Genomic DNA, 87,689 nt, shown 5'->3' with positions numbered 1-87,689 from the left:
TTTTCTCACACTCCTAAGTCTAGATTGCTAAGGAGGGAGTGGATTCCATACATCACGAAACGGTGCAAACATCTCTGATTCCACCACTTCCCTCACGTTGGGGAACGGAAGTTTTGATTCAAATATTGGCAAGTCCAACTTGTGGCCTTCACCTGCGATCCACTGAGCGAGGCGCTTACCTGCTTGAGCGGAATACATCACGCCATTACCGCCATAACCCAGTGCGTAGAAGATGGATTGCTTGGGATTCGGCTGATAGATTCTCGGCATCATGTCGTGGCTAACATCCACCCAGCCCCACCATGAGTAGTCGATTTTGATCTGATCGAGAGACGGGAATTTTCGAATTAAATCCGCTCTCAACATGTCTTCGTATTTCTTTTCAGGCGCGTTCTTGCCACTGATGGCACTGCGTGTACCGATCTGGACTCGGTTATCCGGTAGCAGACGGTAGTAATGGCGCAGGATTCGGGTATCTGTAATCACCTGATTGGTTTTGAAGTTACACGCGGCGATTTCGTCTTGAGTTAGCGGACGTGTCACCATCGAATTAGAAAGTACCGGCAACAAGCGATTCTTAAGCTCTGAATGCAAACCTTGGCTAGTGTATCCACCAGTACAAACCCCAACAGAACGTGCCTTCACAACACCACCGGGCGTTTTCAAGTAGTGCACACCGTTGCGCGTTTCCCACCCCATCACAGGGCTAGCTGGATGCACTTTTACGCCTAGCGCTCTCGCCTTTCTTAGATAGCCAAACGCAAGTTTCCCTGCATGAATACCAATCCCTTCTGGCTCATGCATTGCGCCTGCCGCTTCTTGGTCACCAACGTAATCTCGCTTTACGGTTTCCGCATCTAAGATCTGCGCATCGTAATCGAATGTCTCACGCAGCAACTTGGCTTCTTTTTCTAGTGTTGCCATCACTTTTGGACGGTGAGCGACGTATAAGTGACCACCCGGCTGCGGGTCACAATCAATGTCTTTGATTAGAGACTTAAAGGTGTTCATGCCATCGACGCATTCGCGGTGCATTTTCAGCGCGGTTTCTAGTCCCCAGCGTTCAATCCACTGAGAGCGTTTTAAGCGTCCTGACGCACACTGAGCCTGACCACCATTTCGGGTACTGCAGCCCCAACTCATACGGTTAGCTTCAATCACAGTCGCTTTAATGCCGTACATTTCAGCAAGGTGTATCGCGGTACTTAGGCCTGTGTAACCTGAACCGATTATCGCCACATCAACATCCATATCCGATGTAATTGGACCATCATCTTCAGGTGGCGCGCCTGCCGTATCTACCCAGTACGTTGGTGCGTATTCCTTACCGTGACCTGGGCTCTTGTCTTTAAGTGGATCGTATTTTGGATCGTATTTATCTTTTGCTTGGGTGCTTTTCACCTTTGGCGGCACATCGGCTGCCGGTTGTTCCATTACTAAACTCATAATTCGACTCTCCTAGTCATAACACGTGAACGGGTTGTGGTTTCGTGTCTAGCTCTTGGGAGTATTGTTGGGAGTCAAAAGAGGTCGTGTTTTACGGAAGGCATTTTTTACGCTGATTTTTCCATCTTTCAGGGTAAACACGTCGACCATGCGAGCTTCGATGATGCTGCCATCAGGATTAGTCGCAGAGAACGTCGATTCACTCACCGCGCGGTCACCACACACAAAATGGACAGGGTCGCTCCAAGCTGCATCTGGAAAGTTCTGCCAAACCAACTCAAAGCTATTGCGAACGGCTTCGTACCCTTCAATAGTATTTCCAAGCAAGCCTTCACCTGCCACGGTGTGGAAGACACAGTCTTCAGTCACAAACGACATCAGTGCTTCAATGTCGTGGTTATTCCACGCATCACTGAAAGACTGTAAAAAGGCGGTGTCGACTTGGTTTTCCAGCACGAATGTCGCTGCATTGGTTTGCATATTCATATTCCAGAATCCTTTATGTTTTCGTTATTGGTTTAAATTTTAGTGGCTTTGCGCCACTTTTTTATTAGAGTGTTTAAACTAGATTTGTGGAAATTTAACAACTTGATAACAAGCTTCGCCACTCTAACTTCGAGTTAGGTTATAAACAATCTCTAAGCTCACAGATTTCATCTTTTTATAAATTAATTAGTGTTCTAATTTTATTTACCAGAAAACTAACTACGTTAAGTCTTAAACTAATTTAAATTGATATAGATATTAGCCTTTAGTCGAAGTCAAAATCTTGATGGTACTTTCGGCCATACTGCTCAAGTTTACGGTTATGGGTATTCACTTGTAATTCAATATTTCCCTCACCTTTATTAATAACTTGACCGTTATCTATATGGGCTTCATTTTTTATATCGGTTAGCTTCTCTTCAATATAATCGGTCGGTTCATTTAAAACATTCATGGATATTAACTCCTTTATCAGGTTTACTTTCGCTGACGGAAGAATATGAACGGATACTAGACCGTTTGAATATTCTTTCTCATCGTACAAAGGCTGAATGGCATCATTACTGCCGTCCTTAAATGGATGAATGGAATACCACTTATCCGTTTGTTGCTCCTGCTTATCGCAGTCCGCCACTTTAAAGATCTGAGTTCTTTCAAGTTCATAGGGTGAGTTAAAAACACTAACCCTATGATAATTAATCGCTTTAACAATATTGATGCAGTCTTTACTTTGGCTATGGCACACAGACCACAACGCATTAATCAGGCTATCTGTCCATTCAAGTAACCGGGTTGGAAACCCCTGCTTCTTGGCTAAGCACATCAATAACCAATCGTTTATCTCGTGTGAACTCAGTGAATGCCCACCGTAAACTCTCACGGTTGAAAGCAACTCTTGTTCGACTCGGCGAATGTTTTTACGATTTGACCGGCCTAAGCTTGGCATCAGATTACGGTTGTCATAATCACACACGTTATAAATTAAACCACGCTCTCCACGACACCCCGTGATAAGTGAATCGATTATTTCATACAGCTCTTCGAGTGAGCTTATATAACGTTTATTGTTCACAGCATGCATGTAATAGGTCGCTTAATTTAAATTTATTGCAATCAAAAATTAACTATTATGGTTAATCAGTATCGTTACGAATGATTTTTAAAATGGTAATAGGTATATATCTTTATCAATGATAATATATCCTCATCAATAACTAACAGTTATAAAACCATTAACTAAGGAGCAATTAGCTAAGGGTCGATTAATAAGGAACGACAAAGTTTATATAACTAAAACCACTTATATGTACAACAGTCATTTAATTCATGTTCTAACGTTTGACTAAGAATTATTGAAATACGGGTTGCCGGTATTCACTTAAGTACATTGCCAATACCCGTTAATATTGCCCGACCACAATCTCGATTGCACTTTCGTTAACACTCTCGAAAATACCGTGGCCGGACAAACTTCCTATGGCTTATACGTAATCTTTGTATTTATCTAGGAAACGAACCGGTGTTGATAGTGCATCTCGGCGGAACGGGTCGCCCAATTCCTGAGTACACATGATTTCAATGATGGTTGTTTTGCCTTCATTCATCTGCATGTCGATGGCTTTTTGCAAGGTTGGACCTACATCTTCTAGCTTATCAACCGTGATACCTTCAGCACCCATTGCTCGTGCAATCTCTGCAAAGCTTTGGTTATCCAGCTCGCCGGCAACAAAGCGTCGATTGTAGAAGTCGACTTGGTTCTTCTTCTCAGCACCCCATTGACGGTTGTGGAATACCACTGCTGTCACTGGAATGTTATGACGAACACATGTCATGGTTTCCATCAGGCTCATGCCCCACGCACCGTCGCCTGCATAAGAGATAGCTGGACGATGAGGTGCCGCTGCTTTTGCACCAATGATGGTCGGGAACGCGTAACCACAGTTACCAAAACTCATTGCAGCAAAGAAGCTACGTGGTTTTTCAAAGCGTAAGTAGCTGTTCGCCACCGAGTTGATGTTACCGATATCCGTCGAGACCATTACGTCTTCAGGCATCGCTTTTTCTAGCTCACGCAATACTTGGCGCGGGTGTAGGTATTCACCACCAGAGAACGGAGTCTCGTGAGAGTTTTCTTCAATCATATCTAAGCTGAAAGAGTCACGTTCGTGCGTCCACTCATCAAGCTCTTTTTCCCAAAGTGCTTTCTCTGTTGCGACCGTGTCTTGGCGAGCGCCTTTATTGTCATCACACAACAGTGCACGGCCTTCCAATCTTTCAGCTAATGCCACAGCCGCTGCTTTTGCGTCGCCACAGATGCCAACAGAGATCTTCTTGACCAAGCCAAGCATCTTGTTGTCTGCATCAATCTGAATGATTTTCGCGTTCTTCGGCCAGTAGTCCATACCATGTTGAGGCAAGGTACCAAATGGACCAAGACGTGTACCCAAAGCGATAACCACATCTGCTTGAGCCATCAACTTCATTGCTGCTTTCGAGCCTTGGTAGCCTAAAGGACCACACCATAATGGGTGACTAGCAGGGAACGAGTCATTGTGTAGGTAGCTGTTCACTACAGGGGCACCTAACCTTTCTGCCAACGCCGCACACTCTTGAACTGCATCTGCCATTACCACGCCACCACCAGAGATGATGACTGGGAATTTCGCTTCAGCAATCAGGTCTGCCGCTTCATTCAGAGATTTTTCACCACCTGGACCACGGTCTAAACGCGCAGGTTTAGGGATCTCGGTTTGAGTTTCACCGTAGAAGTAGTCACGTGGAATGTTCAGTTGAGTTGGCCCCATTTCGCTCATCGCACGGTCGAAGCATCGGCCTGTGTATTCCGCCATACGGTCTGGGTGCGTTACGTGTCCTTGATACTTTGTAAACTCTTGGAACATTGGAAGCTGGTTACACTCTTGGAAACCACCTAAGCCCATTGTTTTTGTACCTGTCTCAGGCGTCACAATGACGACCGGGCTATGTGCCCAGAACGCCGCTGCAATCGCAGTCACACAGTTACTAATGCCTGGGCCATTTTGCCCGATAACTACACCGTGGCGACCCGATACACGAGAGTAACCATCTGCCATGTGGGCAGCGCCTTGCTCGTGTACTACTGGGACCAATCGAATGCCAGCAGGAGCAAAGATATCCATTGCGTCCATAAATGCCGACCCCATGATGCCGAACATGTCGGTAACATCATTAGCAACCATAGTTTCAACGAACGCTTCTGATGGTGTCATTGTTACTGTGCCGGAAACAACCGTACGTTTTTCTTGCTCGCTCATTCTTCCATTCTCCTTGAGTTAACCAAAATTTCATTTTTCGGAATGAATTGTCTCTTTTTCGAATTCAATTTCACCTTAGTAGTAGAATTTTTGCGCGTCAACTTTTTATATTAAATTGGAACAATTCATTCTAATTAATAAAACTGGATCACATTATTGGTAGTTTTTCGTACAAAAAGTGCCGTTAACTTAGGTTGAGCTGTTAATAATCGACGACATAGCGCAATAGCATCGACAAATAATGGGTTATATAGAGGGAAGAATGATGAAAGAGTCGGAATTGATACCAACGCGACAGGTAAGTGTGAGAGAGTGCTTTGGGATCGACAGCAACCTAACGGTGATGGCGTTTGAACATGCGGGAGAGTATGTGCCAAAAATCGATCCTAACTACTGTTTTGATCCTGAAGTGACGCTGGCCATATTGGCGGGGTTCACTTCCAATCGTCGCACCTTGATACAAGGTACGCACGGGACGGGCAAGTCTTCTCACATTGAACAAATTGCCGCGAGATTGAACTGGCCATGCTTGAGGATCAACCTAGACGGACACCTAAGTCGCTTGGATTTCATAGGTAAAGACAGCATCGTGATTAAAGACGGAATGCAGGTGACAGAGTTTAAAGAAGGCATTCTTCCTCAAAGCATTCAACAACCCATCGCACTGGTCTTAGACGAGTACGACGCTGGTCGCCCTGATGTGATGTTTGTGATTCAGCAGTTATTAGAGCAAGACGGCAAATACACTTCTTTAGAACAAAACCGAGTGATCACACCTCACCCTTCTTTCCGCCTGTTTGCTACCTGCAACACGCTTGGCTTGGGTAACTTCTCAGGTTTGTATTCTGGCACTCAAGTGCTTAACCACAGTCAGTTAGATAGATGGAACATCATCGCTACGCTCAACTATTTAGACCCACAACATGAAACCAAGATCGTGTTATCCAAGCTTCCAAATCTGAATAGTGAAAGCGGCCAGCAGTTAGTAGAGAAAATGATCGCAACAGCAGGATTAACGCGTAACGGGTTTCGGGCTGGCGACCTTTCGACTGTGATGTCTCCACGAACGGTGCTCACTTGGGCCGAAAACATCCAAATATTCGACGATGTAGCGACGGCATTCAGGCTTTCATTCTTAAATCGCTGCGAATACGAAGAGAAAGAACTGGTTAGCGAATATTATTTTCGTTGCTTTGGTGAGGCCTTGGAAGCGCATACTCAAAACTATTCGCACTCGGAGTCGTAAACCATGGCCAATGTTTCTTCCCAGCAGAAAAAGATCCTCGATATTGGTGTGTCTGTCGCCAGAGCAATCAGTGGTGAACTCAATCTAAACTATCGGGGAGAACGACTCTATAAAGGCAATAAGCCCTGTTATTACCATTCTGCTCACACCAACGATCTCACCTTTGTATCTCGTCACGAGCTGAAAAACAGCAAGCTATCGATGCAAGGCAAGATCGATTCATCGGCACTGCGACTCTTACTTTCAGACGCTGACCTCCACTATTCATTGCGCCCTCAAAACGAAATAGAACGTCTGCTTTACGACTTCTGTGAACAGGTCCGAATTGAATCGCAAGTCCCGCCTTATCTAAAAGGCGTGACCACCAGTATCCAATTTAACTTTGCGTATTGGAGCGACCAATATCATCAAAATGGCTTTACCGAATCACGAATAGGCATGTTGCTGTTTACACTGATGCAAGTCATCTACACCCGCTTAACTGGCGTTCCGGTGTCTGAACCTATCGCTGAAACCATTGAATCGACTCGCGCAGGCATCGTGCCTACTTTTGGGTACAGCCTGAAGCGCTTAAAGCAACATAGAACCGACCAAAAACAGTTTGCTCACTGCGCCAATGAGTTAGCAGCCCTTGCACAAGAGCTCATCGACCAAGAGCAAGAGCAAGAGAGTGATAACTCGCCGACACCTACGGTCGAAGAAGACATCAAGATCCTTGCGCAACTTGCCCTTATCGTTGATGGCGACATTCAAGATCAAGACGTCGATACTGACATCACAGGCAGTAGTAAGGTGTTCGAGTTGTCGGGCGCGAATTATCAGGTCTTTAATTCAGAATTTGATCAAGTCATCGCCGCAGACAAACTCGTCAGGCGCGCCCTATTACTCGAACTGAGACAAAAGCTCACCGATGACATCATGGCGAGACAAGTGAACACCCGCCGCTTAGCCGCAATGCTTACTAGCTTTGTTGCCACACCACAAAGGAACAGACGTCAGGACCATTTAGAAGAAGGCATTGTTAACGCCACTACCATCACCAAGCTCGTCACATCGCCATTGGATCGCACTGTCTTTTATCAGCCTGACATCGGTGCATCTCATCAATGTGCCATCACGTTTTTGATGGATTGTTCGGGATCGATGCAGAAGCACAGTCACAAGCTCAGCCTACTGATGGATACGATTCTCAAGTCCGTTGGACTCGCCAATATCCCTTTCGAGATTATTGGCTTCACCACCAATAACTGGAACGGTGGCAAGGTTTATCGGCAGTGGCTTAAACAGGGCCAACCGAAACACCCAGGCCGCTTAAACGAAGTTCGTCATATTGTATTCAAGGATTTTGACACGCATTGGAGACGCGCTCGCCTTGGCATTGCGAGTCTTCGTAAAGCCGACGTCTTTAAAGAAGGGATTGATGGCGAAGCGGTGCAGTTCGCTAGCCAGCGGTTGCAGCAGCACATCGCTCAGCGAAAGGTGTTGATTGTGTTCTCAGACGGCTGCCCAATGGATACCGCCACCAGCACCGCCAACGATCAGTTCTATTTGGATAACCACCTCAAACAAGTGATTGAACGTGAGTCGACCAAAAACGGAATTGAGATTCATGGCGTGGGGATGGGAGTGGATTTGAGCCCATATTACCGCAACAACATTACCTTGGACGTACAAGAGAGCTGCTTGTTCGGGCTATGTAGGAACATCTTTGAGATGCTAAAGCGCTGACGTGTCAGTGAGGAGGGTGTCATCAAGCATTAAACGAGAATCAAGCCCTCCTCCTTCAAAGATAATTTTGATAAAGAAAACGTTCTAAGCCAAAAACAACGACCATACAGAGACCGCCATCAAGTACCCACCAATCAACATCAACACAATAAACACTAACTTCCTGAGTTGATCATTAGACAACGGCGGTGGGAAACGTCGAGCAAACATCGTGACAAGCGCTACCAAGGGAACAGCAATAGCAGATAACCACAGTATGCTCTGTTCCATGTCGCCTGCAGCGTAGACATTGACCGTACGTGACATCGACGTACAAGCGAACACCATCAGCAGTGTGCTTCGCACCAGATCGAGCGTAAAAGGTTGCCGATAGAGATGATAAACAATCGGTGGACCTGCCATCCCAAATAACCCACCCGCGAGCCCAGAACTAAAACCTGAGACAAGGAAAGATACGGTTGCCGAACGGTCCTTTCTGGTTTTAGGTTTAAACATAAAACTCAAACCTGCGAATAGCACCATCGCACCCAATAGTCCTCGGAGAATATGCGTTGCCGAATCGCTTAACTCGTCCAGCAAGTACACCCCCATCGAAACGCCGGGAATAATACCGATGACCAACACCACCAGAATCTTGAGTTCCCCAAGCAGTGGCTTACCCATCAATGCAACCAAGCAATTGAACAAGGTCACAATACTGACCACAGCGGCTATAACGGGTAAGGAAACCAGATTAAGGCTAACCGTTAAACCAATCACGATGATACCGAGGCCAAATCCGGTGACAGTTTGAAAATAGGTACCCACCGCGATGGTGGCAAGAATAGCGAGTAAAACAGGTAACTCCATCAGCAGTCCTAGTTGGGTTGTTTGGGTTTGATTCGAATTTGAGTGCTAGATTCAGGAGCGAGATGTTAATACCTAAATTCAAACTCCGACTCTTCTCTTTCTTCAACATCAGCTTCAGAGTCAGCCTTAGAGTCAGACGCTTTCCCTTGCTGCGCTTGTACCGCGGTAACGGCAATGACATTAAAGATATCTTCGGCACTACAGCCTCTGGACAAGTCATTCGCTGGTTGATTTAACCCTTGCAGCAACGGGCCAATCGCAACTGCCCCACCTAGCCTTTCCGCAAGCTTATAACCGATATTACCTGCTTCTAAGTTAGGAAATATCAACACGTTAGATTGACCTTTCACCTCTGAATCAGGCAGTTTCTTCGCCGCTATTTCAGTGACAATTGCCGCATCGAGTTGAACGTCCTGATCGACGGCGATTCCGGGACAACGTTGTTTCACGAGTTGAGCAGCATTACGAACCTTATCGACCGATTCGTGTTTGGCACTCCCGTTGGTCGAAAACGACAGCATCGCGACTTTAGGCTCTTCCATCAGCAGCGTTTGAGCACTGTTTGATGCGGCCACGGCAATCGATGCCAGCTCGGTTTCAGTGGGGTTAATCACCAAACCACAATCGCTGAAAATCATACCGCCTTTAAGATTATGGAAAGGCTCACACAGCATCATCAAGAAGAAACTCGACACCAATTCGCTGTCCGGTGTAGGGCCGATAATCTGCAGCGCAGCTCGCACCACATCAGACGTGGTATAAACCGCGCCATTAACTGTGCCGTCTACCAGTCCTTCCCTTACCATCAAATTGGCAAAAACAAGTGGATCTTGAACCAGCTCTAGGGCGTCATCATAAGTCATGCCTTTAGCTTTTCTTAATGTATACAGCCGCTCAGCGAGCACTTCTTTGAGTGACGACGCCTGTGGAGAAACAATATGAATGCCAGCGAGGTTAATGTGGTGAAGTTCTGCAGCAGCGATGATCGCCGATTCATCGCCCACGAGTGTGATGTGAGCGAGCTGTTTGTCGATTGCCATTCTTGCAGCAGCTAGCACTCGCGGGTCCTCCGCTTCACTCAAAACAACACGCTTACGATCTAAATGAGCTTTATCAATAATCCGTTCAATCGCCTTCATCTTTAAATTCCATTTATTGAGATTAATTGTTCCATAATTTACATTTATATTATTGAAATAATAAAAAAGGTCAAATTTTATTCAGATAATTGAAGAATAATGATTTGGTATGTACACTCTTAGGCATAGACATATCGCAAGGATGAATCACTGTATGCAAACAGAAACACCACAAGTTCAAGGGGATACGCCGACCCTCCGACTTTTTGCACTATTAGAGGTGATAGCGCAAAAAGACGAGTTTATTTCTCTGCAAGGTTTAGTCGAAGAGACCGGATTGCCAAAACCCACGCTGCACCGAATGCTTCAACAGTTAGAAGCGGCGGGCATCATTCAAAGAGATGGCGACGAAAAGCACTACAGCTCAGGTATTCGACTCAGAAAACTTGCCGAAAACCTACTTTTGAATAGCACCATGCACAGCGCGCGACGCACTATCCTTGAGAACCTGAGAGCTGAAGTTGGTGAAAGCTGTAACCTAACGGCGCTATCAAGTGGCGAGATCATCTATCTCGATCGTGCCGAAACTGAAGCACCCCTTCGCTTTCACCTGCACCCTGGCTCTCGCGTTCCCGTGCACTGCTCGGCTACCGGCAAACTGTTTTTAGCACACATGTCTAAGTCGCAGCGCAGACGATTAATTGAAAATGTGCCGCTGACTCAATACACCGTAAACACGATTACCGACTATTCGACTCTCGAGAAAGACATCGAAGAAGCAAAAATCCAAGGTTTTGCTATTGATGACGAAGAGTTTTTACCAGGCTTAGTCTGTATCGCAGTGCTGATACCCTCACCAACAGGTCAATCAAACCTAGGCCTAGCGATACAAGCACCTGTGATTCGAGTGAAACCAGATGAAGCAATAAAATTCTTGCCCGCACTTCAAAAAGCAGCAAAAGCGCTAGCGAAGATCGAAGCTGATAATTGGAGTCAGCAGTAAGCACTTTCTTAGAGAATTTCGAAGTCCATGACTTAGCTGATCATGGATTTCGAAAATGCTACTTTGATAAACAATGATTTGGTAAACAATGCTTGCGCAAACAAGGGCTTCAAAACTATCGAATTAACAACCACAATCTGCGACTAATCAACATTTGGTCGAAGTGTTCTGAACACTCGCCAACCCGCACATCAGCAACACGTCTAAAGTAATCACGACAAAGGAATCACGATGCTAAACATTGATAACCAGCACTTACTCTCTTTTATGGTGACAGAAGCGAACAACGCAGTTGCAGTCACAAACCCAGCAACGGGTGAGCTCATCGGGCACGCACCGGTATCATCAGAAACAGAGTTAGCGAACGCGATTGAACAAGCTCATGTAGCGCAGAAAGAGTGGGCAAAAATTCCTGCTAAATCTCGTGCTACACTGCTTCATCGCTGGCACCAATTGATCCTTGAAAACAAAGATGACCTTGCTCGAATCATGACGATTGAACAAGGTAAACCGTTAGCCGAAGCGGCAGGCGAAGTGGTGTATGGCGCGAGCTTCATTGAGTGGTTTGCAGAAGAAGCGAAGCGCACTTATGGTGATTCCATTCCTAGCACAGTCGCTGGCAAACGCTTGATGACCATCAAGCAACCGATCGGAGTGGCGTGTGCGATTACGCCATGGAACTTCCCTATTGCAATGATCACTCGTAAAGCGGCTCCTGCCTTAGCTGCGGGTTGTAGCTTTGTCGTGAAACCTTCGGATGAGACACCGCTTTCTGCGTTTGCTGTGGTTGAACTGGCTTATCAAGCGGGTATCCCTAAAGATCTACTTCAAGTCGTTCTTGGTGAAAGCCCTGAACAAGTGGGCAACCTATTCACTTCGCATCCGTTGATCAAAAAAATCTCTTTCACTGGGTCGACCCGTGTGGGCAGTATTTTGATGGCTCAAGCTGCAAAAGGCATCAAACGCACCTCTATGGAGCTCGGTGGCAATGCACCTTTTATTGTGTTTGACGATGCTGACATTGACGCGGCCGTTCAAGGCGCAATGGCCTCGAAGTTCCGTAATGCGGGCCAAACATGTGTCTGTGCAAACCGATTCTACGTTCACAGTAAAGTGTACGATGAGTTTGTGGCTAAATTCGATCAAGCGGTTCAACAGCTTAAGATTGGTAACGGTTTAGATGAAGGTGTCACTATTGGCCCTGTTGTCAGCCTGAACGCAAAGAACAACATCCAAGCTTTGGTGAATCGAGCGATTGAACAAGGTGCCACGCCTGTCACACCAACTCAGGAACTTAATGGGCTTTTCATTCAGCCAGTTGTTCTTAAAGATGTAAAACACAGCATGGACATCGTTCAACAAGAGATCTTTGGCCCAGTCGCGCCTGTGATGAAATTCGACACGGACGAAGAGCTTATAGAGATGGCCAACGATACGATTTATGGTTTGGCGTCTTACTTCTACAGTCAGAACATCCACCGAGTGTGGAATATCGCAGAAGCGCTTGAGTACGGTATGGTCGGCATTAATGATGGTCTAATCTCAACCGAAGTCGCGCCTTTCGGTGGTGTGAAACAATCAGGCATTGGCCGTGAAGGTGCGAAAGAAGGCATCGATGAGTACATGGACATTAAGTATCTTTGCTTTGGCGGAAAATAAGGTTTGTAGTAACTAGGTTTCGGCAATGATTAGGGCTCGGAAATAATTAAGTCTTAGTGATCACTAACCTGACCCACTTTCCACCTTTCCCACCACAAAAATGAATCAAAAAAAAGCCGCGCTATAAAAGCGCGGCACCTTGGGCTCGGTTAAAGGGGGGTTATTTTTTTTAGTATTTTACATTCTCTGTTTTTGTTATTCGGTTGCTTCGCTATTCCTGCGCTTTCAGTTTTAGACGCATCGCGTGCAGCACTGGCTCGGTGTAACCACTAGGCTGAGCACACCCTTCAAATACCAACTGACACGCCGCTGAAAATGCAATGCTGTTCTCAAAATCAGGCGCCATGTTACGGTAACTCGGGTCGCCAGCATTTTGCTCATCCACCACTGCGGCCATACGCTTCATGGTTTTCATTACTTGGGCTTCCTCGCAAATACCGTGACGTAACCAGTTAGCGATGTGTTGACTTGAAATACGCAGCGTCGCGCGGTCTTCCATCAAGCCGACATCGTTAATATCTGGTACCTTAGAACAACCAACGCCTTGGTCAATCCAACGAACTACGTAACCCAAAATACCTTGGGTGTTGTTATCCAGTTCACTTTGAATATCTTGCGCGGTCAGCTTTTGATCGCCCAGTAGCGGGATAGTAAGAATATCATCGACATTGGCTCTCACTCGCTCACGAAGCTCTTTCTGACGGCTTGGTACACTCACCTTGTGATAGTGTAGCGCGTGCAAAGTCGCGGCGGTTGGAGAAGGAACCCAAGCGGTATTGGCACCCGCTTGTGGATGTCCGATTTTCGCGTCCATCATCTTCGCCATGTTGTCTGGCTCTGGCCACATACCTTTACCAATCTGGGCTTTACCTTGCAGGCCACAAGCTAAGCCAAGATCAACGTTTTGATCTTCGTATGCGCCAATCCAAGTCATGGTTTTCAGCTGTGTTTTAGGTGCAAATGGTCCCGCTTCCATACTGGTGTGAATCTCATCGCCGGTACGGTCTAGGAAACCTGTGTTGATGAACACAACACGATCTTTAGCCGCTCGAATACATTCTTTAAGGTTCACCGAAGTACGACGCTCTTCGTCCATGATGCCGACTTTGATAGTGAATCGATCTAGCCCTAATGCATCTTCAATGCGGCCAAACAGCTCATTGGTGAACGCCACCTCTTCAGGGCCATGCATCTTAGGTTTCACGATGTTGATGCTGTTCGCGGTCGAGTTTTGGTACGCGCTGTTGCCTTTTAAATCATGCATCGCGATTAGCGAAGTGATCATGCCATCCATGATACCTTCAGGCACTTCATTACCTTCGGCATCAATAATCGCAGGGTTAGTCATTAAGTGGCCGACATTACGGATGAACAACATGCTGCGGCCTTTAAGTGAAATCTCACCACCCGTCACGCTAGTGTATTGGCGATCTGGGTTAAGGTTACGAACAATGGTTTTGCCGTTTTTCTCTAGTGATTCTTGTAGATCACCTTTCATCAAGCCTAACCAGTTACGGTAAGCCAGTGCTTTGTCTTCACCATCAACCGCAGCAACCGAGTCTTCGCAATCCATAATGGTTGTTAGGGCAGCTTCGACCAACACATCTTTAATACCCGCCACATCAACGCTACCAATCGGTGCGCTTGGGTCAATTTGAATTTCGATGTGCAGATTATTGTGTTTAAGAAGAATGCACGAAGGGGAACTTGCATCACCTTGATAGCCAATAAACTGGTCGCTATCGATGAGAGTGACTTCTTCACCGTTATCCAGTGTCGCTATCAGCTTATTGCCGATGCTAGCATTACTGATGCTGTATTTGGTCACGTCTTTATGGGAGACGCCGTTTAATGGCGCTGCGTCATCAAGGAACTCACGAGCATAAGTCACTACTTTAGCGCCACGGGCTGGGTTAAAGCTTCCGCCCTTTTCCGCGCCATCACTTTCACTGATCACGTCTGTTCCGTAGAGCGCATCATATAGGCTGCCCCAACGCGCATTGGCTGCGTTAAGTGCAAAACGTGCATTCATGATTGGCACCACAAGTTGCGGCCCTGCTTGTGTTGCGATCTCAGGTTCTACGCTCGCTGTCGTCACTTGAAAGTCATCGCCTTCAGGAACCAAATAACCGATCTGCTGTAAGAACTGTTTGTACTCCACAGGATCTAGCGTTTGCCCAGCACGCTCTTGGTGCCAAACGTCAATTTGATGTTGAAGATCTTCACGCTTGATAAGCAATGTGCGATTTTTTGGAGCCAAATCTTCAAGGATGGTTGCAAATGATTGCCAAAAGTCTTCAGCGACAATGCCTGTTCCAGGAATCACCTGCTCATTAATTAATTGGTAGAGGGTGCTATCAATGTTCAAGCTTCCCTGTTGAATACGACTGCTCATAAAATCTCTCTCAAACTAATTGATGGCTACTCAATAAATTTTCGTGACTAGCTCAAATTTACTTTACTGACTTAAACTTACTTAACGGACATGAATTTAGCTAATTTATGCCGGTTATATTGGATATTCATATAAAAAATACCATACAAACTGTGTTATTCAGTTACTCCACTCTCGATTTCATTGGCGACACTTTTAATCAAACGACGCATCCACTGGTGGTCTGGATTGGTTTGTAACAATGGACTCCATGCCATCTTCACCTCAAAGGGTTCAATCGCAAATGGCGCAGGCTTGATCAACAATCTAGGGTTATTGCGCTGCAATTGAGCTGCTTTGGTAGGAATAGTCAGGATCAGATTCTTCTGTTGAGCGAAGAGAATCGCCGATAAATAGTGTCGCGTAAACACCGTGATGTTACGGGTTTTACCAATGCGCATTAATGCTTCATCTATCCAACCGAGCTTTTGTGCTTCGCTTGGGTTGATCCCCACTCCCGTTCCCATACCTGTCTTACTTACCCAAATATGTTGCGCCTTTAGATAAGACAAAATATCGAAGTTGTCGGCTATCGGGTTGTCACAACTAAATAGACAAGAAAACCCGTCGTGCCAAAGGCTCATCTGGTGAAACGACTGAGGAATGTCGTCAAATCGGTTGATAATTATATCAACGGTACCTTGCTCTACATCCTGATAACTCACATCACTTGGCGTCATGATATCCAGTCGTATTTTCGGTGCTATCTCACTTAACCTTTTCAGAAGAGGTTGAATAATGGTCGACTCTGCATAGTCACTCGCCATGATACGAAACACGCGTTCACTGTCTTCTGCATTAAACTCTGTGGTCGGCTGCAGTGTCTTCTCTACATTCGCCAAGATGTTTCGAATCAGTGGCTGCAACTTATGCGCGCGCTCGGTCGGTATCATCCCTTCACTTGTTCTCACTAATAGCGGGTCTTCAAACAGATCACGTAATCGGCGAAGGCCATTACTCATTGCTGGCTGAGTAATACCCAATTGATTTGCTGCTCGTGTAACGTTTCTTTCACGTAGCAACATGTCTAAATACACAAGTAAATTAAGGTCTATACGAGCAATATTCATAAGAAAAATACCGAATATAATAACTATAAATTAACAAAATTATCACATACATGGTTATTATTTGTCCATGGTTAGATTTAATCCAAATCAAATGACCTCGCCAAATTGGCCAACATGTCCACGTGAAACTAAGGAATAGTTATGTCGCAAATTACACAAGATATCGAAATGATTGAAGTTGCAAAAAGCGCTGCTGGTGCTCCATGGGATGCAATTAACCCTGAATCTGCTGCTCGTATGCGAGCTCAAAACAAATTCAAAACAGGTCTGGATATTGCACAATACACAGCAGATATCATGCGTGCAGACATGGCGGCTTACGACGAAGACAGCTCTCAATACACTCAGTCTCTGGGTTGCTGGCATGGTTTCATCGGCCAACAAAAGCTGATTTCTATTAAGAAGCACTTTGATGGCAAGACTGACCGTCGTTACCTATACCTTTCTGGTTGGATGGTTGCTGCACTTCGCTCAGACTTTGGTCCACTTCCAGACCAATCTATGCATGAGAAAACATCCGTTGCTGGCCTAGTAGAAGAGCTATACACCTTCCTACGCCAAGCCGATGCTCGTGAACTGGGTGGTTTATTCCGTGAGCTAGACGCTGCACGTGAAGCGGGCGATGTGAACCTACAAGATCGTATCCAAGACAAAATCGACAACCATGTGACACACGTAGTGCCAATCATTGCCGATATCGATGCTGGTTTCGGTAACGCAGAAGCGACTTACCTAATGGCTAAGCAGATGATTGAAGCGGGTGCTTGTTGTCTGCAAATCGAAAACCAAGTAGCCGATGAGAAGCAATGTGGTCACCAAGACGGCAAAGTAACGGTTCCACACGCTGACTTCCACGCAAAACTTCGTGCTCTTCGTTACGCTTTCCTTGAGCTAGGCATCGACAACGGCATCATTGTTGCTCGTACCGATTCACAAGGTGCTGGCCTAACAAAAGAAATCGCGGTAGTGAAAGAGCCGGGCGACCAAGGTGACATCTACAACTCTTACCTAGATGTTGAAGAGATTGATGTTGCTGATATGGCTGAAGGCGATGTTTGCTTCAACCGTGACGGCAAGCTAGTTCGACCTAAACGTCTACCTTCAGGCCTATACCAATTCCGCCAAGGTACTGGTGAAGATCGTTGTGTATTTGACTGTATCGAAGCAATCAACGCGGGTGCTGACCTACTTTGGATTGAAACTGAGAAGCCACACATCGGTCAAATCAAAGAGATGATGGACGGCGTACGTGAAGTACACCCTAATGCGAAACTGGTTTACAACAACTCTCCATCATTCAACTGGACGCTAAACTTCCGTCAGCAAGCTTACGATGCGATGGTAGCAGAAGGTAAAGATGTTTCAGCTTACGACCGTGCAAGCCTAATGAGCGCGGAATACGATGAAACTGAACTGTCTGCAAGCGCTGACGAGAAGATTCGTACATTCCAAGCAGACGCATCACGTGAAGCGGGTATTTTCCACCACTTGATCACTCTACCGACTTACCACACTGCAGCGCTGTCTACTGACAACCTTGCGAAAGAGTACTTCGGCGACCAAGGCATGTTGGGTTATGTTGCGAATGTTCAACGTAAAGAAATCCGCCAAGGCATCGCATGTGTTAAACACCAAAACATGTCTGGTTCAGACATGGGTGATGACCACAAAGAGTACTTTGCTGGTGAGAACGCACTAAAAGCAGCGGGCGAAGCGAATACATCGAACCAATTTGATTAATCGCTAGCACTTTGATTAGTCGCTAACGCTAAAGCCTCCCCTGTCCTTCTCTCTTACTTAGGTAAGATCCGGGGGAAGGCTTTGAGATAAAGCTTGTACTGCCAGCTTTATCTCAAAGCCTCAGATTTGTGTTCCACACCACGGTTAACCGAACAACTTCTGTTTAAGCTAACTGTATACATATTTGTTCAGATTCCTATTTGTTGAGATTTTTATTTGTTGAGAGTGCCTATGACTTCAATACCTACACACCTACAAGATGCAAAAACACTGTTATCAGAGAATGGTTTCGCGACGGGTGATACTTGGTATCACGGCACATCTTCAGCTTTATTAGCTTCTATTCAAGGCCAAGGCCTAAAACGCTCTGGTGACAAAGCGCTCAACGAAGCAGCTTCAAAAACCATGGCGACCATCGGCAACAACTATACCGAATCGGTTGAGCCAGTATTTCTCACTCAGAGTAAAGAACTGGCGTATTACTGGGCTCAACAAACCGTTCGTGAGCGAGGCGTTCGATTCGAAGGTGAAGAACAACCTATCGTATTAGCGGTAAACCTATCTGAAAAGCAACGCGCCAAAGTAAGACCGGACGTGGGCGCAATGAGCCTATTGATGATGAGTGTGGGTGAGCAATTCATGTCTCACCTCACTGAAATTTATCAAGCCAACAACATTGCAGGCCCCGACATCGAGCTTCGCACAGCCGATCGCATGGACTACCTCAATAAACTTGGTATGGCCTACATTGATGAAGACATCAGCCGCGCTTGTGTTCAAGAGTTAGCTGAGCCCGAGCTGGCGGATTAAAAACGTTCAGTGAATCAGTCTTCTTAAAACAAAAATGGCTCCCAATACGGAGCCATTTTTATTTGCTATCAGCCTATCTCACAAGACACTGGCGCATCTAGGCTATGAGCACAGAAGACCTTTCTGTGCAGGTTGCGTCATTTCGATGTCACCCTGTAGAGAACGGTAAACGATGGTGTTCCACACTTCACCATTATCCATTTCAAACTCAATAGCGTAATTCAAACCCGCGACAACCTGAGTTCGCACACTCAGAATCTGCTTGAGCTCAGCTGAAGTGTTCATTTGGCCAAGAACTGCATTTAAAGCTTGCTTAGCTTCCGGTGTGATCTCACTTTGCGACCAACCACCCGTCAGGTTTTTAGTGCTGCAGATGGGGTTCGCATTCTCTTGTGGTTGAGTTGGTACCTCTGATTTCTGACTACACCCAGCTAACGCCACGACACTAAACAAGGTTGCTATTCCAAGTAATGATGTTAATCGTACTTTCTTCATAAATTCTCTCTACCTCAATCATTTACGAGGGATTACTCGCAATAATGTTTCATATTCAGACAAGCTTAAACCTCGAATGTCATCACTTAATCAGAGATTATGGTGTAACTACTCTATAAACACAGGAGATTGTCAGGAAAACAAACCGAGCGCTGGAGCCCTTCGTTTATCCACCTGATATTTAGAACATTAAAATGGGTAGCGAGAGAATAAGCGAGTATAAGAAAGGTACAATTAATCAGTTAATTACATGCTTCACACCCAAAACATTCCCATTACGATTAATAAGATGAGCTCATCTTGATGTGGATTATGATATTGGTTCAAAAAATAGATATTTGAAATTATTTTATAAATTCAAAAGTTTATGCTCGGCTTAATCATGTCTGATTTTAAAACTGTGATCCAACCCTACAAGTTGTTGATAATAATGTATTTTGTTCATCTGTGAATTCATTCAAATATGGCAAATCTTTATTGTTAAGGGTGAGTGCAAGTAGTAAAATCTCGCCCGATTATGCAACTTACTTCTCACACCATAGACACAAGTAAAGTTACGATTGGCTCTCTCAAAGTAACGTAACTTCAAACACATACCTAAAATCAGTGTCCTATAGATAGTGCAGATCAAATAAAAATAATTATATAAACCTAGGCTAGGTTAAACATGAAATTAACGTCGTCTTTAGGCTCACTGTTGGCTAGCAGTCTGTCTATCGAAATAAAACAGCGAGCGCTGATAGAGCTCGTCATCAGCACTTATCAGCCACAACAGCGCACTGAGCTTTTTCAAAACGTGACTGAATATCGTAGAAGCCAGTTAGAATTGCTTTTCCCAGAGCATCAAAACAAAAGCTACTCTGTATTGTTTGAGGTGATGGACTACCGCGATCTGATTCTGCGCTATCCAAATACACTATCTGCAGAGATTGCTCTTCTAGAGCAGGCCGTAGGGCAGTGCTATATGCATTGGCTAGATTTCTGGTGTGAGTGTGAAATTGCTGCGATCAAAGCAAAATCTCCATTAAATCCAAGCTCCATTTCTCATGTCGACCTCCCTATCAATGACAGTGCTTATTACGGTGCGATCATCGAACAGATAGAACATGAGCCACTTTTGGTACAAACACCGAGTCACCCACAGGGAATGCCAATCAGCGATGCCATTGCTTTAAGCAACCTTGAGGTGTTCATCAAGGGTGAAAAATGGTTTGAGATGCTGCCTTTATTACACCTTTCTCAGGCAGGTAAGCATTTTATTCTGCTCAAACATCCAGTCGATGAAGCCTTTCCAACACTGGTTTCCTCTGCGCTGATTCAAGACTGGTCTAAGAATGACACTTGGCTAAGCTACGCACCGCCGTTCAGCAATGAGCAATGGCAATACTGTTTACCCAATTACGGCTACGATGAACTCTCAGGGTTACAACTTTTCACACCGCCTACACTGTCAAAATGTTACTCTCTCCCAGAATTTGACCAACAATTCCAGTTACAATTGTCCGACAAAAATGCCCTGTGTGAAGTGTTGCGTCTGACAGTCAGTGGCAATACCCAACAAAAGCTCTATTTCCTCTACCTTGCTCAAAAAGAGCTGATGAGTGTATTACACCAAATAAGCTATAAGATTGGCTTCACTATTATCGAGCAACCTTTCATGCTTCAGTTTTATCAAACCATTGATTCCAATGCATACTTCCATTCTGGGTATTGCGAATTAAATGATGATGGCACAACCATTTATCGTGGGTTCTGGAATTTCGAGATGATGGTAAAAGCGTTCAATAATATCGATTTCCGGAACTACAAACGCGCAGTGCGAGAAATCAGAAAGTCATTAGAAAAGTCGCGCTCGGCAGGAAAAACTAGCTCGGTAAAAAAGGATGAACATGTTTGATTTCGGCCTAGAGGCGATCATCTATGCAAAAGCAATCACCCTGCTTGCAACCGTGGCTGTGGTTGTCATGTGGTTGTTCTATTACTGCTATCGCCTGAAACAGAAGAACGAAGTGATCGCGGGGACACACCATGCCCCTTACATCGCGTATTCGATCTGCATTGTTGCGTGGATCAGCAGTAACGCTTATTTCCATACCGACTTATTACCAGAACTTGGGGCCTCGGCCGCTGTGTTCGCCGCAAAGTTTGCCAACCTCGCCTCTTTCTTTGCGTTTGCCTTTGCCTATTACTTCTCGTGTAAGCTCGCCGCAGAACAACGTAATGGTAAGGTTCATGTGTGGCAACAAGCCATTTTCGTCACCCTGACCGTCTACTCCTTCTTTATCAATTTAAGTCCGGGGTTAACCGTTGCACACGTCACCATTTCAGGCCCAAGCCAGTTCGTGATTGAGTTTGGCCCGCATACGCCGTACTTCTTCATTGGGATGATTAGCTTTGTAGTGCTAACACTACTCAACCTTGTGGCCATGCGCGCCAACAGCAGCAAGCTGACCTTAGCCAAAACCAACTACATGATCGCCGGCATTTTAGTCTTCATGCTGTCGACTGCGACAATCCACCTAGGCATGACCTACTTCTTACGTGATTTCTCGCTCACTTGGCTGCCACCAGCTTTGTCGATAAGTGAAATGTTGTTCGTTGGCTATGCCCTGCTGACCTCGCGCTTCTACAGCGTGAAATACCTGGCGTACATGAGCCTAAATGCGATGTTGGTTTGTGCTATTTTGGTGATCCCTTTTGGCGCGATATTTATCCCGCTGACAGACGACAGTCAATGGCTTGTTGCTATCCCAATCTGTGCGATTATCGGTATCACTTGGCATGTTCTCTACAAACGCGTAAGCCACTACGCCTCCTTCTTTGTCTACGGAAACAAGAAAACACCAGTACAACAGATCCTCTCACTAGAAGAAGATTTCAAGCTGTCGATTGATGATGCAATGCGTCAATTAGGTAGCCTAATGCAGATTCCAGAAGACAAGTTGCGTCTGGTGAACAGCAACTACAACGAAACTTTCTACGAAGATTATCTGTCTACCCACAAGTCCGTTTTAGTGTTCGATGAGCTGTCTCAGGAGCTTGATTACACCGCACCAGCCAAGCGATCGATTAAAGCCCTGTATGACAAGATGAGTTCAAACGACACCGCTTTGGTGATGCCTTTATTTGGTCAGGGGAAATCGGTCACACACTTATTGGTCTCGTCACACAAAAGCAACGATAAGATGTTCTCTAACGAAGAGATCTCTGCACTGCAAACCTTGTTAACTCGTGTACAAAGCACTATTGAAGCCGATAGACGCATTCGCCAAAGTCGCGCTCTAGCTAATTCTATCGCACACGAAATGCGTAACCCGCTGGCTCAAGTGCAGCTGCATTTTGAGGTGTTAAAGCAGCACATTGATAACCAAGCCCCAGCCAAACAAATCCTAAAGGATATTGAGAATGGCCAGGCGGCGATTCAACGCGGGCGACAACTGATTGATATTATCCTGCGCGAAGTCAGTGACAGTACGCCTGAACACGGCCCTGTGACCATGACCTCTATCCACAAAGCCGTGGATCAGGCCGTAAGCCACTATGGTTTTGAGAATGAAAAGATCATTGAACGCATTCGTTTACCACAACACGCTGATTTTGTAGCAAAGCTCAATGAAACCTTATTCAATTTCGTTATTTTCAACCTGATACGTAATGCTATCTATTACTTTGATTCTTATCCAGAAAGCCAAATTGAGATCAGCACCAACACAGGGCCTTACGAAAACGTTCTGATATTCCGAGATACTGGCCCAGGCATTGACGAAGCCATTGCACATAAGATCTTTGATGACTTCTTCTCTTACCAAAAAAGCGGTGGTAGCGGCCTAGGGCTCGGTTATTGCCAACGTGTAATGCGTTCATTTGGCGGCCGAGTTGAGTGCCACTCTAAACTTGGGGAGTTTACTGAGTTCCACCTGTACTTCCCTGTGGTACCCAATGCACCCAAAGCAGACGCACTTCGTACGCCTTACTTCAATGATTGGAAAAGTAATCAAAACGCAACTGAAAACAAAACCAACGCAGAAGCTAAGCCAGATAACCAAGCGGAAACGCAAAGTTCAGAACCAACAAGTACCCTAACCCCAGAGAACCATTTGGCTCCAACCGTGCTTATCGTCGATGATAAAGAAGTACAACGCACGCTTGTTCAGATGTACCTGAGTCGACTTGGCGTCAATAGCTTACAAGCCAAAAACGGTGAGAATGCCGTCGAGCTGTTCAAAACACACAAGGTCGATTTGATCTTAATGGACGTACAAATGCCGATAATGAATGGGTTTGACGCAAGCCAAATCATCAAGGCACGCTCTCCTCAAACGCCAATCATTGCTTTGTCTGGCGAATCAGGACAGCACGAGTTAGATATGATCAGCAAGTTGATGGATGGTCGCCTAGAGAAACCTACCTCTTTGAACGCGCTGCAACACGTGCTCGATAACTGGCTTGAAAAAGGCTGGGCGTCGAATGCTTCCAAAGAAGCCGAAGGTGAAGAGTAGATGGCTAATGGCTAACAAGTTAATCAACGACTTATAAAAAATCCCCTCAAGAAAGGTTCTCGAGGGGATTTTTATTTGGGAACATTTCAGCCATTAGAAAAGATATTAAAGCTCTTTAATCTCAATCTGACGCAGCGTCTCCATGTATTCCAAAGTTTCATTCACATCGACTGGCTCGTACAAACGTAATACACCAGCCCAACCTTCAGACACTTCAAAATCATAAGCTGTACCGGTACCACAATTGAATGTGACAGACACTGTGCCATCACCGTTATCACGCATGGATTCACCAGAAGCATAGAAGTGCTCAGAGTCGATCCAACCATCCGCTCCATAAGTGGTTAGAGAGTAGTAACCACCGCGCCCCTCAAAGTCCAAATTTGGCGTTGGAATCGTCCACTCTTGGCACGTTGTTTTACCTTGGCCAGGAACACGCTCTAGATACTGCGCAGTGTCTGCAGGTAACCCAGCATAACCAAATGCCGTCACGTATTTGAAGTGGTGGTCTTCTACGTCATCCAAAGTCGCACCAAATCCCTTTAACCCTTCAATAGGCGCGCCGTGTTGCATCACGTTATTAATAAGTTTCAGTCGGTAATTTTCAACGTCACTTGGGTTATAGCCTTTGCCCTGATAAGGCTTGTTAGAGTTCGCTTTGATAGAAAGTAAACTCTGGCGGCGCTTAGTGTCTTCAATAGAATCTGCTATACGCGTTCTTGCTAGCACATGAACATGAGTGCCGGTCGTCAAATCATCTGCCGTTAGGTGAAGTGTTTCACCTCGGCGAACCACTTTATGCACAAGATGATTTTCGTCCATGATATGAATAATCTGGAAGTAATCGTTGTCTTCGTCTGGCACATTGAATGTTGCGCCTTCTGATACATCCACAACCATAGTTGAATAAACGACATCACGATTTGAGCGAATCACCGTTTGCGCGTCTTTGGATACTGGGTCAGCGTGCAGCCAATGGTTAACACCCACTTTGTTTTGCAGGCCAAGGAAGTTCCAGTCAGACTCCGCTTCAGGATAGTTATCCCAATTAACACCACCGATAGCCGCGTGGTCATAAACCGCTGAGCTGTTATTGTCTGCGGCCGTTACGCCAAATGCAGTTAACGCCAATAGCGTCACTAACGTCGTTTTCTTCATAATGGTTTCTCATGTTTGTTTCGATGAACTCAGTATGTAGACGCTCCCTAATATACTCCAATTGATTATATGAAATTAAGATATACAATTTAGGTATATCTAAACAGTTTCGATGATGGAGTCCCGTGATGATGAGTAACCGCTTTAAACAACTAGACCTCAATTTACTTAAAGTATTGAAGGTGTTGGTTGAGGTAAAAAATACACGCAAGGCTTCAGAATTACTGTTTACAAGCCAACCCTCTATCAGTCGCTCCCTACAAAAGCTACGTGAGTACTTTGACGATGAGTTGTTTATACGCTCACAACATGGCTTAGAACCAACCGCCAAGTTGCTTGAAATTAAGCAGACCTTGTTACCGGTATTACTGCAGTTAGAACAAGTACTTGAACCAAAGTCTGAATTTGATGTTGCTCAGTTTGATGGCACGGTGAATATCGCGATTAACGGATTTATTGCCAACAGCATCTCCGCAAAGCTAACTCAAATATTGTTAACACACGCGCCGAAGGTGAAAGTGAACATTGTGGATTGGGGTGCCCATACGTTGGATTTGATCACCTCTGGCGAGGTTGATTTAGGGGTCAATTATTACCCATTAGAACTATCTAAACAGGTATACCAGAAACGTGTCGCAAGTGATGATTTTGTATTGGTTTGCCGCACAGGCCACCCACTTGCCAACACATTATTGAAAAGTGACCAGCAAGAACCTTTGCAATTAGCGAGCTTGGTCGTCAGTGATTGGAACGACAATATTGCGTTAGCACCAAACGTGTTAGCCGATGTTGGCATCAAGACTGAGGTCAAAATACGTTCGACTTACTTACACAGCTTATTGTCTATAGTGAAACAGAGCGACGTATTATTCCCATGCTCAAAACTACTGGCTAATTCGCTTTCAGATGAGTTTTCCTTTGTGCAGTTTCCTCATATGCCCAATATGCCAAATGGCGATATTGGCATGACTATCGGGCGTAAACATCGCAATCAACCGAAAATGCGCTGGTTGGAATCGTGTATCGAAGAGGTATTCAGAGGTTAGTTACCGCATCTCTAAAAGTTGAAAAACAAAGCTAGCTCTTACTGGTGATTAGCCTCTGCCATCGCCGTTTCAATCAAATCCAGCAGCCATTTGTATTTGGCTGAGTGCTGGTTTTTCTTATGAAGATAGGCGAACACCTCCATCTCCTCGGGGCCCTCTTCCAACCCCTCAATCGCGATTGAGCGCAATATGCCTTTATGTTGTTCAATCACCGGTGGCATACAAGGAGCGATAATATTGGAGTGCTTGATCGTTTCAATTAACCCAACAATAGAAGTCGTTCGCAACGCCATATTAATTATCTTACCTTGGCTCAAGACTTCCTCTTCCAACCGTGAATGTTTGTTTTGGTCGAAATAAGCAAGGTCAACGTGAGCAAATGGAAACGACAACAAATCATCAATCGTTGCGATGGACGCCTTGAAAGGATGATCTTCTCTCACTGCCAATACAAACTTTAAGTTCACGAGCGGTACAGCAATGATCTCAGCAGGCAAATTCTCAGCTTCAAAGTGAATGACAAAATCAATCTCGTCACTTTTGAGCCTTTCTAAAGAATTTTGGGAACTCGTATGACTGATCAGCCTTGAAAATGGACTTTCTATTGATAGCTGATGAAAAAGAGCGGGCGTCAACCAAGGCAGGATATGAGGGTTTGCCTCTATCTTGAAATCTTCGCTTAAATCCGCAGGATCAAACTGCTTTCCTTCTTCTATCGCCGTGAATAGCCCGTCCAATAAAGGAAAAACTCGTCGATACAGGTCGTCTGAATAAGGGGTTGGCAAAAACTGCTTATGGGACAACACAAACAATTCTTCACCTAGAGACTCCTTAAGCTTCTTGATGCTTTGGCTAACGGCAGGTGTCGAAACAAACAGCTTCTCAGCGGCTTTTCGCAAGCTCTTCTCTTGATATACCACCACAAACACTTTCAATAAATTCAGGTCGACGTTGTTCAGTTTCATAGCTAACCATAAAGCATTGCTTAACGAATGGTTAAGTTTATATGAATTAACTTAACAAAGTCCAATTTGTATAGTTGTCCCACCTTCACGATGTACAAGGATGTAGTGAGATAACTCTATGAGGCAGCTATGTTATTACAACGTTCTATCCTTTCCCTAACTCCTCTTTTGTTGGCCAGCGGTGTTATCGCTGAAGAAACAGAAGTTCAAGACATGTCAGACCCATTGGCGGTCTATACACAAGCTGGCTTCGGCTACACAGATAAAGGCTTAAACCTCAAAGTAGGACAAACCTACGACACAGGCAGCGACACGACCATGGGCATGAATGTGTTCGAAATCAAAGGCATCGCTGGTGAAGCTGTTGGGTGGAACAACCGAGGTGCCGACGACAGTATTGACTCAATCCGCTTTAGAAACTTTGGGGTCGACCTAACCAATGGTCGAGGTACTCAAGTTGATATGTCTTGGGATTTCGATAGCAACCAAGGTAGCGCGTCTTATAGCTTTATTCAGGCATTACCACAAATGGGCATGTTTAATTTCTATCCGCTTGCAGGTGTCGGTGTTGCTGCTGGTGAAGAGTTGGTTGAAGGCACTGGAGGCGATCTCAACGCCGATCAGCTTCGCGACCGCTACAACATGCACGGTACTTTCTACGTGGCGGGTATGTACGCAAAAATGCAACTTACCGACAAGGTTTGGTTGAACTACAACCCTATGTATTTAGGCACAATGTCAGGGTCATCAACGTTCAAAGATTTTGGCTTTGAGGGCAATGATTCAGTACTCGCACATGAATTTGCAGCGAGCTATCAAATCAATCCAAGAGCCAACGTTCGTTATTTCGCAAACTGGACAGAAAACACCAGTATCGAAGACGGTGATCACCGCATCGAATTTAACTACCAATTTTAAGTAGTGATTTCGGCTTTAACGAGCCGGTTTCGCTTGAACGAATAAGTTTAAGTTTTGAGGACACATTATGAACATGATATCTAAAGCCCTTACCGGTACTTTCACACATCCACTGCGATCAACAGCGATGCTCGTTTCTGTAACAGCCTTGTTTTCAGCAACGGCGATTGCTGGAAACGATAACCCAACAGAAACCCTTCAAACACGTTCGGGAGACTTCACTTTCGAAACCGACTTTCTTCATGGTATTCCAACACAAGAAAGCTCAGCAAAACTGTTCGAACTGATGGACTATCAACGCGCGTCACAAGCTTACATTTGGTCCGTGCCTTTGGTGTCAAACTACGCATGGAAACAAGCCTATGCCGACATGGGTGCAGAGGATGGTCAAATTACTTATGTTGAGTCTCATGAATCTAAGCTAGGAGGCTTAACTTACAACACCTCTACGCCTTACGCGATTACTTGGTTTAACGTAGAAAAAGAGCCCGTTATTATAGAAACCCCCACAAATGAACTGCGCGGCGCAGTACACACTATGTGGCAAATCGGTATTTCTCAGATGACTGAGCCGGGCATCTACGTGGTAAAAGCCAAAGGGTCTGAAACACCGAGCAACCTGCCAAAAGGCGCTAAGGTTTTTGAGTCAGACACCAACTATGTGTTCTTCGGCGTTCGCTTAATGGCAGATTCAGACCAGCAACGTATGAAAGACTTAGAGGCCCTGAAAATTACCGACCTTAACGGCAAGCCACTGAGTGATAACGGCGTAAACTTCCCTGAGCGTGGTGAAGATGCCAAACACCCAAGAGGTATGGCATTTTGGAATACGTTGAATGAAGCCATTCAAGCAGAACCAGTAGCAGAGCGTGATCGCATGATGCACGACATGCTACGCCCACTGGGTATTGAGAAAGGTAAGACGTTTGAACCATCAGGTCAGCAGCGTGAAATCTTAGAGCAAGCTGTAGTTATGGGGGAAGCTATGGTTAAGAATATCGACTTCAACAAAACAGAACGCTTGCCACACGCAGCTTACGGTAAAGAAGGCAACTTTTGGGAAGTCGCGACGGCTTCAACACCAAACCAAGATCGTTACTACGGTATGGATCTCGATGGACGCGCAGCTTGGTTCTATGAAGCTGTAACTAACGACGTAGCAATGCACGGTTTTGAAAATGGCGGCTGGGGTCAGATCTACCTAGACAACTACCGAGACGACAATGGCAAAGGACTAAATGGCAGTAACCACTATACTTTGACGCTAGACGGGGATGTAAATTTCGCCGATTTATTCTGGACAATTACAGTCTACAACGTAGAGAACCGCGCCATCATCGACAACGATATTGAGCGTGCCGACGTGGGTTCTAACATTGAAGGGACAGTTAAAGATGCACAAGGCAATTACACCTTCCACTTTTCACCAACTAAGCCAGCGGGCGTTAATGAGGCTAACTGGGTGCAAACTCGAGAAGACGAAAACTGGTTTGTTTACTTCCGCGCATACTCACCAAGTAAAGCATTTGTAGCGCAGCAGCCAGAAACCTTACTGCCTAACTTTAAGCGTGTGGACTAGCTGTTAAGTCTATGTACTAACGATTAAGTCCTTTACGATCTACGATAAAAGAGGAGCCTCAATGCTCCTCTTTTTTACTTTGGCCAAATTGTAAAAACCAAGGGTACCGTCTTAGGAACCTAACCAAAGATGAAGAGTAGATGGCTAATGGCTAATGGCTAATGGCTAACAAATTAATCAACGACTGATAAAAAATCCCCTCAAGAAAGGTTCTTGAGGGGATTTTTATTTTGGGGTGAACACGTGAAATTCAGCGCGTTATATTTCATTAATATTGTCGTTCGATCAGACGAACAAAGTAACACCCGTTTCTTGGTTAATCGAAATAGATTGTGCCACTCCATTTCTTACCAACCTTAAATTGATAACGTCCGATCGCCACTCGATATCAGAAACTCGAACCTCATCGTTTTGCGTCAAGTTATGTACCGTGGCAACTTTAAGAACCGCTTCTTGGCTACGTAAAATCGTGTAAGCTAAATCACTGGTTGCAGGGTTGTCTGGCGCATACCCCAACAACAGAGTTGCTGAACTATCCGTTATCAGCTGCTGATTAAATTCAGTTTGTCCATCAATCGAATAACGCAAATCAATGGACGCTTTAAGAGGTATCTCATGGCAGCTCGTCATTCTTGCTAAAGGCCCATCTAGTGGATTGTCGCAACCTTGTGCCTCTGTCAAAGCGCTGTGTTGTCCTCTGACATGCCAGACCAAATCTAGTTGTTGGTGGTGAGGGTTCTCCGCAGTATTGAATTCAATCGCCACATCCCCTAACCACAGAATTTGACGGCGAAACACAACGTCTTTGTACGCGGCTAAATCCCACTGAACAATAGTATGGCTATCGACCGTCGGTAACTCACCACACCAATCTGTTTGTGTGTCTAACCATGTGTAGGACGGTTCTTTTACAAACGTATTCACTTGAGGGTTGGCTGGCGGTTGATTCTTCTGATTCACCGCCAAGGTGTTGTGCGTCACCGTATTTTTATAATACCCGTAATGCAGTTCAGCACCGTACCCTGTTGTTCCCAAATCAGGCAAAATTTCTTTACTATTTCGAGTAATGATCATCCCTAGTCGATCATAGTGATCATGCTCACCACCATACGGAGAGTGCTTAATTAATAGCATGTTATCGTGCTCTCGATCGTGCATGATCGTGACGCCTGATTGTTCTGCATGAATAGATTGGCACATAAGCGGCTCTGCCCCAGGTAATGCATCAACACCGTACAACAGCGCGTCGATATTGTTGCGTGGCTTATCTTGATAGATGCTCTGTAACGCCGATGCAAATAAAGGGTCTCGGAACTCGCGATACCCGAATTCGAACAGGTGGCTATGAGTTAACTTCTCTTGACCGGCAATACAATCGTTCAGACGTGGAAAGTCACCCGTATTGATGAGTAGCTTGAGCGGGAACGCCAACATGGTATGGAAGTTTGGCACCGATTGTAGTGAGTACCTTGTTTTACATGCCATTTTTTCGAAATTCAGAAGTGCTTGTAAAGCGTAGTAATGATAATGGATAGAACCTTCAAACCATAAGCCCTCCCCTTTTACACCATGCTCTAACTGATACTTCAAGCCATAAGGGGTGCTCACCGCAAAGTCGATGAATTCTCGCTCACCAAGTATCAAGCCTATCACGCCAATAGTCGCAGAAATCTTCATTTCATGGTTATGCAATTGATCAGCTCGATGTTGCATCAGGAACTCAGCGCCTTCACGTAACAAGCGCTGTTCAATGAACAATTGCTCTTCGGTATTCAACTGCTCTTTAACGAAATCATAGCCTCGGGCAAAATCAATATTGCAATTCGCTTCACAGAGAGTCTGCGCATTTGCTTTTCCTGGACCGTTATATGGAATACCGCCATGTTCTTCGTAATTCGGGTAATATTCTGCATAACCCAATAAGATCTCACGAACTTTTTCGAAGTATTTGCGGTCTTGAGTAATGTGCCAAAGCAAGCCTAGGTCATTACACGCTTTCGAATTGAGCCCATTAAGCCAACGCCACCATGCACCATCATAAGGTTCCCCAGTAAGCACCTTACCATCAACAGGGCATACATGTTCAGTGGGTCGGTCTCTATCCCAACTTAAGCGAACCCCATGCGTGGGGCAAAAATAATATAAATTCCATGTTGCGCGGGCATCAGGTGGAACGAGAGTGTCTGAAGTAAGCACAACCTGATTATCTTGAATAATTTGTTCGATGATCTCTTGGCTGGCATTTTGACGAATGACCGCCATTTCCTGAGAGGTAAACTGCAGCATAATGGATACCTATACTAAATCTTTAGATGAATGAAAATTGAAGTATTGTTTAGCGTTTTGATAACAGATGTTCTCGACACTCTGTTTAAGCAAAGGCTCATCATTCGGTAATTCCCCGTCATCGACCCACTTACCGAGTAAGTTACATAGAATGCGACGAAAATAGTCATGACGAGAGAGTGACAATACGCTGCGAGAGTCGGTTAACATTCCGACAAAGCGTCCTAGAGACCCTAAATTTGCTAGATCTTGAAGTTGTTTTTCCATACCCGCCTTATGATCGTTAAACCACCACGCAGAACCAAGCTGCACTTTACCTGGCTGCGCATCACTGTCTTGAAAGGCGCCTATAATTGACCCAAGCACTGGGCTATCTTTCGGGTTAAGGCTATATACGATGGTCTGAGGGAGTTGGCGGTCTTGATCTAACAAACTCAATAAATGACTCAGGTTTTCTGCAATTGGGTTGTCACTGATAACACTGAAACCCGTACCGCCACCTAGATCATCAAAGCGGCGCTTATTAACATTAGTTAACACTCCAATATGAATTTGCATCGACCAACCATGCTTATGATAAGCCTTGCCAAGCACTTCAAAAACGGCCGTCTTAAACTGCGAAATTTCTTCACTATTCAGCGTATCACCACGCTTGACCTTTGCTATAGCTTGATCAAGAACGTCAGGGTGATAGTGTGAAAAATCCACAACTTTTAACCCTAGGTCAGATAATCGGCAGTTATGTTGTGCAAAATAGTCCACACGAGACGTGATTGCTTGAGCGTAGCTTGCAAAATCGACGATATTAATGTCAGTGATGAACGCCAGTGAATTGAGTGTCTTTTGAAAACTACTTTGATTCTCTATTTCAATCAGGCTGTCAGCGCGAAATGTCGGCAAGACTTGTACAGCAAATTCTGAACGATTCAGTTTATCGTGATAGCTCAAATCGCTAAGTGGATCATCGGTAGTGCACAAGGTATCGACTCGACTCTCTTTAAGCAGACTTTGGAATCGGTGAGACTCTTGGCTGAGTTTTTGATTACAGTATTGCCAAATAACCTCACAATTCTCTGAGTTGAGTAGTAAATCGAGACCGAAGTATTTCTTAAGCTCCAAATGACACCAGTGATACAGCGGGTTGCCGATAAGATACGGCATGGTCTCACACCACTTTTGAAACTTTTCATAATCACTCGCATCACCTGTGATGTAATGCTCATCGACTCCGTTACTTCGTAATGCACGCCACAAGTAGTGATCGCAACTCAACCAAGCCTGAGCAATATTGTCGTATTGATGGTTGTCATAAATCTCTTTGGCATCTAAGTGGTTGTGATAATCAATAATGGGAAGCCCTGCCGCGTAATCGTGATATAAACGCTTGGCAGTGTCCCCCTGCAATAGAAAATCTTTGTGTATGTATGAAGACATAATTCAAACTCTTGTAGAAAACTGTATTGATAAGCTTTAGGGAAAAATTCAATCATGAAATTGTTTCCTAAAGCCCCTCTACGAGGTGGTTCATATAAGCCAGAGAGCGTCCCCTCTGGCCTATATCTTTGTTACTTTTACATGACTAGTTATTGCCGATTACTTGGATGTAGATACTTCTAACCGAGGCGTTTTCCTCGCACTCTTCAATAACAGAGAACCCACAGTAACAATCACTGCGCCACAGAAGATAAAGGCCATGCGACCCCAGAACGGGTTCGGGATTAGTACCATCGCCGTTACAAGCGCACCGAAAACCAGAATGAGTTTGCCTAACATGTCGCGTTGTTGGCGATCCATTTCATCTTGTCCTTCCTCTTCGATAACAGGAGTCGCAACATCACTCCAAAACTCTTTAAGTTCTGTGTTTCGTTCGCCCACTGGCTCTTTGTAGAACTTAGTTGTTAGACAGAAGAAACCACCGGTGATCACAAGGTGACCAATAACCCCAAGCAGAACTTTTAAGTCACTCGCTTCACGTCCTGTGAACGGAGCCTCTAGGTTTAATAGATTGGCAATGACGTCTGCTGTAAGCACAAAACTCACGATGTAAGACACCAACATGCCCACAGCCAATGTCGCCCAGGCTGCCCAGTCGGGCGTTTTCTTAATAAACATACCGAAGAATAACGGCACTAGAATCGGCATCTGTAACAGCGTACTTACGTACATCATTGCGTCGAAAAGGCTCAGACCACGCAGAGAGTTAATGAACAACGCCACCATGATGATCAATATGCCAAAGACCATAGTCATAAACTGACTCACTCGCATCAGCTTCTTGTCATCCGCATTTTTGTCCATGATTGGCGCGTAAAAGTTACGCACGAACACACCTGAATTTCGGTTTAGACCTGAATCCATTGAAGACATTGTTGCTGCAAATACAGCCGACATAAGAAGTCCCACCATACCAACCGGCATGACGTTTTCGACAAACACTAGGTAGACTGCATCAGCTGCTTTACTACCAAGTTCAGCCGCGTGCACAGTTGCCGCTTCAGGATAGATAATTGCCGTTACCCAAGGTGGTAAGAACCAAATTGCAGGTCCAACCAGCATCAATACAAACGCAAGGAGTGCCGCTTTACGTGCGTTAACAGAATCTTTCGCCGTTAAGAAGCGATATGAATCTTGCATGTTATTGATGTTTTGCAGCTGCTTAACGAACATGAAGATAAACCAAGATACGAACAGCAATGGATAGTTCATATCAGAGCCCATGACACTGTCGGCAGGGAATTGCTCGATAAGATTCGCTGGACCACCAATTTTTGCCAATGCAGCCACAGCACAAACCACCGTCACCGCCATGATCACAACCATTTGTACAAAGTCTGAAGCAACAACCCCCCATGCTCCGCCCAGTACTGAAATGAAGAGAACAATCAAGCCAGTCACAACGATCGTGGTTTCGATATCCACTTTAAACACAGCACTAACGAAGAGTGCGAGACCATTTAGCCAAATACCGGTGTAAACCACACTTGTCGGCATTGTCGCCCATGTAAACACTTGTTCATTCGTTGCACCGAAGCGACGACGCACACCTTCAATAGGTGTAACAACACGCATTTGTCGAAAGCGGTATGAAAAGAACAACCACGAAAGTAGAAAGCCAAATGCGTTCGCCATGAAAATAACCATGATTGGGAACCCATCGGTAAAAGCTTTACCCGCAGCGCCAGTAAATGTCCAAGCACTAAACTGCGTCATGAATGCGGTAGAGCCAACCATCCACCACAACATCTTGCCTCCTCCACGAAAGTAATCACTGGTAGAGCTGCCTGCAAAACGTTTGAAGATGACGCCAATCGCTATCATAAAGATAAAATAGACACCAACAACGAGCATGTCGATATTCATTACGAACCCCTTTTCATTATTGTTCCGTTTAAATGATTTAATTTTTAAAATACCGTTTCATTATTACATTAACGACATTTTATTTAAGGGTAATCTGTGATTTTTGTGATCCAAATAATGCAAAAGTCATACAAATGAGATCGGGGTTGGATTATTGAGATCGGCGCTTTTTAGGTTGAAAAGATCATTGATGGATATTTGGATACATCGTGGCGAGAAGAGGCAAAAATAGATCAAGTAATCTAGGGGTATGGAGACCAAATTACGTGTCTAGGAGGTATACCAAGCCATGACTCAGGCGCCTATTGCTTGGCATTTACTGAAAATCAGCCACTAATTATCCAAACACCGGATATAAAAAAGCCAGCCTCACTGGGCTGGCTCTCTGAAATCAAGCGTTAGAATTAGTCCAAAAGCGAACGAACATAATCAGCAATCTCTTGGTTTTGGCAGTTATCAAAGAAACACTGTTGGAAACGAGGGCTACCCACAGCTGTCTTCACTAGATCTTGATCGATAGCGCGCAGTGAATCAATAAAGTTATCCTTCACTACCGCTGCTTTTACCTCATTAAGAAGCGCGGCATTGCGTTGTTGTGGCTCTGCTCGCTCTAACGGGTAACCTTGACCACGCTCACCTGTGAACGCTTTTTCAAAGATGTAACGAACGTTCAGTTCACCAGCCCAACCAAAACCTTTCGCAAAAGCGAGCGCGATAGCGTTGCCGTTGTTGATTTGGTTAAACAAGAACGCATCAGAAGGCTCTAAACAGTAACCACAAACCACGCCTGGATGTAAGTTCAGCGACATCAAAGCACCTTGGCCAGTGCCACATCCTGTCACAACAAAGTCAACAGCCTTTGAGTTAATCAGAATGCTCGCCATAATACCTAGATGAATATACGTTAAGTGGTGATCGTTCTCGTCTGTCATTCCTAGGTTGAAAACATCGTGACCAAAACCACCAGCAACTGACTCTAGTTCAGCTGATACCATTGCATTTTTGCCTGCTTGACTGTTTTCCATCATTAGTGCGATTTTCATTTACTTTCTCCCGCAGCATTACTGCAAATTTAAAAATTAGTGCTCAAATGTTCGTTCTAAAAAATTTAGAGCTTAAACAAAGTCTTTACGCATTGGCGTAAAGTTATCAATTAATACGCCGGCTTCTAGGCAAACACAGCCATGTTCGATACCCGGCTCTTTGTACATAGTGTCGCCTGCGCGCACCACTTTCGTTACATCGCCAATAGTGAATTCAAAGGCTCCCGACAAAACGTATGTGAGCTGCTCATGAGGATGGGTATGCAGCGCACCAACAGCGCCTGTTTCGAAATGAACTTCTACAGCCATCACGTTCTCGCTATGAGCAAGCACCTTGCGAGAAACTCCCGCGCCAAGATCTTCCATTTTCACGTCTTCGTTATACACAAACATGTCGTTTTTATTCCTGTTGTTGCGGCGTAATTTTGCACTGGGCGTTATCTTGGTATAGACGAAAAATAGTAACGAGGTTAACCCCTATCACTGATATTTCCATCAGCGAGCCACCAATTGAACCAATAATCAGATTATTAGTTAGCCAGCATGCAGCTCCCAATAAAAAGCCGACTCTTAGTGCAATACCGTTCAATCTAAATATTGAGTACGTTCCAATAATCGTTCCCGCTAAAGGCAGAAGTTGATACCAATCCTGAGCAAAACCGATTCCGCTGCCAACCGCGAGGGCAATAAATAACCCTGCAGCCCACAGCGATTTGGTATACATAGCGGTGCCAGTTCTTAATGCTGAAATCAAAGCACCGATTGCCGATGTAATGGAACCCAATAATAAAAAGTGAATAAGATGGTTAACGTTCAACATCAACATAACCACTTTGAGCTTTTTGTCGTCCTTCTGGTAAAAGGTCGAAAGGCCCAGAAGGAAACTTACTAGCCCTACAGATTGTGCAACGATCTCATTAACCATCTTATATTACAAAAATTGTTATCGTGCTAACCATCCACCATCAACAGCAATGGTATACCCATTAATGTAATCCGATGCCGGTGATGCTAAGAACACACATGGGCCAGCGACATCTTTTGGTGTACCCCAGCGATCAGCAGGAATGCGCTCAAGAATAGCTTGGTTACGATCAGCATCTTCACGCAATGCTTGAGTATTATTGGTTGCCATATATCCAGGTGCAATCGCATTAACATTAATGTTATCGCTCGCCCATTCGTTCGCCATCGCACGGGTAATGCCCATTACAGCACTCTTAGACGCAGTATACGAAGGAACACGAATACCACCTTGAAAGGAGAGCATTGATGCGATATTAATGATCTTGCCGCCAGTGCCTTGCGCTTTAAACTGCTTCGCAACAGACTGAGACATAAAGAAAACGGTCTTAGTATTGATGTTCATTACGTCATCCCAGTTTTGCTCAGAGAACTCAATCGCGTCTTCTCGGCGAATAATGCCAGCATTATTAACAAGGATGTCGATGTGACCAAACTCAGTCAGCGCTTTATCTATAATTCCAGGAATATATTCCTGCTTTAGAAGGTCAGCACGTACGTCTAAAAACGTATGACCCGCTGCATTCATTTTTTCGATGGTATCTGTTGGCTCAACACGATTTACGCCAACCACTTTACATCCAGCTTCAGCTAAACCAATTGCCATACCTTGACCAAGACCGGTATCACAACCCGTCACTATCGCTACTTTACCTTCCAGATTGAATGACTCTAACATCATGTTCGCTTCCTCAATTACGTTTAGTGTTGTGGCATTTCTGTAATGTCGCCCACTCGATTTAGTCATACAATAAAACATAAATTCGTTGCTGACAATTATTTTTGAAACGACATTTCAAAAAATAATTTCTGATTAAGTTAAAACTTTGAAGTTGATCGTTCTCGTTTTTTATTTTTTTGAAAAGGCTTTTTAGAAATTACGAAAAGTGGTATTTTGTCTTGATATTAGATAGCCCAAAGGAAGAAAAATGGAGAAGTCCACCCAACCAGAAGCCGTTTCATCGGTATTAAAAGTTTTTAATATTCTTGAATCTCTGGGGGAACAGAAGGAAATAGGCGTATCAGACCTTTCACAACGTCTAATGATGTCTAAAGCCACTACCTACCGCTTTCTACAAACAATGAAAATGCTTGGCTATGTATCTCAACAAGGCGAAGCTGACCGATACTCACTCACATTAAAGATGTTCGAACTTGGTTCAAAATCACTCGAGTGGGTTGATATGATCACAATTGCAGAGAAAGAGATGCGTGTGATTTCAGAAGAGACTAATGAAACCATTCACTTAGGTGCGTTGGACCATGGATCTATCATCTACATACACAAGATCGATTCTAGCTTCGCGCTGCGCATGCACTCGCGCGTTGGTCGAAGAAATCCTCTGCATACGACTGCGATTGGTAAGGTTTTATTGGCAGAACGTGACGAAGAATTCGTTCGCACTCAGTTGGCAGACGCCGAGTTTGTGAAAAGCACAAAAAATACCCTCGAAAACGTCGACCAACTTATCGATGAACTTAAAGCGGTTAAGCTACAGCACTTTGGCGAAGATAATGAAGAACAAGAGCCAGGCTTACGTTGTATCGCAGCTCCAGTTTACGACCGTTTTGGTACCGTAATTGCCGGTGTCTCAATTTCATTTCCTACCATTCGATTTGATGAAGAGAAAAAAGCTCACTATGTAGCGCTACTGCACAACGCAGGTAGAAATATATCCAAGCAATTAGGGTTTAATGATTACCCAATCAAATAATGAAAAGGCAGCAATTATTGCTGCCTTTTTTATTGCGAATTGTCCCATCGATTACCAGCCCAAGAATCATCGACAAGTCATGCTGTGCGTAAATTGAACAACATCGAGCTCAGATAAATCCCTCCCCTTCCTCAAATCATGTGAAGACCGTCAAGCCTATAACCCACCATGAACCATGATCTCGAAGATCACCTAAACCAGATATTTTAGGGATTTGGCAACAATTCCATGATTTAAAAGAGTAAAAGGGTTATACATAATGATGTGTTATCTAAATTACTGAAATTATCATGACGCTCAAAGAGATCCTTAACATTCCCAATGTCCGCTACTTCTTAATGTTTAGAAGCAGCTACTTTGCGCGTTTTTACTATCCTATATTCACCCTACTTTATTTAGATTACGGGCTAACCCTTTCTCAATTCGCGATGCTCAATGTTGTTTGGGCGGCCACCATTGTGCTTGCTGAAGTACCATCGGGCGCATTTGCCGATACCTTAGGCCGCAAGAAACTGGTGGTGCTGTCTTCGGTTGTGATGTTTGTTGAGATCGCCATGATAGCGCTAGTGCCAACTGGAAACCCCGACTTGGTGTTCATAGTCTTTCTTATTAACCGGATTCTCAGTGGCTTAGCGATGGCACTGGCCAGCGGCGCCGACGAGGCATTGGCTTACGACACCTTAAAAGAACAAGATAATGAAGAGTTGTGGCCGCGAGTGCTGCAAATCCAGCTTCGTGTCGCCTCAACCGTCGGTATCTTTGTCACGCTGATTGGTGCGGCGATGTACGACGTGAACTTTATGGCGAACATCTTTCATTTCCTTGGACTAGCCGCACCAGAAAGCACTAAAGATCTGATGCGTATTCCTGTGTTCGCCACCTTATTTGTTGCGATGATTGCTATCTATGCCGCGATTAATATGCGCGAAGAGAAAAAGGTAATGCCAAGCGGCCAAACCAAATTAGCAACCACCATCTCAAGTCTCAAATTGACGATCGATGCGGGTAAATGGGTATTCGCTACGCCTTACGTGCTGTTCATCTTGCTCTACTACAGCCTATTCGAACACACCTCACGAATGTTCCTAACCATGAACAGCCAATACTATCTGGCGATTGATATTCCAATTATCTACTTTGGTTTTATTGGCGCGGGTATCAGTTTGCTTAAGATTATATTGGCAGGACAAAGCCGAAGATTAGCAGAGAGCATGGAGGCTAAAACCTTCATAGTGGTTATGGGATTGGCAAGCATGGCGACTTATTACTGGATCAGTTTAGGTTGGTCGATTTACGGGGTCATTCCGGCACTGGTATTAATCTTTATCATCATGACGATGAACATTTTCATCAGCTACCACCTGAATAAAAAGACCGAATCGCACAACAGAGCCACCGTTCTTAGTTTCAAAGGTTTGATGTTTAACCTCGGATACGGGCTGATCGGGATCTTGTACGCTTACTACTATAAGTTGGTGTCTCAGGGCTACACCGAACAAGAAATAGAGCAGAACCTTGCCTTCTTGGCCTCACTGTCTTCGTTTTTCTATTACTTCACCTTACTGTTCATTTCGATCAGCGCGCTGTTCTATTTCAAAAACAAGAAACAGCCGATCTTCTGAAGAAAGCATCGAACTGTTGAAGAGATCTCTACTGCCGAATAGAGAATAAAAGTGAGCCTGTGGCTATAAACAGATCATGACACTTCTTATCATGTGATTTTTTGTTAGTATCACCACCAAATTACATCACTCATGGAAGCGTCATGTCTTTTAGTTGGATCGCCTTTACTCTCCTTGCCGCCTTTAGCCAATCTTGGCGCAATGCCTTTCAAAGTAAATTAAGTGGTACCATGAGTGTGGCTGGCGTGACGTTGGCGCGTTTTATTTGGGCTGGCCCAATCGCCCTTATTTACCTCTACGCCCTCTATCAATGGAAGCCAGTCTCCGCACCGGATTTTTCGGGTGAATTTGTTTTCTATATTGTTGCAGCCGCCATTATGCAGATCCTAGCAACCGGCTTAATGGTGATGCTGTTCAAGCTCGAAAACTATGCGATAGGCGCAGGATTAGCCAAGTGTGAAGCTCCCGTATCTGCGGTGCTATCCGTGTTGTTTTTTGGTACCGCATTAACAGTGACAGGTTGGGTCGGCGTACTTATTGGTACTTTAGGCGTGCTAATCATGAGTAGCGCTTCTGGCTGGCGAAGCTTGTCCCCGAAAGTGTTCTTATTAGGTATGGCTTGTAGCACCGCCTTTGCTTTAACGTCTCTTTGGGTACGGGAAGCGAGCTTGAGTATCGGGTTACCCTTCCCTCATAGCGCCGCATGGGTGCTTTTCCTCGTCATTTCCCTTCAGACAGTGATTATCTGTACGTATCTCTTTTTCAGAGAACGCGACACGCTGCGCCTGATATTCAAGAAGTCGAAACTGGTCGTCATGACAAGCCTAGCGAGTGTTATCGGTTCTCTGGGTTGGTTTAGCGCAATGTCACTTCAAGCCGTTCCGTACGTAAAGACGCTTGGGCAAGTCGAAGTGATCTTCATGGTGTTGATATCCTACTTCTGGTTAGGGCAACGCATCGCACGCAAAGACATTGTTGCACTCATCTTACTCTCTATCGCAGCGGTATTGGTGATGTGGCAGTGATTTGAACGTCGCCATACTTGGACGCTGGATAAAAGATAACTGGAAATCATCCACCAGTAAAATATTCATCCACCGCATAAATATTACGGTGGCGTAAAATGATAAGAACGGCCTCCACATAATTTTTATAGTGCACGTATCAGCTATTAATCATTACCCAATAGGATACAGCCCAATGAAAACCCTTACTCAAATCGCACTAGCAACGATCTTTTTTACAACCTCAATGATGGCATTCGCAGAACCCGTGACAACAAACCAAGCGCAACTAGAAGCTTCAACCACAACAGTGAAGCATGAAGGAATGACCGTGACGCTGACAGATAAGCATTTTACTCCTGCAGAAGAAACTGAAACCACTGCCTCACAGACTTTAACGCAAAGCCAAAAAACAGACTCAGCGCCACAGCCAACAATATAATGGCTGTATCAAAATAGTGGCGGGTCAAACTAACGTATAAAGACCTGTCATCATCAGGCAGTGACGATCTCGTTAATATGACTAGGACAAATTGAAGTCATATTGCGACCGTTTGTTTTCGCTTGATATAACGCTTTGTCGGCTCGACTAATAAACCCATCCCAATTCTCATGTGGGTGAAGCTGAGCGACACCGAAACTCGACGTCAGAAACATCTCATTTCCTTGCACGGCTGAGATCTCTGAAATAGACAATCGCAGCTTACAAGCAATAGCCTGTGCTTGTAGGAAATTAACATTGGGTAATAAAATCATTATCTCGTCTCCGCCAAAACGGAACGCGCTGGCTGTTGGCGATGTTTTTATCGCACTTTGAACCATTTCAGCAAAAGACTTGATCACGAGATCACCCACAATGTGTCCATGTTGGTCATTGATCGACTTAAAATTATCAATATCCATCATAATGGCACTGACAGGTGCAGTCCCCGCCTGCTTCATGATGACAGGAACCATTTCATCTAATGCTCTGCGGTTTCCAAGTGCCGTTAAAGGGTCGCTGTAAGATAGGTCATGAATAGACCTAAGCAACCTTGCATTAATCAACCAGAGCATCGTGAAGCTCATCGATACGATAAGAACAATACTGACTAAAAAGGCAAGCTGATGAATGAGTGCAGCCGCCATGAAATCCTGTAACTCAGCTGAAAATAGCGTCACCATTACTCGGAAAGCCATAAACCCGCCATATATCAAAAATGACAAGGCCATCATCCGAGTTGCTAAGGTCAAGTCATCACGTTGCCCCTTCAATACCGCAAAAGCAGTGCAAATAGTCACAAAGGCTAAATAGAAACTAATGAGGATAATTCGAGCCTTGATGGAAGGTTCGTAGTACGTGAAATAAATAAAACATGGCAAAAGAGCCAACATCATCAGACTGCTGAGGTAGGTGCATTTTAGGGAATATTCTCGAAACAGGCACAAGCTATACAAAGCGAGATGAAAGCCAAGCGCAATGACCATATTGGCACCAATAACAGTGACCCAATCCGGTAACTCCCCTCTTAGGCTCAACATCAACGGCCCACTTCCGATAACAAATATTGAAATGGAAAAAATTGAAAGCCCTTTAATGGACTGTTGGGTAAATTGGAACAGCAACAAGCCAATGCAGTAAATGAAAGAAAACAAAATAATAATAAAATTAAGTGTTCTAATATCCAGCGAAAAACCATCCATGATTTACTCTCTTCCCTAAGCCAATTAAATCACAATATGGTCAATAATTATCTAAACCATAAATTTATTCACCATATGAATCATTACACTTTGTAAAATAGGGGATGTGTCACATATGGGGAGATCTGTATCACATGAGTCCATAACATGGAGAGGCATGTAAAAGTCGCCCCCCATATGGCTTCATAGCATCACTGAATCTACAGGCTTCTGCACTCGTTACTTGGTTGAATGACGACTGTCTGGCATTATGCGCCCAAGAAATCTGTGGTTATTACACAGCAAAGAATGAACGAAGGTAGTCAGTGGTAGAAAACAGCCAACAATTAAGTGACCGTTACGACGAACATGGTTATTTTGTTATCAGAAATTATTTCAATGAAGCTCAAATTGCATCGCTTAGAAAAGTCGTGCTGAAATTTCATGAATCATGGAAAGCAGACAATGAAGAATTCTATAAAGAAGAAGCATTTAACTCGTCTTTAATTACGGGAAGCGAGTATTTGCCTGCGGACGATAGAAGCGTGCTTTTCGACTTCATCAGCTCGAAACAAGTGATGGACGTGGTTGATGCGGTGATTCCGAACAAGCCGGCATTCATGAATACACAGCTGTTCTTCAACCCAGTAAACCCGCAGCAAAAAGACTTCTGGCATCGTGACTGTCAATACGACTACGACATTGATGACCAGATGAAAGTCATCATGGAAACCCAAGTATTGCATCTGCGAGTGCCCCTTTTTGATGAGCCCGGTATGGAACTTATCCCCGGCACGCACAAACGTTGGGATAACGAAGAAGAGTACAATGTTCGCCAAGAAGAAAACGGCAAAGTGAGCAGCGATGACATCTCTGGTGGTAAGCAGATACCGTTAGCCGCAGGTGACTTATTGGTGTTTTCAGCGGATATGATCCACCGAGGCCGATATGGCTTGGATCGTTTGGCTTTGGATATTTTGATCTTCGATTCGGCGGCAGATTATGTCGACTACGTTGATGACGACTGTTTACCAACACCAGCTATGTTGAGCAATATTAGCGACCCAAGGTTGTTTATGAACACGCTGCATTTGAAATCGATGTTGTGCTCGTAAACGATTAAAACAGTTACATCAAAAGTCACATGACTTGAAAATAATAACAAATATGTTCACATTTATTTCATAGCGTTCGCAATAAGATAGCTTCATATTCAATATTCGATATAAGCAATATGAAAAAATTAATTACTAGCATGTCACTACTTACAGCACTTGTTTCGGGTGCTGCTTTAGCCGAAGTGAATGGTGAAGATTTTAACGAATTCCCTAAGCAAGATGCGGCTCACTGTTTTGGTTGGGCGGCAGGCTTAGATAAAGACCAAGATTACGCTAAGTTTATTGTCGAGCTATCGAAAGATCGCACAGTTAGTGTCAAAGAAGATCCTTATATAATGGAAGAGTTCGGCACTGCAATGGGTTATTCAGAAGCGATGTTAGAATTTGCTGGGAAAGAAGCTGCGGACGCTAAATATAAACTAGTCTGCGATCCAATCAAACAAAGCTATGGCTTTTGATCGCGGGGTTTCAACGCTACGTCAAAAACTTGATGCAAAGGCTCCACATGGAGCCTTTAAAGTGTACTGACTCAGTCAGGCATTCCGAATAGTAAAACTTATTTATGAACCTTCGCGATTTTCATTCCATGTATCCAGAACAAATTTTAATTGAACCAGGCAACAACTCGCTCTTTCAAGCTCGCATTCTTTCTCCAAATCCAATACAAGCCTTCCTCTAGCTCTTCAACGCTCATACGACTTGGCTGATAAACCGGATGGCTACCATCGTACTTGGACCAATCTTTAGTAAGAAGTCGCCCTTCTCGCTCTAGCTGAACAAAAGATTCCGAACCGGGAAACGGAATCATGTAGTGCGGGATCACCTTATCAACCTTGATATCTTCGACGAACTTCTGCGTCTGTTTGAAGATAGAAGTGTCATGTTCATCAAAACCGAACAAAAAATCTCCCCATACTTCAATACCATGAGATCTTATCTCAGCGATGTACTCTTTCATTTTAGATGGTTTCACAAAGCCTTTTTTTTGAGCCTTTAAAGCCTCTTCAGATGGCGTTTCTATGCCTAATAATACAGCTTTGAACCCTGACTTCACCGCAGCACTAAGCAATTCGGTGTCACGAGCAATCAAGACTGTCGTTTCCCCATAGAAGCTCATGTTAAGCGGCTCAATGCCTTTAAATAGTGCCAAAGCATATTCACGGTCATGAGTGAGATTGTCGGAGTGTAACTCAACCCACTCAATACCTAATGTCTTGAGATCCGCTAACTCGCTGACGATACTTTCGATTGGCCTTTTCTGGAACTTATCAAAGAACCTTGGCACTAAACAGAAGTTACATTTAAATGGGCAACCTCTTGTCACAACTACTGACCATGTATAATTGTACGCTTCAGGATTGATGATATTTGTTGGGTATGGATTGAGCATACTGAGATCGACAGGCTCGGAGCTTTCATAAATAGGCTGTAGCGAACCAAACTCAGCGTCACGGAGTAACTGAACCCAGTAGTTCTCAACTTCTCCCATCGCCAAACAATCCGCATATACTGCCGCTTCTGAAGGGTTAAACTGAGTATGTAACCCCCCGAGTATGACTGTTTTGCCTTTTTTCTTATATTTAGAAGCTAGCTCGTAAGCCCTATAAGCATCTGGAGTGGACATAAATATCACCACCAAATCAGCATCATTATAAAGGTCGGCTTTTGCACCTATGGTCTCATCAACCATATCTAACTTGTACCACTTTGGTGTCGCAGCAGCGGCGGCAAAGATGTTTTGTGGAGGTCCCCCCGTAGAGGCTTTGTATTTTGAGTAATCGCTGCCAGCAGACGCTTTAATTAAATAAATTTTCATAACGTATCCTAATTATTAACTTTTGCTTTGCTACAAAGAGCTAAAAAACTCAAAGACTCTATTGTCCATATAGAAATATACCCCTCCCATCACAAACCAACTGATGATGATTAAGGTAAACAAAACTGGATGTTCTTTTAGCTCAATACGTTCAACAAAGAAGGCTTCTTTTGCGCGAAGATTTTCCCATCCCCAAAACCAGCAAAATAGCCCCCAGATCAGAAGTAGATGAAACTTAAGAGCAAACAAGGCCATGCTCAGAGCCAGCAATGTTTTCCACTTAGACATTACTTCAGGCACGTTCATCTTTCTTAACTCCCAGTTATTAAACTAGGAATCATTGTAAATAGGTGTTGGTCAACTTTTGGTTAACTAATTTCAATTTGAACAATCGATTGCCAACACCAGCTATGTTGAGCAATATTACCGACCCAAGATTGTTTATGAACACGCTACACTTAAAATCAATGCTGTACTCATAACCCATAAAGGTATCCGAACTATGACTGACACTAAGCAAAATACCCGAATTAGCCAGTTCCGTTTCGGTCAGCCAAAAGAATCTCTCAAGTTAGAACATGTCGCTTTAGGGGCACTAGACAAAGATAAAGTTCGCGTACAAATTGAAGCGACTAACATCAACCCTAGTGATCTGTTGTCGATTTATGGTGTGGGCCAATACAAACATAGCCATCAGCCGCCGAGAGTGCCGGGATTTGAAGCGGTAGGAAGTGTTGTAGAATCCAGCAGTGCTGAGTTTTCAGTGAATCAGCGCGTGCTTGTGGCAAGCAGTGGAACATGGCAGAACTATGTCGATGTATCACCAGATGACCTGTTCCAAATTCCTCAGCATTTAGACAATGGCTACGCCTGTCAGTTGTACATTAATGCGCTAACTGCATGGGTGCTGACAACAGAAATAGCCAAGCTGAACCAAGAAGATGTGTTGATCATCAACGCGGGCAGTTCAGCCATCGGTAAGATCTTCTCCCAGTTATCAGCATCACTCGGCTTCAAAATCATTGTCGTTACATCACAGCCGACACAATACCCAATCACTTCCAGTTGGGTGTTAGATGCACACGACGATTTAGCTTCTCAAATTACGGCGTTAGGCTTACCTATGCCAACCGTTGCCTTTGATGCAATTGGCGGCTCACCCGGAACCGATCTTATTCACACCCTTGGCAACAACGGGCGCTTTATCAACTATGGGACGCTGTCTCTGGATTTTTACGAACCACGCTTCTTTGAGTACGCGAAAAGCCAAGACATTGATTTCAAAACCTTCTTCTTACGTTATTGGGAGGAAGCGGAAGGTAAAGATGTTCGCCGTGATAAGTTCACGACCATGCTAGATCACTTCATCACAAACGACATTCAACTCGACGTTGACCGCTATCTGCCATTAGATGAAGTGCAAACCGCGATTGATCTCATTGAATCGAAAACCACACGCTTGAACGGCAAGATCATCTTGCTGCCTGTGTAGTTTGATGGAATTGAGAGCACACTATTTACGCCAAACAAGATACAAAACGAATAACCCGCCAAGCGCTGCCGTAACAATACCTACAGGCAGTTCTTGTGGAGCTAATATGGTTCGGCTAATCACATCCCCAAATAGTAAAAGTACCGCGCCCCACAAGGCAACCAAAGGCAGAGCTCGCTTATGAGTGACACCTGAAAACGGTCGTACTAAGTGGGGAACCATCAAGCCAATAAAACCGACTACTCCGGTCATCGATACAATCGACGCAGTACAAAACGCACAACAGAGAAAAATCTCGCTTTGTAGGCGGTGTACGTTGATCCCCAATGAGCTTGTCGTCTGTTCACTCACCAACAAAGTATCGAGCTCCCGATAACGTTTGAAAATCAACGCAATAAGACACAACACGCCCGCCAAGGCAAAAATCAAATTATCCCAACGCGCGAGTCCTAAGCCTCCCATCGTCCAGAACAAAATCGAACTCGCCGCTCTCTGGTCGCCTGAATAAATCAAAAAACTGGTGATGGCTCCGAATAGAAATGAGATCGCCAAACCACACAAGATCAAGTTGTCATTGCCCTTTTTCTTCTGCATCGAAAACAGAATCAGAACGGCCGTCGCCGACACAATACCACCCGAGAATGCAGCCAGTGGCAGTGACCAAACACCCAGAGCGTCTCCCACTTTGGTGATCACCAACACCGCACCAGCAGACGCGCCAGATGACAAGCCAAACAGAAACGGATCCGCGAGATCATTTCGTGTCGAGGTTTGAAGCAACGCCCCAACCATCGCCAACCCTGCACCAGCGATAACGGCTAACAATGCTCTCGGTAACCTCAAATCGATCAGTATTCGACTGGTCATATCCGGCGTTGGATCATTGAAAGAGCTCAACCCTATGAGCACTTCTTTGAAAGACAAAGGGACCGAGCCAAATTGTAAACTCATCATGAAGGCGAGCAGCATGGCAGTGATACCTGTTAGCCATGCTGCCCTATATTTATCAAATAAAATCAACGGATTACTACTCTTATCAATAACAAGGTTTCATATGACAACCTTCCCGATCACTCAGAAACGAACGCCTCTGCAAGTTTCTCAATAGCATCGATATTGGCAGGCCCAGGGGTGAGTTGCTCATAACGCAGTTTGACATAACGACCAGAAGTGACCGCATTGGTGTATTTCATTAACGGATGGGCTTCGAGGAAACGTTGCAACGAATCGGCACCACTCGCCGATTGGTAATCAAGAAGGATAATCACATCTGGGTTTTCACGAGCGACATTCTCCCAAGATGTTCTTGCCCAACTTGCTTCCATATTACCTGTGATATTTTGGCCACCAGCAGCTTCAATCATTGCGTTTGGCATTCCGTACTTACCCGCGGTGAAAGGCTTATCTTCACCCGAATCAAACAAGAACACTTTTGGACTCGGCTTACCTGATGCTTTCTGCTTTTCTGCTACTTTTTCAACTCTCTCTTTCCAGCTGTTTACCAAAGCCTCGGCTTCTGCTTGCTTGTCGAAAATAACGCCTAACTTTTGCATGTCGCCATAAAGCAGATCCATTGTCGCACCTTCTTTTTGACCTTGGGTATGAATGCAACTTTCAGAGAGCACTAAGGTATCAATCCCGTATGGCTTCACTGTTTGAGGTGTCACTTCACCACCCACTTTCATTCCGTAATTCCAGCCAGCGAAAAAGAAGTCAGCATCAGCAGCAATCAATGTTTCTAATGAAGGATACTTAGGTGCGAGCTCAGGAATGTCTCCTAAACGTTCTTCAAACGAATTCGACATCTTGTACCAACCAGTAATGCCTGTAACACCCACCATCTCCTTTTGAAGACCAAGGGCAAAAGCCATCTCGGTCATATTGATGTCGTGCACAACCGCTCTTGAAGGTCGCTTTTCAATGGTCAGTGGGCTCCCACAGTTATCAACCGTCACTGGGTATTGAGTACTTGTCGCATGCGCAAAAGAGAAAGGTAAAAGAAACAAAAGACTGGAAATTACAGGCCACTTCATTGGGCTGATCCTATTAAAGAGTGATTAGAGAGAGTTAAGTGAGTTGAGTGAGTTGATGCAGCTTCAAAATGGTGGATGGTGCTGCACAGATTAGGATGATTGAACGTAAGAACGCGCAATCCAAAAACAGGGATCATGTATCGGTCTTGCATCACGGTATCTGGGGCTGAGAACGCCACCATCTTTTGGTCTGACATCAACAGGACTTTGTCGGCGAATGGCGCTACCAAAGGTAAATCGTGCAACACCACAACAGACGCAATGCCGCGTTGTTTAATTAGGCTCAGAAGTTCAAGGCGAGCGAGAGGATCAAGGTGGTTTGTGGGTTCATCTAAGAGTAAAAGCCTAGGCTCCTGTGCAAAGGCGCGAGCAATACTTGCACGTTGCTGTTCACCACCGGATAGCTCACCAAAGCACCGCTGGCTTTTGTGAACAAGACCAACATCTTGCATCGCCTGCTGAACCGCTCGTTTGTGCTCTTTTGCACTACAACAAAACGTATGAGGAGTACGGCCTAAGCCAACATACTCAGCAACACTCAAACGAGGATCAACATGCTCATGTTGAGTAACCACCGCGACTTGCTTGGCTATCTGCTGCCGCTCAAGGCTTCCAAGTGCAATACCAGACAACATCAACTCACCCGCGACGGTTTTATATTCGCCTGTAATGCCTTTCAGCAAACTGGACTTTCCACTTCCATTAGGCCCAATGATGGCAACGCATTCACCGTCGTTCACATCAAATGTCACGTCTGAGACGGCTCTCCAATTAGCCAAGCCATCAGCGCAGAGCCCGCGCACAGACAATACAGATTTATTCAAATTCCCACCGAACATCCAAAAACAACATTTATTGTTATGTTGTGTTATGTTATAACATAACAATAAATTAGAGGTATAGTTATTAATAGAAATATTAAGACCGCTCTAAGAAGTAATGGGAATGGCGGGATAACCCAATCACCTTAAACAAAGACAGTCGTGTTTAAGAAAAGGGATTCGCTTAGAAAGTTGGATTACAGAAATCGAGGATTGAAACGAGAGCGAAGATTTGTGGTGGGTTTCATCATAACTTAAGTTGTTGCGAGGTGGTCATGAGTCACATTTATTTGAAACATCAATAAGTTGTATCACTAGAAATATGACACTGGTCACCCATAAGATAACCTCGATTCTATATGGTAGCGTCATACTTAAAACCACGATGTGAACATACTTATGAAAAGACACATACTATCAAGCGCCATCCTACTCTCTCTAGCCTTTCCCACCTTCGCAGCTGATGGAGACATACACGATATCACGATATTGGGTACTTCAGATATCCATGGTCATTTTATGGCGTGGGATTACGCGGCGGATAAACTCAACACTCGTGGTAGCTTGAGCCAAATCGCGACCAAGGTTGGTGAGATCCGCAAAGAGCAATCTAACATTATCCTTGTCGATGCTGGCGACACCATCCAAGGCAACTTCGTAGAAACTTTCAAAGACGAGCCTGTTGATCCAATGATGCTTGGCTTTAATCACATGAAATATGATGTGTGGGTTTTAGGTAACCACGAATTCGACTTTGGCCTTAAAACACTCAACAGAGCCGTTACGCAATTTAAAGGGCAATCTCTCGGTGGCAACATCAAGAACAAAAACGGAAACCCATTCTTGCCTGGTTACACCATCCTTGAACGCGGTGGTATTAAGATCGGCGTGATCGGAATGGATACCCCAATGACGGAGGTCTTTGCGCAAGGTACCAACCGTTTAGAAGGCGTCACTTTCACTAATCCAACCTTGGAAGTGAAGAAAATCGTCAAAGAGATTGATGATAAAGTGGATGCCATCGTATTGGTTGCCCATATGGGGATTGAGAACGAGAATGACATTGCTGACACCGGTGTCACCGACATTGCCAATGCAAACCCAGAGCTTGATGCCATCGTCGCTGGTCACATGCACACTCGCATCGATAAGGCCGTTGTGAATGGCGTTATTATTACTGAGCCCGACAAATATGGCCGCGCCCTATCGCGTATCGATCTTCAATTTGAAGAGCGCGATGGCACATTCACTCTCGTCAACAAAGACAGCTTCACCTATAAAATTAAAGGTATCGACTCTGATGAGAATATGGACGAGTTATACCAGCCTTATCACAAACAACTCCGAGAAATGGCGAATCGACCTGTCGCTCAGCTTACCGGCGTTGATTTAGTCCCAGAAAACGAAATCCGCGGTATCCCTCAAGTCCATGTTCAAGACACAGGCATTAGTGCGCTATACCAAGAAGCGAGCTTCTTCTATGCACCTAAAGCCAATGTCATCGCACTTCAAATAGACAACGACAATGCAGAGCTTGATGTTGGCCCAATCAAAGCCAAAGACATCGCGTACAACTACCAATACGCGGGTGGCGAAATCACTGTCTACCAGATGACAGGCAAAGAATTAAGAACCTACATGGAATGGTCTGCGGGCTACTTCAACTCAGTACAACCTGGCGATGTAACCTACAGTTTTAACCCTGAACGCAGAGCATCAAAATACTCAACCAATGACTTTTTCGCAGGCGTAACTTATACCATCGACCTCACTCAGCCTGCAGGTACCCGCATCACCAACCTCGCGTTTGCAGATGGCACCCCGGTTACTGATCAAACAGAAATCCGTATTGGTATGAATAGCTATCGAATGGGTCATCTAACCAAGAAAGGCGGCGTGCTAGAAGGTGAATCATTCCCTGTACTCTTTGATACGGAAGCAGAGTATGGAGAAGAAGCAGGCACAATCCGTAATATGACCATCAAGTATCTCAAAGAAGAAAAGAACGGTCAGTATGAAGGTAAAACTCAGCAGCGATGGGCACTTTCTGGTTTAGAGAGCCGTTACAATGAACAACGAGAGATAGTGAAGTCATTGATTAATGATGAAACCATATCAATTCCGACCAATGACGATGGCCGCTACACAAACATCGCTTCTATCAACGTAAAAGAACTGATGTTCAAATCTGACGAAGCCAAACAAGCAGCCATAACCACACGCGAACAAAAACTGGCGCAGGCTAGTGAACAAGAGAGCAAACAGATCAAACGCGAAGTCGCTCTGATTGAAGCACTCAACTAATCCCTAACCTCAAACCAATAACGACTTAACAACGCTTGGAGCGTGGTTAAGTCGTTGTCGTTCCCGCCCTACAACACCACATCTGTACTGAGTAAAACGGTTGATATTGGATGAATGAGCTGCAAAGGCTAACTCGTAGTTGGTAAAGTGCTATGAGTTAAAAATCAGCCTGTCACTGTTTTTAGAAATGTTTAATTTGAGTAACAAGATTTTATGGATGCTAAAAGCAGAAATAATTTCAAGCAATCAGTTTTATTGTACGAGCTCTCTCTGCGACCATGAGCTGAAACATGTCTATTTAAAGTAATGTCGCATTCACTAGCATCGAACCGCATCGGTGAAAATAGTTCCTCAGTTGTGTTTGCGATCTGAAAAAGCTTACTCTTTAAACCTAAGTGTAAAGCTTCAGAACTTTCTCTTTTTCTAATTCCAGAAACGTAGCGAATATTATTGTATTCACCTTTGTTTGCAAGATGCATTAACGCTGATTCGATGATACTAAATAAACTCGGTATACAAATATTATAAAAACCTAAATTAAACGATTTGATAGATTCGATTAACATGTCACTGTAAGGTGGGATCAATAGTCGAGTTTCTCTTTCTAACTCAACTTGTAATAATGATTCAAAGCGCTCAGTCAATAGCTCTTCTATTGCTTCAACTTCACTCAGCTCATGTTCCCGTATGTAATCAAACAGTTCATTTTCTAAAGTTTCGGAAGTAATACACCAACCTTGCTTTCTTAGTTCATCACTTCCGCACCATATTGCTTGATCTAAAACTCGTTGAAATAGCTCGATAACATAATGTTCATTCATCTAAATTTACCTAACAGATAATTTCCATACCGAATGTAAAATCTTCATCCCACTTCGTAGTAGATTGATTCTACTAAAATTTCTTACTTCATTAAAATCTCTTATGCTATTTTCGAGTTTTCAGCACCTCCAGTATAAACTTTTCTACATAGTGATATGTCCAAGAGCTACCATGCAAGATTGCAACTAGATCAGAGTTATTTGAATGCCGCTAGATAGGTATAATTTCCCCCGAGATACAACGCGAGGATTCACAATGAATAGCATTAGAAGAATGGAACAGGAACAAACTAGAGAAACAGCACGAACCATCTGACGAAAAACCTAAAAGCCTCCTAGGTGACTCTAAGCTCCCACTAACACCCGTATTCCTCCTCACACTGATCTATTTCCCTATTTTCGAAGTACAAGTTATTAATAATTCGATATAAATCGCTCTATTGTTTGAGATTATTGTCTACAGTTTTATAGAGCTTGTCGCTTCGGTAACTGCCACAAGTAACGACATCTTTTGTTGGTAAGTTTTGGTTATAAGGAAAGGAAATGGAAAGCCCAATTGTCACACTCACACAGGCCAGCAAAAGCTTTATTGATGGTAAAGACACTCATAGCGTGTTGGGCAATGTCGACTTCGCTTTAGCAACTGGGGCAAGCGTGGCTTTGACAGGGGCGAGTGGCAGCGGGAAAAGTACTCTGCTGAACATCATTGCGGGGTTTGAACCTCTATCTGGTGGCGAGTTGTGGCTCGATAACGAGAACACATCAGATTGGAGAGATCCACCGTGGAGCCGATTCCGCCATCAAAAACTAGGCGTGATCTTTCAACAGTTCAACTTACTAACCCCACTCAACGTAAAACAAAACATCGCCTTCCCGCTCCATTTAAATCAACAGAAATGGAGCGACTGGTGCGATTATTTAGTTGATGCATTGGGCATCAGTGAGCTACTCGAAAGACATGTATCCGCACTCTCTGGCGGTCAGCAACAACGAGTCGCAATAGCGCGTGCTCTAGCCCATAAACCCAAACTATTGCTTGCCGACGAGCCCACTGGCAACCTCGACCACAAAGCAGGGTTAGAGGTTATGAAGCTGCTGAGTGAAATCACCACTCAAGGCAACACTGCCGTGCTTTTGGTTACGCACAGCCCAGAATGTGCCAGCTTTATGCAGACAAAATTGGTGTTAGATGATGGTTGTTTAAGGAACGCAGATCTAACCCCAAGAGCAGCAGCGTTGTGAGTAAACCAATGAAGCAAACTGGCTTCGCACAAAGTCAGCTCACCCATACAAAACTGACTCTGAATCTATTTGCGGCACACTATCGTCAATCACCATTGCAAGCCGCGGCGATTCTGATCGGCATTGTGCTGGCGGTCACCTTGTTTGTCGCGGTGCAAGCCATCAACCTCAATGCCAAACGCAGTTATGCAGAATCGACCGAGCAACTTAGCGCCCAAGCGCAAAACCTTATCATTCCACCAGCAGGGCAAAACTATTTGCCGGAATCTCTCTACTTCAGCTTAAGACAAAGTGGATTAAGCGCAGCGCTGCCCGTGATTGAAGGGCGAGTAAGAGACGAGCAAGGTCGACGCTGGTCAGTTCAAGGCAGTGAGTTGATCGCCGCCCTCACTTCAAGATCTCGTCACGCTCGCGTCGACGAACAAAACAACACTCAAACCAAAGAGCCAAACATTTCCCTGTTCGACAATGCCTTACCTTTGCCGCAACTCTTAGCGGGTGAACCCATTGTGATGATGAGCCAATCTCAGCACCAGAGTTTGGACGAAGTAGACGCACTCACTTTGGATGAAGTGCTCACTCAAGTGGTAGTGCTACCAGATGAATGGCAGCTAGGTAGCCGAATGTTGATGGACATTGGGTTCGCTCAGCAACTGCTTAACAAGCAAGGGCAACTGAGCTATATCGCTATTTTTGACACTAAGAGCAATACTCAGGATAAATGGCAAAGCATCATAGGGGAGCAAGGGCAATGGATATCCAACAACCAAAGTACGAATCTCGGTTCAATTACCGATAGCTTTCACCTCAATCTCACCGCCATGAGTTTGTTGGCGTTTTTAGTTGGCCTGTTCATCGCTTACAACGGTGTGAAGTACAGTTTGCTGAAACGTAATCGGCTGTTGGTGCAAATTCAACAAGCCGGGATTGCGCCAAGCATCGTATTTTCAGCCCTGTTAGTCGAACTGACTCTTTTAGTCACAATGGGCGCTTCGCTTGGTTTCATTCTCGGCATTCAACTCAGCCATTGGCTACATCCCACCGTCGCGATAACGCTTGAGCAACTTTATGGTGCAACACTGCTTCCAGGCACATGGCAGTGGCATTGGTTAGTGCAGGCACTGCTGCTCACGCTGGCCGCAACGCTTGTCGCATGTTGGCAGCACTTTAAACAGCGAGTGCGACAACCCCTCTCTTCCCATGGCGGTTTCTATAAAGCGCCGGAAACGTCTAACGAAACTCAGCTGTTTGTTATCGGGGCAGTATTAACTATTCTCGCGTTAGCAGGGTTACGGCTGAGTGAACATCATCGCTTTACCATGGCATGGCTCGGTGTGTTGGTGGTGTCGATTCCCTTGTATCTGCCCAAAACGCTCAGCGTGCTAGCGAACTGGAGCGAAAAACGTACCCAATCGGGGTTAATACAATATCTGTTTGCTGAGCTGCGTGAACTTATCTCCCCTCTCTCCCTTGCCATGATGGCGTTGCTTCTCGCCGTCACCGCCAATGTGGGGATGAACACCTTAGTCGGCAGCTTTGAATCCACCTTAAAGCAATGGCTTGAACAGCGCTTACATGCTGATATTTACGTTAGCCCTGCCCAAGGTGAAACCGCGAACGCAGAACGTGCGTTAGAACAGTTTGATAATGTTGAAACCGTTTATAAACAATACTACGTCGACGATAACTTGCAGGGCTTACCTACTTTGCTCGGCACCAAAGACAAAGACACACTTGAGCAAACCATGGTGTTCCAATCCTACCTTAATGACTTCTGGACGCGCTTTTACCAAGGTGAGTTCGTGGCAATCAGCGAACCTACGGCGGTGAAGCTCGGCTTGTCCCTTGGAAGCCAACTCAAGCTCGACGCGATCCAAGACAAAACACTCATCGTCGGGGCGATTTTCCACGATTACGGCTCACCGAATGGCGAAGTGTTGCTTGCACCTAATTTATGGCTCGAAAGTGGATTTACTGACTTACCCACCAGCTTGGGAATCAAAGTTTCTGGCGCCCCACAAGTGGTGTACGAACAGCTACGCCAGCAACTCAATCTGCACCCAAGTCAGCTTTACGATCAAGCACAGATCAAATCGATCGCTTTAGATATCTTCTCACAAACCTTTGCCATCACTCGGGCGCTTAATGGCGTCACTTTAATGGTGGCGGTGATAGGGTTGTTCTGCGCCTGTTTCATGTTGCTCGATGCACGCAAAGCCGCCATTGCAAGGCTGTATGCGCTCGGTGTAAGTCAGAAAAAATTGATGGCGATGGTGGTCGGGCAAATCGTTGTTCTGGTCGCCTTCACTCTGGTTATCGCCATACCGCTCGGGGCTATGGTCGGCTACGTACTAACCGACATCGTTACCCTGCGCGCCTTTGGTTGGAGCTTAAATTATGTATGGAATTGGAGTGACGCACTCAGCATCGCAGCCATCACCATTCTAGTGGCTATGTTTGCGACCTTGATTCCACTGTGGCGTTTGGTCAGTAAACCCGTGGTATCCAGTTTGCAAAGTGAGGTGTTGTGATGAATCGATCAATGAGAGTTTTCGTTCTCACATTTACCCCCTTATTCTTTTTAGGATGCGAGGAGTCCACGCAACCATCAGCTCAAAATATGGGTTCGATACTTGGTGCAGAAACACAAACCGATGATGAAACACAAAAAGAGACTGATCAATTCACACAGGTAGTAAAAGGCGTGGAGATCACCTTCCCTGCCGACCATCAAGCACACTCTGATTTTCGTCATGAATGGTGGTATTTAACCGCAAACTTGATTGATGAAGAAGGCAATACGTTAGGCGTGCAATGGACACAGTTTCGCTTTGCGGCTGCACCACAGGAAAGTGGCAATAGCACCAAGGAAACTACGTGGCAAAGTCAGCAAATTTACATGGCACACAGCGCTGTCACCACTAAAAACAAACACTATGCCGATGAAAAATGGTCACGTGACCAACCAGAACTGGCAGGAGTAAGCGCTTCACCATTTCGTGTCTATCTTGATGACTGGCAATGGACGTCGACGACCGATGACCTGTTCCCAGCTACATTGGTCGCTAACTCGGGTCAATTTGGATACTCGCTTAAGTTAACCAACAACTCGCCTTATCAAAAGCAAGGCGAACAAGGCTACAGCACTAAAAGTAGCGATGGCAAAGTGGCTTCCTATTACTACAGCCAACCATTCATTGATGTATCGGGCGAGGTAACCATTGATGGCATCACGCATCAGGTTTCTGGCAAAGGTTGGATAGACAGAGAGTGGAGCTCGCAGTTTTTACTCGACTCGCAACAAGGCTGGGATTGGTTTGCGCTAAGGCTGAGTGATGAAACCAGCTTAGTGGTATTTCAGCTTCGAAACTCAACATCAGGCGAAGCCAGTTATGCTAACGCAAGATTAATGCAGCAAGACGGTTCTGGCATTGCCATTTCACAACAAGAGATAACCCTAACCGCCGTCAAGCAAACAGAAATCGACGGAAGCGATTATCCAACAGAATGGCAAATTTCAATTCCAACTCAACAGATCGAACTGACCGTCTCGGCACTCAATCCAAATGCCAAAATGCCGCTGTCGGTTCCTTATTGGGAGGGGCCAATCATGATTAAAGGTTCTCATTCCGGATCTGGCTATATGGAGTTGACTGGGTATTAAGCCAACAGCATATTTCTGAAATGAGAAGCTTTAATTTTTAACAGACGAATAAGAATAAAATCAACCGTTACATCGGCTGCCATAAATATCGTTTACCCAGCTTGGGTTATCAATGAACGGGTTGCGGTTACCTTGCCACTGCACGGCTTTCTCGTGGCGTTGACGTTCCCAGTTGTCTACTGGGTCAGCGTTATGCCATTGAAGCAACGTACATAGCTTTCCAACTTTAGGTTTACCTGACGTACTCGAAGTGTCATCAACCAGATACAAGTCAGGCATGTTTGCGTTGTTGCCCTCATAGCGCACAGCCATGTAGAAAATTGAACGTGCGGTATCACCTTTCACTGCATCACGAGGTTCAAAGCTGTCGTAATCCGTTTTGTTCAGTGGCGACTTTTTCAATGGCGAACCGCCAAAATCAAAGTCTTTATTTGAACGGATGGAGTTAATCTCGGCATCTGTTGGCTGTAGGTGGTGGATATCGGTATAGCCCCATTGATCTTTGCGCTTAAAGCCAAAAGATTTAGGCCAAAGGTGCTCACGATTCCAAGCATTTTTGTCGTTGTCACCCGATGAGGTAAAGTCTTTGGATTGTGAACGACCGCTGTAATACAGAATCACGTTGTTCGGATTGTTCGGGTCTTCGTTGGTGTCTTTCAATGCAGACCAAACTTGAGTGTACGTTAATTGCTTTTGCCCACGAGCAGCAATCACACCGAGCATATCTTTTAACGCATTTCCGTCGAGTCCTTCAGCTTCGAGGTAGTAGCCATCAGGGTATGTAATATCAGCAAGCGCAACTGGACTAAGAGCTGTAGAAATTAGGAAAAGGCTTAGATTTAAACGCATTTTCATTGTTTTAAGTATCCTTGTTATTGTTTTAATGACCCATCATTAATGAGTGCCCTAATACTCTACAAAACAATATCCATATGCAATCGGTTTATTTATAAAAGGTGCTTCCTGATACTTTTCAATACCTCACGTTAATTATTGATGACTAGTATTCAGCTTTCGAAGCTAATTTTATGCCAAGACAAGTTGCTCTAGTTTGTCACTCCCCAACAAACTAGAGCAACTTAAAAATCAACGCCGTAGACAAACATATCAATGGGTTTTCTATTCAGTCGATAGCGCTAGTGCAGAAATCCCTTGGAATATTTCTTGTCCTTTATCTGTTTTAATTTCAAAATCATCGAGCCAATAGATGTCAGTTAATAACCGAACATCTCCGATTAATTCACAGCGATCCTTTTCGCACAGTGTGTCGATTTCTCCACTCCAACATGTTGATATATCGATGACTATCATTCTTTCTATCTCAAGAAACTGATGGCTAAAATGCTCATGCAATGACTCTATACCTTCTGCGTAACTAAGCACTAGAGTGCATCTCCCTTCACCAATATCGCAAACTCTATATTTGCGATCGTTTAAATATATTGTGCAATCCACGTAGATTTATCCTCAATCATTAATTCAGATTACATTGTTTTAAATAAATCGAATCTCTGCGAGGAATTAGAGAAATTCATATATGCAAAGTCGAGCAAACCAAATATGAATTTCTCTAACCCATAGTTCTATTGAATCAAGAAACTAAGATAGCTCGGTAACCAACAGTTAGGTTTATCGATAAAACCGAAAGCGCCATCGATAACCTTTAGGATCCCTTAGTTTCAACTCATACATGATTAATACTGGTGCTTATTTAATAAATAAGCTTGGTGCTATTTACGTATGCGTTAATCAATAAGATGCAACCGAAATGAAGTTAAAGCGCTCAATCGCACCCATAAATTATTCAGCTAAATGGAAGGTCATCGTTCTCGTGTTGTCTGTAGTACTGATGCTTCTCAGTGCCCTACCCTCTGCATTTGGTGAACGTGAAGCTTTGCACATTTCAAACCAAACGCATTCGACACACGCTGATGATGTATATCGTTATCTTGTGGACAATAGCATTGATGTTCACAGTGTTGGCGAAAACAACGATAGGTTAGTTGTGACGTTTGCTTCAAGCGGGCAACAAGCCCCCGCACAAGCTTTGATGTCCGATTTTATCCAATCATCGGAGACCGTTGCCCTCACGCTCGAACCTTCAGCTCCTTCTTGGCTAACCTCGCTGGGCTTTCAGCCGATTAAGTTTGGATTAGATCTGCGCGGTGGTGTGCAATTTCTCTTAGACGTTGACCTAGCCCCTGTCTTTAATGCTCACGCGCAATCAGTGATCGACGACCTTCGTCAGGAGTTTCGTGTACGCGGTCGTGTAGAAAGCGGTGAGGTGGTCATTGCTCGATATAATGAAGCATTACTTGGCGATATTCGAATCCACTTAAGAACACAGTATCCAAATTGGACTCTGAGCCAATCTGGTGAGCGCTTAACGATCTCAATGGATGAGGAAGAGAAACGCGCGATTCGAACTCTGACTGTGACACAAAATCTTCAAACAATGCGAGGCCGCATAGAAGAGCTAGGGATCACAGAAGCCGCAGTCCAACGCCAAGGTGAAAATCGAATTCGCATCGAACTGCCAGGAGTACAAGACCCGACATCCGCAAAAAACATTATCGGCGCCACTGCATCGTTAGCGTTTTACCATGTGGAGCCTAATGTCAGCGCACGAACAAAATCCATCAATGACCAGGATGGTAGACCTGTCATTCTGCATAGAAACAGTATCTTAGGGGGCGAGCATATTATCGATGCACGCGCCAGCCTAGGAGAATTGGGAACACCCGAAGTTAACATCACTCTTGATAGCACGGGGGGGCGGCTGATGACCAATCACTCGCGCAGCAATATCGGAAACCCGATGGCGACTCTGTACAGTGAATACAGTCAATCAGAGACAGGACAATCCATTGAGCAAAGCGAAGTTATCAGCGTAGCGACAATTCAATCAACGCTGGGTAGCCGCTTTCGCATCACTGGCGCGGGGTCAATGGCAGACGCTCAAAACCTGGCTCTTCTATTGAGAGCTGGCTCACTCACCGCTCCTGTTACCATTGTTGAAGAACGCACAATCGGGCCAACTCTTGGTGCTGAAAACGTCAAAAATGGCTTTGCTGCACTCGCCTTGGGGCTTGGTTTTACATTGGTATTTATCGCTTGTTGGTATCGACGCCTTGGCTGGGTTGCGAATGCTGCACTGACTATCAACTTAGTGTGTCTGTTTGGCCTATTGGCGCTCATCCCTGGCGCTGTGCTAACGCTTCCGGGCATTGCTGGGCTCGTGCTAACCGTGGGGATGGCTGTCGATACCAACGTGCTTATCTTTGAACGCATCAAAGACAAAATGCGAGAAGGCAGAAACTTTTCCCAATCCATAGATCGAGGGTTCGATAGTGCATTCTCTTCAATTTTCGATGCCAACCTCACCACTATGATCGTTGCCATCGCTTTGTATGCAATAGGTAACGGCCCAATTCAAGGCTTTGCTATCACACTCGGATTAGGCCTACTGACTAGCTTATTTACCGGCGTATTTGCGTCTCGAATTCTTATCAATTATTTGTGGGGAAGAGACACCTCACATGAGGTGAAACTGTAATGACCAAATCAATTAACGTCACCAAAATACGTCAATTGATGACGATGATATCTCTGATTCTTTTGACGCTTTCCATTACATCAATCGTTGCAAGGGGGTTCAATTGGGGACTCGACTTTACGGGAGGTGTTGTCGCCGATATTCAAACAAAACCAAACGTAACTCAAGTTCAGCTCAAATCTCACCTCGACTCAGCACTGAGCCAAGATGTTCAAGTGACGGCGGCAGGCAGTGAAGGAAATTGGCAACTGCGTTTCAATGATACAGACCTCGATTTTCGAGACGCACTTAACCAAGCACTGTTGCCAATAGACAGCAATTTTCACATTGCTAACAGCAGCGTAATTGGCCCTCAGGTTGGGTTAGAAATGGTCGAACAAGGCGGCTTAGCGATTTTGGCTTGTTTCGTTCTTACCTTGCTGTACTTGAGCTACCGATTTGAATGGCGATTAGCGCTAGGTTCAATTGCGGCGTTGATTTACGACATTGTTATTGTCCTAGGGCTCTTTGCGGTGACTCAAATTGAATTCAACCTAACCGTGTTGGCCGCTTTACTGGCAGTGATGGGCTACTCCCTGAATGACTCGATCATCATTTCAGATCGAATTCGTGAGGTATTTCGTGCGAAGCCAGACGGTGAAACCGATGCCCTTCTCGATCAGTCCATCGTGTCAACGTTGTCACGAACGCTTGTCACATCAGGCACCACCTTAGTCACAGTCTCAGCATTGTGGTTTTTAGGAGGGAGCGCACTAGAAGGTTTCGCCATTGCACTGTGTGTCGGGATTTTAAGTGGGACATGGTCTTCTATCTCTATTGGCACACTCTTGCCAACTCGTGTGGGCTTGAAACCAACCCACTATAAACCGGAAGAAACCGAATCCCTTGAAAGCATGCCTTAGCTTTTACTTACTGCGCTCATTGCTTACTGCTTGCTTAGCACGCTATTAGGCGAATGTCGGTCGTCTGATAGCAACAAAGAATTTCTCTAATTCATAGTCTGAATCATCGGTTCACCTTAAGTTAGCAACATGGTTAGACGCATAGCTTTGTAGATATCGTTTTAGATGCAAAAGCTTAAACGCATAACTTGAAACGAACCGTTTGCTGCACAGGAAATTGCAGTATTCACCCGATTTACTCTCGTTAAAGGACATTAGCGAGCCTTCGGTTACTCAATAAAGGCTCAACATGCTCAACGTACTCAAACAAGAATACAAACTGCCACTTGGCATCGTTGCCGTTCTATTTTTCAAACTGATCGGCGACAACTTACTCACAGGAGAGCTGTCTCAGTTCGCCTACATAATGATTACTGCGGTGCTATTTTACGCGGTGATGAGCGCCATTTTTTCGGTTGTTCGCCACTCAGATGCGCTGGCGATCAAGCTTGGAGACCCATACGGTACTCTTATATTAACGCTGTCTGTTGTCTTGCTCGAAGTCATTATGGTCTCGTCCGTTATGCTGACTGGAGAATCGAATCCCTTCCTAGCGCGTGACACCATGTTTGCTGTCGTGATGGCGGTGCTTAATGGCTTTGTCGGTATCACCTTGTTAATCGGTGGGATGAAATACCATACCCAAACCTACAACCTTGATGGAATAAAAGCGTACTTGGTGGCCATTATTCCACTCTCATTACTGTGCTTGGTACTGCCTAATTTCACCAGTATGGATTCACTGGGTAACATGTCGACCAGCCTAACTTGGACATTAGTGCTCGCTTCGATCGCCTTGTATGCCGTATTCCTGTTCATCCAAACACGCAGCCATACCGACTACTTCATTGATGGTGATAATGAAGATCATCACGAACATCACGGCCCTCTGCACAGCAATATATTCCACACGATTATGCTGGTGAGCTATTTGATGGTGGTGATTTTGTTAGCGAAAAGCCTCGCGATTCCAATTAACGATGGCATCACGGAAATGGGCGCACCTGCGGCTCTAGGTGGTTTGATTGTTGCCTTGATTATTCTCGCACCTGAAGCGGTTGGTGCCGTTAAAGCCGCCGTGACCAATCAATTACAGCGTGCGATGAACCTCTTCTTTGGCTCAGTTCTCGCCACTATTGCACTAACCGTTCCCGCTGTTCTGCTGATTTCAGGGGTAATGAACGAACCCATCCAACTCGGCCTTGCCCCTGCAGAAATGGTGTTATTAGGTGCAACGCTATTAATGACAAGCGTGAGCTTTAGCAGCGGGAGAACTAACTCGCTCAATGGTGCTACCCACCTCATCCTGTTCTTTGCCTACATCATCTTGATGTTTGATTAAAACGCATTGTGGGCTCCGGCTATCAACAGCCAGAGCCCACGTTAACTTGGAGTTTCCATGCAAGAGATTATTTCCGCGATTTGGCTGCAAGACTTCGATGCCTTACTTGAATTGAATTCACTGCACGTTTTATTGCTTTTGCTTGGTGTCGTGCTTTTTCTTGAGTCGAGTTTTGTTTTCTTACCACTACCCGGTGACGGCCTAGTGCTGTTTGTCGGGGGTATGGTTGGTTTGGGCGCGATTGATTTTTCAAGTGCTCTAATGCTTCTAACCAGTGCCTCTTTTTTGGGCAGTATCATTGCCTACCTTCAAGGGCGATGGCTGCACAATACTCCGTTCATGCGTAAAGCTGAACAAACACTGCCAGATGAATCGTTACCCAAGGCAAAAAAACTATTAAACCGATTCGGTTTTTTGTCCCTGTTCGTTTCGCGGTTTGTCCCATTTGTTCGCGTACTGACCCCAATGTTGATGGGCGTTGCACAACTCAGCGCAATAAGAACGCTGATTGTTAGCTTCACTAGCTCGATTACATGGGTCTTCAGTTTATTGCTGATAGGAAAGTGGATCATGCGACACCCATTCGTCTCGCAATATCAAGAGTTGATTACAAAGTGGTTCTTAATGGGCAGTTTAATCCTGATGGTTACCGCATTTATCGCCCTCTTTATTCGGCTTGCGACCAAGAAGCGACAACCACAAACATCCGAATAAAAATCGCTTCAATTGTATTCTCACTTATTGTCAAAGGTCTAACATATGACATTAATTACATTAGCTTTTTCATCAGAAGGGGCGGAAAAGCTGTACCTCAAAATACTGGAGTGTCTAACTCTAAGAAAGGCTAAACGACTGAATCAAACGCTTCTAGAGGCTGAACCCGTCGAACTGCCATCAGTCTTAAGGAAGCTCTCTGACCAGCAACGTATCGCCACTTGGACTCTACTAAGCGAAGTAAACCCAAGCCTTGCTGCCAACTTACTTGATCACTTATCTGATCCCGAGCTTCTATGGCTGATCAGTCAACTATCTGAAAGTAGCACCATAGTGCTATTTCAATATTTGCATTCCGCAGACCGCCGGTTGCTACTCAATGAACTGCCAAGTGACCTACAAAAACAGCTCAGGCAAGCCCTACCTTCAACATGGAAAGACGAAGAGCGTGCAGCCTTGAGCTACCCACAAGACTCTGCCGGAGGGATTTGTAAAAGCGAAGTCCTCAAACTGGCAGCAGACGCTACCATCGACAGTTTGAGCGCAATATTAAGCGCAGAAGAACACAACTTAGATCGACTAGAGTGGCGCTACGTTTACTTGCATGACACTGAAGGCAGCTATTTAGGTGGGCTGAAGATCCGTGATGTACTGCTGCTGCCACGTGGCACGTCATTAAGGGAATACATAGATACCACAGTGCCCGTTATCAGCCCTGACACGGATCTAAATACGATTAAAAGTACGCTGGACACCACTTTACACCCCGTTGTTCCCATCGTTGATGAACAAGGTTTCCAAATAGGCATCGTCGGTTTTAAACATCTCAATGAAGCCTTATACCAACGTTCGAAGCAGCAAATGCTGGAGCAATCCGGTGTATTTGGAGGTGATGAGTCTCGCACCATGCCAGTACTAAAACGTAACCTACGTCGACTCGCCTTTTTATTGCCTTCAGTCGCCTTAAGTTATGCCGCAATTTCAATCATTGCTATTTACGAACCCATCATTGAACAAATTGCCGTCTTAGCGGCCGTGTTGCCGCTTGTCGCCAATCTTTCTGGTGCGGCTGGGAATCAATCCGTTGCAGTGTCGATACGTGAATTATCTATGGGCCAGATCTCAGCCAAAGACCTGCTGTATGTGGTCGCGAAAGAGATTCCAATCGGCGCGATCAATGGAATGCTAATTGGTGGTGTTCTGGCTCTGCTTACGCTGTTCACGCTTGGCGGGGAGCACTCTGGATTGCCATTGGTTATCGCCATTGCTTACACACTTTCTTCCACTCTTGCCGTCGTGATTGGAGGTACATTGCCCTTGCTACTAAAGCGGCTCAACTTCGACCCAGCCATGCTATCAAGCCCAATGCTGACAACCTTAACCGACGCAATTTCGTTCTTCAGTGTTCTGTATCTAGCACACGCTTTTTTACTGTGATTTAACTTTTTCTTCCACCACAAAATGGGGATTCTTATGCATTTAGAAACATTGTTCACCTATATGACACTCACGGTTCTTGGCCTATTACCCATCATGAACCCACCCGCAGCAGCAACGGTTTTACTCGGTTTGAGTAAAGGACGAGATAAGAGCTATATTGTGTCGCAAGCCAAAACGACTGGAGTCTATCTTTTCATTGCCTTGTGCATCACCTTCTTCATTGGTGCATCGGTACTCGAACTCTTCAGTATTTCAATACCGAGCTTGCGTTTAGGTGGTGGCATCATCATTGTCGCGATTGGTTTCAATATGCTGTTTCCTCGCCCCGACAATGGAGCCGCCCCCTCTGGGCAAGATTCAATAGCACTAGTACCTTTAACCATTCCTTCACTGTGTGGCCCTGGTTCTATGGCGATGATCATCAGCCTGGCCGCTCAAATTGCTACTTATGAAAACCACACAAGTATGACTAGCGTCTATGGTGGTGTAGTCGCAGGGCTTGCTCTCGTTGCACTTATTGCGACCTTCACATTAACCATGGCGTACCCTCTGCTCAAGGCGCTTGGTCAAAATGGCATCAATGCATTTACCCGAATTATGGGCTTCCTATTGATCTGTATGGGAGTACAGTTTTTCACTCTCGGGATTCAAGAAATCGTTCTTGAGATCAATGAACTCTTATAAGTAAACAAACCGCCCAATTTTGAGCCTCAGCCATTTTTGGTTGGGGCTTTTTTATGTCTATACCCAAGTAACCTCAAGGTGCTTGGGTATATACGTTTAGCAAATATGAATCGCTGTAATTCATAGTCTATTCCCCGGTCAGTAAATAAAATAGCGGCATAAACAAACACAACTTGGATTTATATTTATGAAACTAACTAAAACATCTCTATTAATTGCATCACTTATTTCTTCACCTTTAGTCCTTGCAAATAACAATGTTGATTTCTCTGACTCTAAACAACATTATTCGGGGTTTGATATTGGTTATGGCAGCAACGATTTTGATATTGGCCTTCAATATGCCAAGTCACTAAATAACGATTGGAGTTTGCTAAGTTCATATAGCAGTGACGACAATTTTGATAACCACGAATTGGGATTTGATTTCCAGCGTACTGATGGACTAGGAGGTGCATTTAATTATCACCACGATACTGACTATCAATCTCGAGATTTGCGTTCGAACGACTACCAGTTCACTCTATATCGTTCAAGTAATATCACGGACAAGCTTAACCTGACTCCTGAACTTGCAATAGGTAATTTAAAGCATCAAGACATGAGTAGCAGTGTTTATTACACCAGTGCATCACTTGATATGACTTACAACCTGAACCCTAGCATGTGGGTAGGGTTCACGCCGGAATACACTTACAGCTTAGGTAAAGTGAAAGAAAAGAATGGCAACCAATCGACGCTTAGAGATTGGGATTACACGGCAGAACTTGGTTATCAATTAAATAGCACAAGCGCGTTCGTCTATAGCTATCAATATGATGATGGTAATAACCTTTCATTATTATCTTTTAAACATTCATTCTAAATAATTAGAGCTGCCGGTAATAGGCAGCTCATTTTTTAATACCTAATTTTTAAATATTTAAATAAGTGAGACACTTTGAAAACTAAACTAATATTACTGAGCTGTATTATCAGCGCTTATTCCATTGCTGATGAAAACACAATTGATTTTGAGTCCGCGGTAGAAGAGTTTACAGAAGCGACCATTGAAACAACACCCATTGATTTCACCGACCCGACTGCCGCTTATAGCTCCCTTCAATTAGGGTACAGCAATGAAGGCCTTGATGCCGGATTTGGATATGCTAGAGCAATCAATGACGATTGGGCGGGATTGATTTTTGCTCAGTCTCTAAACAGTTTTGACACATACAGAGTCAGAGCCGCGGCACTGAGCACCAATTTCGGTAGTGGCGTTATGGGAGACTATTTATATGATGACCGACATGACACACGCACTTTCGTATTGAACGCGATGCAAGTCCTGCCGCTGCATGAACGGCTACTGATTGCACCGACTCTTGGCGCGGGTGTCATATCCAGCGATAACCTTAATAAAGACGTGCCTATTGCTATGGCGCAATTGTACGGTGTCGTTACCATTACAGAGCAAGTCTCTATGATGATAGCACCTATCTACACGACGTCTTTGAGTGACAAAACACTTAAAATCAACACGTTAGATTGGGAAGGTAATTTTTCATACCAAATCGCAGATAACCAAAATATTTCATTTAAGTATAGTATCTACGATGAAACCGACAACAAGGTGGGCATTCACTACACCTATGCGCTGTAGCTACACTCATTCACTATAATGCCCTTGAATCTACCTAAAACGAGTACTCTAACTCGAAGCTCTTGTATCACATCATGCCCTAAGCGCCTTTAGTAACACGGATGTTGCTAGCCCTCCTTTTACTCACTCAAGATATTTAGAACGCCTTTCGTTGAAAGCTAACTTCTGCTCACAGCGCATTGCTGCGAACCGTATCAAACATTCTTTAACACATATCGTTCTTAAACTATTGAACAAAGGCTAATTTCCCTTATTCTTAGGTTACGCTTTCGAACTTCATTACGAAAAGGTAACCCATGAAAGAACTTCAAGACTTAGACCTAAATCTGCTCAAGTTACTTAAAGCGGTTGTTGAAACTCGTAATACCCATGCAGCAGCAGACAAGCTTGGTATATCGCAAACCAGTGTCAGCAGAGGGATGGCGAAGTTAAGAGAAACTTTTGGCGACCAGCTTTTTCTTCGTAAAGCACACGGCGTCGAGCCTTCAGAATTGGCAGAGAAACTCGCCGAAGCGGCCGATGAAATGTACTCCCCTTTGATAAAAGTGGTTGAGTCCTACCACAACTTTGACCCTAAAATATTTACCGGCGAAGTCACTATTGCATTAAATATATTTCTACTTGAACTGTATGGCGATGGGGTTTTTAAGGTTTTGCAAGAAGCTTTACCACAAGCGAGCTTTAAATTGATCTACTGGCAAGATAAAAGCTTGGTAGAAGTACTGAATGGACAAGTCGATTATTTACTACAACTTTCAGGCATTCCATTACCTCAAGATATCTACCAACATAAGCTCACCGAAGTAAAATTGAGCCTAATTGCGCGTAAAGATCACCCTGTGTTAAGTAAAAGCAGTGAATGGGAAGATATTCATCACCTACCAATAACAAGAATCTTAATTGATGGCATTAACACCAAGCGTGCTCCGATTGAAGATCTCTATATATCAAAAGGCTACAGCGCGAATATTGTGCTGGCGACGCATAGCCTCACAGTATTACGAAGCAAGCTCAGAAATTCGGATGCCTTCTCTTTTGGCAGCAGTTTTATGACGGAAGATGATTCGGAACTCCGCTGTTACCCATTACCTAATTTACCAAAAGAAATGCGCCAAATTGGTGTAGAGGGCGGCTACCTACAATCCAAACGAGGCTTCCCACTTCACCAACTATTGCATCAAACCATGCAGAGCTACTTTGATAGTATTGTTCAACCTGACGGTCGATAGCGAGCGAAATTTCTGGCCTCAATTAAAAAACTATTAACGATAAGCTCTGGCCCCTAAAGCGATATATAGGTCGCTTTAGGGGTACGGTGTCTTTAGGTTAATCGTGTCTGAGGCTGCGTTAAGCAGAAGGTGGGCGCACAGCAGAGGTTGCCGCCGGATACATGATGGTATTTTTGATTTCGTACTTATATTCAAAGCTGAAATCAGGAAATGGGAAGGCTTGCTCTTCATGCCACTGCGCAACAACCTGTTCGGCTTTTCGTTTCTGTTCCTCATTGTCATTGGCATTTACATCCACAAGTTGATATTGCGTAGAGTGAGCTATCTTCGCACCAATGCTCTCGACTTGGGTCAATACAGAAAACAAAATATCCTCTTGGACAGCCATGAACTCTTCATGGTCACGACAGCTAATGTAAGCCATCAGATTAATATTGATGGAGTATTCCCCAACACCCATGAGCCTCACTCGAACTGGATCTTCTTCGATGATTGGATGTTGCAGCAACAACCGGCGCAGATTAACGATCAGTACGCGTAATTGCTCAAGGGTGGTTTCGGAACGCAATCTCAACACATGATCCATGCGTCGCTTATCACGTCGCTCCAAGTTATCAATTTCCATGTTGGCAAATTCCGAGTTAGGAATGGTAATTAAAGAGCGCTCTAGCGTCCGGACTCGAGTCGAACGCAAACCAATACTCTCAATGGTTCCTAGTTTGTCTCCATAACGACAAAACTCACCAATCTTTACGCCCCCGTCAGCATAAAGCGTTAATCCGTTGATTACGTTCTCCAATATAGGGCGAATGGCCAGTGCAACCGCTAAGCCACCCACACCCAAACCTGCCAATATTGGGGAGATTGAGAACCCCATAAATTCGATGACATAAATGCCAAGAATCGCGATCGTCAACCCGCCAAATATACGTGCTAATACGGTAATCAGTGACGAATCTACGTGCTTTCCATTGTGCTTTTTGAATACATAAATATCAGCGAAATAGTTGAAAATGGCCATAATAAGCCATGAGACGAAGAAGAACTGAGCCAGTAGGAAGAAGGTGGTGAACAGCTGATAAACACCACCTGTAATCCATATCCCATCATCAATCACCCATCTTGCTAAAAACAGCAAATTCACCACGCCCACCAGCGACAACAGTCGACCTGCCCGCCATTTAAAGCCTTTTCCTTCCCAGCGACGATTCCAGCGTTCACCAAGCAAAAAGCTAATTCTTATCATTATCTTACATAGTGACAAAACGCCAGTGAGTGCAAGCCATTGCCATAAAGGAAGCGGCCCATAAAGTTGATTAAAAGATGAAGGTAAAGAAAGAACAAATTGCTTAGAGAACATAGGTCCGGGGCTAATCAGAAATTCCTGATAATAGTCTGGACGTGCTTTGCCATAGTACGGAAGGACTGACATCGTTCTATACCACCGAGAAAGGCTTTGAATGGTGTTAGAACTAAATAGGAACTGATCGGTTCGATCGCCTAGAGTTTGGCGAGACAATACGATCTCAGTGTTGCCTAAACGCCAGTGATCAATATCTTCTCCCCTTATTTGCTCGACATTTGGCACTAGCTGATGAGTACCTTTATCAATTCGATCCAACAACTCACGAAGAAGAATTATTTTCTCCATCACGACAACTGTTCGGCTTCGATTCGGAACCATAGACAAATCCATGGTTCTGATCACTTGTGAATAAGCATGCTGCGCTTCTTTAAGATGCAGTGTTTCATTTTTCCAATGCTCGATAACCACACTCGAATCCCTGATGAAGCTCGAAAGAGTATGTTTGGGGCTCGACGTGTCAGCGAGCTCCAAAGCAATACTTGGCATGGCTAGCGCATTAGGTATGGTTAGACATAAGGGTATGGTTAGAAAAACGGCTACTAACATCGAATAAAAACGTCTTATCACAACGATCTCCCGTCATCACTTTGTTCCAATGAAAACATAGGGGCAAGCGAATAAGAATGATCCATGACAGATTGATGTTGAGAGTAATGATAATTAGCTTGTAGTAACGTGGATATACATTTTAAAAGTGAAGTGAATAACGTTGTCATTATATCCTCCAAATAAAAATTCACATCCGTGTGATTCAATATTAGCTTGCTGAAATAAACTAGTTGATATGTTTATTAAAGAACTGGCCTAACTCATTAATAGCATCTTCAGACTCTGGCATATCGATTAAGATACCACTCATATAATCACCATGAGATTGGCCATCATATATATGCAGGTCAGTTTCTACGTCTGCACTGCGTAATAATCGATGCATACGAACCGTATCACTTAACAAGAGATCTCGAGTGCCTGAAATGAATATCGTTGGTGGGAATTCATCAATATCAGCGTATATTGGTGAAATAAGAGGATTATCAAGCGCTTCTCCACCAGCATAGACATCGAAAGTGCCCTCAATCAGCCCTTCTCGCTGACCTAGAGGGTCTAAGCCTTGCATCGTTAACCATGAATCCGATGTCTCTTTAAGGTCGACGGAAGGGGTCCCAACAAACAATGCGCCAGGTGCGGGAAGATCGAGCTCTTGCAGTTTAAGTGTCGTTGCTAACGTTAAGTTACCGCCTGCGGATGTGCCAAAAATCGCTGTTGATTCTGGTGATTGAGTTTTTATTAGCTCTTTCCATACTGCAACTGCATCATCAATTGCCGCTGGGAATGGATGCAGTGGCGGTTGACGATAGTCAACAGAGATCACCGGTGCACCAAGCCCGTTCGCAACCCAAATAGCTTCTCGTAAAGCTGATTCACCCCCACCGAAAACAAATGCACCACCATGGATATGTACTAGCCACTTATCTTTGTATTCAGGGGCGATATTCTTCGGCGTAACAAAGAACGTATCAACTCCGGCAAACTGCTTAGCTTCATAAGTAACGTCCAAGCGCTCTAGAGCTTGTTGAGCAATCTTAATACCTGGCGCATCAAATTGGGCTTGTAACGCCAACCACTCTGCCGTGTTGTTAGGAACAGGAATTGCCGGTGAGATAACTCTGTTCTCAAATAACTGAGCAAACTCTGTCGATATACCTGCTGGGGTCGGAACCTTTCGCTCTTGCAGTTCCATTCCAGCGAACGCCGCTGTGCTTGATAAGCTGAGTAGCAATGCAGGAATAACAGTGCGTAGTGATTTGGTTTTCATAGTAACTCCGGTAATGATTCTAAAAGCCGTGATTGGCGAACTGAGGCTATTATTCACGTCCGAACCCATTAGCACTATGAATTAGAGAAATTCAAATTTGATTATAGCTAAGTAGCAATAATGAATTTCTCTAATTCCTACTAAGTCTAAAAATCAAATGCGATATTAAATGAAGAAAAGATAAGGAGCTTACATGAAATACTTACCAGCAAGTATGGTATTAACAGGCTATTTAGTTTTCTTCTTTATATTGGTTATGCGTTTAAATAGCTAAACAATATAAAAAGACAACACTCAATCACTTATTTAACTTCTTACTAGTTTAATAAATAAAATAGTAAGAGGAACATTAAATTTAGTATCGGTCATCAGAATTAATTCGGACAGTATTAAACCATGAGAAAACCAATGAAACTTAATTCAACAACAAAATCAATCAAGCTATTCATTCTGACAGCTTCATTAAGCGCAACTGCCATCGCTCAAGACGCGATGTTTACCTCTCCACAAAACGTATATAACGACAGTGAAGTAGTGCTGACTAAGTATAACAATGGCGGAGTAGTGAATGCTTCGGTGATAGAAAACGTAGCAAAGACTCAGCCTGAAGAGGCGTACATCAAACAAGTAACAGATGGAGTTTGGGCAATCACTGGCTATCATTTCGGCTACAAAACAGTTATTGAGGGCGAAACTGGCCTTATCATTTATGACTCTGGTGACGACATTGAAGAAGCAACGGAGATCTTGGAATTAGTACGCAAACACATTAGTGAAAAGCCGATCCACACCGTCATTTATAGCCATTCTCATTATGTATTTGGTGCACAAGCGATTCAACAAGCCTTTGATGGCGAGCTCAAAGTGATTGGTCATCCAGAGATCAACAAAAACGTTCTAGAAAGCGGCGGCTTAGGTGCGTCGATTCCTGAATTATCACCAACGCTAACAGCCCGTGCCTATGAACAATTTTCGGTGCTTCTGCCTGCTGAGGGGCCTGACGCAAAATCCCCAACACCGATAGGTAAAACACAAGGGTTTGTGCCAGTAAATACTCCTGTGACACAAGGCCAAACAATGACGGTTGATGGTGTCGAGATGGTTTTCTACACCGACTTTGATAGTGATACCGACGATCAAGTGATCGTCTATCTGCCTGAGTCCAAAACGGTACTCAACAACCACCTATGGCCAACTTACCCGAACTTCTACACATTAAGAGGTTCAGTGTATCGTGATCCGACAGTCTGGGCTGAAGGTATCCGCCTTATCAGAGACTTAAATCCAGAACATCTTATCAACACGCACACTGAACCACTCAGTGGCCATGATGAGATCCAAACCACATTGAACGGTTACTATGATGGAATTATGTACCTCTATGACCAAACTATTCGAGGGGTTCTGCAAGGTAAAACACCTGAAGAGTTAACCTACTCGGTTCAGTTACCACAAGACCTCGCCGAATTACCCCATAACCAGATGACTTATGGTGAGTTTTCTTATTATCCGAAAAACATCTATTACCATGCGCTTGGTTGGTTTAACGGTGAAGCTGAAACCTTGAACCGTATTGAGCCGAACCTTCAAGCTAAGAAAATCATTGAAGGGTTTGGGGGAGTAGACGCGGTAAAACAAGAGCTAAACAAGACTATTGCCAACAATGAACTCGCATGGTCAGCAGAACTCGGCGGCTACTTAGTCCGTGTTGTCCCGAACGATGAAGAAGCTAAACAGCTTTTGGCAGACACATTAAGACAAATGGGCTACCAAACAGAGGCATCAATCCCCCGATCTTGGTATCTAACCAAGGCTCTTGAATTAGAAGGAAAAGTCCAAATACCAAGCGTGGTGTTTTCAGATGCTAATTCAATCATAGGATCCCCAGCCGAGACGTTGGTGGGCCAATTTCGAGTGCGTCTAGACCCAATCGCAAGCTATGGGGAAGACCAAATGATGGCAATTACGATAAAAGACTCGGATGCCCCAACCATGGGATTGCATGTACGTAGCACTGTCGCTGAGTTTATCTCAGACACCGAAGACTACAATCGCCAAGCTGACCTTGAAATCAGCGTATCTAAACGCACTTGGGCAGAGTACTTTGTTGGGGAGAAGAGCTTAGATCAAATGCTAGAAAGCGCTGACGTGAGCACTAACCACAAAGATGATGTGAGAGGATTCTTTAGCCTCTTTGACCAATTAAACGAATCGAAAACCCGGTTTGTATCCCCATCGCAGTCTTAAACTTGAGCTTCGACATAGACTTAGTTTTTGGACTTAAACATAGCGATAGCCATGGACTAAACCACTTTTAACCAAAGCCTCCACGACGGAGGCTTTTTGCTATTTATCATGTTCTATTTATCTAAACGCTTGTTACAAAATATCTAATTTAACCAAACACTGAGCTCCCCTAAAATACCAATCAAATGATTAGGGGAGATAGAACATGATTAGCTCAGCACACAATGACGAACTCAACAGATACATAGAAAGACTAGACTTAAACCTTACCAAGGCTCAGGTTCGTGAACTTGGTTGGCAGCAAAGCAATGAAGAGGTAGGAAAAGAAAAAACAGTATTAGGCTCGTGGTTTTTCTTTTCTTTCTTTGGCTTATGTACGTCTGCATGTTTTGCGCTGCTGATGTATATTTCATGAGGATAAACAAAATAATGACCACGTATAACCAGCATGGAACGTTCAATTGGTTCGAGGTCGATGGAGAAACGTACATACTGTTCAAGGTCGGCAGCAACAGTGCTCTATTGAATCAAGACTATGAGGATGTCACCGAACAACAGAGCGAAATATACAGGCTGTTGGGTGCGATTCCATAATCTCCTACTGCACGTATTCACTTATGGTGTATCTATTCATTTATGTTCTCTCTACTCACTAATTAGCGAAAACATCCGTTCTGTTAGGAACAACAACGAACTACAACAAACGGTTCTTATACTGTTCTGGCGTTTGGTTCGCGTAACGTTTGAACATGGTGATAAATGGACTTGCTTGGTTATAACCCAATGTAAGGGCGACCTCCTTAACCGATTGGCCGTTTCTCAACAAGTCCATAGAGTATAGGTAGCGCACTCGCAGTCGCCACTCGGTAAAGCTCATACCAAGCTCCGTCTGGCAATGACGAGAAAGGGTCCTTTCTGTGGTGTGAACACGTTCAGCCCAATCTTTCAGCGTCACTTCATCGGTTGGGTTTTCTTCAACAGAAGCTAATATTGGTGCTAGGTACTTATTGTCGGTTGAAGGCAAGAAGTGGTGTTCAACCTCACGCTGCGCAAGTTGGTCAAGCAGTACCTGAACGAGCCTTTGATCTTGCTCTGTTTCCGCAACATTTATCCCACGATCGCGAAAATCATCGATGATAGAAGACACAATCGGCGTGATCTTTATAAGGCTGGTTTTATCTGGCAGGTGTTGCGTGAGTTCTGGTGCGATATTTAGCGAACAGTAGTCCAAAGGCTTACGGTTATAACTGCAATGCATCACCCCGGCCGGTACCCAAATCGCCAAATGTGGTGGCGCCAGAAATCGGGTGCTTTCCGCTTCCATCTCTAATATACCGCCACTGATCAATTGAACCTGTCCCCATGAGTGGCTATGAACTCGGGTTTCAGTATTCGAAAGAAACGCTTCAAAATTCATAAATACGTTGGATGGTGCCTTATCAATTGATAAGGATGGATGAAGGTTTCTGGAGTGTTTTTTCAAACTTGTCTTCCTATCGCGCCTGATGTCTTTCTAAAGATACTTGTAAGTATAACGACCTGTCAAACTAGCCGCATCAACTCATTTGCGACGGAATTCACATGCATTATCTCTTACCATTTTTTACAGTCTGTATCTGGGGCGCCAATGCAATCGTCAACAAGCTTGCTGCAAGCACCATAGAACCGAGCGCAATGAGTTTTTACCGCTGGTTTTTTGCGATGTTAATTCTCACGCCTTTCTGTATTCGCCCGGTGATGAAGCAGTGGGCTGTCATTAAGCCAAACCTATCGAAATTAGCGTTCCTCGGCTTTTTGGGCATGGTGTTGAACCAATCTCTAGGGTACTACGCAGGCTTAACCACAACCGCTTCCAACATGGCATTGATCACGTCTTTAGTCCCGTTAATCAGTGTGTTTCTAAGCGTTCCTTTGTTGCACAAGTCGATTTCTAGTTTGAGTATTGTGGGTGGTGTGTTGTCACTGTCAGGCTTAGCTCTGATGTTAGGTAAAGGCGATCCTTTATTCTTCATGCATCAAGAGCTGACTCAAGGCGATGGCTATATGCTGATTGCGGCCTTTGTTTATGCGTCTTACTGTGTGCTATTGAAACGCTGGAAAATGCCGATCAGTAGCTGGGTGGTGATTTACATTCAGGGTCTGTTTGCTGTCGCGATGCTTACGCCACTTTGGCTTACCAGCGAACAACTGTTACCACCGCAACAAGCGATCCCATTGATAGCTTACGCCGCGGTTGCCGCTTCGATTTTAGCGCCTTGGATGTGGGTGAAAGCAATTGACACCATTGGTGCTGACTCAAGTGCGATGTTCATGAATTTGCTTCCGGTTGTTGCGATTGTATTAGCTGCGACATGGCTTGGCGAAGAGATTAACCAGTTCCACATCATTGGTGGCGTGATGGTGATTTCAGGTGTCATCCTTGCTCAAATCAAAAGAAAACCAAGGCTTGAGGCTCCTCTCCCTCAACAAAGCTAAACGCATTACCCAACGCTCACATTAGGGTAAATATTCAAACTCACGTTTCACACAGCAAATGAGAGTGGCTACTGTAATCCAGATTATCATGAGCTCTTACAGCAAGCGCGTAAAACGGAAGATCAGTCTAAACGCTTCGCTTTATATCAGCATGATGAGTCGCTAGTAAACGATTCGGCAGCAGTTATGCCTATGCATCATTACAATCACACACGATTAGTGCGAAATACACTAAAAGGCTTCCCAAACAATAATCCGAAAGGAAATATCTACGCGAAGGATCTATACTTTTTAAAACAGTAAAAGTGAGCTGATAAGAAAACAATAATTACTACCACTTTAGTGGTAACTGAGATACAGTCACTTTAACTAAACTAAATCAACAGCGGTTAGTTGGCTAACACAAAAAAGGTACCGACATGAGTACCACACGGCTTAGAAACACCTAGCATTGCGCTAGGTGTTTTTTTTTTGCAATCAACCTATCTAGTGACTCAATCAGTATTTCTATTCTCTTGCTTGATATCACTTCATCCATATTTGCCATTCATCTCATACGCCTTTAAGCACCAATATTCATCAACTGATCATCTGTTTGAAAAAATAGTCTTAACCATGAGATTATCCGCTTTAACTTATGTCATCTTAAGTATATTGTTACTAGCAAGTAACAAGCATGTTATGCAGCAAAATAATAATGAAGGAAGATAAATGAGCAGTAGCAATAGCCGACAAGATGGTAAACGAGACGTTACTCTGCGTTTTTTAGCTGAACCCGGGGATGTGAACTTTGGTGGCAAAGTTCATGGTGGTGCAGCAATGAAGTGGATCGATTTAGCAGCCTACGCTTGTTCTGCAGGTTGGAGCGGTAAATACTGTATAACAGCCTATGCAGGCGGAATTCGATTCGTTGCCCCAATTCATGTAGGCAACCTTGTGGAGGTAAGTGCAAAGGTCATCTACACAGGTTCATCTTCAATGCATATCGCTATCGACGTGCAAGCAAGCGACCCTAAAGAGCTCAATAACCGCCTAACAACTCACTGTATCGTTATTATGGTCGCTGTTGATGAGAATGGTAACCCGACTAAAGTACCAGAGTGGATACCAGAGACGCCAGAAGACATCGAATTACGAGATTCGGCTATTCGACTAATGAACATGCGAAAACAGATTGGTGAAGAGATGGAAGCTCACGTGAAGTACCTGAAATAAGGTCCACCAGCAGCCCTCCCCCTACAAAACCTTATTACAATGCCAAGCGCCTGCTTGGCATTTATCTATTTGATACCTTCGTGCTCTACACCGCCAAATCCGCTGCACACCCAATACAGACGACAAGAGCGTGATACCTAGCCAAAGGTTGAAATGAATCGGCACTTGTTCACCGATTTATTTTGACTGTAATAAAGTCGTCATTTTGCTCTGATTAAATACCGCCAATCATAATAGATGCATTTGAATTTCTTGGAGCCACTCTTGAGCGTCATACGCCCCACTCTTAGCGAGTCTACACTGAACAACTTAAAGGCTGTTGAGTATCAATGGGTTAGAACTTTGTACGTCGAAGGCTACGACAGCAATGAAATCAACCACTATATCCAAACGTGTTTCGGCGGAGATCCGACATTTGCCGATCTATTTCGTCGCGTGGCACTCGATCAAGAAAGCATCTATGTGTTATTGCAACACTTAGGCTGTGCTCCCTCGAGCAAAGAGTTCTGACTTTTAACTCCCGCCAAAAACCAGACATATAAATAAAGCCGCTTTCATAACCCTCACAAATACTACTTAAAGACTCTGTAACTACCTCTCGCTTCCCTATACATTTTCAGTGCAATTTCAGGTTTTGTTGCATACAAATCATTGAAGTATCACGCATTGGAATATTAGCAACATATCAATAGTACAACGGCCACTTATACTGAGTGTCTGATTTGTGAGACTAGTTCATTTCTACAAGTAACCAAAATGAAGTGGTCGGTATTTAGGAGAGAAGTAACTCGAAACTTTGAGTTTTAAAGTAGATAAGAGCACGATAGTCGACGAGTAACGCTGACACAAAAAAACAAAAAGTAGCAGGCATAAAAAAACCCAAGTAAATACCTGGGTTAGAGTTACAAAAACCACTAATCATTAATAGCGTAAGGAACCTGATTAGTAGCCAGCTATGCGTAACCTGAGGGTTATTTTTATTACTGATCGGCGGCCAAACCAAATGATGTAATAAAAATGCCAATATAGAGCGACCTAACGGTCGCTCTTTTTCTTTCTTATAGAGTACAGCTTATCCTTTTACACCACCTGCCGTCAAACCGCCAACTAACCAACGTTGAGCAAGTAAGAACACGATAGTAATCGGAAGTGCTGATAGTACAGCCGCTGCCGCAAAGTCACCCCATAGGTAGTTCTGAGGGTATAGGTACTGCTGCATACCTACTGCTAGCGTGTAAGAGTTCACATCTGTAAGTAGGATAGACGCTACTGGCACCTCACCCACTGTCGCAATGAAAGATAGGATAAACACAACCGCTAGAATTGGCACAGACAGCGGTAGCAGAACCAGTCTGAATGCTTGCCAAGGCGTTGCACCATCAAGGGCTGCAGCCTCCTCCAGAGAGTTATCAATCGTCTCAAAGTAACCCTTAATCGTCCATACGTGCAGTGCAATACCACCTAGGTAAGAGAAGATTAGACCACCGTGTGTGTTCAAGCCTAAGAACGGAATGTATTGACCAAGTTTGTCAAACAGCGCGTAGATTGCTACTAGAGCCAGTACTGCTGGGAACATTTGGAAAATCATCATCGCTTTCAGGATAGTTTCTTTACCTTTGAAGCGCATACGAGCAAATGCGTAAGCCGATGTCGTTGACAGTGCTACGATTAAAATCGATGTAACACCCGCCACTTTAATCGAGTTCCATAACCAAGTCAGTACTGGGAACGGAGGTGACGTTACCGAACCATCTGCGTTCGTCACTGACATACCTAATGCTAGCTTCCAGTGTTCCAATGATGGGTTATCTGGAATCAAACTACCGGTTGCGAAGTTACCTTCACGGAACGAGATCGCGATGATCATCAGTAGTGGGAAGATAATCATTGCCAAGAAGCACCACAACACTGCATGCGTTGCCCACACTCGGTATTTAAGGCCTTTACCTTGTACCATAGCCATTGTCGAGCTCCTTAATCTTGAGACAGTTTAGTGAAACGAAGGTTTAGTAACGCTAGTGCACCAACCAATAGGAAGATAAGCGTTGCGATAGCACTTGCTAGACCGAAGTCTTGACCGCCGCCGCCTTCGAATGCAATTCGGTACGTGTAGCTTACAAGCAAGTCTGTGTAACCCGCTGGCTCAGAAGTACCAATCATGTTCGGACCACCGTTCGTCAATAGTTGAATCATTACGAAGTTGTTGAAGTTAAAGGCAAACGCTGCAATCAATAGCGGTGTAAGCGGTTTAATCATCAATGGGAACGTAATGCGCTTGAAGTTATCAAGGAAGTTCGCACCATCGATTGCTGACGCTTCGTATAAATCATCAGGAATCGCTTTAAGCAGACCCATACATAGAATCATCATGTAAGGGAAACCTAGCCATGTGTTAACCATCAACACCATGGTTTTCGCAAGAATCGGGTCTGAGAACCAGTTCGGGCTTAAGCCGAAGATATTCTCGAGCACCATGTTGATCTCACCAAAGCTTTGGTTGAACAGACCCTTAAAGATAAGAATCGAGATGAACGCGGGTACGGCGTAAGGCAGAATCAGTAGAACACGATAAATAGAACGACCTTTCAACTCTTCCCATTGCACGATGTTAGCCAGTACAAGGCCGATAACTAGCGTGAACGCTACGGTACATACCGAGAAGATAACCGTCCAAATAAAGATGCTGATAAATGGTTCTTTAATGCCATCATCTTTCCATACACGCTCAAAGTTATGCGTACCAATGCTAACCACGAAACCTGGAGAGATGGTATTACCCGTAAACTCACCATTTGCATCAACACGCTGGTAGAAACCCACATCCATATTTGGCTTGAGAACTTCACCCGTTTCATTATTGATTAACGTTTCTTCATCGTCTTGTAGCGTGTAAAGCGGAGCAACAGAAGCAAACTTACGTAAGCCACTCATGCGGATGTCACCACCGTCAGGTAGATTGAAATCAACACCACTGATTGCTGCTCGGTTTTGAATGATCGCTTTGATCTTCTCTTTTTCACCTTGCGCAGACTCGATTACAGATAGGTCCATCTCTGTTTCTGTCATATTGTCTAGAGAAAATACGTCAGTCGCTAACAGTTGATCGCCATCTTTTACAACGATCTGGTGACCGTCATCTGTCTTGTACAAAGTAAATGGGTAGCTCTCACCGCTTTGGAAAGAACGGTCTAAAAGAACGGTTTGAGTACGCTCTAGAGAAAGTTGGTTTTTCGCGCTGTAGTTAGTAAACGCAAGCCCTACGGTGTATGCCAATGGGAAAAGAATGAACAAGATCATTCCGGCAATACCTGGGTAAATATAACGGTGGGCGTAAGTTTTTTTACTACCAAAAATGTAAAGTGCCAAAGCCGTTAAGATCACTGTAAGCAGCGCAAAAGCGAGCTCACCGCGAGAATACATTAGAATTGTAGCGTAGCCGTTTATTAAGCCAACGCTACCAAGCAACCCCCATTTGATGAAGACGCTTTTACTGCCTGGAAGGCTTGATGGTGCTGGGATAGCATCTGTACCTTGAACTGACTGCATAGAGGAACCTGCTAGCGATATAGATAAAAAATAGAAAAGTAAGGAGAGGTTACCCCCTCCTTAAAAGGTAGTGCCTAGGTGTTACTTAACCATACGACCTTCAGCAGCTTTTAGTGCTTGGTCTACTGATTGACGGCCGTCAACTACGTTGCCGATCGCTTCTTCCATGCTGTACCAGAATGTTGTGAACTGAGGGATGTTAGGCATGATTTCACCGTTCATCGCGTTGTCCATTGTTGCTGCAATACGAGTATCGCTGTCTAGTTGACGTTGGAAAGAGTTAAGAGCAACAGCGCCTAGTGGCTTGTCGTCGTTCAGGCTCTTCATACCTTCATCAGTTAGTAGGTAGTTTTCCATAAACTCAACAGCTAGGTCGCGGTTTGGAGACGCAGTGCTGATACCACCCGCCCATACACCAACGAAAGGCTTAGACGCTTTACCGTTGAACTTAGGTAAAGTTGTTACGCCGTAATCTACGCCAGCTTTCTTGATGTTTTCCCAACCCCAAGGGCCGTTGATTGTCATTGCAACGTTACCCGCAACAAATTCAGACTCAGCAACTGAGTAATCCATGTCTGCAGAGATAACCTTGTCTTGTACCATCTTCTCGATGAAACCTAGAGACTTCTGAACACCGTCAGTCGCTACGCCCGCATCTTTAATATCGTAACCTTCTGCAGTCTGTTTGAATGCGTAACCGCCGTCAGCTGCAAGTAGAGGCCATGTGAAGTAAGCGCCGCCACGTAGAGGCCACATGATTGCTTTCTTGCCGTCTTTTTTAAGTTCAGCATCAAGTGCTGGGATTTCTTCCCAAGACTTAGGTGGGTTAGGAACAAGCGCTTTGTTATAAATTAGAGAAACTGACTCAACAGCAACAGGGTATGCGATTGTTTTACCTTCGTATGAAACAGCGTCCCATGCGAAGTCTACGATACCTTCTTTAGTTTCTTTAGAAGGTTTGATATCAACAAGAAGTCCCGCTTCTGCATAGCCGCCAAAACGGTCATGTGCGTAGAAGATCATGTCTGGGCCGTCGCCAGCTGCAGCTACTTGAGGGAATTTTTCTTCTAGCTTGTCAGGGAAAGCGACGGTTACTTTAACACCAGTATCTTCTTCGAAGCGTTTACCTACTTCAGCCATGCCTTCATAAGCTTTGTCACCACCTACCCAGATTGTTAGTTGTCCTTCTTCGATAGCAGCATTTGCACCAAAAGAACCCAGAGCAACTATTGTACCTAGAGCTACAGCGCTTAGAGCGTTTTTCATGTGAATATCCTTTTTATATTTATACGTAGGGCACATCTACCAAGACGAGCCAGTTTTCGGAGGTTATGATCTGAGAAAACAGACCCTAGCTCATCATCCTAGCCACTACGCCCTAGCTATTATGGCTTAAATTCGTGATCACCATCCGGTCAGATTAGAGACTGCAATCACAAAACGCATACTCATCGTGATCAACATCACCGTTACGTGGTGGATTTATTTGAACTGGATCGCCAATTATTAATAACCCCATTTATCTACTCCTCCCCTCCTACTCCCCCTAGTTAATTTTCCATTAGGAGGATGTACCCTTACGCCAATTCACCGAAACTGCATTCATCCAAGAGTGGATAGTAAGAACCCTTTACCGGCAAGTGTTATGCGTTGACGCATTATTCATTTAGTTGGCTTCACTGCCCGCTGGTGTCTTATATTAGCATCGAGCTAAATCTGTGATTGAATCACGGGGGAGGTTTAGCTGGATGTGGGGGAAATGGGCATCAGTTTGGCTATGACGGGTGGGCTTGGTTAAAGAAGCCAAGTCTCACCCACTTTTTTCTTACTCACTCAATACTTACCAATTCCTACAGTTACTGCTGACCCAAAAATTTCTTATAATGATAAGCAGTAAAACTTAAAATTTGATCGATCGAGGACAAGCTAGATGGCGAGTGTCACGTTAAAAAACGTTTATAAATCATATGGTGATGTACAGATTTCTAAGGACGTAACCTTAGACATCAACGAAGGTGAATTCGTAGTATTCGTTGGACCATCAGGTTGTGGTAAATCGACGCTATTACGCTGTATCGCAGGTCTAGAAGACATTACGTCTGGTGATTTGTACATTGGCGACCAGCGCATGAATGACGTTGAGCCTTCAAAGCGTGGCGTAGGTATGGTATTCCAATCTTACGCGCTTTACCCTCACCTTAACCTTTACGACAACATGTCTTTCGGCCTGAAGCTAGCGAACGCTAACAAAGCTGAAATTGATAAGCGTGTTGAACATGCTGCAGAAATCCTTCAGCTTGGTCACCTTCTTGAGCGTCAACCTAAAGCGCTTTCTGGTGGTCAACGTCAACGTGTTGCTATCGGTCGTACTCTGGTTTCTCAACCAAATGTATTCCTACTTGATGAGCCGCTATCTAACCTAGATGCTGCGCTGCGTGTTCAAATGCGTTCGCAAATCACTAAGCTACAGCGTCAACTTGGCTGCACCATGATCTACGTTACCCACGACCAAGTGGAAGCGATGACAATGGCCGATAAAATCGTTGTTCTTGATGGCGGTTACGTATCTCAAGTCGGTAAGCCGCTTGATCTTTACCACTACCCTCAGAACCGTTTCGTTGCAGGCTTTATTGGATCGCCGAAGATGAACTTTATGTCGGTTCACATCGAGCAAGCTGAAGCAGAGCGCGTATTGGTACAACTTTCAAATGGCATGACTTTCTGGATTCCTGTTGACGGGACAACGGTTAATGCTGGCGATCGTATGTCTCTGGGTATTCGCCCTGAACACTTGATGTCTGCTGAATCAGGTGACGCAACAATTGAAGCTGACGTGATGATGGTAGAGAAACTAGGTAACGAAACTCAGGTTTACCTAAACCTTGAAAGTGCCGATGCTGATGTTATCTATCGCCAGCCAGACACGTTGAAAATCGAATCAGGTGACAAGTTGGCGATTGGTATTCCAGCGCACCGTTGTCACCTGTTCCACAGCGATGGCCGCGCATGTCGTCGTTTGTACAAAGAATACGGCACAGACTAATCGCTTAGCCTTTTAGGATATAACTTGCCCATATCGAATCCCTCTTACTCAGTAAGGGGGATTTTTTTATGTGCTAGAGACGGTTTCACTTACATTGAATAGTTCATGAGTCAGCTACTCGGTCTTTCGTTAACGGCAATAAAAAAGGCCTAGCAACCGCTAGACCTTTATCTGTTAGTTAGGCTATGAACCCAACCGCTAATATCACTTCTTTTAGACATGAAACCTGTCTAAATCAACTTAGTGAATTGGCGTATCATTCTGTTTGTTGAACTGGCCAAAATGCTTCTCTAACACTTCAGGAGTCAGTTTGCCTTCCGCTTCTAGTCGTTTGAACTCAGCAACAATTGCTTTTTGCTCTTCAAGTGATGGCAGTTTCACCTCAGGCTCATCGCCCATCTCTTGAGTCATCTGCTCTAGTTCTTTTTCAAAATCGCTCATGATACTTACCTAAATATTAAACCTAACGAGATTTTACTCATTTACGCCCTATGATGCTAGGGCGATTGAGTGCAAAGCCCGAAACCAGATCAAGCTAAGGTCCGTTAGAAGAAAACAAGCCCGTAAATAAAAAGAGCTGAATTCACGATTAAATGAATCCAGCTCTTAGTTTATGTCTCTTTCTAAGACATGCTACAGCTTAACGGGATTAAAGCTTAAACGAACCAACCATCTTATCTAGACGAGAAGAAAGGTCTCGAAGCTCTTGGCTCGCCTCAGCAAGTTGCTCAGCCGTGCCCGTTGTCACTTCGTTGATTGCGTTGATCTCTTCAATGTTCTGGTTGATGGTGTGAACTACGGTTGATTGCTCTTCCGTTGCCGTTGCCACTTGGGTGTTACGGTCTGTGATATCAACGATACGGTCTGAAATGCCACTCAGCACATCTACCGCTTCATCCGACGCCGATACACCTTCAAGGGTGATCACCTTACCCGCACTCATTGCCGTTACTGCATCTTTCGCATCGCTTTGCAGTTGGTTGATCATCTTTTGAATCTCTTCCGTTGAATCGGCAGTACGGCTTGCTAGGTTACGTACTTCATCTGCTACTACCGCAAAACCACGTCCTTGCTCACCGGCACGCGCGGCTTCAATTGCAGCGTTTAATGCGAGTAAGTTAGTTTGCTCTGAAATATCACGGATAACACCCAGAATAGAGCCGATGTCTTGAGTTGTAGAAGCCAATTGCTCTACTACCTGACCTGTGCTTTCGATATCTTGCGCCAAACGACTGATCGCGTCTTTTGCTTTGTTCACCACAGAGCGGCCTACTTCCGTATTGCCTGAAGCTTGAGTTGCCGTTTCTGCTGCGGTTGCCGCGTTCGATGCAATCTCGCTGATGGTCATACCCATTTGGTTAATGGCAGCAACGACTTGAAGCGTTTGGTCACGCTGTTCTTGGCTATTGTCGTGGGTGATGTGGGCTTTGTTAGAAACACTCTCTGCTGCTACTTGAAGCGCTTGGCTTGTCGAACACACCTCTTTCATCGACTCGTGAATCTTTTCAATGAACCCGTTGAAGCCCTTTGAAAGCTGTGCGATTTCATCGTTGCCTTTCACTTCAATACGCTGCGCAAGATCACCGTCACCTTCGCCAAGGTCGCCGAAACGCTTAGCCAGAAGTTTAATCGGTTGAGTAATGCTGTTCGCCAGAACTACGCCCATTAGGATAAACACTAATGCCACAACCGCAGTCATGATCAGCATCTTTTGCGCTGTCGCATCTAACTCTGCAAATACTTCATTAGTTGGAACAACACCAATAACAAACCAGTCCATTGAGGACACATACAAACTCGCTACAAACAGCTCTTGGCCTTGGCTTTCAGTGGTAATCAGGTTAAAGCCCACGGAAAAATCATGAACTTCCCCGTCAATAAAGGCTTGCTAGAACCTTTAAAAG

The 87,689-nt window shown here is 44.5% G+C and carries 73 protein-coding genes and 2 pseudogenes; 40 read left to right on the top strand and 35 right to left on the bottom strand.

Annotated features, from left to right (window positions below):
• Nucleotides 1–27 precede the first annotated feature (27 nt).
• The 4 genes from AB6E85_RS20870 to xsc form a co-directional block, all read right to left on the bottom strand.
• On the bottom strand, nt 28–1,446 hold the full coding sequence (locus AB6E85_RS20870) for an NAD(P)/FAD-dependent oxidoreductase (protein ID WP_372144053.1): 1,419 nt from the start codon (nt 1,444–1,446) through the stop codon (nt 28–30).
• Between the two features lie 48 nt (nt 1,447–1,494).
• Nucleotides 1,495–1,932, bottom strand: a complete 438-nt coding sequence (locus tag AB6E85_RS20865) for a nuclear transport factor 2 family protein (RefSeq protein WP_048614701.1) — start codon at nt 1,930–1,932, stop codon at nt 1,495–1,497.
• A 265-nt stretch (nt 1,933–2,197) separates the two neighbouring features.
• Nucleotides 2,198–3,013, bottom strand: a complete 816-nt coding sequence (locus AB6E85_RS20860; RefSeq protein ID WP_372144051.1) for an FRG domain-containing protein — start codon at nt 3,011–3,013, stop codon at nt 2,198–2,200.
• Between the two features lie 400 nt (nt 3,014–3,413).
• Nucleotides 3,414–5,225: a sulfoacetaldehyde acetyltransferase gene (gene xsc, locus AB6E85_RS20855; RefSeq protein ID WP_052878743.1), complete on the bottom strand. Its 1,812-nt coding sequence runs from the start codon at nt 5,223–5,225 to the stop codon at nt 3,414–3,416.
• Nucleotides 5,226–5,487: 262 nt separating this feature from the next.
• Between xsc and AB6E85_RS20850 the strand changes: the two genes are divergently transcribed.
• Nucleotides 5,488–6,471, top strand: coding sequence for an AAA family ATPase (locus tag AB6E85_RS20850; RefSeq protein ID WP_372144049.1), 984 nt, complete (start codon nt 5,488–5,490; stop codon nt 6,469–6,471).
• A 3-nt stretch (nt 6,472–6,474) separates the two neighbouring features.
• Nucleotides 6,475–8,199 (top strand): cobaltochelatase CobT-related protein, encoded by a 1,725-nt coding sequence (locus tag AB6E85_RS20845; protein ID WP_372144047.1) that lies wholly within the window; start codon nt 6,475–6,477, stop codon nt 8,197–8,199.
• An 84-nt stretch (nt 8,200–8,283) separates the two neighbouring features.
• Here AB6E85_RS20845 and AB6E85_RS20840 read toward each other — a convergent pair whose 3' ends face one another.
• Both AB6E85_RS20840 and pta read right to left on the bottom strand, forming a co-directional pair.
• The gene (locus tag AB6E85_RS20840; RefSeq protein WP_102497244.1) at nt 8,284–9,048 is read right to left on the bottom strand and encodes a TSUP family transporter; all 765 of its coding nucleotides are present in this window, start codon (nt 9,046–9,048) and stop codon (nt 8,284–8,286) included.
• 65 nt (nt 9,049–9,113) lie between these two features.
• Nucleotides 9,114–10,187, bottom strand: a complete 1,074-nt coding sequence (pta, locus tag AB6E85_RS20835) for a phosphate acetyltransferase (protein WP_372144045.1) — start codon at nt 10,185–10,187, stop codon at nt 9,114–9,116.
• A 154-nt stretch (nt 10,188–10,341) separates the two neighbouring features.
• Between pta and AB6E85_RS20830 the strand changes: the two genes are divergently transcribed.
• Both AB6E85_RS20830 and AB6E85_RS20825 read left to right on the top strand, forming a co-directional pair.
• Nucleotides 10,342–11,130 (top strand): IclR family transcriptional regulator, encoded by a 789-nt coding sequence (locus AB6E85_RS20830; protein ID WP_017065657.1) that lies wholly within the window; start codon nt 10,342–10,344, stop codon nt 11,128–11,130.
• 231 nt (nt 11,131–11,361) lie between these two features.
• Complete coding sequence (locus AB6E85_RS20825; protein WP_372144043.1) at nt 11,362–12,789, top strand: NAD-dependent succinate-semialdehyde dehydrogenase; 1,428 nt, start codon at nt 11,362–11,364, stop codon at nt 12,787–12,789.
• 211 nt (nt 12,790–13,000) lie between these two features.
• Here AB6E85_RS20825 and AB6E85_RS20820 read toward each other — a convergent pair whose 3' ends face one another.
• Together AB6E85_RS20820 and AB6E85_RS20815 are read right to left on the bottom strand one after the other, a co-directional pair.
• A complete protein-coding gene (locus AB6E85_RS20820) occupies nt 13,001–15,184 on the bottom strand; it encodes a malate synthase G (protein WP_372144041.1) in 2,184 nt (727 codons plus the stop codon).
• A gap of 155 nt (nt 15,185–15,339) precedes the next feature.
• Nucleotides 15,340–16,293: a LysR family transcriptional regulator gene (locus AB6E85_RS20815; protein ID WP_012600244.1), complete on the bottom strand. Its 954-nt coding sequence runs from the start codon at nt 16,291–16,293 to the stop codon at nt 15,340–15,342.
• 141 nt (nt 16,294–16,434) lie between these two features.
• On the opposite strand from AB6E85_RS20815, the gene AB6E85_RS20810 reads away from it, so the two are divergent.
• The gene (locus AB6E85_RS20810; protein WP_012600243.1) at nt 16,435–18,033 is read left to right on the top strand and encodes an isocitrate lyase; all 1,599 of its coding nucleotides are present in this window, start codon (nt 16,435–16,437) and stop codon (nt 18,031–18,033) included.
• Nucleotides 18,034–18,264: 231 nt separating this feature from the next.
• A complete protein-coding gene (locus tag AB6E85_RS20805; RefSeq protein WP_017067975.1) occupies nt 18,265–18,843 on the top strand; it encodes a hypothetical protein in 579 nt (192 codons plus the stop codon).
• Between the two features lie 102 nt (nt 18,844–18,945).
• On the opposite strand, the gene AB6E85_RS20800 is transcribed toward AB6E85_RS20805, so the two are convergent.
• On the bottom strand, nt 18,946–19,338 hold the full coding sequence (locus AB6E85_RS20800; protein WP_048614685.1) for a cystatin domain-containing protein: 393 nt from the start codon (nt 19,336–19,338) through the stop codon (nt 18,946–18,948).
• A gap of 667 nt (nt 19,339–20,005) precedes the next feature.
• Between AB6E85_RS20800 and AB6E85_RS20795 the strand changes: the two genes are divergently transcribed.
• Nucleotides 20,006–21,235, top strand: coding sequence for an acyl-homoserine-lactone synthase (locus AB6E85_RS20795; RefSeq protein ID WP_372144040.1), 1,230 nt, complete (start codon nt 20,006–20,008; stop codon nt 21,233–21,235).
• The gene (locus AB6E85_RS20790) at nt 21,228–23,837 is read left to right on the top strand and encodes a response regulator (RefSeq protein ID WP_372144038.1); all 2,610 of its coding nucleotides are present in this window, start codon (nt 21,228–21,230) and stop codon (nt 23,835–23,837) included. The genes AB6E85_RS20795 and AB6E85_RS20790 overlap by 8 nt, the downstream gene beginning before the upstream one ends.
• A gap of 105 nt (nt 23,838–23,942) precedes the next feature.
• Here the strand turns inward: AB6E85_RS20790 and AB6E85_RS20785 are convergent, their stop codons facing one another.
• The gene (locus AB6E85_RS20785) at nt 23,943–24,218 is read right to left on the bottom strand and encodes a hypothetical protein (RefSeq protein ID WP_050633040.1); all 276 of its coding nucleotides are present in this window, start codon (nt 24,216–24,218) and stop codon (nt 23,943–23,945) included.
• A 905-nt stretch (nt 24,219–25,123) separates the two neighbouring features.
• Here AB6E85_RS20785 and AB6E85_RS20780 point away from each other — a divergent pair.
• The gene (locus tag AB6E85_RS20780; protein WP_372144036.1) at nt 25,124–26,041 is read left to right on the top strand and encodes a LysR family transcriptional regulator; all 918 of its coding nucleotides are present in this window, start codon (nt 25,124–25,126) and stop codon (nt 26,039–26,041) included.
• Between the two features lie 38 nt (nt 26,042–26,079).
• Here AB6E85_RS20780 and AB6E85_RS20775 read toward each other — a convergent pair whose 3' ends face one another.
• Nucleotides 26,080–27,006 (bottom strand): LysR family transcriptional regulator, encoded by a 927-nt coding sequence (locus AB6E85_RS20775; RefSeq protein WP_048614677.1) that lies wholly within the window; start codon nt 27,004–27,006, stop codon nt 26,080–26,082.
• Nucleotides 27,007–27,135: 129 nt separating this feature from the next.
• On the opposite strand from AB6E85_RS20775, the gene AB6E85_RS20770 reads away from it, so the two are divergent.
• A complete protein-coding gene (locus AB6E85_RS20770; RefSeq protein WP_372144034.1) occupies nt 27,136–27,924 on the top strand; it encodes a hypothetical protein in 789 nt (262 codons plus the stop codon).
• A 67-nt stretch (nt 27,925–27,991) separates the two neighbouring features.
• The gene (locus AB6E85_RS20765) at nt 27,992–29,503 is read left to right on the top strand and encodes a DUF1214 domain-containing protein (RefSeq protein WP_372144032.1); all 1,512 of its coding nucleotides are present in this window, start codon (nt 27,992–27,994) and stop codon (nt 29,501–29,503) included.
• A 285-nt stretch (nt 29,504–29,788) separates the two neighbouring features.
• Here the strand turns inward: AB6E85_RS20765 and AB6E85_RS20760 are convergent, their stop codons facing one another.
• The 7 genes from AB6E85_RS20760 to kduD form a co-directional block, all read right to left on the bottom strand.
• Complete coding sequence (locus AB6E85_RS20760; protein WP_372144030.1) at nt 29,789–31,789, bottom strand: heparinase II/III family protein; 2,001 nt, start codon at nt 31,787–31,789, stop codon at nt 29,789–29,791.
• A gap of 9 nt (nt 31,790–31,798) precedes the next feature.
• The gene (gene uxaC, locus AB6E85_RS20755) at nt 31,799–33,223 is read right to left on the bottom strand and encodes a glucuronate isomerase (protein ID WP_372144028.1); all 1,425 of its coding nucleotides are present in this window, start codon (nt 33,221–33,223) and stop codon (nt 31,799–31,801) included.
• Nucleotides 33,224–33,382: 159 nt separating this feature from the next.
• Entirely contained in the window at nt 33,383–35,149 is a 1,767-nt protein-coding gene (locus AB6E85_RS20750; protein WP_268671117.1) for a sodium:solute symporter family protein, read from the bottom strand.
• Nucleotides 35,150–35,553: 404 nt separating this feature from the next.
• Nucleotides 35,554–36,192, bottom strand: coding sequence for an RpiB/LacA/LacB family sugar-phosphate isomerase (locus tag AB6E85_RS20745; RefSeq protein ID WP_048609763.1), 639 nt, complete (start codon nt 36,190–36,192; stop codon nt 35,554–35,556).
• A gap of 72 nt (nt 36,193–36,264) precedes the next feature.
• On the bottom strand, nt 36,265–36,585 hold the full coding sequence (locus AB6E85_RS20740; protein ID WP_010431369.1) for a cupin domain-containing protein: 321 nt from the start codon (nt 36,583–36,585) through the stop codon (nt 36,265–36,267).
• A gap of 7 nt (nt 36,586–36,592) precedes the next feature.
• The gene (locus tag AB6E85_RS20735; RefSeq protein WP_372144026.1) at nt 36,593–37,117 is read right to left on the bottom strand and encodes a YgjV family protein; all 525 of its coding nucleotides are present in this window, start codon (nt 37,115–37,117) and stop codon (nt 36,593–36,595) included.
• A gap of 18 nt (nt 37,118–37,135) precedes the next feature.
• Entirely contained in the window at nt 37,136–37,897 is a 762-nt protein-coding gene (gene kduD, locus AB6E85_RS20730) for a 2-dehydro-3-deoxy-D-gluconate 5-dehydrogenase KduD (RefSeq protein ID WP_372144024.1), read from the bottom strand.
• 247 nt (nt 37,898–38,144) lie between these two features.
• On the opposite strand from kduD, the gene kdgR reads away from it, so the two are divergent.
• The 4 genes from kdgR to AB6E85_RS20710 all read left to right on the top strand — a co-directional run bounded on the left by kdgR (nt 38,145) and on the right by AB6E85_RS20710 (nt 41,998).
• Nucleotides 38,145–38,930 carry a DNA-binding transcriptional regulator KdgR gene (kdgR, locus tag AB6E85_RS20725; RefSeq protein WP_048609766.1) on the top strand — a complete coding sequence of 262 codons (786 nt, stop codon included), beginning with the start codon at nt 38,145–38,147 and terminating at the stop codon, nt 38,928–38,930.
• 290 nt (nt 38,931–39,220) lie between these two features.
• On the top strand, nt 39,221–40,552 hold the full coding sequence (locus tag AB6E85_RS20720; RefSeq protein WP_372144022.1) for an MFS transporter: 1,332 nt from the start codon (nt 39,221–39,223) through the stop codon (nt 40,550–40,552).
• 143 nt (nt 40,553–40,695) lie between these two features.
• Nucleotides 40,696–41,577, top strand: coding sequence for a multidrug transporter (locus tag AB6E85_RS20715; protein WP_372144020.1), 882 nt, complete (start codon nt 40,696–40,698; stop codon nt 41,575–41,577).
• 175 nt (nt 41,578–41,752) lie between these two features.
• Nucleotides 41,753–41,998: a hypothetical protein gene (locus tag AB6E85_RS20710; RefSeq protein ID WP_372144018.1), complete on the top strand. Its 246-nt coding sequence runs from the start codon at nt 41,753–41,755 to the stop codon at nt 41,996–41,998.
• Between the two features lie 53 nt (nt 41,999–42,051).
• Here AB6E85_RS20710 and AB6E85_RS20705 read toward each other — a convergent pair whose 3' ends face one another.
• On the bottom strand, nt 42,052–43,239 hold the full coding sequence (locus tag AB6E85_RS20705; protein WP_372144016.1) for a GGDEF domain-containing protein: 1,188 nt from the start codon (nt 43,237–43,239) through the stop codon (nt 42,052–42,054).
• 305 nt (nt 43,240–43,544) lie between these two features.
• Here AB6E85_RS20705 and AB6E85_RS20700 point away from each other — a divergent pair, with 305 nt between their 5' ends.
• Both AB6E85_RS20700 and AB6E85_RS20695 read left to right on the top strand, forming a co-directional pair.
• On the top strand, nt 43,545–44,333 hold the full coding sequence (locus AB6E85_RS20700; RefSeq protein WP_372144014.1) for a phytanoyl-CoA dioxygenase family protein: 789 nt from the start codon (nt 43,545–43,547) through the stop codon (nt 44,331–44,333).
• Between the two features lie 119 nt (nt 44,334–44,452).
• The gene (locus tag AB6E85_RS20695; protein ID WP_017081414.1) at nt 44,453–44,794 is read left to right on the top strand and encodes a hypothetical protein; all 342 of its coding nucleotides are present in this window, start codon (nt 44,453–44,455) and stop codon (nt 44,792–44,794) included.
• Nucleotides 44,795–44,940: 146 nt separating this feature from the next.
• Here the strand turns inward: AB6E85_RS20695 and AB6E85_RS20690 are convergent, their stop codons facing one another.
• Together AB6E85_RS20690 and AB6E85_RS20685 are read right to left on the bottom strand one after the other, a co-directional pair.
• Complete coding sequence (locus AB6E85_RS20690; protein WP_372144012.1) at nt 44,941–46,152, bottom strand: radical SAM protein; 1,212 nt, start codon at nt 46,150–46,152, stop codon at nt 44,941–44,943.
• Between the two features lie 30 nt (nt 46,153–46,182).
• The gene (locus AB6E85_RS20685; RefSeq protein WP_372144010.1) at nt 46,183–46,458 is read right to left on the bottom strand and encodes a hypothetical protein; all 276 of its coding nucleotides are present in this window, start codon (nt 46,456–46,458) and stop codon (nt 46,183–46,185) included.
• A 196-nt stretch (nt 46,459–46,654) separates the two neighbouring features.
• On the opposite strand from AB6E85_RS20685, the gene AB6E85_RS20680 reads away from it, so the two are divergent.
• The gene (locus AB6E85_RS20680) at nt 46,655–47,644 is read left to right on the top strand and encodes a zinc-dependent alcohol dehydrogenase family protein (protein WP_372144008.1); all 990 of its coding nucleotides are present in this window, start codon (nt 46,655–46,657) and stop codon (nt 47,642–47,644) included.
• 21 nt (nt 47,645–47,665) lie between these two features.
• Here the strand turns inward: AB6E85_RS20680 and AB6E85_RS20675 are convergent, their stop codons facing one another.
• The 3 genes from AB6E85_RS20675 to AB6E85_RS20665 all read right to left on the bottom strand — a co-directional run bounded on the left by AB6E85_RS20675 (nt 47,666) and on the right by AB6E85_RS20665 (nt 50,516).
• Nucleotides 47,666–48,613: a FecCD family ABC transporter permease gene (locus AB6E85_RS20675; protein ID WP_372144057.1), complete on the bottom strand. Its 948-nt coding sequence runs from the start codon at nt 48,611–48,613 to the stop codon at nt 47,666–47,668.
• Between the two features lie 101 nt (nt 48,614–48,714).
• Nucleotides 48,715–49,677 carry an ABC transporter substrate-binding protein gene (locus tag AB6E85_RS20670; protein ID WP_372144006.1) on the bottom strand — a complete coding sequence of 321 codons (963 nt, stop codon included), beginning with the start codon at nt 49,675–49,677 and terminating at the stop codon, nt 48,715–48,717.
• Nucleotides 49,674–50,516 carry an ABC transporter ATP-binding protein gene (locus AB6E85_RS20665; RefSeq protein ID WP_372144004.1) on the bottom strand — a complete coding sequence of 281 codons (843 nt, stop codon included), beginning with the start codon at nt 50,514–50,516 and terminating at the stop codon, nt 49,674–49,676. The genes AB6E85_RS20670 and AB6E85_RS20665 overlap by 4 nt, the downstream gene beginning before the upstream one ends.
• A 381-nt stretch (nt 50,517–50,897) precedes the next feature.
• Here AB6E85_RS20665 and AB6E85_RS20660 point away from each other — a divergent pair, with 381 nt between their 5' ends.
• Nucleotides 50,898–52,802 carry a bifunctional UDP-sugar hydrolase/5'-nucleotidase gene (locus AB6E85_RS20660; RefSeq protein ID WP_372144002.1) on the top strand — a complete coding sequence of 635 codons (1,905 nt, stop codon included), beginning with the start codon at nt 50,898–50,900 and terminating at the stop codon, nt 52,800–52,802.
• Nucleotides 52,803–52,993: 191 nt separating this feature from the next.
• Here the strand turns inward: AB6E85_RS20660 and AB6E85_RS20655 are convergent, their stop codons facing one another.
• Nucleotides 52,994–53,623 carry a hypothetical protein gene (locus tag AB6E85_RS20655; protein ID WP_372144000.1) on the bottom strand — a complete coding sequence of 210 codons (630 nt, stop codon included), beginning with the start codon at nt 53,621–53,623 and terminating at the stop codon, nt 52,994–52,996.
• A 543-nt stretch (nt 53,624–54,166) separates the two neighbouring features.
• Here AB6E85_RS20655 and AB6E85_RS20650 point away from each other — a divergent pair.
• The 3 genes from AB6E85_RS20650 to AB6E85_RS20640 are packed head-to-tail and all read left to right on the top strand — an operon-like array spanning nt 54,167 to nt 58,529.
• Nucleotides 54,167–54,865: an ABC transporter ATP-binding protein gene (locus AB6E85_RS20650; protein ID WP_372143998.1), complete on the top strand. Its 699-nt coding sequence runs from the start codon at nt 54,167–54,169 to the stop codon at nt 54,863–54,865.
• 8 nt (nt 54,866–54,873) lie between these two features.
• Nucleotides 54,874–57,396 carry an ABC transporter permease gene (locus AB6E85_RS20645; RefSeq protein ID WP_372144055.1) on the top strand — a complete coding sequence of 841 codons (2,523 nt, stop codon included), beginning with the start codon at nt 54,874–54,876 and terminating at the stop codon, nt 57,394–57,396.
• A complete protein-coding gene (locus tag AB6E85_RS20640) occupies nt 57,396–58,529 on the top strand; it encodes a lipocalin-like domain-containing protein (RefSeq protein ID WP_372143996.1) in 1,134 nt (377 codons plus the stop codon). The genes AB6E85_RS20645 and AB6E85_RS20640 overlap by 1 nt, the downstream gene beginning before the upstream one ends.
• 60 nt (nt 58,530–58,589) lie before the next feature.
• On the opposite strand, the gene AB6E85_RS20635 is transcribed toward AB6E85_RS20640, so the two are convergent.
• Nucleotides 58,590–59,384, bottom strand: a complete 795-nt coding sequence (locus AB6E85_RS20635; protein ID WP_048609778.1) for an endonuclease I family protein — start codon at nt 59,382–59,384, stop codon at nt 58,590–58,592.
• Between the two features lie 264 nt (nt 59,385–59,648).
• The gene (locus tag AB6E85_RS20630; protein WP_017091753.1) at nt 59,649–59,912 is read right to left on the bottom strand and encodes a hypothetical protein; all 264 of its coding nucleotides are present in this window, start codon (nt 59,910–59,912) and stop codon (nt 59,649–59,651) included.
• Nucleotides 59,913–60,297: 385 nt separating this feature from the next.
• On the opposite strand from AB6E85_RS20630, the gene secD reads away from it, so the two are divergent.
• From secD to AB6E85_RS20585, 9 genes are all read left to right on the top strand, one after another.
• Entirely contained in the window at nt 60,298–62,085 is a 1,788-nt protein-coding gene (gene secD, locus AB6E85_RS20625; RefSeq protein WP_372143994.1) for a protein translocase subunit SecD, read from the top strand.
• Nucleotides 62,085–62,987 carry a protein translocase subunit SecF gene (gene secF, locus AB6E85_RS20620; protein ID WP_372143992.1) on the top strand — a complete coding sequence of 301 codons (903 nt, stop codon included), beginning with the start codon at nt 62,085–62,087 and terminating at the stop codon, nt 62,985–62,987. Before secD ends, secF begins: the two co-directional genes overlap by 1 nt.
• Nucleotides 62,988–63,276: 289 nt before the next feature.
• Nucleotides 63,277–64,368, top strand: coding sequence for a calcium:proton antiporter (locus AB6E85_RS20615; protein ID WP_012600221.1), 1,092 nt, complete (start codon nt 63,277–63,279; stop codon nt 64,366–64,368).
• A 57-nt stretch (nt 64,369–64,425) separates the two neighbouring features.
• On the top strand, nt 64,426–65,082 hold the full coding sequence (locus AB6E85_RS20610; protein WP_012600220.1) for a DedA family protein: 657 nt from the start codon (nt 64,426–64,428) through the stop codon (nt 65,080–65,082).
• Between the two features lie 45 nt (nt 65,083–65,127).
• Nucleotides 65,128–66,519, top strand: coding sequence for a magnesium transporter (locus tag AB6E85_RS20605; protein WP_372143989.1), 1,392 nt, complete (start codon nt 65,128–65,130; stop codon nt 66,517–66,519).
• Between the two features lie 36 nt (nt 66,520–66,555).
• A complete protein-coding gene (locus tag AB6E85_RS20600; RefSeq protein WP_017091757.1) occupies nt 66,556–67,206 on the top strand; it encodes a MarC family NAAT transporter in 651 nt (216 codons plus the stop codon).
• A 187-nt stretch (nt 67,207–67,393) separates the two neighbouring features.
• Nucleotides 67,394–68,071 (top strand): hypothetical protein, encoded by a 678-nt coding sequence (locus AB6E85_RS20595; protein WP_372143986.1) that lies wholly within the window; start codon nt 67,394–67,396, stop codon nt 68,069–68,071.
• A gap of 75 nt (nt 68,072–68,146) precedes the next feature.
• Entirely contained in the window at nt 68,147–68,848 is a 702-nt protein-coding gene (locus AB6E85_RS20590) for a hypothetical protein (protein WP_372143984.1), read from the top strand.
• Nucleotides 68,849–69,144: 296 nt separating this feature from the next.
• Nucleotides 69,145–70,077 carry a LysR family transcriptional regulator gene (locus tag AB6E85_RS20585; RefSeq protein ID WP_012600214.1) on the top strand — a complete coding sequence of 311 codons (933 nt, stop codon included), beginning with the start codon at nt 69,145–69,147 and terminating at the stop codon, nt 70,075–70,077.
• A 118-nt stretch (nt 70,078–70,195) separates the two neighbouring features.
• Here AB6E85_RS20585 and AB6E85_RS20580 read toward each other — a convergent pair whose 3' ends face one another.
• Nucleotides 70,196–71,929: a mechanosensitive ion channel family protein gene (locus tag AB6E85_RS20580; protein WP_372143982.1), complete on the bottom strand. Its 1,734-nt coding sequence runs from the start codon at nt 71,927–71,929 to the stop codon at nt 70,196–70,198.
• Nucleotides 71,930–72,218: 289 nt separating this feature from the next.
• Complete coding sequence (locus AB6E85_RS20575; protein ID WP_372143980.1) at nt 72,219–73,259, bottom strand: alpha/beta hydrolase; 1,041 nt, start codon at nt 73,257–73,259, stop codon at nt 72,219–72,221.
• 408 nt (nt 73,260–73,667) lie between these two features.
• Between AB6E85_RS20575 and AB6E85_RS20570 the strand changes: the two genes are divergently transcribed.
• The 3 genes from AB6E85_RS20570 to AB6E85_RS20560 all read left to right on the top strand — a co-directional run bounded on the left by AB6E85_RS20570 (nt 73,668) and on the right by AB6E85_RS20560 (nt 76,100).
• Complete coding sequence (locus AB6E85_RS20570; protein ID WP_372143978.1) at nt 73,668–75,506, top strand: alkyl sulfatase dimerization domain-containing protein; 1,839 nt, start codon at nt 73,668–73,670, stop codon at nt 75,504–75,506.
• Nucleotides 75,507–75,711: 205 nt separating this feature from the next.
• Complete coding sequence (locus tag AB6E85_RS20565; RefSeq protein WP_050632835.1) at nt 75,712–75,921, top strand: hypothetical protein; 210 nt, start codon at nt 75,712–75,714, stop codon at nt 75,919–75,921.
• 14 nt (nt 75,922–75,935) lie between these two features.
• Nucleotides 75,936–76,100 (top strand): hypothetical protein, encoded by a 165-nt coding sequence (locus tag AB6E85_RS20560; RefSeq protein WP_228013017.1) that lies wholly within the window; start codon nt 75,936–75,938, stop codon nt 76,098–76,100.
• A gap of 100 nt (nt 76,101–76,200) precedes the next feature.
• Here the strand turns inward: AB6E85_RS20560 and AB6E85_RS20555 are convergent, their stop codons facing one another.
• Nucleotides 76,201–76,989 carry a helix-turn-helix domain-containing protein gene (locus tag AB6E85_RS20555; RefSeq protein WP_012600208.1) on the bottom strand — a complete coding sequence of 263 codons (789 nt, stop codon included), beginning with the start codon at nt 76,987–76,989 and terminating at the stop codon, nt 76,201–76,203.
• Between the two features lie 98 nt (nt 76,990–77,087).
• On the opposite strand from AB6E85_RS20555, the gene AB6E85_RS20550 reads away from it, so the two are divergent.
• The 5 genes and pseudogenes from AB6E85_RS20550 (at nt 77,088) to AB6E85_RS20530 (ending at nt 79,706) form a co-directional block, all read left to right on the top strand.
• A complete protein-coding gene (locus tag AB6E85_RS20550) occupies nt 77,088–77,981 on the top strand; it encodes a DMT family transporter (protein WP_004732002.1) in 894 nt (297 codons plus the stop codon).
• 48 nt (nt 77,982–78,029) lie between these two features.
• A pseudogene (locus AB6E85_RS20545) lies at nt 78,030–78,284 on the top strand (peptide ABC transporter substrate-binding protein); the annotation flags it as partial.
• A gap of 168 nt (nt 78,285–78,452) precedes the next feature.
• Nucleotides 78,453–78,692, top strand: a complete 240-nt coding sequence (locus AB6E85_RS20540) for a hypothetical protein (RefSeq protein WP_372143975.1) — start codon at nt 78,453–78,455, stop codon at nt 78,690–78,692.
• Nucleotides 78,693–79,196, top strand: a complete 504-nt coding sequence (locus AB6E85_RS20535; RefSeq protein ID WP_019822926.1) for an acyl-CoA thioesterase — start codon at nt 78,693–78,695, stop codon at nt 79,194–79,196.
• 237 nt (nt 79,197–79,433) lie between these two features.
• Nucleotides 79,434–79,706, top strand: coding sequence for a hypothetical protein (locus tag AB6E85_RS20530; protein ID WP_019822928.1), 273 nt, complete (start codon nt 79,434–79,436; stop codon nt 79,704–79,706).
• Between the two features lie 562 nt (nt 79,707–80,268).
• Here the strand turns inward: AB6E85_RS20530 and malG are convergent.
• From malG to malE, 3 genes are all read right to left on the bottom strand, one after another.
• Nucleotides 80,269–81,159 carry a maltose ABC transporter permease MalG gene (malG, locus tag AB6E85_RS20525; RefSeq protein ID WP_019822930.1) on the bottom strand — a complete coding sequence of 297 codons (891 nt, stop codon included), beginning with the start codon at nt 81,157–81,159 and terminating at the stop codon, nt 80,269–80,271.
• A gap of 11 nt (nt 81,160–81,170) precedes the next feature.
• A complete protein-coding gene (malF, locus tag AB6E85_RS20520) occupies nt 81,171–82,742 on the bottom strand; it encodes a maltose ABC transporter permease MalF (protein ID WP_050620445.1) in 1,572 nt (523 codons plus the stop codon).
• Nucleotides 82,743–82,823: 81 nt separating this feature from the next.
• On the bottom strand, nt 82,824–84,008 hold the full coding sequence (gene malE / locus AB6E85_RS20515; RefSeq protein WP_017060048.1) for a maltose/maltodextrin ABC transporter substrate-binding protein MalE: 1,185 nt from the start codon (nt 84,006–84,008) through the stop codon (nt 82,824–82,826).
• Nucleotides 84,009–84,672: 664 nt separating this feature from the next.
• On the opposite strand from malE, the gene malK reads away from it, so the two are divergent.
• Nucleotides 84,673–85,785: a maltose/maltodextrin ABC transporter ATP-binding protein MalK gene (gene malK / locus AB6E85_RS20510; protein ID WP_017060047.1), complete on the top strand. Its 1,113-nt coding sequence runs from the start codon at nt 84,673–84,675 to the stop codon at nt 85,783–85,785.
• Nucleotides 85,786–86,025: 240 nt separating this feature from the next.
• Here malK and AB6E85_RS20505 read toward each other — a convergent pair whose 3' ends face one another.
• Nucleotides 86,026–86,226: a hypothetical protein gene (locus AB6E85_RS20505; protein ID WP_010431457.1), complete on the bottom strand. Its 201-nt coding sequence runs from the start codon at nt 86,224–86,226 to the stop codon at nt 86,026–86,028.
• Nucleotides 86,227–86,434: 208 nt separating this feature from the next.
• Nucleotides 86,435–87,634 (bottom strand): annotated as a pseudogene (locus AB6E85_RS20500) (methyl-accepting chemotaxis protein); the annotation flags it as partial.
• Between the last annotated feature and the right edge of the window lie 55 nt (nt 87,635–87,689).

Source organism: Vibrio sp. 10N.247.311.51, from assembly GCF_041467855.1.
Classification (GTDB): Bacteria; Pseudomonadota; Gammaproteobacteria; order Enterobacterales; family Vibrionaceae; genus Vibrio; species Vibrio coralliirubri.
Note: the sequence above shows the minus strand (reverse complement) of the source record. Positions and strands in the feature narration are given on the sequence as shown.

What these genes read in the sequence shown, in the direction of transcription:
- AB6E85_RS20825 (WP_372144043.1), top strand. Translation starts at nt 11,362, where the DNA reads ATGCTAAACATTGATAACCAGCACTTACTCTCTTTTATGGTGACAGAA.
- AB6E85_RS20705 (WP_372144016.1), bottom strand. Translation starts at nt 43,239, where the DNA reads ATGGATGGTTTTTCGCTGGATATTAGAACACTTAATTTTATTATTATT.
- pta (WP_372144045.1), bottom strand. Translation starts at nt 10,187, where the DNA reads ATGAAGGCGATTGAACGGATTATTGATAAAGCTCATTTAGATCGTAAG.
- AB6E85_RS20790 (WP_372144038.1), top strand. Translation starts at nt 21,228, where the DNA reads ATGTTTGATTTCGGCCTAGAGGCGATCATCTATGCAAAAGCAATCACC.
- AB6E85_RS20860 (WP_372144051.1), bottom strand. Translation starts at nt 3,013, where the DNA reads ATGCATGCTGTGAACAATAAACGTTATATAAGCTCACTCGAAGAGCTG.
- AB6E85_RS20605 (WP_372143989.1), top strand. Translation starts at nt 65,128, where the DNA reads ATGACATTAATTACATTAGCTTTTTCATCAGAAGGGGCGGAAAAGCTG.
- AB6E85_RS20800 (WP_048614685.1), bottom strand. Translation starts at nt 19,338, where the DNA reads ATGAAGAAAGTACGATTAACATCATTACTTGGAATAGCAACCTTGTTT.
- AB6E85_RS20650 (WP_372143998.1), top strand. Translation starts at nt 54,167, where the DNA reads ATGGAAAGCCCAATTGTCACACTCACACAGGCCAGCAAAAGCTTTATT.
- AB6E85_RS20805 (WP_017067975.1), top strand. Translation starts at nt 18,265, where the DNA reads ATGACTTCAATACCTACACACCTACAAGATGCAAAAACACTGTTATCA.
- AB6E85_RS20530 (WP_019822928.1), top strand. Translation starts at nt 79,434, where the DNA reads ATGCATTTGAATTTCTTGGAGCCACTCTTGAGCGTCATACGCCCCACT.
- AB6E85_RS20615 (WP_012600221.1), top strand. Translation starts at nt 63,277, where the DNA reads ATGCTCAACGTACTCAAACAAGAATACAAACTGCCACTTGGCATCGTT.
- AB6E85_RS20655 (WP_372144000.1), bottom strand. Translation starts at nt 53,623, where the DNA reads ATGAATGAACATTATGTTATCGAGCTATTTCAACGAGTTTTAGATCAA.
- AB6E85_RS20745 (WP_048609763.1), bottom strand. Translation starts at nt 36,192, where the DNA reads ATGAAAATCGCACTAATGATGGAAAACAGTCAAGCAGGCAAAAATGCA.
- uxaC (WP_372144028.1), bottom strand. Translation starts at nt 33,223, where the DNA reads ATGTCTTCATACATACACAAAGATTTTCTATTGCAGGGGGACACTGCC.
- AB6E85_RS20810 (WP_012600243.1), top strand. Translation starts at nt 16,435, where the DNA reads ATGTCGCAAATTACACAAGATATCGAAATGATTGAAGTTGCAAAAAGC.
- AB6E85_RS20720 (WP_372144022.1), top strand. Translation starts at nt 39,221, where the DNA reads ATGACGCTCAAAGAGATCCTTAACATTCCCAATGTCCGCTACTTCTTA.
- AB6E85_RS20575 (WP_372143980.1), bottom strand. Translation starts at nt 73,259, where the DNA reads ATGAAAACCAAATCACTACGCACTGTTATTCCTGCATTGCTACTCAGC.
- AB6E85_RS20740 (WP_010431369.1), bottom strand. Translation starts at nt 36,585, where the DNA reads ATGTTTGTGTATAACGAAGACGTGAAAATGGAAGATCTTGGCGCGGGA.
- secF (WP_372143992.1), top strand. Translation starts at nt 62,085, where the DNA reads ATGACCAAATCAATTAACGTCACCAAAATACGTCAATTGATGACGATG.
- AB6E85_RS20820 (WP_372144041.1), bottom strand. Translation starts at nt 15,184, where the DNA reads ATGAGCAGTCGTATTCAACAGGGAAGCTTGAACATTGATAGCACCCTC.
- AB6E85_RS20580 (WP_372143982.1), bottom strand. Translation starts at nt 71,929, where the DNA reads ATGCCAAGTATTGCTTTGGAGCTCGCTGACACGTCGAGCCCCAAACAT.
- AB6E85_RS20840 (WP_102497244.1), bottom strand. Translation starts at nt 9,048, where the DNA reads ATGGAGTTACCTGTTTTACTCGCTATTCTTGCCACCATCGCGGTGGGT.
- kdgR (WP_048609766.1), top strand. Translation starts at nt 38,145, where the DNA reads ATGGAGAAGTCCACCCAACCAGAAGCCGTTTCATCGGTATTAAAAGTT.
- AB6E85_RS20600 (WP_017091757.1), top strand. Translation starts at nt 66,556, where the DNA reads ATGCATTTAGAAACATTGTTCACCTATATGACACTCACGGTTCTTGGC.
- AB6E85_RS20635 (WP_048609778.1), bottom strand. Translation starts at nt 59,384, where the DNA reads ATGAAAATGCGTTTAAATCTAAGCCTTTTCCTAATTTCTACAGCTCTT.
- AB6E85_RS20670 (WP_372144006.1), bottom strand. Translation starts at nt 49,677, where the DNA reads ATGAAGTGGCCTGTAATTTCCAGTCTTTTGTTTCTTTTACCTTTCTCT.
- AB6E85_RS20735 (WP_372144026.1), bottom strand. Translation starts at nt 37,117, where the DNA reads ATGGTTAATGAGATCGTTGCACAATCTGTAGGGCTAGTAAGTTTCCTT.
- AB6E85_RS20770 (WP_372144034.1), top strand. Translation starts at nt 27,136, where the DNA reads ATGTTATTACAACGTTCTATCCTTTCCCTAACTCCTCTTTTGTTGGCC.
- AB6E85_RS20640 (WP_372143996.1), top strand. Translation starts at nt 57,396, where the DNA reads ATGAATCGATCAATGAGAGTTTTCGTTCTCACATTTACCCCCTTATTC.
- malF (WP_050620445.1), bottom strand. Translation starts at nt 82,742, where the DNA reads ATGCAGTCAGTTCAAGGTACAGATGCTATCCCAGCACCATCAAGCCTT.
- AB6E85_RS20780 (WP_372144036.1), top strand. Translation starts at nt 25,124, where the DNA reads ATGATGAGTAACCGCTTTAAACAACTAGACCTCAATTTACTTAAAGTA.
- AB6E85_RS20750 (WP_268671117.1), bottom strand. Translation starts at nt 35,149, where the DNA reads ATGAATATCGACATGCTCGTTGTTGGTGTCTATTTTATCTTTATGATA.
- AB6E85_RS20760 (WP_372144030.1), bottom strand. Translation starts at nt 31,789, where the DNA reads ATGCTGCAGTTTACCTCTCAGGAAATGGCGGTCATTCGTCAAAATGCC.
- malG (WP_019822930.1), bottom strand. Translation starts at nt 81,159, where the DNA reads ATGGCTATGGTACAAGGTAAAGGCCTTAAATACCGAGTGTGGGCAACG.
- AB6E85_RS20710 (WP_372144018.1), top strand. Translation starts at nt 41,753, where the DNA reads ATGAAAACCCTTACTCAAATCGCACTAGCAACGATCTTTTTTACAACC.
- AB6E85_RS20560 (WP_228013017.1), top strand. Translation starts at nt 75,936, where the DNA reads ATGACCACGTATAACCAGCATGGAACGTTCAATTGGTTCGAGGTCGAT.
- AB6E85_RS20865 (WP_048614701.1), bottom strand. Translation starts at nt 1,932, where the DNA reads ATGAATATGCAAACCAATGCAGCGACATTCGTGCTGGAAAACCAAGTC.
- AB6E85_RS20795 (WP_372144040.1), top strand. Translation starts at nt 20,006, where the DNA reads ATGAAATTAACGTCGTCTTTAGGCTCACTGTTGGCTAGCAGTCTGTCT.
- AB6E85_RS20850 (WP_372144049.1), top strand. Translation starts at nt 5,488, where the DNA reads ATGATGAAAGAGTCGGAATTGATACCAACGCGACAGGTAAGTGTGAGA.
- AB6E85_RS20775 (WP_048614677.1), bottom strand. Translation starts at nt 27,006, where the DNA reads ATGAAACTGAACAACGTCGACCTGAATTTATTGAAAGTGTTTGTGGTG.
- AB6E85_RS20830 (WP_017065657.1), top strand. Translation starts at nt 10,342, where the DNA reads ATGCAAACAGAAACACCACAAGTTCAAGGGGATACGCCGACCCTCCGA.
- AB6E85_RS20845 (WP_372144047.1), top strand. Translation starts at nt 6,475, where the DNA reads ATGGCCAATGTTTCTTCCCAGCAGAAAAAGATCCTCGATATTGGTGTG.
- secD (WP_372143994.1), top strand. Translation starts at nt 60,298, where the DNA reads ATGAAGTTAAAGCGCTCAATCGCACCCATAAATTATTCAGCTAAATGG.
- AB6E85_RS20550 (WP_004732002.1), top strand. Translation starts at nt 77,088, where the DNA reads ATGCATTATCTCTTACCATTTTTTACAGTCTGTATCTGGGGCGCCAAT.
- AB6E85_RS20535 (WP_019822926.1), top strand. Translation starts at nt 78,693, where the DNA reads ATGAGCAGTAGCAATAGCCGACAAGATGGTAAACGAGACGTTACTCTG.
- AB6E85_RS20665 (WP_372144004.1), bottom strand. Translation starts at nt 50,516, where the DNA reads ATGTTCGGTGGGAATTTGAATAAATCTGTATTGTCTGTGCGCGGGCTC.
- AB6E85_RS20595 (WP_372143986.1), top strand. Translation starts at nt 67,394, where the DNA reads ATGAAACTAACTAAAACATCTCTATTAATTGCATCACTTATTTCTTCA.
- AB6E85_RS20570 (WP_372143978.1), top strand. Translation starts at nt 73,668, where the DNA reads ATGAAACTTAATTCAACAACAAAATCAATCAAGCTATTCATTCTGACA.
- AB6E85_RS20565 (WP_050632835.1), top strand. Translation starts at nt 75,712, where the DNA reads ATGATTAGCTCAGCACACAATGACGAACTCAACAGATACATAGAAAGA.
- AB6E85_RS20680 (WP_372144008.1), top strand. Translation starts at nt 46,655, where the DNA reads ATGACTGACACTAAGCAAAATACCCGAATTAGCCAGTTCCGTTTCGGT.
- malE (WP_017060048.1), bottom strand. Translation starts at nt 84,008, where the DNA reads ATGAAAAACGCTCTAAGCGCTGTAGCTCTAGGTACAATAGTTGCTCTG.
- AB6E85_RS20765 (WP_372144032.1), top strand. Translation starts at nt 27,992, where the DNA reads ATGAACATGATATCTAAAGCCCTTACCGGTACTTTCACACATCCACTG.
- kduD (WP_372144024.1), bottom strand. Translation starts at nt 37,897, where the DNA reads ATGATGTTAGAGTCATTCAATCTGGAAGGTAAAGTAGCGATAGTGACG.
- AB6E85_RS20695 (WP_017081414.1), top strand. Translation starts at nt 44,453, where the DNA reads ATGAAAAAATTAATTACTAGCATGTCACTACTTACAGCACTTGTTTCG.
- AB6E85_RS20870 (WP_372144053.1), bottom strand. Translation starts at nt 1,446, where the DNA reads ATGAGTTTAGTAATGGAACAACCGGCAGCCGATGTGCCGCCAAAGGTG.
- AB6E85_RS20685 (WP_372144010.1), bottom strand. Translation starts at nt 46,458, where the DNA reads ATGAACGTGCCTGAAGTAATGTCTAAGTGGAAAACATTGCTGGCTCTG.
- AB6E85_RS20645 (WP_372144055.1), top strand. Translation starts at nt 54,874, where the DNA reads ATGAAGCAAACTGGCTTCGCACAAAGTCAGCTCACCCATACAAAACTG.
- AB6E85_RS20715 (WP_372144020.1), top strand. Translation starts at nt 40,696, where the DNA reads ATGTCTTTTAGTTGGATCGCCTTTACTCTCCTTGCCGCCTTTAGCCAA.
- xsc (WP_052878743.1), bottom strand. Translation starts at nt 5,225, where the DNA reads ATGAGCGAGCAAGAAAAACGTACGGTTGTTTCCGGCACAGTAACAATG.
- AB6E85_RS20505 (WP_010431457.1), bottom strand. Translation starts at nt 86,226, where the DNA reads ATGAGCGATTTTGAAAAAGAACTAGAGCAGATGACTCAAGAGATGGGC.
- AB6E85_RS20660 (WP_372144002.1), top strand. Translation starts at nt 50,898, where the DNA reads ATGAAAAGACACATACTATCAAGCGCCATCCTACTCTCTCTAGCCTTT.
- AB6E85_RS20610 (WP_012600220.1), top strand. Translation starts at nt 64,426, where the DNA reads ATGCAAGAGATTATTTCCGCGATTTGGCTGCAAGACTTCGATGCCTTA.
- AB6E85_RS20690 (WP_372144012.1), bottom strand. Translation starts at nt 46,152, where the DNA reads ATGAAAATTTATTTAATTAAAGCGTCTGCTGGCAGCGATTACTCAAAA.
- AB6E85_RS20585 (WP_012600214.1), top strand. Translation starts at nt 69,145, where the DNA reads ATGAAAGAACTTCAAGACTTAGACCTAAATCTGCTCAAGTTACTTAAA.
- AB6E85_RS20815 (WP_012600244.1), bottom strand. Translation starts at nt 16,293, where the DNA reads ATGAATATTGCTCGTATAGACCTTAATTTACTTGTGTATTTAGACATG.
- AB6E85_RS20675 (WP_372144057.1), bottom strand. Translation starts at nt 48,613, where the DNA reads ATGCTGCTCGCCTTCATGATGAGTTTACAATTTGGCTCGGTCCCTTTG.
- malK (WP_017060047.1), top strand. Translation starts at nt 84,673, where the DNA reads ATGGCGAGTGTCACGTTAAAAAACGTTTATAAATCATATGGTGATGTA.